The following is a 111,649-nucleotide window of genomic DNA, read 5'->3' on the forward strand; positions in this document are numbered from 1 at the left end:
ATGTACTGGCTGACCGGCACGATCGGCTCATCGATGCGTATGTACAACGCCAACTCGGCCATCCCGCAGGCGCAGCTCGCCCGCCGCGTCGAGGTTCCGTCGGGCTTTGCCCTGTTTCCCGGCGACATCGTGCGGCCCCCGCGCGAGTGGCTGGATCGCGCGGCGAACACGGTGCACGTCAGCGAACTCGCGCGCGGCGGGCACTTCGCGGCTTTCGAAGAGCCTGAGCTCTACGCCCAGGAACTGCGCGACTTCTTCCGGCCGTATCGCCGCGCTGCGCCAGTCGATCAGTACGGCTAATCGACCGGCGCAGACAGCGCTACGACGTGGTCGTGGTCACGCCCGTGAACTCCGACGGCTGGATGATGACCCAGCCCGGCCCGTGGAACGCGTACTGGAACGCCTCGCCCGATCCCCGCCCGATGAACGCGCCCGCGCTCAGCGACGACTTGATGGTCGGCTGCAGGTTGGCACTCCACGCAACGGTGGCGTTGATGTCGGTGAAGGTGGGCTGCTGCGAGCAGTCGAGAATCATCGGGGTGCCCTGCGTGGCCACCGCCATGTGCCCGTGGCCGTGCACGGTCGTGTTCCAGAAGCCGCCGGCGAGCATGCTCGCACCCTTGAGACGGGTCAGGTCGTAGCCGAGGTCGGCCTGGAACGCCAGCAGAGACGTGCCGTTGATGGTGATTCCCTCGCCCTCGAGCTGAATCAGGTGGATGTTCGCGCGGTGGTGCGCGAAGAACACGTCTCCGTGCCCGTAAACACGCATCAGTGGCTGGTCGTCTGACGAGACCATCTTGCGCAACAGGGCGCCGGCATCCCGGGCACCCTCGTGCTTGAATTCGACGTTGCCCTGGTAGGCGACCATTGCGCCCTTGCGGGTGATGATGTCGCGACCCGGGCTGACGCGGGAGCGCAGCATGTAGGGGTTCTGCAGAGCCATAAGAGCGTCGGATTCGACCTCGTTGTTCTCTTGACTGAAAAGTGTCGAGCGCATGGGGAGTGTCCTTCTCGTGCGTTGGAGTGTGGTGGCCCCAGCTTAGGGGGCACCCCCAGCGACGCCGAGTAGTATCCGAGATCGCACCCTCGTCACGAAAGGCACGCAGACGCCTCCCCTGGACATCCTGCTCGGCTCGTGGTCGCTCGACCCCGTCGCCCTCGTGGCGATACTCGCCAGCGCAACGCTGTACACGATCGGCGTGTGGCGCATCCATCGTCGCGGCGGCCGCTGGCCGGTCTCGCGAACCGTCTTCTTCTTCGTCGCCGGCCTCGGCTCGTGGGCCGTGGTCTCGTTCGGCTTTCTCGGCACATACAGCGAAGAGCTCCGACTCGCCTTCACCACCCGTATCGCTCTGCTTCTGTTCGTCGTTCCCGCCCTGATGGTGCTGGGTCGGCCCGTCGAACTCGCCAGACGCTCACTCGGGCCGCACGGCTCCGCCCGGCTCGAGCGTGTGCTGTCGTCGTGGATCGTGCGCGTCACCGGCAACGCGGTGTTCGCCACCCTGTTCGCCGCGCTCGCCTTCTGCATCTTCCTCACCCCGCTTGCCGGCGTGCTCAGGCTGAGCCCGATCGCGGAGCCGGCCATCGGCATCCTGGTGCCGGCCATCGGACTGCTCTTCGCCCTACCCCTCATAGAGAACTCGGCAGCGCGCAGCACCCTGTTCATCACGGCCGAGTTTCTGCTGGCGTTCGTCGAACTGGTTCTCGACGCGATTCCGGGCGTGCTGATGCGGTTGAACGACGGCATTCTGGATGGCGTCGGCCCCGCCATCGCGAGCCGGGTGGGCGCCGTCGCGTCTCAAACGCTGCCAGGATGGTGGCCGAACCCGCTGCACGATCAGCATCTCGCCGGCGACCTGCTCTGGTTCATCGCCGAGATCGCCGACGTGCCCATTCTGATTCTGCTGTTCGTGCGCTGGTCACGCCTCGACCGCAGAGATGCGAATAAGATGGATGCGCTGAGCGACGACGAGATGGACGCCCTGACGCGCGAGCACCTCGGCCGCCGCAGCTGAGGATGCGCGCCCGTTCGGTGCATCGGCGCCCGGCCGTCCAGCAGCGGATGCGCCCAATTGGCGCGGATGCTTCGAGCCGGTGCGCGTAGGCTCGAACGGTGGATGACCTCGAGATCGACGACAGCATCGCCTCGCGCCTGGGGCTCGGCCTCGCCGCCATCGGGCGCCCCGCTTACATCACCGGTGGGCGGGCGGAAGACCTCGGCGACGGCGCCGATCGCAGCGTGGATGCGATGCGCGAGAGGGCGCACAAGCTGCTGGATGCCGCGTGGTGGTTGGGCATCCGGTACGTCGACGCGGCGCGGTCGTACGGGCGCGCCGAGGAGTTCCTCGGATCGTGGCTCGCCGCGCATCCGGGGTATCGCGACGAGCTGACCATCGGATCGAAGTGGGGCTACGAGTACACCGGCGACTGGCGGCTCGATGCGCCGCAGCAGGAGCGCAAGGAGCACTCACTCGCGATGTTCGAGCGACAGTGGGCCGAGACCCTCGAAGCGTTGGGCACCGAGCCCGACATTTATCTCGTGCACTCCCTGACGTCGGACAGCCCTGCCCTCGATGACTCCGCTCTGCTCGATCGGCTGCGCGGCCTGCGTGAGAGCGGGGTGCGCGTGGGGTTCTCCACCAGCGGAGCCGATCAGGCCGCCGTGATCGAGCGCGCGCTCGGCCTGGCCGACTCCCCGTTCTCTGCCGTGCAGTCGACCTGGAACCTGCTCGAGCCCTCGGTGGGTGAGGCGCTCGCCGCGGCGAACGACGCCAAGTGGCTCGTGGTCGTGAAGGAGGTGCTCGCCAATGGGCGGCTCACCTCACGGGGAGAGGAGACTGCCGCCGCGGCCCTCGCCGCCGAAGACGGGCAACGCCTCGACGGCCTCGCCATCGGGGCGGCCGTGGCGCATCCCTGGGCCGATATCGTGCTGACCGGCGCCGTGACGCGCAAGCAACTCAAGCAGAATCTGGATGCGCGGGCGCCGTCGATCGACGAGGAGCGTCTGGCGACGCTGGCCGAGCCCGCCGAGGAGTACTGGGCGGCCCGCGCCGCCCGCCCCTGGAGCTGAGACTCTGCGCCGCGGGGTTTCAGAGCGCGGCGATTGCGGCCGTCAGTTCGCCCCTGTTGTAGCTGGCTCCGGGGTTTGTGGAGACGTGGGCGTAGCGAACGACGCCGCTCTTATCGAGCAGAATTCCGCCCGACTGCTGGATGGCGCCGAAGACCTTGCGCAGCAGCCCGGCCTCGGCGTGCGCTGTTCCGTCTTTTCCGACGACGACCGGGAACGGCACGCCCTTCTTCGCCTTCCAGGCGGTCGCGGCCTCGGCGTCTTCGGGAACAGCGACGATGACTTTGACGCCTGCCGCCTCAAGCTCGGCCTTCTGTGCCGAGAGAGTCTTGACGGCCGCATTGCACTGCGCACACGAGAGGGCGCGCATGAAATAGATGAAGACGTTGTCCGTTCCGCGATAGCTCTCGAGGCTGAGATCTGGGCCGTCAGACTCGCGGAGCTGCATGGTCAGGGTCGAGCCGATTTCTAGGGACATGGTGATCTACCTTTCGTAAGACGTCTTTCGTAAGACGTGAGGTCAGTGAGACGAGACCGAGGCCGTCAACCCGGCCATTCCGGTTGTGATGCGGTGCAGTTGCTCTAACAGGTCGTGCAACTCGTCTGCATTGGTGAAGCCGTAGCCCGGTCCGATGCATTGAGCGGCCGAGGCCACCCTCTCGTGCATAAGCTCTCCCTCGGGAGTGAGCGAGACGATGACGGTGCGCTCATTGCCGACGCGCCGCTCTCTTGTGAGCAGCCCCCGGGTTTCGAGTCGCTGGAGCATCGGTGAGAGCGTGCCCGAGTCGAGGAGAAGGTTCGACGCGAGAGTGCCCACCGACGACTCTCCCTGCGAAGCCAAGACAACGATCACCAAGAACTGGGGGTAGGTGAGATTTTCTTCGGAGAGCACCGCTCGATACGCCTGCGTCACCGCCCGCGACGCCGCATAGAGCGCGAAGCACGGCATCTCTGGCAATGGATTCGTTGACATACGACAACAATTGCACACAAACACTTGGTGCACAATATATTTGCGCGCGGAGTTGCGATCACCGCCGACCACCCGCCGACCACCCCGCCGTCGCGCGACGAGGAGGTCGGAGCGTCACACTGCGCGAGCGATCAGCGCGATACCGAGCAGCGCAACAAGACTGTTTCCGACGATCGCAGTCCACCTGTGAAAAGAGGGTGCCGCCTTCTGCCGGAGACCCGCACCGAGCACAACGAGCAGCGCTTGCCATCCGAATGATGCGATGCCGACGCCCGCGATAAATGAGACCGCCGCCGCGGGCGACTCGGTGACCTGATCGAGTCCTGCGAGGAGAGCGGTGAAGTACACAAGGGTGGCCGGGTTGAGCGCTGTCAGCCCGAGGAAGAGCACGTAGCGGCGGCGCGACGTTCCAGAACGCGTCACGCCCCGCTCGACATCGAAGCCTCGCGTGCCCCGACTTTTCAGGAGCCCGCGGGCGCCGATGGCAAGGAGGGCCGACCCGCCCACAATCTGCGGCCAAGGCTCCCATCCGCCAACGATCGGACCGGCGACTGCACCCGCGGTGACGGCGGCGGTGCAATACAGGATGTCGACGGTCGCCACCGCCGCTGCGCCGGGCATGCCCCGGCGCAGCCCGCGCGTGACACCCTCCTGAATCAGGAGGACGCCGATCGCCCCCAGGGGTGCCGCCAACGCAAGTCCCGCGACGGCACCCGACATCAGAGAGAAGAAAATGTTCACAGCCCGACTATGAATCCTCGCCGTGCTGCGCGCAGTGCGATCGGTCAGTTTCCTGAGATAATTCACCGCATGGATGCCATAGACAACAAAATCGTCGATATTCTGCGCGTAGATGGTCGGGCATCGTTCAGCGAGATCGGCCGCCGGATCGGCCTGAGCACGAATGCGACAGCGGCTCGCGTGCGTCGACTCGAGAAGGTCGGAGTGATCGTCGGATACCGCGCGGTTCTCGGTTCGGACGCAGCCGATCCTGCAGAGGGATTGGAGGCGTTCATCGACGTACGGCTCGATCCGGCGCGCGACTCGGAAGCGTTTCTCGCGTGGGCCCAGCGAATTCCAGAGATCAGAGACGCCGTTCACGTCACGGGGGCTTACGACTACCTCGTGCACATTCGTGTCGGCGGCACCCCCGCCCTGGATCGACTGCTTCGCAGCCTCAAGAATGACGGCGGTGCAACCCACACACAGACCCGCCTGGCCCTGCGCTGACCCGGATCGTCGGGTCGACCCGCGTCGCGCACTAGCGGCCAAAACCGAACGCCTGTAAGGTTTTTGAAACGGTTCATTCACCGTCCGCCCCACGCCTCAACGGAGAGCCCATGTCCCAATCCATGTTTGACGCCACTGCCGTCACCGTCTCGAAGCTGTGGGCGGAGGGCCGGGGCCGACCCGAGTTCCTGGCCACCGGCATCCCCTCGCTTTCGTGGCAGGTGACGACGGATGCGCCGGGCTGGCTGCAGGCATCGGCCGACATCGAGGTGCGCCGGGGCTCCGGCACCCAGTCGTTCACCGTCGAAGGCCGCGAGTCGCAGCACGTCGCCTGGCCGTTCGCACCCCTCGCCGCCTACGACTCCGCCGAGGTGCGCGTGCGCGTGCGCGGCGAAGGCGGCTCCGCGTCGGAGTTCAGCGAATGGGCAGCCCTGCGCACCGGGCCGCTCGGCGCCGACGACTGGGTCGCGCCCTTCATCGCGGTCGATGGCCCCACCGACGCAGCGCTCGCACAACGCAGAAACCTCGAGCGCGGCACGGTGCGCTTCCGCACCGAGTTCACTCCCCGCGACGACGTCGCCAGCGCCGTGCTCTCCGCCACCGCCCACGGCATCTACGAACTCACCCTTGCAGGCGCAGTCGTGGGCGACGAGGTTCTCACCCCCGGCTGGACCGCCTACGAAGACCGCCTCACGTTCCAGAGCTACGACGTGACCAACCGCCTCGCAGCCGGCGAAACAGTCGTGCTCGGAGCCACCGTCGCCGAGGGCTGGTACCGCGAGCGCTTCGGCTTCGACGGCAACTTCGCCACGTTCTACCAGGGCCCCGTAGCCCTCTCGGCCCAGCTCGTCGTGACGTATGAAGACGGCACCGTCGAGCGCGTCGTCACGGACGACAGCTGGCAGGGCACCGCCAAGGGACCTGTTGTCAGCGCGGGCATCTACCCCGGCGAGGCGTTCGATGCCCGCCTCGACGACGACGCACTCCTCGTCGTCGGCGCAGAGTTCCCCGAGCCGGCCCGCGTCCACGAGCTCAGCCCGGAGCAAGCCGACCCCGCGCGTCTTGTGCCGTCATTCGCGCCGCCCGTGCGTCGCATCCAGACCGTGCCCGCGCAGCGGATCTTCACCTCACCGTCGGGCAAGACCCTCGTCGACTTCGGGCAGAACCTTGTGGGCTGGCTCGAGCTGAGAATCGACGCGCCCGCCGGGCACGAGGTGACCCTGCGCCACGCCGAGGTGCTCGAAGACGGCGAGCTGGGCATCCGGCCGCTGCGCTTCGCGAAGGCAACCGACACGTTCACGGGCGACGGCGACGGCGAGCGCACGTGGAGCCCCCGCTTCACGTTCCACGGGTTCCGCTACGCCGAGATCACTAACTGGCCGGGCGAGCTCGCCCTCGACCAGATGACCGCCATCGTCGTGCACAACGACATGGTGCGCACCGGCTACCTCGAGACCAGCAATCCGAAGCTCGACCAACTGCACTCGAACGTGCTCTGGGGCATGCGCGGCAACTTTGTGAGCCTTCCGACCGACTGCCCGCAGCGCGATGAGAGGCTCGGCTGGACCGGCGACATCCAGGTTTTCACGCCCACCGCCAGTTACCTCTACGACACGAGCGGGTTCCTCGGCTCGTGGCTGCGCGACCTCGAGGCCGAGCAGCGCAGGGCCGCGGGCGTCGTGCCGTTCGTCGTTCCGAGCCCGCTTCCGACCCCTCCGATGCCCGCGGCCGCGTGGGGCGATGCCGCGACACTGGTTCCGGATGCCCTTTTCGAGCGTTTCGCAGACCGCGCCGCGTTGGCCGCCCAGTACGAGAGCATGACCCGGTGGGTCGATGTGGTGGATGCGCTGGCTGGCGAGAACCACCTCTGGACGGGCGGGTTCCAGTTCGGAGACTGGCTCGACCCGAGCGCGCCGCCCGAGAATCCGGCGAAGGCGAAGACCGACCCCGACATCGTGGCCACCGCGTACTTCTACCGGTCGACGGCACGCACCGCCGAGGCCGCGCGCGTGCTTGGCCACAAGGCCGACGCAAGCAGGTATGGCGAGCTGGCCGACGACATCCGATCGGCGTTTCTCGCCGAGTATGTGACGCCCGCCGGGCGCATGATGTCGGATGCCCACACCGCCTATGCGATTGCGATCGGTTTCGAGCTGATCACCGAGCCGCAGGCGCTCGCCACCGCCGGGGCGCGCCTCGCGGAACTCGTGCGCTCGCACGGCTACCGCATCGGCACCGGGTTCGTGGGCACTCCCCTGATCTGCGATGCGCTCGTGCGCGGCGGGCAGGGCGACGTTGCGTTCCGGCTGCTGCTCGAGGAGGGCTGCCCGTCGTGGCTGTACCCGATCACCATGGGTGCGACCACCATCTGGGAGCGCTGGGACAGCATGCTGCCCGACGGCAGCATCAACCCCGGCGAGATGACCTCGTTCAACCACTACGCGCTCGGAGCGGTCGCGGATTGGATGCAGCGTTCCATTGGAGGGATCGCCCCGGGTGCGCCCGGCTACTCCGTCGTCGACATCGCTCCTGTGCTCGGAGGCGGGATCACGAGTGCGCACGCGAGCCTCGACACCGGGTTCGGCACGGTCGACGTGTCGTGGATGCTCGATGGGCCGTCGTTCTCGCTCGTCGCGGTGGTTCCGCCCAACACCTCGGCGCGGGTCACGCTGCCGGGAGCGTCTTCTGCCGATGCGATCGAGGTCGGATCGGGGCGACAGGAGTTCACTGTCGACGTGTCTTCGCTGCTGCCTGTGGCGAAGGCGCAGCGCCTGACCATGGAGACACCGCTGTCAGAGATCGTCGGAGACACCGAGGCGCGCGACGGGCTCGAGGCTCTTTTCGCGGAGATCGGCTACTTCATCGGCCTCGGCTGGACGAAGAACGGCAGCTGGAAGACCGGCTCCCCCTTGGGCAAGTCCCTCATCATGATGCCGCCCCACAACGTGGCCCGTGTGGAGGAGTACCTCGCCGCCCTGAACGCCACTCGCGCTATCCGCGCCGTCTAGGTGTATCCGCTCCTAGACGACCGGGAGCGGATGCGCCGAACGGGCGCGGATGGTGGAGCGAGCAGCAGCGGACGAATGGTCGGATGCCGCGGACGGGAAGTCGGGCGGACGCCTCGGAAGGCTGTGAGGGTTTTGTTATGACCATCACATCGCCCGTTCCCACCGCGCTGCCTTCCACCACACAGCGAGTTCACTACGGCGCCCTCATCGCGCTCATGATGATGGGCTTCCTCCTGGTGACCGCCGAGTTTCTCCCTAACGGCCTGCTAACCGAGATGGCTGCGAGCCTCGGTGTCACGCCGGGCCAAGCGGGCCAGACAGTCACCGTGACCGCCCTGGTCGGTCTGGTCGTGGCGCCCACGATCGGACTGATCTTCCCGCGTCTCGACCGCCGATCCCTGTTGTCTGGAATGGCACTGGCTGCCGCTGTCTCCAATATCGCCGTCGCCTTCGCGCCGAACCTCATTCTGGTGCTGGTGGCCCGCTTTCTGCTGGGGGCCGCCATCAGTTCGTTCTGGGCGATGTCCATCACGGTCGCGGTTCGCGTCGCCGGACCGGAGCGGCTCGGACGTGCGGTGATGTTCACCTCGGCCGGAGTGTCGCTGGCCACAGTAGCCGGGGTTCCCCTCGGGGTTCTGCTCAGTGAGGTTCTCGACTGGCGCATCGTCTTCGGCCTCGCCGGGGTCGCTACAGGGCTTCTGGCGATCGCGCTCCGGGCTTTTCTTCCGTCGGTGCCCGCCGCCGCCGCATCGAGCCTCTCGCTTCTTGTCGACACGATTCGCCGTCCCGGCATCAGCCTCGGTCTCGTGGGCCACGTTTTCGTCGTTCTGGGGCACTTTCTCGCCTACACCTACATTCGCCTGGCCCTCGAGCGACTGCCCGACACCGACGCGGGCACGATCGTGCTGCTGCTCGCGCTGTTCGGCGCGGGTGGGCTGGTGGGCAACCTCGTCATCGGCCTCGTCGTCGATCGCACCTTCAGCTTCTTCGCCGTGTTCACTCCGATCGTCATCGCAGTGTCCATTGCCGGCATGATCCTGTTCTCGGGATCGATATGGGCGATCGCCATCGTCGCCATCGTCTGGGGCGCCTTCTTCGCCTCATGGCTCATCGTCGCCAACACCTGGGTCGGGCACCGGATGCCGGACCGTCTCGAAGCCGGAGGAAGTCTCGTAGTCGTTGGCTTCCAGAGCGCCATCATGGTGGCGGCGGGCGTCGGCGGGCTTCTCGTTGACACACTGGGGGTCGAACTCGTCTACGGCCTGGGAATCGTTGCCTTGCTGATCGGCGCCGGGTTGTTCGGCGCCTCCAATCGCGTCCGCACCTGATTCCGCCGGGAGCGGCCGTCTCTTCGGTGTGGGGCGGCCGCTACATCCGCGGCTAAGCGGACACCGAAATGCTGTGAGCCATCCGCCATGCGGATGGAGTCACCCCGCTATTGCGCCGGAACGCCCGACTGAACCCCTCGTCTGAGGCGTAGCCGAGTTCGCGAGAGGTCTCGGAGACGGATCGACCGGCATCCAGCATGCGCTTGGCTGCGACCATTCGCACGTCTGTCACGTAGTTCGCCGGGGATTGGCCCACCACGGCGCGAAACCGCGCGGCGAAGGCCGAGCGCGACATGACGGCCACATTCGCCAGGCTTTCGACGGTCCACTCGCGGCCCGGCTCGTCGTGGATTGCATCGACAACCCGATCGAGGAACGGATCCGTGGAGAGCGACGGCCAGCCCTCGGGCGCACATTCGTTTGCGGCCCAGGCCCGAATCAGCGTGAGAAGAAGCGTGGCGGCCATCATGCGGCAGATCACCGGATCGCCACTTTTCATCGGGCAGACAGCCGGATCAAGAACACCCATGTTCGTGGCGAGCGCGGCCGCTGCTGGCTCGAGCGCGCCGAATGCCGTGATGGTGACGAACTCGGGAAGCAGGCTGCCGAGGGGTGGCATGGTGTCGGCGAATTCGAGCTCGAGAACCATGAGGGTGGCGCCGGTCTCGGCCTCGAGCGTGAGCGGCGTGGTTCCGAGAGTGAGAAAGGCGTCGCCTTCGACCAGTTGCGCCTGATCGCGTTCCGTCGTGACGTGGACGCGCCTCACGCCCTCGTCGATGTCGAGGCGGCAGCCGGATTCGCGCGGCGGGTTGCCGCGCACTCTACCCGCGAGAACGTAAACAAGGGTGGTGGCATCCGCGGGAAGGCGAAGCGGCGCCCCTGCCTCGAGTGCCACTCGCCGCCCTACGCCGACGCGGAGATCGATGGAGGAGAGAACCTTCGAGAGAGAATCCGAGTCGACCACCATGATGGGACACAACGCTCGACGCACAGCTCCTATTCCGGAGCACGGAGCGACCGCAGCGGCGGTCAGTCGCGGCCCTTGTAGTGGAAGGCCGTGAAGGCCACCTCGCCGCTCGTCGCGTAGAGGCCGATGACGCGGCCCGTGAACGAGGCTGCCGTCTCTTGCGAGAGGTAGCGACCGTCGACGCGGGCGAGCTCATGCCGAACGCCATCGGCGGTCACCGCACTGAGCACGACGATGTCGCTCGTAAGCATCGGCATCATGGTCTCGCCCTGCGGCGCGACGAAGTCGAGACCGAGAGTGACAGGCGAGTCGGAGGACACATCGAGCGTCCACTCCTGCCGAATTCCGGACACGGCCGCCCGCGCGGTCACGACGCCGCTGCCCACCTCGATCTCGTAGTGGTGCAGCTCGTCGTAGCGAACCGCGAGGCCTCCGAGACCGGATGCGCCGGGTTCGACGACAGCAGAGACCGAGGCAAGCGGATGCTGCTGCCGGTACCCGAGGAACGCCGGCCGCTGATCGTCCAGGCTCGATCCGTCGCCGGTCAACACAACGTGACCGGGGCGCGAGCTCAGCGACGCGAACGAAGACGGATACCTCCGCACCCCGATCCACTCGAGCCCCAGAGAAGAGCCGTCGAACGAATCAGAGAACTCGAACTCCCCCGCCCGCGGATTCAATAGAACGGGGTCGGCCTCGAGCCACCCGTCCGATGTCCAGCGCGCATCGGTGATGAACGTCTCGCGTCCCATCGCCGAGAACGCCTGCGTGCCGCCGGTCGGGCGCATGCCGAGCATCACGATGGCCCAGCCGCCTTCCGGAGTCTCGACGAGGTCGCCGTGACCGGTGTTCTGGACGGGTCGCGAGGTGCTGCGCGCCGACACGATCGGATTGACCGGTGCGCCCGTGAACGGCCCTGACGGATGCGGACCACGGGCCACGCTGATCCCGTGTCCGCGCTCGGTGCCACCCTCGGCAATCACGAGGTACCAGTACTCACCGTGCTGGTAGAGATGCGGCGCTTCGGGAAACTTCAGACCCGTTCCACTCCACAGCGAAACCGGCGAAGACAGCGCGGCCCCGGTCGACAGGTCGACCGTCACCTGCAGGATGCCATCGTGCCCGGTGGGCGGTTCGCCCGAGGTCACATCGAGCCCCGAGTACGTGATGTACGCGAGACCGTCTGCATCCCAGGCGAGATCGGGGTCGATGCCGTGCACACCCTCGACGACGATGCCGTCGCTCCAGGGGCCGGCGGGATCGGAAGCCGTGAAGACGAGCATGCCGCGACCCATCGCATCCGTCACGACCACATAGAAGACGCCGTCGCGGTGCCGGATGGTGGGAGCCCACGCGCCGCCGAGCGTCGGCACCGCGTGCGAGTCGAGCTGACCCGCACGCGAGACCACGTGGCCGATCTGCGTCCAGTCGACGAGATCGCGACTGTGGAAGACCGGGATGCCGGGCAGGTACTCGAAGGTCGAGTTCACCAGGTAGTAGTCGTCGCCGACCTTCACGACACTCGGGTCGGGGTAGAAGCCCGCGATGAGCGGGTTGGGCCACGTCATGAAGAAATCGCCGTGACGTCGATCGACTTGCTGAGAGAGAGGTTCGAGACACTGGTTCCGGCGTGCAGCTGGAACGCGCCCTGCTCGTAGTGCCACCCCGGGTTGCCCTGCGCATCCACACCCCAGTCGGCGAACGCGCGAGCCGACACGGGAATGGTGACCCACGTGCTCTCACCGGGCTCGACTCGAACAGAGGCGAAGCCGACGAGCCAGCGAATCGGGCGGTCGATCGAGGAGGTCTCGCGCGACGCGTAGAGCTGAACGACCTGCTTGCCCAGGCGCGAGCCCGTGTTCGTGACGCGCACGGCCACAGAGACCGAGCCGTCCTCGGCGATCGACGAGCTGTCGAGCGCGAGATCGTCGAGAGACCACGTCGTGTAGCCGAGTCCGTGCCCGAACTCATAGGCGGGCTCGGTGCCGGCCTTCAGCCAGGCCCGATAACCGATGTGGATGCCCTCGTCGTATGACACCGCGCCGTTCTGGGGCGTTACGTCTATGACGGGCACATCGGCCTGCTCGATCGGCCAGGTCGTGGGCAGGCGCCCGCCTGGCTCCGCCAGTCCAAGCAGGATGTCGGCGACCGCGTCACCGTATTGCTGTCCTCCGAACCAGCTCAGCAGCACGGCCGAGACCTCGTTACGCCACGGCAGCAGCACGGGCGATCCCGAGTTGACCACAACGACGGTGCGCGGGTTCGCTGCGGCGACGGCGCGCACCAGCTCGTCTTGACGACCGGGAAGCACGAGCGAGTCACGGTCGTAGCCCTCGGACTCGACCCGCGAGTTCGTGCCGACGACGACCACGGCCACGTCAGCCGCGCGTGCAGCCTCGACGGCGTCGGCGATGAGCTGCTCGGGGTTGGAGCGATCCGGCTCGATGCCGATCGTGATGCTCAGTGCGCCGGCGAGCGGGCCGCCCTGCTCGATGTCGTACTCGATCGTCACGTCGATCGGCTCGCCCTCGATGACAGGAACGGCCACGGAGCTCGAGGGCGGAGAGAGGAACGCGGCGCCGAGGTCGGTGCCCTCGGTGATGACGTTCTCTTCGTGCAGAAGCTCGCCGTTCACAATGATGCGGCCGTTGCCGGAGCCCGCGAAGCCGAGCAGAATCTCTCCCGTCGCATCCGGCGTGTACCTCGTGGTGAATTCGAGCATCGACGACTTCGCGATAGGGGCATCGCCGCCGAACCAGACGAGCGCGGATGCGCGGCGTTCTTCATCGAAGATCGAGGCGCCGGATGCGTCGAGGAGGCGCACATGCGCGCCCGGTTCACCCGTGACCGGGTTGGTCATGCGGTCGAGAGGAAGCTCGGCGATTCCCTCCTGCACGACGGCGCCGACCGAGTAGCTGATCGCGGCATCGGGCAGGGCGGCGCGGAGCCCGTCGAGCGGCGTGACGACCTTCTCGGGAAGAACGGTGGCGCTTCCTCCGCCTTGGGTACGGGCGAAGCGGGCGTTGTGACCGATGACGGCGACCGACGTCAGCGACGACGCGTCCCACGGCAGCTCGGCGTTCTCGTTGCGCACGAGCACCGCGCCCTCGATCTCGGCGGCGCGGGCGAAGGCGACTCCGTCTTCGACAACGACGGGCTCGGGCACAGCAGCGTCGAAGCCCTCGAGCGCGCCGACCCGCGCGGCGAGCGCGAGCAGGCGCAGCACCTTGCGATCGACAGCCGACTCGTCGACCTCGCCGGCGCGCACGGCGGCGACGAGCGCGTCGCCCCACGGACCGGCGGGTCCGGGCATGACCAGGTCTTGCGAGAAGCGGGCACTGTTCACAGAGCGCACGGCGGTCCAGTCGCTGATGACCACGCCGTCGAAGCCCCACTCCGAGTTCAACGGGGTCTCGAGCAGCTCGTTCTCGGTGACTGTGGCGCCGTTGACCGAGTTGTACGACGACATGACGAGCCATGCGTGCGCCTCGGTGATGGCCTTCTCAAACGCAAGCAGATAGAGCTCGCGCAGGGGGCGCTCGGCCACCCGCACGTCGACGGTGAAGCGATCTGTCTCGAAGTCGTTGGCGATGTAGTGCTTGGGCGTCGCGCCCACGCCGTTCTCCTGCATACCCTCGACATAGGCGGCGGCCAGGTCGGCGGTGAGCACCGGATCCTCGCTGAACGCTTCGAAGTGGCGACCGCCGAGCGGCGAGCGGTGCAGGTTGATGGTCGGGCCGAGCACCACGTCGACACCCTTGCGACGCGCCTCCACGGCGGCGACGTTTCCGTAGCGGCGGGCGATCGACGCATCCCACGACGAGCCGAGGGCAGTGGCCGACGGCAGGTTGAGCGAGGGGCTGCGCTCGTCCCACACCTCGCCGCGCACGCCCGAAGGGCCATCGGAGACGAGGATGCGGCGCAGCCCGATCTTCTCGAGTGGCCAGGTGGCCCAGAAGTCGTGCCCGGTGAGCACAAGCACCTTCTCTTCGAGGGTCAACTTCTCGAGCAGGTCGATCAGCCGAGGGTCGGTGGGGGCCTGGATGAGGTCGGTCATTGCTTAGTTGCTTTCTGTTGAACGTGCGTTGCTGAGGTACGTGAGCCCGTGGCCGAAGTCGAACAGGGGATCGGTGAAGCGGTGCGGCTGGTCAAGATCGCCCGTGAGCACGTCCGCCATGGAACGCGGCAGCTGGAAGGGAAGCCTGCCCTCGGGCTCGGCACGCCCGAAGAGAACGTCGAGTACGGCCCGATCGCTCGAGCCGAAGTCGCCGACGAGAGCCGCGGCCTCTGCCGCGATCTCGGGGATGACGGCCGGTCGCTCGAGGTTCTGCACCACGACGGTCGGCCGCGCCGCGAGCGTCTCACGGATCTGCGCGAGCTCGTCGACGGCGAAATCGAGCGGCCCCGAGTGGAAGAAGCTCTCGAAGATCGTCGTCTGCCTGTGATCGTGCGGGGTCGCGAGCCGCAGGATCACGACATCGGCGTCATCGACCGAGGCCGCAACGTCTGCGTACGAGGCCAGCACGGCGTCGTCGATGTCGGGCGCGAATACCGTGAGTCCAGCCCCCAGCGGCAGGGTCGGATGCGCCGGGTCGCCGTTCGTGAGCAGCGTCAGCGAGCGGCGCTGGGCGTCGAGGCCCGCGGCCACGAGATCGGCCCGGCCCACGACATCCACGGCCTTCGCCGGGTCGAGCGGATCGGCGTCGAACAGGCCGAGGCGCAACTTCTCGCGCAGGATGCGCCGCACCGACTCGTCGATGCGCGCCTCGCTCACGCGGCCGTCGCGCACCAGCTGGGCCACGAGGGAGCTGTCGTAGTCGCCGCCGAACTGATCGACGCCCGCCTCGAGTGCGCGCTGCGTGCGGGCAGGCGGGTCGAGCTGCTCGACGCCCCACGCGCGCGCCACGAAAGGCTGCCCCATGATCTCGTGGTCGTTCAGCACGCCCCAGTCGGTCGAGATGATGCCCTCGAACCCCAGGCCCTCGCGCAGCATGCCCGTGATGACCTGCCTGTTGAAAGCGAACGCCACCTCTTCGAGGTCGATACCCACGGGCATGCCGTAGTAGGCCATCACCTGGTTGGCTCCGGCCGCGAGCGCGGGCGGAAACGGGGCGACGTGCTCGGCGAGGTGGCCACCGGGGTAGACCTGCTCCCGGCCGTGCGCAAAGTGCGGATCTTCGCCGTCTTTCTGCGGGCCTCCGCCTGGGAAGTGTTTGACCATCGTGGCCACGGAATCGGCACCGAGCTCGTCTGTCTGGATCGCCTCGATGAAGGCCGAGGCGAGTTCGCCCGTGAGGGTCGGGTCGCCGCCCCAGGTTCCTGAGATGCGCGACCAGCGCGGTTCGGTGGCGATGTCGACCTGCGGGCCGAGAAGAAGCCGGATGCCGATGGCCTTGAACTCCTGCCGCACAGCGTCGCCGAAACGGCGGGCGAGCTCGGGGTCGCGGGTGGCGGCGAGCCCCGTCGGCTCCGGCCAGGCCGAGAAGGCGCCCGCCATGTGGGAGGCGCCCGCGCGCTCGGTGGCGGCGGATCTCGGATCGCTAGACACGGTCACGGGAACGCCCGAGCCGGTCTGCCGCGCGAGCACCTGCAGTGCGTTGTACCAGCGGGCCTGATCGGCGGGCGGCAGCACGTTCACCAGATTCATGTGGGTCACATGGTGCTTCACCACGTAATCGTGCACCGGGCCGGGAAGCAGGGGGTGCCCGTCTTCGGCGGGAATGACGGCCGCGTCGACGAAGGCCATGGCGTGGAACATCTGGCCGGCCTTCTCGTCGAGGGTCAGCGACGAGACAATCTCTGCCAGCCGGGCCTCGCCGGCCTCGTCGAGTTCGAGCGAGCGGGTCATGGGGTCTCCTTGTGTGAGGGTGAGTCGGGAGCCGAAATCGGAGTCGTCGCGAGCACGCGCACGTCCCAGGCGCCCAGCTCGAGAGCTGAACCGGCGTCGAGAACCGGGCCGTCGGCATCCAGCACGTCGACGAGCCCTCGCGGAACCGCCACCGACTGCTCGAGCCACGACCAGTTGTGCACGAAGTACACGCGACGCCCGTCCGGCCCGGTCGAACTCGTCACAGTGACACTGGGCGGCAGTTCGCCCCACGCGGCCACGGGCTCGGGCACGAGCCACTCGGCGATGGAGTGGCCGAGCTGCTGGTTGGGCACGGTTCCGACCATGGTGATACGCCCTCTGCCGTGGGCGCGAGTCGTGACAGCGGGCCAGCGGCCGAAATGCGGATGCACATACGACACGAGGTCGTCGGCCGTGGTAGGGGTGAGCCCGTCGATCCAGTCGGTCGCCGCCGATCCGTCGCGCAGCGCGAGGCCCGCGACTGAATCGGGGGCGTCGGATGCCGTGGTCACCTCGAGCGGTTCGGTCAGGTTCGCGAGTTCGTCGTACCAGGCGCCCGCCGCATCATCGAGGAGTGCAGGCTTCTGCTCGAGCCGAGCCCTGCCCTCCCGGTCGGCGTATGCGGAGCGCGGGCCGAGAACGAGGTGTCCGCCGGCCTCGGCGTAGTCGCGAAGCCAGTCGAGCTCGGCATCGGCCGCCGTGAAGAAGGCCGGCACGATGAGCACGGGCAGCTCGGCCGCAACCGCAGCGGCATGCCGGCCCGCGATCGGCGCGACGCCATCCGCCGCTCTGGTCTCGAACAGCTGCTGCGGGCGCACGAGCCGGGTCTGCAGGCCCGCGTCGAACGCGCCCCGCACGAACGACGCCATGATCTTGCGGTACGCGTCGGCATCCAGATACTGGCCTGGCGCCTGGAACGGAGCCTGCGAGGACAGCGCGAACTTGCTGTCGGAGTCGTAGAGCACGGAGACATCGACGTCGGGCGTGCCCTCTGAGATGAGGTCGCCCGCGCGGCCGAACTCGGCACCCAGCCGGGCCAGCTCGCGATAGGTGCGGCCGGGCTTCTGGCTGTGCGGCAGGATTCCGCCCCAGTAGGTCTCGGTGCCGAAGTGCAGCGTGTGCCAGTGCCAGTACTCGATCATGTCTGCGCCGCGGGCCACGAGCGCCCAGGCGGCCTGGCGCCACTGGCCGTCGTAGGGCGAGAAGTTCATCGGCGAGTGCCCGATCGAGCTGGCGTTCGTTTCAGTCACGAGAAAGCGCGCCTGCTTCGACGAGTACATAACGTCGGCGAGGTGGAACAGCGCCCAGGTGCCCTTCACGATCCAGCCGGTCGAGCGCTCCTCGGTCGATGGGTGCGCGAGCGACGACTCCATCTCGTAGTAGGCGTTGCCGCTGGCCACGTCGAGTTCGGCCGAGAGGTCGACGTCTTCGACGCCGAGCTGGTCATACGAGATGCAGGTGGTCACGAAGTGCGCGGGGTCGGCCAGCTCGCGCACGATGCCGGCCTGCCAGCCGATGAAGTCGGTCACGAGCTGCGCCTGGAAGCGCCGCCACGCGAGGTCGTACTGCGGCTGATAGTTGCCGTCGGGAACCCAGAGATCGTCCCACGTCGAGAGCCGGTGCGACCAGTAGACGAGGCCCCACTCACGGTTCAGCGTCTCGACGTCTCCGTACTGGTGGCGCAGCGAGTCTGTGAACGCCTCGAAGACGCCGCGGTTGTAGAGCAGTCGGATGCCCGGCTCGTTGTCGACCTGATAGCCGATGATCGCCGGGTGATCGCGATAGCGCGTGACGATCTTGCGAATGATGCGCTCGGCGTGAAAGAGGAACGCCGGGTTGGTGAAGTCCATCTCCTGCCGGTTGCCCCAGCGATTCGGCACGCCGGTCGCCACATCGGCCGCGACCTCCGGATGCTTGCGGGCCAGCCACATGGGCAGGGCGTAGGTCGGCGTGCCGAGAATCACGCCGATGCCGCGCGCGTGGGCGCCGTCGAGCACAGGCTCGAGCCAGTCGAGATCGAAGACCCCGTCTTCGGGCTCCCAGGTCGACCAGACGGACTCGCCCACGCGGATGACCGTGAATCCGGCCTGCTGCATGAGGTCGAGATCCTCGTCGAGCCGAGGGCTGGGCTGGTACTCGTGATAGTAAGCGGCTCCGAAACGGATGCTCACAGAACCCCCGCCTGCTGCCCCTGCTCGGCGAGAAGCCGCTCACGGTCGGCCCGACGCTGCTCCTGGCGCACCGGATCGGGCACCGGGGCGGCGAGGAACAGCCGCTGCGTGTACGGGTGCTCGGGGCGCGCGGTGACCTGGTCTCCGTCGCCCCACTCCACGATCTCTCCGTGGTACATCACGGCGACGCGGTGGCTGAGGTTGCGCACCACCGCGAGGTCGTGAGAGACGAAGAGGTAGGCCACGCCGGTGCGCTCCTGGATCTCTTTGAAGAGGTCCATGACCCGAGCCTGGGTCGAGAGGTCGAGAGCCGACACCGGCTCGTCGCACACGATCAGTCGCGGCTCGAGGGCGAGAGCGCGGGCGATCGCGATGCGCTGACGCTGACCACCCGAGAACTCGCGGGGCAGGCGGTCGGCTGCTGACTGCGGCAGGCCGACCTGGTCGAGCAGAGAGAGAACTCTCCTCGATGCCTCTTTCGCCGCGATGTTCTTGACTGTCAGCGGCTCGACGAGGATCTGCTCGATCGTGAGCGACGGATTGAGCGAGGTGTACGGGTCTTGGAAGACAACCTGGATCTCGCTCGACAGCGCGCGACGCGCCCGACGATCGAGGTGCGCGATGTCGGCACCTTTATAGAGGATGGAGCCGCCCGTCACCGGGGCGAGGCCGAGCACGGCGCGACCGAGCGTCGTCTTGCCCGATCCCGACTCACCAACGAGACCGACGGTCTCTCCGGGTCGAATGTCGAGTGACACACCCTTGAGCGCCTTGAAGGGCGCCTTGCGGAACCCCTTGATCGGGTATTCGACCACGACGTCTTTGACGTCGAGCAGCAGCTCGCTCATCGCAGGCCTTCCTTCTCTGTCTGTGCCACAACGAGCTCGCCGCGGGCTTCGCCCTCCTCGAGGATCGCCGCGAAGAGCGCTTTCGTGTATTCGTGCTCGGGGGCCGCGAAGATCGATCGCACAGGCCCGGTCTCGACGATGCGGCCGGCCCGCATGACCGAGACCCGGTCGCACAGGTCGGCGACGACACCGAAGTTGTGGGTCACCAGGATCACGCCCATGTTGAGCTCCGCCTGCAGCTCGCGCAGCAGACTGAGAACCTCGGCCTGCACCGTGACGTCGAGCGCCGTCGTCGGCTCATCAGCGATCAGCAGATCGGGGTCGCATGAGATCGCCCCGGCGATCAGCACTCGCTGAGCCATACCGCCCGAGACCTCGTGCGGATAGGCATCGAAGGTGCGCTGGGGGTTCGGGATTCCGACCCGCTCGAGCAGACCGAGGGCACGCTTGGTCGCTTCTGCCTTGCTGAGTCCGAGAACCACGCGCATCGGCTCGACCAGCTGAGAGCCGATCGTGAACGACGCGTCGAGGTTCGACATGGGCTCCTGCGGAATGTACGCGATCTTCGCGCCACGGAGCTTGGTCATCTCCTTCTCGGTGGCGTGAGCCAGGTCTTTGCCCTCGAACGAGATCGACCCGTCGATCACGCGGCCGCCGTCGGGCAGAAGCCGCAGCACGCTCCACGCGGTCTGGGTCTTTCCCGATCCCGACTCGCCGATCAGCCCGTGCACCTCGCCACGACGAACTCGCAGCGACACGTCGTTGACCACGACCTTGATCGATCCGTCAGGCTGGTCGTAGCCGACGGCGAGGTTTCGCACCGAGAGCAGCTCCTCGCCGAACGGGTTGCCGGTCGACGAGCGCCCGCCGTCTTCGGGGTCTGGATGCACGACCACGGGGTGCACGATCTCTCCGGGCTCCGACGCGGCCGGCTGCTCGAGGGCCAGGCGGCGCTCCTCTTCGGAGATCGTGGCCATGCCGACGGTGGAGAGGTGGGCAGCCTTAACGACGGGAGCCTCAGCTGCACGGTTGCGGTTCTTGCGGCGCTTGACCGGGCCGGCGGTTCGCTCGAGTTCGTCGCGCATGACGTTGGCGAGCAGTGTCAGCGCGATACAGGTGAGCGCGATCGCCGACGCCGGCCAGATCATGAGGTCGGGGTTCGTATAGATCTTGGCGAACGCGTCGTTCAGCATCGATCCCCAGCTGGGAACGGACATGTCGCCGAGGCCGAGGAAGTCGAGACCCGCCTGAATCGCGATCGCGATTCCCGCGATCATTGCGGCCTGGATGATGACGGGGGCGCGCACAACCGTGAGGATGTGTCGGGAGATGATTCGTGCATCCGACAGCCCCGCGACCCGCGCGGCGTCGACGTAGAGCTCGTTGCGCACCGCCGACACCGAGGCGTAGACGAGACGGAAGAAAGCGGGTGAGAGAAGCACGCCGAAGATCGCCATCGACAGCCACATCGACGGGCCGAGCACAGCCCGGGCCGCGAGCAGCACAACGATGCCGGGCAGGGCCATGAGCAGCCCTGCTAGCCACGACGAGACGGAGTCGAACCACTTGCCGAAGTAGCCCGCGATCAGACCGGCGATAACGCCGATGACCGCCGCGACCACGAGGGCCAACAGAGCACCGGCGAGCGAGAACCTCGTCGCAAAGAGAAGGCGTGAGAGAACGTCGCGCCCGGCCGAGTCAGCGCCGAGCGGATGCGCTGCGCCGGGAGATGCGAGAACGTCTTGCAGCGAGGCGGTGTTCGGATCGGCCGGAGCCAGCAGCGGGGCGAAGATCGCAGAGAGCACAAGCAGTCCGAGGAAGATGAGCGCGATGAGGCCCACCGGGTTCTTCAGCAGTTTGCGGAACAGCGAGACCCGAGCGGCCCGTTCTTCGAGCGCGGGAGTCAACTGGGGGTCAGGCAGGGGCATGGAGGAGGTCACGAGAGTCGCACCTTCGGGTTGAGGAAGCCTTGCAGAATGTCGATGACCAGGTTCACGACCACGACGATGACGGCGGTGACCACGACCAGCCCCATGACCAGTGGAATGTCACCCTGGTTGGTGGCGGTGACGGCGACCTGGCCGAGGCCGGGGATGGCGAAGACCTGTTCGACGATGACGGCCCCACCGAGCAGACCGACGAATTGCACGGCGAGAACGGCGAGGGCAGGTCCGCCCGCGTTACGCAGAACGTGCTTGTAGATGACACGATTCGCCGAGAGGCCCCGACTGCGGAGGGTGCGCACGTAGTCCTGGCGCAGAGCGTCGATGACCGATCCCCGGATCTGCTGGGCCACACCGGCGATGCCTCCGATAGCCAAGGCGATGACGGGAAGGGTGATCGATGACAGCCAGCCCGAGGGCGAGGTCGCGAACTGCACGAAGCCCGTCGGCTTGAACCAGCCGAGGTTGATGGCGAACACGATGACCAGGCCGAGAGCGATGAGGAATCCGGGGATGGCGAAGCCGAGAACAGAGATGATCTGCACGAGCCTGTCCGGCCAGCCACGCTGACGGGCAGCCCACACTCCGAGCAGCACGGCGACGATGGCGCTGATCAGCGTTGCGCCGATCACCAGAGACAGAGTGACGGCCACCCGCGAGGAGATGGCCTGGATGACCTCTTGACCGGTGAACCACGACGTGCCGAAGTCGCCGACGACGGCGTGGGACACCCAGTCGACGAACTGCTCGTAGAGAGGCCGGTTGAGACCCAGCTGTTGCGTCTTCTGAGCGACAGTCTCAGCCGTCGCGGTCTGGCCGAGGATGCGGCGGGCTATGTCGCCACCGCCGACGTAGAGCAGGGCGAAGGCGATCGTCGAGATGACGACGATCAGCACAACGCCGGAGGCCAAACGCCTCAGGATGAATCTCAACACCATTGTTCCTTTGCGGGAATGAAGAGGGATGAAGCCGTGCAGAAAGGCCCCGGCGGCGCCGACAACGGAAGGTTGCCGGCGCCGACGGGGCACCGAGGGATTAGGCCTTCGGCTTGATGTTCCAGAGGTAGGGCACGGCGTTGCCGGGCTGCACAACCGCCGTGGTGTTCGCGTCGGTCACGTACGTCGACTGCGGGCGGTACCACGGGGCGAACCAGGCGTTGTCGACCAGGTACTTGTTGAGGTCCTTGGCGGCCTTGGCTGCTTCTTCTTCGGTACCGTTCTGCACGGTGGCGATATATCCATTCACCGTGTCATCCGACGTGTGGTACGGGTTGAACGTCGCCGTGGGAGAGATCAGGAACTGGATCAGCTCCCAGTCGCCACCCTGCTGCAGCGGGATGTAGACCACGGGGTACTTCGGGGTCAGGATGTCGGAGATGAAGTTGTTGCCGGGCTCCGTGTATTCGACGGTGATTCCGACATCCGCCAGCTGCTGCTGGATCAGCGTGAAGGTCGCCGTTCCGAGAAGGGGCGAACTGGGCATCTGGATGGTGACACCGTTTGCGTAGCCTGCCTCGGCCAGAAGCTCCTTGGCCTTGGCCGGGTTGTAGTCGTACTCCGAGTCGAGGCTCTTGTCATAGGCAGCGGAACGCTCCGGGAACACCTGCGTGGTCACCGTGCCGAAGCCGCTCTCTACCGTCTTCAGCATCGCGTCCTTGTCGAACGCGTAGTTGATGGCCTGTCGTACCTTGACGTTGGCGAGCGCGGGATCGACGGTGCCGTTGCGGTCCATCAAGGTGAGCCCGGCCCAGTTGAGCTCGAGGGGGTTCGCCGTGAAGCCGGAGGCCTCCATCTGCGCGACGTCGTTGTTGTTGAGGGTGTTCGCCGCGTTGACCTGTCCGCCCTTGATCGCGTTGAGCAGCGCCGTGGGGTCGGCGTAGACATTCATCACGATCTTGTCGTAGTGCTGGTTCTCGGGGTTCCAGTAGTCGGGGTTCTTGTCGAACACGTAGGAGGTTCCGACGACGGTCGCTGCGGTGTCGAGCGTGTAGGGACCGCTGCCGACGGGAACCGTCTGGATGTCGGCCGAATCGAAGGCGCTCGGCGCCTCGACGAGTCCGGCGTTCTGCGAGAGGTAGGTGAGAAGCGCCGGGTTGGAGGCCTTCATGGTGATCGTGACGGTCTTCGCGTCGGTGGCGACGGCATCCGTCATGTCGACGAGGTAGGAGGCGTTGGGGCCGGCGCCGTCGCGGAAGCGCACGAGGTTCTTGGCCACGGCCTCGGCGTCGAGCGCCGTGCCATCGGTGAACTTCACGTCGTCACGCAGAGTAAGCGTGAGCTGCGTCTTGTCGTCGTTGTACTCCCACTTGGTCGCGAGGCCGGGCTGAAGCTCACCCTTGGTGTCAGCCGTGAGGAGGGTGTCGTAGACAGCCTGCATGTAGGGGGACTCGTTCGCCCAGTTCGACTGCGCTGCAGCGAACGTGCTCGGTTGAAGGATCTGACCGATGGTCAGGGTTCCTGCCGAATTCCCACCATCACCGGATGCAGCTGAGCAGCCGGTCAGGCCCAGTGCGACGACGGCGGCCACCGCCGCCAATCTCTTCCATCGGAACATCGTTGTCTCTTTCGGGTGCATGTAGACCCCCATTGGGCTACGTCTGGAGTGACGCTAACACGAAAAGCGAGCGATCACTAGGTTTTGATTGAATCGTTATTATCGCGGGTAGAGTCACCTTCATGACTGTGAACGGAAAGCCCCGCGGCTCTTACAAGAAGACAGCCGAACGGCGACGCGAGATCCTGCAGGCCGGCATCGAGGTTTTCTCGACGAACGGGTTCCGCAGCGGATCGATCCGCGAAATCGCCGAACGCGTCGGAATGAGCCAGGCCGGGCTGCTGCATCACTTCTCGAACAAGAACGAGCTGCTCGCGGGCGTACTCGAACTGCGTGACGACGAGTCCCGCCGCATCTCGAATCTCGAGAGCCCTGACGGCCTGGAGCATCTTCGCGGCCTGGTGAGAGTAGTCGAATACAACTCGAGCGTTCCCGGGCTCGTCGAGCTGCACTGCGTGCTCTCGGCGGAGGCCACCTCGCCCGACCACCCGGCTCACAGCTACTTCGTGAATCGCTATCGATGGGTCGTCGGCATAACGAAGGAGTCATTCGAGGGCGCCCGTGCCGCCGGCCAGCTCGCTGCGGGAGTCGACCCCGACAGCGCCGCGCGCTCCTTCGTCGCACTCATGGACGGCCTCCAGGTGCAGTGGCTGCTCGACAAGGATTCCGTCGATATGGCCGAAGAGACGCGGCGATTCCTGCGCCCCCTCCTCACCGTGCCGCTCTAGCACCGTCCGCAAGGACCCCGGCCACGAAGGCTAGGTCGTCATCGGCTTGCGGAACGGCAGCGCTCCGATTGAAATGCCCATGAAGCATCCCAGGCGCCAGTCGCAGAGTAGTTTTCACGCCGTCATCGTGCGCCCGAGCAGCAAGCACCTCTCCAGACGTGCGGAGGTCGTCGTACTCGTCGACGATGACCGTCATGGGCGGGAATCCGACGAACGAACGGTTGTCCATCGCAAGATAGGGAGCGTCGACGGCACCGTTAGCGTAAGCGGCGTACATGGATGATATGACCGCTGGAGTGAAACGCAACATGGGCGGCAGAGTGCTCGTCAGCTTCTCGACCTCAGCCGAGACTTGGAGATCGCGGTGCGCGGTCGGGTAAGCGAGGATGAGTTGCGCAGGGAGCGGCGACCGGGTGTCAATCGATTCTGCAACACTGCCCAAAACCAGGTTCGCGCCGGCACTTGCGCCTCCGAGGGCGACGCTGTCTGTGGAGATGCTCCATCTGTGTGCGGCGGCACGGGCCCACATGAACGCTGCGGTGACCTGTCGATGAAGGGTCGGGTACCCAATGCCGGCCCCCGCCACCGCATAGTCGACTGAGATCACAACAGCAGATGCGCGTTGACATATCTCCCTGCTGAAGAAATCTCCCTCGGGCATGTCGATCGTGCCGCCGGTGAATCCTCCGCCATGCGCCCATACAAGAACTCTCTGCGGCTGCGCATCAGGTTCGTAGACCCGAATACTGAACTCTCCAGCGTCCGAGCCGATGGATTCGTCATGGTGGCGTACCGCAGGTGGGGCATACTCGTTGCCGTCGTTGAGAAATGCGAGAAGCCGCGACGCCTTCTCCGGATCAGCGAATGCTTCATCAAAAGACGTAATACCGTCAAGCAGATGCAGCTTTTCGGCAATGGTCGGGTCCAAAGGCATAGTGGGTTGTACTCCTCTTCTGTTGTGGGCTTACGCGCTTGGACATCTCGTCTGCCCGACTGATTTCACATCTATCCGTCTATGCGGCGCCTATGCGGCCGCGAGCAACTTCAGCTTCGCAAAAAGGTCGTCGAACATCAGCCGCACGTCGAGACGGGTGTAGACGCGCATGTGTCGCGCATCCGACACCTCGACGTACTCTCCTGCATCGTTGAAACCGGGGGTGAAACGAACCACGTACTCGCTCGACGATGGATCGGGCTCGAATGCCGACTGCAGCGCAGTGAGCAGAACCAGCGGACTGTCGCCGGCAATGTAGGTCTCGCCGAGAAAAATGCCGTGCGCTCCCGCCATCACGGATACCCGGGTGATCGCCCGTTCGAGATGCTCGCCGAGAGCCCCCGCTGGCGCCACGCGCGTGATCAGCTCAGCGGTCGAGAGCAAGGTCTGCCGGTACGCGTCGCGGGGAACCTGCCAGATCGGGATGTCGGAGTCACCGAAGACCACCTGCCCCGCGATGAGGTCGATGTTGAGGTTGTATTCCGGGCCGGTCGATCCGGGCGGCGCAACCGCGATCCCCTTATGCTCGGGGCCGCCGATCCACACCAGCGTGAGCCGCTCGGCGATGCGCGGCTCGAGCAGCCAGGCGCTGGCGACCTCGGTGAGCCCGGCCCCGCACGCGAGGTAGAGCGGCAGCTCGGTATCGTCGCGCATCGCCTCCGCGATGATCGCGTCGGTGGCCGCAGACCGGATGGGCGTCGCCCGATCGGCCAGCCCGACGTTCGAGCCGGCCAGCACCGGTACGCGACCGTTGAGACCGGCGAGCGCCACGACATCCTGCGCCGCACGCGCGGCATTGTCGGCGGTGACCTCAGAGGCGTCGAACGGATCACCGGGGCGCAGGTGGGAGCCGATCACGGCGCGGATGTCGACCGACGGCGAGAGCAGGTGGTGTGCAAGCTGCAGCAGTCCGTCGGGGTCGCCCGAGAAGTCGTTGTCGATGATCACGCGTGCGCGGGCGGGAACGAGATCGCGGAGTCGGGCGAGAGAGGCTGGCATCGGCGGCATCCTTGGCGTCTGGAGTAAAACCAAGCAGGTACTCGGTTTTGAAGAATTCTAGTGTGGGTCAGTTGCCAGTAGTTGCCAGCGCGGACTGTATGTACCGGCACACCTGTCACTACAGTCCGCGCCGGGCACAACTGCCGCGCTCGGTTCTTCTTCAGCTTTTTGAGAGCAAGGTCGAAGCGACGCCGAAGCTGCGCTCACTAGTGTCGGTGCGTTCGTTCTGCGCACCGCCGAGGAGAGACCATCCGATGAAAGCCGACAAGACCCTGTTCAGCGGACTCGGCAAGAAGGATCGCCGCGCCCTCGCACGCGAACTCGCTCGTCTCGAGCGCGAAGAGGCTGCCCGGCGGCGCAGGCGCAATCGCATCGTGCGGCGCACGAGCCTGGCGGTGGTCGGCGTCGCCATTCTGTCCGTCGGCACGGTGACCATCGTCTCCGCGCTGGAACCGGCGCCGACGCTCGGTCCGCTGAACATGGCGAGCGACGGCATCCAGCTCTCGGGCGACGGCAAGACGATCACCGCGGCGACCACGGCCGCGCTCGAGGCGGGAGCAGCTCCCGAGACCAGCACGCTCGACACGAGCGACGGCATCCTGCACCTGGTCGTGTACGCCGACTACGGAAGCGCCGATTCGGCGAAGTTCGACGCCACGAACGGCAGCACCATTCTGTCGTGGGTGACGTCGGGCAACGCGACGCTCGAGCTGCACCCCGTGGCGCTCGACGACTCGGTGAACCAGAACTACTCACAGCGGGCGGCCAATACGGTCGCCTGTGTCGCCGATGCATCGCCCGACAGCGTGCCGGCCGTGAACACCGCTCTGGCCGCCGCCCAGTCGACGGCCGGTGATGCAGGTCTTGCAGCCACCGACCTTGTCACCCTGGTTCAGAAGGCAGGGGTGAGCGACAAGGGCGTGGCCGACTGCATCACCTCGGGCGCATTCAACGACTGGGTGAAGGATGCGACGGCCCGGGCCCGCGCGTCGGTTCCGAACTCCGATGTGTCGGCCCTCAAGACGGCGCCGCTCGTACTCGTGAACGGAAAGGCGTACACCGGTGCGCTGGACGACGCGAGCGCGTTCACGTCGTTCGTGCAGAGCGTCTACGCGCCCGGAGCGACCGCGCCGGCCACGGAGGCGCCGGTCGAGTAGCCGCATCCAGGTGACTAGGCCTTGAACGACTCCAGCGTGGCCGCGAGCTCGTCGACCAGCCAGTCGAGGTCTTCCTTCGAGATCACGATCGGCGGCGCGAGGCGAATGGTCGACCCGTGCGTGTCCTTCGCCAGAATTCCGCGGGCCAGCAGCGCCTCGCAGACCTCGCGTCCCGATGCGAGCATGGGGTCGATATCGATGCCCGCCCAGAGGCCGGCTCCACGAACCTCGACCACGCCGAGACCCACGAGCGTGAGCAGGCGCGAGTGCAGGTGCGCCCCCAGCTCGGCCGCCCGGGCCTGATACTCGCCGGTGGCCAGCAGGTCGACCACGGCGTGGCCTACAGCGGCGGCCAGCGGGTTACCCCCGAAGGTCGACCCGTGCTCACCGGGGTTCAGCACCCCGAGAATGTCGGCGTTGCCGACCACGGCCGACACCGGAACGATTCCGCCGCCCAGCGCCTTGCCCAGAAGATAGAGATCGGGAACGACGCCCACGAGATCGCACGCGAACGTGGCTCCCGTGCGGCCAAGCCCCGACTGGATCTCGTCGGCGATCATGAGCACGTTCTGCGCCGTGCACAGTTCACGCAGCGCGGGCAGGTACGACGCGGGCGGAACCACGATTCCCGCCTCGCCCTGGATCGGCTCGACCAGCACGGCGACCGTGTTCTCATCGATGGCGTTCGCGATCGCATCCACGTCGCCGTACGGCACACTGCGGAACCCGGGCGTGAACGGGCCGAAGCCGTCGCGGGCCGTCGCGTCGTCGGAGAAGCTGATGATCGAGATCGTGCGGCCGTGGAAGTTGCCGTCCATGACCACGATGTTCGCCTTCTCGGGAGCGACACCCTTGACCCGGTAGCCCCAGGCGCGGGCGACCTTGATGCCCGACTCCACAGCTTCGGCACCGGTGTTCATGGGCAGCACCATGTCTTTGCCCGCGAGCTCGGCCAGCGCGGCGACGAACGGGCCGAGGCGGTCGGAGTGGAACGCCCGCGACGTGAGCGTGATGCGGTCGAGCTGCGCCTTGGCGGCGTTGATCAGCACGGGGTTCGAGTGGCCGAAATTGACCGCCGAATACGCGGCGAGGCAATCGAGGTAGCGACGCCCGTCGATGTCGGTGACCCACGCTCCGTCGCCCGATTCCACGACCACCTGAAGCGGGTGATAGTTGTGCGCGGCATGCTCTTCGACGAGCCGGATGGCCGCCGCCTGAGTGGCCGACAACTCCACGGCCACCGCACTCATCGCAGTTCCAGCGTGCAGCACTTGACGCCGCCACCACCGAGCAGCAGCTCGGAGAGGTCGACCTTGATCGGGTTGTAGCCGCGCTCGCGCAGCTGCTTCTCGAAGCCCACCGCGCGGTTCGCGATGACCACGTTGTAGCCGTCGGAGATGGAGTTGAGGCCGAGGATCGCGCCGTCTTCTTCGCTGACGAGGATCGCGTCGGGGAAGCGCTTCTCGAGCTCGAGACGGCTTGCCGTGTCGAACGCGCTCGGCAGGTAGGCGATGTTCGCGGTCTTGTCACCCGTCAGCGGATCGAGCACGGAGATCGCCGTGTCGAGGTGGTAGAAACGCGGATCGACGAGGGTGAGTGTGACGACCTCGCGGCCGTAGATCTCTCCGAGCTCCTCGTGGCTGTTCGACGCGCTGCGGAAGCCGGTGCCCGCAAGGATCACGTCGCCGACGAGAAGGAAATCGCCCTCACCCTCGTTCGTGTTGGCAGGCTCGGCTACCTCGTAGCCGTGTTCGCGGAACCACTCCATGAACGCGGGGCCCTCGGGCTGGCGCTCGGGGTGCGTGAACAGGGCGCCATAGGCCACGTTATCGATGATGAATCCGCCGTTAGCCGTGTAGACCATGTCGGGCAGGCCCGGTACCTGGTCGATCAGTTCGACGGTGTGGCCGAGCGAGAGGTAGGTCTCGTAGAGGGTGTTCCACTGGGCCACGGCAAGCGACGTGTCGGTGGGAACCGCCGGGTCCATCCAGGGGTTGATGCGGTACGCGACCGTGAAGTGGTCGGGACGGCACATGAGGTAGTGCCGCTTGGTGGCGACGCGAGCGGGAGCCGCAGACTGGCCTGAGGTTTCGAGAGTGGACGTCATGGGGAGTTCCTCCGAGGATTGTCACGGGAGGCGGACTGAGTCCAGTGGCCCAGGCCTGTTGCACAGCCGGGCACGCCTGCAACAAGTCTTGCACGCAGCAATCCACGCGTGACGATCGTTCGACGCCGAACTCGTGCGCGAAGTGCCCGCCGCTGCAAGAATTCCGCGTATCCTCGCTGTATGGACGCCCTTGACTACAAGATTCTCGACCTGCTCAAGCTCAATTCCCGCTCGGGCTACGGCGACATCGGGCAGGTCATCGGACTGTCGGCCTCGGCGGTCAAGCGACGCATCGACAGGCTCGTCGGCAGCGGCATCATCCGCGGATTCACCATCCAGCTCGATCCCACCCTCGACGGCACCGTGACCGAGGCCTACGTCGAGCTGTTCTGCCGCGGAACCGTCGCGCCTGCCGAGCTCAAACGCATCCTCTCGTCTGTGCCGGAGGTCGTCGATGCGGGAACCGTGACGGGCAGCGCCGACGCCATCGTGCACATGCGCTCGCGCGACATCCCGAGCCTCGAGCTGGCCCTCGAGAAGGTGCGGATCGCGCCGAACGTCGACCACACCCGCAGTGCCATCGTGCTCTCGAACCTGATCCGCAGGTAGCGCTGGCAGACTTCGGATCGTGCATGCCCCAGACAATCTGTCCGACTCCGACCTTCGGGCCGAATTCACACGTTTCATGATGTCGTACAAATTCGGCATCGACGAGATCATGACGAAGATCAATATCCTGCGCGAAGAACTCAACCACGTGCACGACTACAACCCCATCGAGCACGTGAACTCGAGACTGAAGTCGCCCGAATCGATCCTCGAGAAGGTGCAGCGCAAGGGGCTCGAGATCGACACCGCGGTGATCCGCGAGCACATCCACGACATCGCCGGCATCCGCATCACCTGCAGCTTTCTGAGCGACATCTACAAGATCCGCGACATGCTCGCGAGCCAGGTCGACCTCACGGTAATCGCCGAGCGCGACTACGTCGCAGCCCCCAAGGCCAACGGCTACACGAGCCTGCACCTCATCGTGTCGATTCCCGTCTTTATGTCAGACCGGGTGGAGCAGGTGCCCGTCGAGATCCAGATCCGCACCATCGCCATGGACTTCTGGGCCAGCCTCGAGCACAAGATCTACTACAAGTACAACCGCGAGGTTCCGGCAACCCTGCTCGATGAGCTCAAAGACGCGGCGGCCACGGCGAACCGCCTCGACCTGAAGATGCAGAAGCTGCACACGCAGGTTCGGGAGTTGAGCGCGAGCGCAGACGTGCCGGCCGCTTCCGACGACGGCGCGGTGCCTTTCGGCGATCTCGAACGACTCATCGTGCCCAAGGCCCTGCTCGAGTCACTTGCAGAGCGATCTCCCGGCCCGAACGAGGCATCCGATGCCTGAGGCGACTTTTCCCGGCGACTGGTCGGTGGATGCCGAGGGCTCGACTCCCCCGTTCGAACAGCTGCGGGCGCGCGTTCTCGAACAGGTCACCTCGGGCGAACTGCCCGCGGGCTTCCGACTTCCACCCGTGCGCTCCCTCGCCGAGCAGCTGGGGCTCGCGGCGAACACCGTGGCCCGCGCCTACAAGGAACTCGAGGCCGACGGCATCGTCGAGACTCACGGCCGGGGTGGAACTCTCGTCTCAGCGCAGGGCGACGCTGCCCACCGGGCAGCACAGCACGCGGCGACGGAGTACGCGGCGAAGACCCGCTCGCTGGGCCTCCCCTCCGACCAGGCTCTTGCTCTGGTCGAGGCAGCCCTCCGCGCCTGAAGGCCCGCTCCCTGAGCCTGTCGAAGGAGGATCGCAGACGTGTGCGCGCAGAGCGGCTCCTCGTCGCATAACGACGAGGAGCCACTCAGGCTGCACACGTTTCGCGATCAGCGGCCGGCGGAGGCTCAGCCGGCCGCCGTGTTGTACGCCGCGATCTGGTCCGCTGCCTTCGACTCGGCGTCCTTCATCGTGGAGGTAACGTCGGCCCCCTCGACGATCTGGTTGAACGCGCCGATGACCGTGGCGCGCACCGTCGGAAAGGCGCCCGTGCGGCATCCGGCTGCGGCCTGGCTGGCCGGCGTGTTCGCGAGCTGGTCAGCCATCGCCGCGACGTTCGGATCGGAAAGAGACTGCTTGCCGGCCGTCGTGTCGGCGGCTCCCGTGTTCGATGCAAGGTAGCCCGTGGCGCTCGACCACTCGGCCTGCACATCGGCCGAGTGCAGGTAGGTGAGGAACTCGTATGCAGCCTGCTGCTGCGCCTCGGAGTGCCCGTCGCCCGAGATCCACAGAGCGTTGCCACCGACCACCACACCGGCGTCTTTCGAGTTCGAGGTCTTCGGGAAGGCAGAAACCTTCGAGGCGGTCTTGCTGGGGTCGGCGGTCGTGTATGCGCCCGATGAGGTGAGCATGATGCCCACCTTGTTGCTGGCGAACGCCGAGACCATGGCGCTGTTGTCTGTGCCGGGGTTCAACGCGGTTCCGTCGGAGAACAGTTTCTGCAGCTGACCCATGAACGCCACCTGGGTCGGGGTCGTCAGGTCGAGTCCCGTCACCTTGTCGGAACCGCGGCCGTTCTCGGGAGTGCAGAAGTTCTCCCCACCCGAGGCGGACATCTCCTCCAGCATCCACGAATCGCTCATGTTCATGGTCATGCCGTACGCGCCCGTCGAGGCGTGGATCTTCTCGGCCCAGTCAGCCACCTCGGCGAGTGTCGTCGGCGGGGTATCGGGGTTGAGCCCGGCCTGCGTGACCAGCGAACGGTTCAGGTACAGCACCGGCTGCGACACTGAGAACGGCATGGCCGCGAGGCCACCGGATGCTGCCGCGTAGTACGAGCTGACGATCGGGGGAAAGCTGTCGGCGTCGAACGATGAGTCCTTGTCGGTGAACGTCGACAGGGGCACGGTCTTCTTCGAGTCGACCATAAAGCCTGTCGAGATGTCGTTCATCATCAGCACGTCGGGCGTCGAGTTTGACTGCACCGCGGCCGTGTACTTGGTCTGCACATCGGCGTAGCTGCCCTGGAACGAGGCGTCGACCGTGATCTTGCCCGCCTCCTGCGCGTTGAACTGCGAGACGAGGGTGTCGAGCTCGGTGGCCGCGGGTCCGGTCATCGCGTGCCAGAACGTGAGGGTGACAGGGCCGGATGCGGTGGCCGGGTCGGCGTCGGAGCCGGGCGCCGCGCATCCGGACAGGGCGAAGAGCATCGCTGCACCGGCGGTCGCCGCGAGGAGGGTGCGTTTACGTACGGACATAGCTTTCGAATTCCTTCTGTTCGGGTTCTATTTGAGGGCACCGGCGGTGATGCCGCCGGCGAGAAAGCGCTGTGCGAGGAGCACAACGATGAGCACGGGGAGTGTGACCATGGCGGCGCCCGCCAGCACGACGCCGATGTCGGTGGCCTCGGCGCTGGAGAGCTGGGCAATGCCCACCTGCACGGTTCGGTTGTCGGGCGAGTTGGTGACGAGCAGCGGCCAGAAGAAGCCGTTCCAGGCCGCCGTCGCGCTGACCAGGGTCACCGAGATCAGAGTCGGTCGAACGACGGGCAACAGCATTGATCGGATGAAGCGAAAGTGCCCGGCTCCGTCGAGCAGCGCGGCGTCTCGCAGCTCGCCCGGAAAACTCAGGAACGCCTGCCGGAACAGGAAGATGCTGAGCGCCGAGGCGACGAAGGGCAGGAAGACGGCGGGCACGGTGTCGATGAGGTGCCACGACGAGATCGTGAGGTAGTTCGCGATAAGGGTGGTCTCGGCGGGGATCATCATGCTCGAGAGCAGAACCAGAAAGAGCGCTCGGGTGCCGCGCAGTCGACAGAAGACCAGAGCGTAGGCTGTGGCGATGCCGATCGCGACCTGCAGGAGCGTCTGGCAGATCGTGACCACGACGCTATTGCCGAACTGCCGGCCGAGCGGAATGACCTGGGTAGCTCGAATCACGTTGTCGAGCGTGAGGTGGATGGGCACGAGCCCTTCCAGACCCTGGTCGAGCCAGGCAGTCGGCGTCAGCGCCCCCTCGAAGATGTAGTACAGCGGAAAGCAGACGACGATCACCGCTGCGACGAGCCAGACATAGAGCAGCGCGCTGCGCATCCGGGCCCGCATGGACGAGCGTCTTTTCGGCGAGCGCATCAGTAGTTCACCCGCTTCTCGAGCACGCCGAACTGCACGAGCGACAGCGCGAGCACCAGCAGAAAGAGCACCACGCCGAGCGCCGCGGCGAGGCCGAAGTTGGCGCTGCCCGCACCGAACGCCGACTGATAGATGTTGTAGACGAGCGTTGTGGTGGAGTTCGCCGGGCCACCGCCCGTGAGAATCTGGATCTGGCCGAAGGTGGTGAGCCCCTCGACCGCCCCGGTGACAACGATGAAGAACAGCGTGGGGGTCACGAGCGGCAGCGAGATCGACCAGAGGGTTCGAAAGGGTCCGGCTCCGTCGAGGTGTGCGGCCTCGACGACGTCGTGATCGATGGCACCGAAGGCGCCGAGCATCAACAGCACGGTGAAGCCGATCGAGCCCCACACCGTGACGACGATCACGCTCGCGAACGCCCACTGCGTGCTGGTGAGAAAAGGAATGGCTGAGCCGCCGAAACGCGTGATCACCGAGTTGACGAGTCCGTTGCCCGGCGCGAGCATGGCCGCGAAGGCGACGGATGCCGCCGAGACGCTGACGACCATCGGCGACGTCAACAGCGCCCGGAACACGGGAATACCGCGCAGCTTCGTTGTGAGCGGGATGGTGATGAGCAGCCCGAGAACGATGCGCCCGGCCACCACGGCGAGACAGAACGCCCCGGTGCGCAGCATGGTGGCGCCGAACTGCGGATCGGTGAAGATCGTCACGAAGTTCTTGGCTCCGACGAAGCCCGCCGCCTGCCCGAAGATGTCGGTTCCCTGCGTGCTGAGCCAGATGACCTTGCCGAGCGGATAGAACACGAACACGGCGAACGCAGCAAAGGCGGGCGCAAGGAGCGCGACCCCGACGCGTCGGTCGGAACGAAGCCAGGACTGCGCCGACGGGGCACGGCGCTGACCCACGGCGACGCGCCGCTCTGCAGTTGTGGAGGCTGACATTCAGCATCCTTTCGGATAATAGGGAACGTTCCCTTTTTTGGAACGGGTCAACTCTCCGACACCCTCGGTAGTGCGGTCAAGCGGTGCGAGCATCCGGTTGCCGAGCGTTCACGCGGTGTTAAGGAAGGCCTGAATCAATCCCTACTGACCACGAACAGGAGCACCCATGACACCCGACATGACGTACAACCCGAACGAGCTTGTTGACCTCGCCGAGACTGCAGCTCGAACCGCCGCCCCCGCCCTTGTTGCGGCCTTCCGCTCCGACATGGACATCTCGTTCAAGCGCGACGCGCACGACGTGGTGACCAAGTACGACCGCGAGGCCGAAAGGGTCATCAGCGAGGTATTGCAGGCCGGAGCCCCCGGATCACAGGTGCTCGGCGAAGAGACGGGCAGCTCGGGCGAGGCCCGACTGCGCTGGATCATCGACCCCATCGACGGCACGGCGAACTTCGCCCGCGGCCTGGCCTACTGGTGCGTCTCGATCGCGGCAGAGGTCGACGGCGAGGTGGTCGCGGGCGTCGTGCTCGACCCCATGGCAGACCATCTCTTCGCTGCGGGCGACGGCGAGGCCACCCTCGACGGCAAGACCATGCGATCGGCATCGGCCGACGACGACCGCTCGACGCTCCTCACGAGCTTTCCCAACCAGCACGACGTCGATCTGCTCGGCGACGCAGCCTTCGAGCTACTCGCGCAGATAACGAGCACCTACCAGCACCACCACAGCACCGGCAGCGGAGCGCTCAACCTGGTGCACGTCGCCGCGGGCTGGTCTGACGCAACAATGGGCTTCGATACGGGCGCTTGGGATGTCGCGGCCGGCGCCCACATTCTGCGTCGCGCGGGCGGACGCTACGCAGGATTCCGCGAAGGCGCCGCCGTCGACCACCCACAGCAGAGCCTCGACTACGTGGCCATGGGCGCGGGCGGCGACCACGCAGCCCTCATCGCCCGGGTGCGCGAGCTGTCGTCGAGCCGGCGCCCGGCGGCCTAGCGAAAGACTGGATGCCGTGGGCCGCCGCGCGCGCGGCCTCGGCCCGCGGCATCCGGACCCTGGGTCACGCGCCGGCCAGCACCCAGCTGTGCACGTGCTCCCAGGTCATCGTCTGCCACCAGCGACCCGACCAGTCGGGGCTGGCCGTGCGGTACATCACCACGGAGCGGCCGGCGAACGAGGCGGGCACGGGTACGTCGAGCTCCCTGATGAACTCGCCGACCTCCTCGTGCAGATCAGGGCGCACGTAGAGGTCGTGCGAGGCGAGCGAGAGGTGGCCGCGAAACAGCTCGGGCACGAAGTCGTTCGGCAGCGGGTTGTTCATGGGGCGCCTGAGCGGCTCGACCGCGGCATCGATGTCTCGGGCGAGGCTCACCAGTTCGTCGTTCACCGTTCCGTCGGCGTTCTGGCTCACGTCGTAGACGTAGCCGATTCCCTGAGACCGGATGCCCGCGTTATGCACCTCGAACGCCTCGCGATTCGCGAGCAGCGCGGTCACGGCCTCGATGACCTCGTTCTCGTTGAAGCCGAAGGGCTGGCTGCCGACGAGCGTGGCGTGCGGGGGGAACGCGCCCGCCGAGAGCAGCCCGTATTGCGCGCGCAGCTGGTCGGTGACGACGGTCACGGCACGGCAGGTCTTCGCGTCGGGGCGCAGGTAGATGCCATAGCGGTAGGGATCGCTGTCGTCGCGGGGCAGCTTATGGGCGATGTGGTCGTTCACACGATCTCGCTTTCTAGGGTGAGTGTCATTCAGAGTAGGGAACGTTCCCTATTCTCGGACACAATCACAACGGGAGGAGTGAACGCGCAGGCGTCCAGTGGGTGAACGAACGGTGACGAGGGCTAGACGGCCGCGGCGGTTCGCCCGGGGATCAGCTCGCCGTCGATCGAGCGATGCCTCGCTCCCTGGGAGAGCCCCTCGATCTGATCGACCACATCGTCGACGGAGAGCTGCCCGATGAGCGTCAGCGGCTGGCGCCACGAGGTGAATCCGAGAATGCTCGATGTGAAGGGCTTCACCCCGTCGTAGCCGGTAACGGAGATGTCATTCGGGGCGGTGAGGCCCCGCCTCTGCAGCGATTCGAGAACGGCGAGCGCCCACGAGTCGCTCGGCGCCATCAACGCGGTGACGCCGCCGACGTCGAGGATCGCCTGCACGATACTGTCAGTGCCCTCGATCTCGAGCCCGTAGTCCTCGCAGCGGAACGGCAGAACGTCGACACCGGCGTCGCGCAGGTACTGCACCATGGCCTCGGTTCTCGCCGACTGAGTGAGCGAAGAGGCGGCCGTATGCGTCATCACAGCCACCCGGCGGTGGCCGAGTCCGACGACGTGCTCTGCCATTCCACGCCCACCGCCGACCTCGTCGCAGTAGATGCTGCTCACCGAGGGGTCCGCCTCTGGGCGACCCGCGATGACGGTCGGGATGCGCCGGGCAAAGGGAATGATGTCTTCGACGGGCAGAGCGCCGCTGCAGACGATCAACCCCTCGACGCGCAGCGACACGAGTGTCTCGAGCGCCCGACGCTCCTCCTCGATCGGGAACGAGCCGGATCCGGTGGCCGTGACCGCGCGATATCCCCTGGCCGATGCCTGCTCTTGGAACGCCGTCAGCAGGTGTCCATAGAACGGCGTCGCGGCATCCCGCACGAAGACGCCCAGAGTGTGGGTGCGGTGCGCCGACATGCCGCGGGCGTTCGCGTTGGCCACATAGCCGATCGCCTCCGCCGCCGCCTTGACCTTCATGACCGTGCGCGCGGCCACCCCTGGCGCTCCCGACAAGGCCCTTGAGACAACCGACTTCGAAACGCCGGCAGCTGCCGCGACGTCGTGAATGGTGGGCACCGAACCGGGGTGGCGCTCGCCATGCGCGCGACCCACGGGCTCGTTGTCTTCGGGAGTCAGCTCGCGCACGCTCCTACGCTATAGGGCGCCACGCGCCAGCTGCTCCATGACGGCGCCTTCAATACCCTCCCTGTGGGCGCCGTAGCGATCCACCAGTAGAGCGGTCATGCCCACGGCGCGCGCCCCATCGATGTCGTGCAGAGGATTGTCTCCGACGAACAGGCACTCCCCCGGCTCCACGCCCAGACTTGCTGCCAGCATGCGAAAGGCCGCCCCATCTGGCTTCTGCACGCCGATCCGCTCCGAGATGCAGATGTGGTCGAAGACCTCGAGCAGCCCCGTAAAGCGCAGCTTGTCGAGGCCACCGCACGATTCAATCCCCAAAAGACGCCGCCCGGGCTGAGAATCGTCCCAGAAATGGCCCGATCTTTGGGCACTTGATGCTGCTTCGGTCTCAAGACTGATCGACCCGCAACGGAAAGACAGCCGCAGAAGTGAGAAGGTGTCATGAGGAGGCGCACAGTGCTGCATTGGTTCTACAACATCAACATCATCGACGGACCGCTCCCTATCGTTCTCTGGTCATTGGCCGCTGTGGGCGTTCTTCTGCTTCTTATTCGCCGGCCAACGCGGCGATGGCTGTTGGTCGCCGTCGGCAGCATGCTGGGCGGTGCCGCGCTGGGTCTTGCCCTTGTGATCGTCGTCGACATGACCGGCGTTGTCGGTGTGCCCTTGCCCACACCGACGGCCCCGTGGCTCGCAGCAATGTTCGCAGCCATCGGTCTCGCGATCGCGAGCTTCACCAAATCGTCACGCCGCCGAAAAGTCATCGCCGTGGGCCTGGTCGTTTTCTCTCTACTGTCTGCCGGCCTCGGCATCAACGCCGGGTTCGGGATCGACCGCACTATCGGGTCGGCTTTGGGTGTATCAACTCAGGAGGCGATCGAAGGACTCGACGGCCCCAAGCCACTCGATACGGCCACCACCCCCGCCGCGCCTCTCTACGCCAGCTGGGAGCCTCCGGCCGACATGCCCACCACGGGCAAGACGGGCCTTCTCACAGGCTCCAACGCCATCACGTCGAGCGCCGGGTTCGCGCCGCGCGAAGCCTCGATCTACCTTCCGCCGGCGGCTCAGGTCGCGAATGCTCCCGCCCTTCCGCTGGTGGTCATGATGATGGGTCAACCCGGAAATCCCCAGCCAGACTTCATCGCCGCAGCACTCGACGAGGTGGCAGCGAGGAACAAGGGGCTCGCGCCCATTGTGATCATCGCCGATCAACTCGGAGACCCCGACACCGACCCGGTCTGCGCCGACTCGGCCAGATACGGTGGAGTCGACACCTATTTCAATAAAGACATCGTCGCCTACGCGAAAAAGACGCTGCATATTCTGCAGGACCCCCAGTACTGGACGATCGCGGGGTACTCGAACGGTGGAGCCTGTGCATTCACCTGGGCGGCCAAATACCCTGAAATCTGGGGCAACATCATCGACATCTCGGGCAACGAATGGCCCGGAGACGAGAACGAAGCAGCGGCCATCGCCGACGGATACGGCGGAGACGCGAATGCCTTCGCCGCGGCCAAGCCCGCATCGTGGCTCGAGAAGAACAAGGGAAAGTTCGCGGCGCACATGGCGGTCTTCACCGCGGGCGAGAACGACCCGGAGTACACGCAATTCGCCGCAAGCAACGCGGCCCTGGCCGAGACGGCCGGTTTCACGACCAAGAACTATGTCGTGCCGGGCGCCGACCACGTTGTGACTGCCCTGCGGGGCGGGCTTCCCTATGCCTTCACCGAGCTCTACCCACGGCTCGGACTCGCGGCGCCCACCCCCTGATCCGATCTCCCCGGGCCGGTTTTGGCCGAGCACGGCTCGGCGGCGGCACTCCCCCATCGTCAGCGGCGACACTGGATACAAGGGGAGATAGGCACCATGACCAACAACACCGGCGAGCCAGTCAGGCGCGCACCGAGACACGCGGCACCGATCATCGACGGCGACGAGCCCACACCCGACGAGCCCCTCGCTGACGCTCCCGTCGAAGACGCCCCGAATCAGGACGCCCCGCCGGTCGGCGAGCCCGTGCACGACGCCGCAATCGACCCCGAAGACGCCGCCACCCTCAGTCGCCTGGAACGCAACGACGACTCCCCCGCCCGCGTGCGCAACTGGAAGCGCGACCTGCTCGATCTCACCCTGCGCAATCCTCTGCTCAACATGCCGCGCACCCAGAAGGTGCTCGACCTCGTTGTGCCGCCGGGCCTGCTCCCCTCGATCGACGACGCCGTGCACGCGGGCCGCAAGCTGCGCCTCTCGAGCGGCCTCGACGCATCCGGCCGCAAACGGGTCGACGGCATCGACTCGCACACACCCCTCGCGCACGACGAGCTGAGCGCCGTCTTCCGAACCTCGCGCACGCTCTTTTCGCAACTCGACGACGAGAAGCACCGCAAGCAGCTGCGGGCCATGAAGCGCGAGGCCGAGTCGCTCGAGCAGGAGACCGGCAGCAATTACCTGTACCTCACGCTCGGCACGCTGATTCACACACGACCGGATGGGCGCGAGGCCCGCGCTCCCCTGTTCCTGCTGCCGGTTCGGCTCACCGGCGGCCTCTCGTTCACCCCCTACTTCCTCGCCGCCGAGGGCGACGATCTGGCGACGCCGAACCTGTGCCTTCTGCAGTGGTTCGAGACCACGCAGGGGCTCGATCTCAGCGAGCTGCGCGAGCCGGCGATCGACGACTCTGGGCTGGCGATCGAGGCGGTATTCGACGGAATCCGCCGGCAGCTCGCCGAAGCCGAGCTGCCCTACCGACTCGAGGAGTCGGTGAGCCTCGCCATCCTGCGCTTCTCGACCTTTCAGATCTGGAAGGACCTCGAGCGCAACTGGCGTTCACTGCTCTCGAACCCGGTGGTCAGGCACCTGGTCGAGCGGCCGGGAGAGACGTTCATCGAGCCGGCGGGAAAGGAACGTCCCGAGATCGATGAGGCCGGCCTGAGGCTGCCGATCGCGGCAGACGGCTCGCAGATGGCGGCCGTGGTGCGCGCCACGAGCGGCCAGTCGTTCGTGCTCGAGGGCCCTCCCGGCACGGGCAAGTCGCAGACCATCACGAACCTCATCGCCCACGCGCTCACCGAGGGCAAGACCGTGCTCTTCGTGGCCGAGAAACAGGCAGCCCTCGAGGTCGTGAAGCGTCGGCTCGACGCCATTGGTCTCGGCGCGTTCAGCCTCGAACTGCACGGCGCAAAGCAGTCGATGAACACGATTCGCGAGCAGCTGCGCGAGTCGCTGCGTCTGCGCGTACCCACCGATCCGCACGCCTGGGCGCTGGCCGACACCCGGTTGCGCTCGGCGATCGCCGAACTCGAGCGGCATCCGACACGGGTGCACTCACCCAACGCACTCGGTTACACGGTGTGGTCGGCCTACGACGCACTGGCGACCCTCGGCGAGGGGCCTACCGCCGCTGTCCCCGCGACCTGGCTCACCACGACTCCCGCCGAGAGCCCCACGATTCTCACCCGCGACTTCCGCGATGCCGCGCAGCGCTTCGGGCTGCGCGCTGGGCACCCGTGGCTCATTGCCGGAGCGACGGATCCGGCCCAGCTGCAGGTTGCACCCGTCACCGATTCGTTGCGCGACCTCGCCGCCGTGCGCCCCCGCCTCGACGAGCTCTCGCCCGAGGCACGCCTCGCCCTCGGAGACCTTCGTCCAGCGACAGAACTGCCCGTCGCATCCCGTCTGCTCGAGGCCCGCTCGCGCGGTCTGCTGCCAGAGACCGACGCGCTGGCGACCATCGACCGCTCGAGCTGGCGCGAGGCATCCGACGCGCTGCGTGCCGGTCTTGCCGACTACCTCGAGCGTCACGCCGCCGTGCTCGCGAACTCCTCGGCCGCAGCGATCGAGGCGCCCAAGCTCGACGAGTGGGCCGAGCGATCGGCTGCCCTCGACGCCGCCTGGTTCCTGCCCGAGCTGCGTCGCCGCTCGATCCGCGCAGGTCTACGACCGCTGCTTCGCGTCGGGTTCGAGCCGAGCGGCAAGGCGGTCACGCCACTGCTCGTCGCGCTTCAGGCCGCCCGATCGGATGCGCAGGAGCTGCAGCGCCAGGCCGCTGCTCTGGCGGGCCTCGTGCTTCCAGCTGGATGGCAGCCCTACGCACCCGACGCGAAGAACGTTCTCGACACGGCCGTGCGCACCTCTCTCGGCTCGGTCTGGCTGGCGAAGCGCACCCCGCGCGCCTGGGGTTGGATCTCGAACGCGCGCGAATCCGGCGAGGCCGACACTGCGGTGCGCGACGGCGCCATTGTTCGCGACATCGACGCCAGCTGGAATCGCTGGCTCGCCGCTATCGGAGCTACCGGGCTTACCGTTCGACAGTGGGCCCACGGTCGCGACTGGGTCTCGGCCTGGGCCACCGACGAGGTCGCCTGGCTGATCGACGTGCGCGCAACGGGTCTTCTGCAGCTGCAGCGCTTCGCCGAGACCAGGCGCCAGCTCGAGCACCTGCGCGAACTGGGTCTCGCCGGCTTCAGCACGCAGTTGGCGACCGGCCAGATCGAGGCGGCCGACGCATCCGAGGCCCTTCTGCGGGGTCTTGCCATCGCGTCGCTCGACGAGCGACTGGCGGCCATGCAGCTCGACAGCTTCGACGGCGACGCCCAAGACAGGAGCGTCTCCGCCTATCGCGACCAGGGCGCCCTGGTGCGCGAACAGCTGCGCAGCGAGCTTGCCTCGGAACTGCTCGCAGCCCGCCCCTTCGACGCCGACGAGCTGCGCGGCGAAGTCGCCGAGCTCGCCCGCCAGATCGAGCGCAAGCGCGGTGGGCTCGCCTTCCGCGAGGTGGCCCGCCGCTATCCGCGGGCGCTCACGTCGATCGTGCCCGTGTTCCTCATGAGCCCGGGCTCGGTGGCACACTTCCTCGATCCAGACAGCATCGAATTCGACCTCGTGATCTTCGACGAAGCCTCGCAGATCAGGGTGCCGCAGGCCATCGGGGCGATGGGGCGCGGCAAGGCCGTGATCGTGGTCGGCGACTCCAAGCAGATGCCGCCCACGCGCATCATGCAGGTGGATGCGACGGGTCCCGACACTCCCGCCCCCGAGCGAGACGAGCCGCTCGTCGTCGAAGACCTCGAGTCGATTCTCACCGAATCGGTGGAGTCGGGGCTGCCGCAGCTCTGGCTCAACTGGCACTACCGCAGTCAAGACGAGAGCCTCATCGCGTTCTCGAACGCCGCGTACTACGGCAACAAGCTCGTGAGCCTGCCATCGCCGAACAGCGCGGGTGCCGGCGGCGGCACTTCAGCGGGCACCGGGCTCAGCTGGCGCCGCGTCGACGGCGTCTTCGACCGCGGACGCACTCGCACGAACGAGGTCGAAGCTCAGGCCATCGTCGACGAGATCGTGTCGCGCCTCAGAGCGCCCGCCACGATGCGCGAGTCGATCGGAGTGGTCTGCTTCAACGTGCAGCAGCGCGACCTGATTCTCGACAAGCTCGAAGACAGCACCGATCCGGTCATTCAGAAGGCCCTTCTCGCGGCTCCCGGCTCCGAACTCTTCGTGAAGAACCTCGAGAACGTGCAGGGCGACGAGCGCGACACGATCCTGTTCTCGCTGGCCTTCTCGAAAGACCCCGACACCGCTGTTCTGCCCCTGAACTTCGGGCCGCTGAACCTCCCAGGCGGCGAGCGCCGACTCAACGTGGCCGTCACTCGCGCCAAGCGACAAGTCGTGCTGTTCAGCTCGTTCGACGCGGCCGACATCCAGCTCACCCGTTCTCGCGCCCAGGGCATCGCCGACCTCAAGGCCTACCTGAACTTCGCCGCCACCCGCAGCATCGACGCCCTTCCCGGCGGCCGCCGCGGCGGGGCGCAGGATGCCGTGGCCGGCAACCACGGACGATTCGTCGACGAGATCGCCACCGCTCTCCGCGACCGCGGCCTCGAGGTCGAGACGGGGCTCGGACTCTCTTCGTTCACGGTCGACCTCGCCGTGCGCCGCCCGGGACAGGCATCCTGGGCTGTGGCCGTGATGGTCGACGGGCCCGGTTGGGCATCACGGGCAACCGTCAGCGACCGCGATGGCGCGCCGAACCTGCTCGTCGACGTGATGTCGTGGCCCGCCGTGATCCGTGCGTGGCTGCCCGCGTGGATCAGAGACCGCAGCGCTCTCATCGCACGCATCGTCGTCGCGGTCGATCACCCCGCGAGCGCACGACTGCCCGATGCGGATGCGGCCCAGGCCGTGCGCGAAGCAGGCAAGGCCGCCGATCGGGCCGCTGCAGACGCGGCGGCCGAGAAGGCGTTCCCCACCGCCGTCTCCACCTCGACGCTCGCCCGCGAACTGCCGATCTTCGAGCCCGCAGACGACAGCGCGATCCATCCGCAATCTGCACTCGAGACCGCAGATGCCGCGCAGCTCATCGAGTCAGTGGCGGCAAGCATCCTCGAGGCCGAGGGACCGATCCCCGTCGACCGTCTGGTCGGCGCGATCGCTCGCCGCTTTGACTACAGCCGCGTCGGCGATGCGAAGCGCTCTCTTCTTCAGCAGACCGTGCACGACGCCTTCACCATCTCGTCCGACGGCTTCGTGTGGCCCGCGGCCCTCGACGCGTCGACCTGGCGCGGCGCTCGGCGCACCTCATCGAGCGCCGATCGACCAGTCACCGATGTGAGCCCGCAGGAGATCTCGAATGCCATCGAGCTGCTGCTGGCCGAGTCGCTCAGTATCGACTCCGACGAGCTGCTGCGCGAGACCGCGTCGGTGCTCGGCTACTCGAGACTCACCGAGCAGACGCGCACGTGGATCGAGCGCGGCTTGGCCCTCGCCCTCTCCGAGAACCGAGCGCGGCGCGAGGGAACGAGGCTCGTTCGCCCGAGCTGACCCCCTCGCGTGGGTGTCGCCATGTGTCACACATCGACCCAACTTCGCGGTCTTGGGTCGATTCGCGCCACATCGCGAGAGTAGTCCCCGAGGTATCTGTCACAGATCGACCTCCCCCGCGAAATTAGGGTCGATTCGCGCCAAGTCGCGGGCCACGCAAGCGCACCTCGCGCAGCGCGAAGCCAGCGAGCACCACGAGTGCGCCCGTCACCACGGCGGGCAGCGGCAGCGTGACCACGAGCACCGCGCAGCCGAGCGCCCCCAGCACGCTCACCGCGCGCGGATACCTCCGATACGCAGCTCTCTGCCGAAAGGCCGCGAGGTTCGCCACGAAGTAGTACAGCAGAACCCCGAACGACGAGAACCCGATCACGCCGCGCAGATCCGCTGCGAGAACCAGCACGACGACCACCGCGCCCACCACGAGCTCCGCGCGATAGGGCGTGCTGTAGCGCGGATGCACGGCGCTGAACCAGCGCGGCAGATCCCCCTCGCGCGCCATCGCGAAGGCGGTTCGTCCGATGCCGGCAATCAGCGCCAGCAGCGCCCCGAGGGAGGCGAGAGCGGCCCCGACGCGCACCAACGGCGCGGCCCACGCCCATCCATTCGTCGTCACGACATCGACGAGCGGGTTGTCGGTGACCGCGAGACCGGATGCGCCGAGCGCCCCGAGCGCGGTCACTCCGATCGCGGCGTAAATCACCACGACAACCGCGAAGGCGATGCCGATCGCGCGGGGGATGTTCTTCGACGGGTCGCGCACCTCTTCGCCGAGCGTCGCGATGCGCGCGTACCCCGCGAAGGCGAAGAACAGCAGGCCCGCCGACTGCAGCACCGCGAGTGGTCCGCCGACATCGGCTGTGCCCGACCAGCCTGTAGCAGGCGTCGAACCCGAACCCAGCACACCGGATGCGACGACCACCGCGAGCAGGGCCAGCACGGGAATCACGATCATCTTCGTGAGCAGGGCGGTGCGGGTGATGCCGAACAGGTTCACCGTGACGAGCAGCACGACCACGGCAACCGCGACCGGACGTGCCCATTGCGAGGGCACAGCGTAGGCCGCGAAGACCATCGCCATCGCGGCCGAGCTGGCGATCTTGCCGACGAGAAAGCTCCAGCCGGCAGCGAAGCCCCAGCGCGGTCCGAGCTCCTCGCGGCCGTAGACATAGGTGCCTCCGGCCGACGGATACTGCGCGGCCAGCTGCGCCGACGACGAGGCGTTGCAGAACGCGACGATGGCCGCGACGACGAGACCCACGAGCATCCCGGCCCCGGCGATCTGCGCGGCGGGCTGGAACACCGCGAAGACGCCGGCGCCGATCATCGAGCCGAGACCGATGAAGACGGCGTCGCCGAGACCGAGTCGACGCTCCAGACGAGATGAAGTCACGCCCGAACGCTAGGGCACCCGAGTGAACGGCAGGTATCCGAGGGCAGCGCGCAGCTGCGCCTACAGCAGGCCGTCGGTGAGGGTGCTCGGGTTGCCGAAGCGGTGGTTTGTCATCGACACCGCCTGCTCACGCAGGAACGGCAGCAGCTCGATGCGACCGGCGCGAGTGACCTCACCGGCGTACACCGCGACATCTGGTTCGTCACCGAGCGCATCGGCCAGGCGAGCGGCCGAGCCGCCGATGAGCCGGATGCGCGGGGTCGCGATACCTTCCGCGGCGACCCGGGCGAGCCACGCCTCGTCGTTCTCGATCACGACCCGCACGGCCCACTCCTTGAGCAGGGCACGCATCGGGCGAGGAAGCTTGTGAGCCGACGACACGGTGAACTTCGATCTCGCCAGCGTCGCTGCCGAGAGCACGCGGAGCAACTCGTGCCGCTCACCGTCGTCGGAGAGCCGCACCGTGACGGGAACGGGCCGGTAGCGCAGCACATTGCGCTCGACTCCGAGCCCCGAGCGGTCGACGGGGGCGAACGACTGCGACCACGCGACCGCGTCGCTCTTGGCCCCGCGACGCGCGATGTCGAAGTGGTTCCAGTCGAGGCCTGCCTGCGCTGAATCAAGCAGTGCTCCGACGCGGCCGTCGAGCCCTGCATTGCTGAGGCCCTGGCTCGGTTCGCCCTCTTCGGTCGTCCACGAACCCAGGTGCACCAGGTAGTTCGGGCCTCCGGCCTTGGCTCCCGCGCCCACGGCCGAGCGCTTCCATCCGCCGAACGGCTGCCGCTGCACGATAGCACCGGTGATGCCGCGGTTCACATAGAGGTTGCCCGCCTCGACGGTCGCGAGCCACTGTTCGATCTCGGCCGCATCGAGCGAGTGCAGCCCAGCGGTCAGCCCGTAGTCTGTGCCGTTCTGGTATTCCACGGCCTGCTCGAGCGTCGACGCGTGCATGATTCCGAGAACGGGCCCGAAGTACTCGGTGGTGTGGAAGGTCGAGGCCGGCAGCACGCCCTCGCGCACCCCCGGGGTCCAGAGCCGCCCGTCGGAGCTGCGCCGCACCGGCTCGACGAGCCACTTCTCGCCGGGGCCGAGCGTGGTGAGGCCTTCGAGCAGCTTGCCCTCGGCGGGCTCGATGAGCGGGCCCATCTCGGTGAGAGGGTCGGACGCGTAGCCGACCCGCAGCGACGACACCGCATCCACGAGCTGTCGATGAAAGCGCTCGGAGCGCGCAGCGGAGCCGACGAGTATGACGAGCGACGCCGCCGAGCACTTCTGCCCTGCGTGCCCGAAAGCGCTCTTCACGATGTCGGCCACCGCCAGGTCGAGGTCGGCGGCGGGGGTTACGACGATGGCGTTCTTGCCACTCGTCTCCGCGAGAAGATCGAGGTCTCGCCGCCACGAGCGGAAGAGCTTGGCGGTCTCGTAAGCACCGGTGAGAATGACGCGGTCGACGCTCTTATGAGCGATCAGCTGCCGAGAGAGGTCGCCCTCGTCGATATCGACGAGCGCGAGCAGATCGCGTGGGATGCCGGATTCCCACAGGGCCTCGAGCAGCACCGCGGCCGAGCGTCGCGCCTGGGGTGCCTGCTTGATGATCACACCGCTTCCGGCGGCGAGCGCCGAGAGAACGGAGCCGGCCGGGATGGCCACCGGGAAGTTCCACGGCGGCGTCACGACCGTGAGCGCCGACGGCACGAACACCGCACCGTCGACGTGGTCGAGCTCCTCGGCGCGGGCCGCGTAGTAGTTGGCGAAGTCGATCGCTTCGCTCACCTCGGGGTCGCCCTCGGCGATGGTCTTGCCGGTCTCCGTGGCCATGACCTCGATGAGCCGGTCGCGGTTCGCCTCGAGCGCCAGCGCCGCCCGGCGCAGAACGGCGGCGCGCTCGGCTCCGGGCTGCGCTCCCCAGCGGCGCCCCGCCTCGCGCACCGAGTGGATGACCTCATCCAGAACCCCAGAATCGGTCACCCGAGCCGCGTCGATCGTGTCGATGCCGATGCGGTTGTTCGGCCCGACGAGACTCAGGATGCGTCGTCCCCAGCTTCGATTGGCGGCCAGCGATGGATCGGTGTCGGCCGCGTTCTCGAACCCCGTGGCGCGCGCAAGCTCAGAGAGATCGCCGCGATCCTGGGTGCGGTTCGATCCGCTCCCTGAGCCTGTCGAAGGGAACTGCTCCGACTCCAGCGCATCGACCGAGACCAAAAACCGATTCTTCTCGCGCTCGAACGCCGTGTCACTGGTAGCGATGTCGAAGACCGAAGACATGAAGTTCTCATCGCTCGCGTTCTCTTCGAGACGTCGCACGAGGTAGCTGATCGCCACGTCGAATTCCTTGGGGTGCACAACGGGCGTATAGAGCAGCAGCTGCCCGACCTCTCGGCGAACCGCGTCGGCCTGGGCGGTCGCCATGCCGAGCAGCATCTCGAAATCGATGCTCTCGGTCACGCCGCGGTGCTTGGCCAGCAGCCAGGCGAGGGCGATGTCGAACAGGTTGTGGCCCGCGACCCCGATGCGCACCGCGTCGGTGCGCTCGGGGGTCAGCGCCCACTCGAGAACGCGTTTGTAGTTGGTGTCGGTCTCACGTTTGGTGTCGTAGGTGGCGAGCGGCCAGCCGTGGATCGCCGCGTCGACGTGCTCCATAGCGAGGTTGGCGCCCTTCACGACGCGCACCTTGATGGGGGCCCCGCCCCGTGAACGACGCGCGGCCGCCCATGTCTGCAGGCGGTGCATCGCGCCCAGCGCATCCGGCAGATAGGCCTGCAGCACGATGCCGCCGGTGTAGCCGAGCAGTTCTTCTCGGTCGAGAATTCTCATGAACACCGCGAGCGTCAGATCGAGGTCGCGGTACTCCTCCATATCGAGATTGATGAACTTGTTCGCAGGCAACGCGATTCGATACAGCGGCAGCAGAGTCTCGGCCACACGCTCGACCGTCTCGTCGAACGCCCACATCGAGAGGTCGCTGGCGATTGCAGACACCTTCACCGACACGTAGTCGACGTCGTCTCGCGCAAGCAGCTTCTCGGTGCCCTCGAGCCGTCGCCGGGCCTCCGCCGAGCCGAGCACCGCCTCTCCGAGCAGGTTGAGGTTGAGACGAGATCCATCGGCGCGCAGCTTCTCGATAGCGGGGCCGAGCTTCGAGGGCGTCGCGTCGACCACCAGGTGCCCGACCATCTGCCGCAGAACCTTGCGGGCCGCCGGTACGACGACGCCCGGAACGACCTCTCCGAAGACTCCGCCGGCCGCGACCGCGCTGCGCAGATACCAGGGAAGAAAAGCCGGCACTCGGCGGCCGAGAGTCTGTAGGTTCTTGGCGGCGACCGCCATGTCTTCGGGCCGGGCGACACCGTCGACGAAGCCCACGGTGAACGCGAGGCCGTCGGGGTCTTCGAGCACCCCTGCGAGGCGCTCGGCCGAGGGGTCGGGAGCCACGTCTTTCGACTCGTCGAGCCAGCGGCGCACGAGCGCTACGGCCTGCGCCGCAAGATCGGCGGGCGTGAGGCTCGGGTCGGCCTCGAATTCGGGCGAGTTCGGGTTCGCAGAGGTCACTCTTCGAGGATATGACGTGGGCACCCCCAACGGCCGGAGGCGGAGCGCAGCCCGCAACTATGCTCGACGCATGAGCACCGCAGCCTTGCCCTCCGAATCCGACGTCGTGATCGTGGGCGGAGGCCACAACGGCCTCGTCGCCGCCGCGTACCTCGCACAGGCCGGCCGGTCGGTGATGCTGCTCGAGCGGCTCGATCACACGGGCGGCGCGGCCGTGTCGGCCCAGGCCTTCTCGGGCCACGACGCCCGGCTCTCGCGCTACTCCTACCTCGTGAGCCTGCTGCCGCAGCGCATCATCGACGACCTCGGCCTCGACATCACTCTGCTGCGCCGCCGCTACTCCTCCTACACTCCCCTACCTAGCACCGACACCGGGCTTCTGATCGACAACGGCGACGCCGATGCGACGACCGCATCGTTCGCCGCGATCGGCGCCGAACCGGATGCGCAGGGTTTCGCCGACTTCCAGCGGCGCACGACGCGGCTCGCCGAGACGCTCTGGCCGAGCCTGACCGAGCCCCTGATGACCCGCTCGGAGGCGAGGGCCCTCGTGGCCGACGACGCGACTTGGGACGCATTCATCGAGCGTCCCGTCGGCGCCGCCATCGAGGCCGACGTCGAGAACGACCTGGTGCGGGGCGTTCTGCTCACCGACGCGCTCATCGGAACGTTCGCCCGAGCATCCGACGACGACCTCGCGCAGAACCGCTGCTTTCTCTACCACGTGATCGGCGGAGGAACCGGAGACTGGGACGTTCCCGTCGGCGGAATGGGCGCGGTCAGCGGCGCCCTGTGGCACGCGGCCACCGAGGCCGGTGCCACGATCGTGACCGGTGCCGAGGTCACGAAGGTCGACCCGTCGGGGGCCGTCACGTTCACGCTCGACGGCGAGGAGACGGTGGTGCACGGTGGCCACGTACTCTCGAACGTGGCGCCGTACGTGCTCGACCGCTTGCTCGGCGAAGGCAGCAGAGACGCCGACAACCGAGCCAAGCCGGAGGGCGCACAGGTGAAGGTCAATCTGCTGCTGTCACGCCTGCCGAAGCTCCTCGACGAGTCCGTGTCACCCGAGGCCGCGTTCGGCGGAACGTTCCACATTCACGAGGGCTATGCCGAACTCGACCGGGCCGTGGATGCGGCCGAGGCGGGCGCGATCCCGTCGCCGCTGCCCGCCGAGATCTATTGCCACTCGCTCACCGATCCGTCGATCCTGTCACCTGAGCTGCAGGCATCCGGCGCCCAGACACTCACGGTGTTCGGCCTGCACGTGCCGTCTCGGCTGATCACCGACGAGAACAACGACGAGATGCGCGAGCGCTTGCAGGCCGCGGTCATCGAGTCGCTGAACAGCGTGCTCGCCGAGCCGATCGAGGGATGCCTGCTGCTCGATTCAGAGGGACGGCCCTGCATCGAGACCAAGACCACGCTCGACATCGAACGCGCCCTCGGCATGCCGGGAGGCAACATCTTCCACGGCCCCCTGTCGTGGCCCTTCGTCGAAGACGGCTCCCCGCTTGACAGCCCCGCCGAACGCTGGGGCGTGGCCACCGCCCACGAGCGCGTTCTGCTCTGCGGCTCGGGAGCTCGGCGCGGCGGAGCGGTGAGCGGTCTCGGCGGCCACAATGCGGCGATGGCGGTGCTCGAACTGTCGACCTGACGCGACGATCGCTAGAATGATCATTTCTCATAAGTCTTGACTCGACCTGAGTCGCTGTGTCTACGATGAATCATTCGCATCCGATCGCCGCGGAGTGGCGCGTCCACGATTCGGATGCTCGACCAGATTGCGGCCATGAATCTCGGTTTTCGAGCGAAGAAGTGGTTCGGCCCCGCCGAACAACCCCTGCGACCCGCTGTGGTGCAGGGCATCGATGACGAGACCGAGAACCCTTTCGACGTCGATTCCGCGATGACGCGCCACTGGTTGCGCGCGACCGCGACGATCGTCACCGTCGAGCGCACCGGCGAATGGGTCGACCGCAACGAGTTCTTCGATGTGACCCTCGAGATCGAACTCGACGGCGTCGGGCGCTACCCCGTGCGCCAACGACAGCTCATTCCCGAAAAGACGCAGTTCGAGTGGCTGCCCGGCGGCGAGGTCGGCGTGCTGGTGAACCCGAGCGATCACTCGAAGGCCGTGCTGGCCTGAGTCGTGCAGCCGCCCAGGTCAGTGCGCGCGGTGATCCTGGATCGTCATACGCGCGCCGTGCCTCGGCTTGGCGAATCCGCTGGCCAGAATCAGGCGCACGATGCGCTGCCTGTGCCCGCGCCACGGTTCGAGCAGTTCGAGCATGCCGTCGTCGTCGACGGGTGAGCCGGTCAGCGCGTAGCCCACGTGAGCGGCGAGGTGGTAGTCGCCCACGCTCACCGCGTCGGGGTCGCCGTGGGTGCGCTGCGTGGTCTCGGCCGCCGTCCACCGACCGATGCCCGGCAGAGTCTGCAGCCGTTTCGCGGCCGTCTCCGCATCCACGCCCGCAGCCCGTTCGAGGGCCGTGGCGATCTGGCACGCCGACACCACCGTGCGGCTGCGGCGCGGGTCGACACCGGCGCGATGCCACTGCCACGAGGGCACCCCGCGCCAGATATCGGCGTGCGGGGCAACGTGCATGCCTACAGGAGCGGGGCCCGGGGCCGTCTCGCCGTAGATGCGGATGAGCTTGTACCAGGCCCGATGCGCTTCGAGCGTGGTGACTTTCTGCTCGATGATGGCCGGCACGAGGGCCTCCATCATGAGCCCTGAACGACTGAGCCGCATGCCCGGGTTGCGCCGCCGCACCTCCGCGAGCGCCGGATGCGTGTGCAGCGACAGCTCGGACCAATCGTCGTCGTGGCCCAGAAGCGCGGGAACCCGCTCGATCACCCAGTGCGCTCCGTCGCCCCAGGCATAGGCCTCGATGCCGTGCCTCCGCTGACGCAGAAGCAGAGTCGCCGCCCCGATAGGCGTTCGCACCGTGCGCCAGAACCCCTCCGGCGTCGTACGGCAGGTCGGGTCACCCGTTCCCCGGCCGTGCACACCCATTGTTCGCGCGACGTCGACCTCGTGCGTCGGCGCGTACACAGTGGCGACGACATCGGATGCCGCGGGCGCCGCTTCGAGAGTCATGGTGACGGCAGGCTAACCCGAGGGTCGGACAATCGCCGCATCGACGCGTGATCATCTCTCGTTACGGCGCGTTCACCCCCGCGTCACCGGCCCCTGACACAGTGGCGCAATGCAGACGTCGACGGCGACCCTCACCGCCCTCCACTCCCCCTACGCCCTGTCGATCTTCACCGATCGGCTGGCTCGCTATCGGCGCATGCCGGTGGATGCCCACGGCTTCATCGTGTCGATTCCCGACGCGGGGCGCGTGCTGGTGCGTCAGGAGGGTCGATCACTGACGCTGAACGTGGTGGCGACCGACGAGAAGACTCTCGCCGCCTCGATGGCGGCGGTCGTGAACGAACTCGAGCAGGGCTTCGGCCGTTCCGACTTCAGGCGCAGCATCTCTCTTCGCTGGCAGCGTCGCGACGTGGTGCCGACCGCTCTACGCTGATCAGCCGCACCTCACCTCTCATGCATGCCGCTTTCGGCATACTGACTAGATGGACTCCGACACGCGCTGCCCCTGCGGCTCCGGCCTGAGCTATGGCGAGTGCTGCGGCCCGCTCCACAGCGGGGCCGTGAGCGCCCCGACCGCCGAGCGCCTGATGCGGTCGCGATTCTCGGCGTTCGCGGTGGGTGACCCTGCCTACCTGCTGCGGTCGTGGCATCCAGATACCCGGCCCGCGTCGATCGAGATCGACCCCGACACGCGCTGGCTGTGGCTCGAGATCGTGCGCACGGAGAGCGGAGGCGAGCGCGATGCAGACGGAATCGTCGAGTTCCGCGCGAAGTACCGGGTGGATGCGCCGGAGGGCCGATCGTCCGGCGTGCAGCACGAGGTCAGCACGTTCACCCGCGTCGCGGGCGCCTGGGTTTACGTCGACGGAACGTCGTAGTCCGCACGCAAAAGTGCCCGAACACCTCCGTCTGTTCGCGTACGGGTATCGCGAATGGAAGTATTCGGGCACGAAAGCTCGCTCGGCAGCCGAGCTACTTGGTGATCCTCTTCACGGCTTTCTTCGCCGCCTTCTGGGTCTTCTTCTGAGCGCGCACACGGGCCTTCTTCACGGCGGGATCGTTCCAGAAGGCCTTCGCCGTCTCGCTGATCTCGGTGTAGCGGCCGTGGCCGGCCTTGGCTCCGACGACGTAGGCGGTCGTGCCGACGGCGATGACGACGAGCCACACGATGGGTTTCGGCATGTGCTTCTTCTCTCTTGGGGTTCTACTGCAGGCGGGTCGTCTTGCCGACCCGGGCTCGGAACCCGCCGCTGACCTGGATCAGTGCGGGCAGTTCGCGCCCGAGCAGTCCGTCGAGGGCGAGCAGTTTCGACTCGACGATGGCCGCCGCGTCTTTCGGGGACACCCCGCGGCGGCAGGTGACAGACACCTTCAGCACGGGTGTGCGGCGGACTTTGTAGGTGGAGACGTGCGACGCGACGAACTCGGAATGACCACCGAGGGCATCCTGAAGAGCCTGCTCGGCCACCGCCGACTCGACGATCGTGCTGCCGTGCTCTCCGCTGGAATCGGTGACGGCCCTCGACGTGTGTCCGTGCCCGTGACGGGCGATGAACACGATGAGGAGCACGATCGCGATGACGAGGAGCGCGACGATGGCGATGAGGATCCAGCTCACCTCGAGGCCCGCGAGTCGCGTCTGCTGCAACCACGAACCGACCTGATCGGTGACCTGTGCGCCCGTGTCCTTCCAGACATCCCGGATACCGGGCACGAGCACCGCAGCGGCAGCCGCGCCGCCCACCGCGAGCAGCACGAGGCCGCAGACGAAGATCAGTAGCCTGTTCGCGAAACGATTGGTACTGGTCATGCCCCCACCTTGCCTTTCTCAGCGATGCGTACCCGAGCGCGAACCGTGGGCCGCAGCCCGTAGGAGTCGAGTTGCTCGGTCACGGCGCGGGTGACGGCGTCGCGGTCTGCGGGAATGCCCGAGGCGGGCGTGAGGTCGACGACGCCGAGTCGATGAGACACCGACACGGTTGCGTTGTCGGGGTCGACATTGCCGGCGTACGACGCGTGACGGGCGAGGGCGGATGCGATCACCTCGTTGTCGACGACGGTCACGGCCCGTTCGGTGTCGATCAGGTGCCGCGCGCGGCGGCCCGGCGAGAGCGACGTGATGATCAGCACGAGGCCGATCACGGCAGCTACTATGCCGGCGGCCGCCACGAAAGCGGCCGGCTGTTCTGGCAGGCCGACGGCCGACGCGAACATGTCGGATGGCGCGACGAGCAGCGCGGGCATTCCGAGCAACGCGATCACGACCTCGGTTCCGACCCAGGCGAAGACCACGATCAAGACGATCGCAAGGACGATGGCGAGCATCGAGCGCGAGGAGTGGGTCTCTCGCCGGCCGATGCGGGCGTAGAGAGCCGTGTTACTGGAGCTCATTTCACTCTCTCTTCTGGCTGGATGGTGACACCGGAGACCTTCACGATCACCTGTGCGATCTGCGATCCGGTGAGCGTCGTGACCCGCTCGCGGATGTCGCCCTGGGCGTGTGCGGCGCGCTCGAGAATGGATCCCCCGGAGCGGTTCACGACCGAGCTATCCGACTGGATTCGATTGAGCGACACGACTCGGATGGGGGTCGTCACCGTCAGGGCGAGGAGCCCGTCGCGGTCGGCGAGGTCGACCCCCACGTGATTCGAGTCGACTCCGAGCGCGTCCGCCGTGACGGCGGACACAACACGATTCAGAGCTTTCGACGTGATGCGGGTACGACCGCGCTGTGCCGCGCCGGCCGGAGACGTCGCGGCGGGACTCATGACGAAGATCGCTTTCCGCGGAATGCGTCGACGAGGCCAGCCACGCTGAGCTTGCCGTCGACGATGCGGCCGACGAGGGCTCCGACGGCCATCGCTACCGCGACGAAAAGGAACGCCCAGAAGCCGAAGGCGACGCCGGTGAGCGCGAGGACCGCGCCGATCAGGATGCCCGTGCGGGTTGCCGAGGGGGTCACTGGACTCGAGCCTCAGCGTCGTCGGAGTTGTCGTCCGAAGGAAGGTGCACGTCGTTGACGGTCACGTTGACCTCGGTGACCTCCATACCCACGATCGACTCGACCGCCTTGATGATGTTGGCGCGGACACCGTCCGAGACATCCTGCAGCGGGGCCGGGTACTCGGCAACGATGGTGACGTCGACGGCGACCTGGGTCTCGCCGACCTCGACGCTGATGCCCTGGCTCTTGTCTTCACCGGCGACGGCCTCGCGGATGGCGCCGAAGGCGCGAGCTGCTCCACCGCCGAGGGCGAAGACGCCGCGGGACTCGCGGGCTGCGATGCCGGCGACCTTGGCTACGACGGAGTCGTTGATGGTGGTCTTGCCGAGGCTGCTCGACGCGGTCGAGGAGCTTGCGGGAGCGACAGAGGCGGGGGTGACGGGGGTGGTGCTGGCCATGATGATCTCCTTCAGTTTTCAATGCCCGGATCTTCCGGGGCTTCGTTGTGCTTCATGGATAGGTCGTTGGTGGCGACGGATTCGTCACGCGGATTGAGAGATTTTTTTCGAGAGACTTTCTCAGGACAGCTGCTGCTGCAGTCTGCCGATCCATTCGACGATGATCGGAATCACCTCACCGGCCTCGTTCGCCGCTGCGATGGCGGCGGCGACCAGCGGATAGATCGACACGACCAGCGCCGCGATAACAGCCGCGACGGAGCAGATCCAGGCGAGCGCACCATGACGGATGCGCAGAATCAGCGCCAGAAATCCGGCCGCCAGCGCGTAACCGCCGATGACGGCCACGATCATGCTGTCGATCGGAAAGTCGACGAAAGGAGCGGCGGCGACGGCGGACGTCACGAGGCCGATCACAGGTACGAGCACGATCGTCGCCACAATGACGGTGACGATCACGCCTGTGCCGAGGGCGAACCAGACGCTCCGCGGGCGACGCTTCATCGCTCGAGTTCCGCGGGTTCTGCGACGATCTCGAGCCCACTGGGCGAGTTCGCCGTGCGCATCAGCGCATCGATCCACGCCCGATTGAGCAGAGGATGCCGTTTGCCGGAAAAAGTGAAGTAGAGGGGAATCGAGGGGTGGAGCCACATCATGTGGTGACCGCGATCGTTCTCCCACGAGAGACCGAAGCTCTCGCCCCGGCGGAGTTTTGCGAGTATGACCACTCGAACATGGTTGAGCGGTCGATCGTCGAGCACCATTTCGACGCCCGAGTTGCCATAGATGAGCTTGCCCATCAGTGGTCGTTCTGCGAGTGGATGGATGTATTCACGTTCTGTGTCTTTGGCCTTTCTTACGAGACAGGCCGACCCCGGCCTCGTGGGCCGGGGTCGGCAAAGGGCACTTAGTGCTTGAACGCGTCCTTCACGTTCTCGCCGGCCTTCTTCGCGTCGGCCTTGACCTGCTCAGCCTTGCCCTCGGCGACCAGGCTGTCGTCTTTCGTGATGTTTCCGAGAGCCTCTTTGGCCTTGCCCTTGAGGTCTTCGGCGGCGTTCTGGATCTTGTCTGCTGCACTCATGATTCGTTCCTGTCTTTCTCGTTTGATGAAGAACCGGCGTGTGCGGCTCTCACGTCTATGACGCACGCCGACTGCAGATCGTCACGCCCGAAGTGCGTCGAAATGCTGAGAAAATCCTGGATGCCGAATTCGTCCGCTCGTTCCCAGGGCCTTGGGAGGATCGGCTTTCTGCGACATGCCACCCTTGAAGGGATGATTCGTACAGCAGGCAACCCCACCGAGCTCGGCGGGCTCGCCGGCTTCGCACTCACTCTGATGGAGGGCATCGGCGAGTGGGGCGTGGGTCTCTTCACTCTGATCGAGACGGTATTCCCTCCGATTCCCAGCGAGGTCATCCTGCCGCTCGCCGGATTCTTGTCACAGCGCGGCGAGCTCAGCATCGTTCTCGTCGTCGTCACAAGCACCCTCGGAGCCTACGCGGGATCGCTCATTCTCTACTGGCTCGGCGCCAAGCTCGGAATGGATCGGGCGATCGAGTGGCTGTCGAAGCTGCCACTGGTCGAAAAGCACGACTTCGAGAAGGCCGCATCGTGGTTCTCCAGGCACGGCAAGTCGGCGGTGTTCTTCGGCAGGTTCATTCCCGGGGTGCGCAGCCTCATCTCGCTGCCGGCAGGAGCCGAACGCATGAACCTGGTGAGCTTCAGCATCTTCACTGTCGCGGGAAGCGCGATCTGGAACGGTCTGCTCATCGGCCTCGGCGCAGCGCTCGGAACCCAGTACGAGATCATCGAGAAGTACAGCGACTACCTGAACTACGTCGTTTACGCTGCGATCGTCGGCGTGGTCGTGTGGCTCGTCATCCGGCGCATCCGCCGCAACCTCGCCGAGGCTTGACGCGTTCGCGCCCCTAAAACACCGAGCGCATGCTGCCCGCCGCGACGGATGTTGCTGGTCGGCCGGCAACATCCGTCGCCGCGAGCAACACCCGCGAGCGCACCGAAAGCGACGCCCGCACGTCGAGTACTCTGGGGCACCATGCTGACTCTCGACGACGTGTGGCCCCTCTTCGCGTTGCGCCTCCGCTCGCCGCGGCTCGAGCTGCGTCTGATGCGCGACGACGATCTCCCGGCCCTTGTCGAGGCAGTGCTGGCGGGCATCCATCCGCCCGAGCGCATGCCGTTCGACGCACCCTGGACCGATGCCGAGCCCGAGCAGCTCGCCCGCGACTTCGCGAAGTACCACTGGCACCTGCGCACCACCGTGCAACCCGGAACATGGACGCTCGACTTCGTGGTTCTGCGCGAGGGCCGCGTCATCGGAATGCAGGATCTGCGCGCCGAGAACCTGGCCCGCACGAAGACCGTCTCGTCGGGGTCGTGGCTCACCCGGTCGGCGCAGGGCCAAGGGTTCGGCAAGGAGATGCGAGCCGCCATCCTATTGTTCGCCTTCGATCATCTCGATGTCGAGGTCGCCGAATCGAGCGCGGCCACCTGGAACGAGTCGTCGCTCGGCGTCTCGCGCCGACTGGGCTACGTCGACGCGGGCATAACCGTGGTCGAACCGCGCCCGGGCGAACCGAACACGATGCAGAAATTGCGCCTCGCCCGCGAAAACTTCGCCCGCCCCAGTTGGCCCCTCGAGGTGCACGGCGCGGCCGCCGCCCGCGCAGAACTGCTCAAACCCTGAGCGCACCGAGCAGCTCAGGTGAGGTTCGAGCCCGGCTTCGGCGGCTTATGCATGTCGAGGGCGGACTCCTCCGCGTCGATGAACGCCAGCGTCGTCTTGACCGCGCGCTCCTGGTAGCGGCCCTCCGCCCGGGCATCGAGCACCGCCTGTCGCTCTGCCTGCACCATGAGCCGACGCAGCCTGTTGTATGACGCGGGGCGGGTCTCGCGGTCGGCCTCGGGTGGGTTCTCAAGAGCCTCGGCGAGAAAGCGCGCGTTCGTGCGCAGGCGTTCCACGACCCGGGGCTCCACGCCCTCGAGCTCCTGTTGCTCGAGAAGCTCGAGCCCTGCGGTCTGCGCCTCGACCATAAGCCGCTGCGTCTCTCCGCGCTCCTGGTCGACGTCGGGCGGAGGTAGGCGCAGCCGACGGATGAGCCAGGGCAGCCCCAGCCCCTCGACCAGCGTGCCCGCCACCACGACAAACGCGAGGAACTGCAGGAACTCCCTGTTCGGCGTCTCCTCCGGCAGCAGGAACACAGCCGCCAGCGTGACCACACCCCGGATGCCCGCGAACGACACCGCGATTCCGGTGCGCCAGCTCCATCCGCGGCCGCGCAACCACTGGGGGCCGAACCGGTAGACCGAGGTGGTGATGAGCATCCAGACCACCCGCGACACAACGAGCGCGAGCAGGATGATCGCCGAGATGCCCACCGTGGGCCAGAACCCCGGGCCCGAGTCGACGACACCGTCGAAGATCTCGGCGAGGGCGAGGCCCATAAGAAGAAAAACGGCATTCTCGAGCAGAAACTGGATCGTGCGCCAGTTGATCGACTCGGCGATGCGCGCCTCGGCCGTCTGGATGACAGGCGACCGGTAGCCGAGGAACAGTCCGGCCACGACCACGGCCAGCACGCCCGATCCGTGCAACAGCTGCGCGGGGATGAACGCGAGGTAGGGGGTAACCAGCGACAGGCTCGTGTCGAGCACGGGGGCACGCAGCTGCTGCCGGATCTTGGCGAGCACCCATCCCACGCCCAGCCCGACCGCAACGCCGACGACCACGGCGATCACAAAGTCGGCCGCCACCATCCACGGGTTGATGATGCTGACCATCGCGAGCACGGCCGCATTGAGGGCGACCAGGGCGGTGGCGTCGTTCAGCAGGCTCTCGCCCTCGAGCACGGTCACGAGCCGCCGGGGCAGCCCGAGGCGACCGGCCACGGCCGTGACGGCCACGGCATCCGTCGGCGCGACCACGGCGCCGAACGCGAACGCGGCGGCCATCGTGATCGCGGGAATGATGAGCCACGCGGTGAAGCCGACGACCACCACGGTGAAGGCGACAAGACCCACAGACAGAAGCAGGATGCCGTCGCGCCGGGCGCGCACGTCGACGAACGACGTTCGGATGGCCGCCGCGAAGAGCAGCGGGGGCAGCAGCCCGTAGAGGATGAGGTCGGGCTCGATTTCGAGGTGAGGCACTCCTGGAACGAACGAGGCCACGGCACCGACAAGCACGAGCGACACGGGAGCCGACCAGCCGATACGCTTCGTCAGTCCGCTGACCGCGACGGTGACCACCACGAACGACACGATCCAGATGATCGTGACAACGGAGTCCTGCACGGTGCCCTCCCTCTCTGTCGATCACCAACCGCTCTACTGGTTCAACAATTCCTGCCAGTTGGCGGGCACGCGCCCCGCCGGACCGGGAACGGGCTGGTCGGCGGGATGACTGTCGGGAGCGGCGAGCTGCGGGGCCCCCTCGTAGTACTGGTTCGTCTCGAAGCTCCACACCCAGTCCTCGCCGGACTCGAAACTCTGAATGATCGGGTGCCCCGTTTCGGCCCCGTGCTTCGACGCGTGCTGGTTCGGCGAGCTGTCGCAGCATCCGATGTGTCCGCACTGCGCGCACCGGCGCAGGTGGAACCACCACTGATCGTCGGTCTCGAGACACTCCACGCAGCCGCTGCCGCTCGGCGGCACAGACGGATCGATTCCCCGAATCGTGCTCATAGTTCTCCCCGTTCTCCCCTGATGAAGCACATGCGATGTGCCCTCACACTAGCGGCGCGGCGCACGCCTGTAACTGTCCCCGCTGCGGACAGTATGTGCCGGCACACCGGTACCCACTGACCGCATCGGTACCTACTACTCCAGGGACTGAGCGCTATTACGGGCTAAGGACTGAACAGAAGGGTGGTCATGAGCCACCCGGCCACGAACAGCACGAGAGCGATGTTGATGCCGATCAGCACCGCACTCGATGCAATCGGAATAGCGGGTTCCGCCATCGCCTGACGGACGAGACGAACCACGTTCCACGCTGCGATAGCTACGACGACGACAAACCAGAATGGCGAGAGAAAGAGGGCCGCGAATACGGCAGCGACCCCGACGAGAACAGCGAGGGCACCGCGTGCAGCTAGCTTGCGCGGCTGAGTAGCAATGGTCATGTTCCCTCCTCTTAACGGGTGTGGCCGGACGATTCCTCCGTCTGTCAGTCCGACCTCATCAATCATCCGTCACCACTCGCTGGGCGCGGGAGCCTTCGTCGCAGGCAGCGCCGTCTTCTGGCCCCACTCGTGCAGCCATTCCGGAACCGTGACCTCGGCGGGGATCGGGCCCACGGCATCCAGAAGCTCGGGCATCGGAACGACGCCGCCACTGCGCTTCAGGAAGCGGCCGCGGATGAATGCGTGCGCGTAGATCTCGCCGTCGACCGTGAAGCGCTGCTCCACGTAGACGGCCTTGTCGTCGAAGCCGAGCACGCGCGATTCCACGTCGAAGCGCTGCCAGAGGGTGAGCGACTTGCGAAAGCTGATGGTCTCGGCGACGACCACCGGGTACCAGCCGCGGCCGTTCACGATCGCCCAGATGCCGCTGCGCACGAGCATGTCGAGCCGCCCCAGGTCGAGGATCGACAGGTAGACGCCGTTGTTCATGTGCTTGAAGATGTCGAGGTCACTGGGCAGCACGCGAAAGGGCGTGGACACAACATCGAACGCCCCCACCCGACGCCTCGATCGCGCGCGCCACTGGTACCAGACCGTGCGGAAGAAGAGGTGCATGAGCCGACCCTATCGCCACGAATGTTGCTGCGCGCGACGGGTGTTGCCCGTCGACCGGCAACATCTGTCGCGCCCAGCAACAGGCGCCAGCCGCGACATAAGCTTGACCAATGACAACTACGCCGCAGCACGCCCTGCCCTCCGGATTCACCGACCGCTCCACGGCGAGCGACGTGCTGGAGGGCATCGACTTGACGGGCAAGACGGCCATCGTCACGGGCGGCTACTCGGGGCTCGGAATCGAGACGGTCACTGCACTGTCGGATGCCGGCGCGCACGTCGTCGTGCCCGCCCGCCGCCCCGAGGTGGCGCGGCAGGCCCTGGATGCGCGCGGCCTCACCACGGTCGAGGTCGACACACTCGACCTCTCTGATCTCGACAGCGTTCGCGCGTTCGCGGAGCGCTTTGTGGCATCGGGGCGCAGCCTCGACATCCTGATCAACAACGCGGCGATCATGGCCTCGCCCGAGGCGCGCGTCGGCGACGGCTGGGAGTCGCAGTTCGCCACGAATCACCTGGGCCACTACGTGCTCACGAATCTGCTGTGGCCCGCGCTCGTCGCAGGCGGCGGAGCCCGCGTCGTGGCACTGTCGTCGACGGGGCACAAGCTCAGCCCGATGCGCTTCGACGACCCGCAGTTCACGTCCGGCTACGACAAGTGGCAGGCGTACGGCCAGGCGAAGACGGCTGACAGCCTGTTCGCGGTGCAACTGGATGCGCTGGGTCAATCGCACGGCGTCAGAGCCTTCGCGGCGCATCCGGGCGGAATCATGACCGAGTTGCAACGCCACCTGCCTCGCGAAGAGATGATCGCCTCGGGCTGGATCACCGAGGACGGCACCGTGAACGAGCGGTTCAAGACGCCGGCCCAGGGCGCGGCCACCTCGACGTGGGCGGCGACATCACCGCAGCTCGAGGGAATGGGCGGCGTCTATTGCGAGGACTGCGACATCGCAGAACCCACCGTCGCCGGCAGCCCGACGGCCCGCTTCGCGGGGGTGGATGCCCACGCGATCGATCGCGAGGATGCCGCCAGACTGTGGGCTCTCTCGGCCGAGCTCACGGGCGTGAACGCGTTCGCGTAACGGCGATGACGGTAGAAGCATTCGATGCGGCGGCCGGATTGCGGAGACTCCTCGCCGAAGGCGGCATAACCGAAGAGGGCCTCCAGTCGCTCACCGGCGTCAGTCCGGACGCGCTTCGAGCCTTCCTCTCGGCAGGCCAGTCAGACACTGGGCTCACGACGACTCCCCCGGCGTTCTCCTCTGAGGAGAGCATGCGACTGTCGATTCTTGCCGCGCAGCTCATCGAGGGGATGACGATTCCCGACGATGAGCGACTCACAGGGATCCTCGATTCGCTGATGTTCGAGCTTCATCTGACCGCCGAGAACATCGCCACCCTTGCCGGCCTCGATGCCGACGACGTGCACGCGGCGCGGAGAGATCCGCGATCCGTACCGGCTGAGAAGAAGTACGCGATAGCCATTCGAGTCTCTTACCTTCTGAACGCCTTCACTCGCGCGGCCAAATAGGTGAAGCCTCCACGCCTGCCCTGATCATCGATGCTCGGAATCCGACACGAAGGGCACGACGAAGCGATGCTCGCCGTGCGCCACCACTAGTTCCTCATCGCCAGGTAGAGCGATCTCGGCAGTAACGCCCACGGGCACGACTACGTCGACTGCCAATTCGCCTCCAACGACTCGCCAGGAAACGCTGATGCGTCCGTACGGCGACTCGTGCGCAACCGCCGCCGACGTGAGTCGAGGGTCGGGGCGCGGCGCTATCCGCACCCGCCGGTATCCCGGAGCGACGCTCGTCAGGCCGCCGATGGTGCGGTGCATCCAGTCGGCGACGGCTCCCAGGGCGTAGTGGTTGAACGAGGTCATGCCGCCGGGGTTCACCGATCCGTCGGGGCGCAGGCTGTCCCAGCGCTCCCAGATGGTGGTGCCGCCCTGCTTCACCGTATACAACCATGACGGGCACTCGTCCTCGAACAGCAGGTCGTAGGCAGTCCGGAGGTGCCCGCTGTCGGTCAGCGCGTCGGTGATCAGCGGCGTACCCGCGAACCCGGTCGCGATCCGATTTCCGGCTTGCGCCACGAGCTCGGCGAGGCGTCCGCCCGCCCACTCCCGCTGCTCGAACGTCGGGAACAGTCCGAACTCCAACGCGAGCGAATACGCCGTCTGGGCATCGCTCGTGAGCTCGCCTGACTCGAGCACGTATTCGGCGGCGAAGGCCTCACGGATCGCGGCGGCCAACCGACCATAGTGGGCGGCGTCGTCTTCGCGGCCGAGTTCCACCGCGGTCTCCGCCAGTCGCTGCGCGGAGCGCGCGAAGTAGGCGGTCGCGACGAGGTAGCGGTCGGTCGCAGCATCGGCAGGGTCCTCCGGCGGCGCAGCCGGGTCGAGCCAGTCGCCGAGCTGGAACCCGCTGTTCCACAGGTGCGAGGGGCCGGCGAGACGATCGACGAGGTCCACCCACCGCTTCGCACTCTCGTACTGGGTCGCCAGCACACCGCGATCGCCGAACCGCTCGAACAGGGTCCACGGCGTCAGCACGGCCACGTCTCCCCAGACCGCTCCGGGCCGGATCGGCGTCCACTCGCTGCCGCCGGGGATGACCGGCACGTACCAGGGAACGGTGCCGTCGGAGAGCTGCTCCGCCTCGACATCGCGCAACCAGCCGCCGAGGAACCCGGCGCAATCGTAGAGAAAGGATGCCGTGGGCGCGAACACCTGGATGTCGCCCGTCCAGCCGAGACGTTCGTCACGCTGGGGGCAATCCGTCGGCAGGCCGACGAAGTTGCCGCGCATGCCCCAGACAACGTTCTCGTGCAGGCGGTCGAGGAGCGGGTCTGACGACTCGAACCAGCCCGTGCGCTCCATATCACTGTGGTAGACGAGCGCCTCGACATCGGAGGCGTCGAACTCGCCCGGCCATCCGGTGATCTCGGCGTAGCGGAAACCGTGGAAGGTGAAGCGCGGTTCCCATACCTCGACGTGGTCGGTATCGGAGTCGGCGGCACCGCGCAGCGTGTACCTGTCGGTTGCGAGGGCGCCACGGAGCGGACGCGTATAGATTTCACCGTCTTGCATGACCTCGGCGTGCCGCAGCTGCACCGTCGCGCCGCGCGCACCCGACACCCGGATGCGCAGTCGGCCGACGAGATTCTGTCCGAAATCGAGCACGGTCGCGCCGGAGGGCGAGGTGATCACCTGCACGGGCGAAACGATCTGGGTATTGCGGACCGGTGGGCCCTGCGGCGCGACGAGAGTGGCGGCATCCCTCGACCGCACGGCCACCGGCGAGAACCCGTCGCCCGTGAACCCGGGCAGAGACCACCCGGCGATCTCCTCGCGGGCGTCGTAATGCTCGCCGAAGTAGAGGTTGCTGCGCAGGATCGGCCCGAAGCCGGCACTCCAGTCTTCATCGGTGGCGATCGTGGTGCGTCGGCCGTCGGCATGCGTCATCTCGAGCTGCGCGATGAGCGAGAGATCGGCACCGTAGAGGTTCGGGTAGCCGCCGTGAAAGCCGATGCGACCCCGGTACCACCCGTCGCCGAGCCACGCACCGATCGCATTGTCGCCGGTGCGCAGCGCGTCGAGCACGTCGTAGGTGCGGTAGGTGAGGCGTTTGCCGTACACGGTCCAGTCCGGCGCGAGCGCGTCCTGCCCGATACGTCGTCCGTTGATCTCCACCTCCGCGAGTCCGTGCGCGGTCACATACAGACGGGCACCGACAACATCGTCCGGCAGGGAGAACTCCCGGCGCACGAGCGACGGACGACGCTCGGCATCCGGGTCTTCGGCCCACGCGCCGCCCACGGGCAGGGCACTCCACTCACTCGGTTCGAGCAGGCCCGCTTCCACGGTCGCGGCTGGACTCCACGCCGACCACTCTCCGTCGCCATCCTGCACTCGAACCCGCACCGCGGCCGACTCACGCGAGACGAGTGGCTCGAACGGCCATTCGACGAGCAGTTGCTCCGACGAGACGGCTGCTTCGCTCTGCGTTCGTCCTCCTCGACGCACTGCTTCGATCTGATACGCGGACTGCTCGAACCCCGCGGGCGCCGCGAGCTTCCATGACAGCCTCGGAGAGGCGACGCCGATGCCGAGTGGCTCGCGGAGGTGTTCGAATCGGGGCGCGCTCACGATGACGGGGGCGGCGTAGGCCGGAACCGACCCCGTGAGGTCAGCGGTCTGGGTTGTGGTGGGTGAAGCGGTCATGGCGAAGCATCGCCTTTCTCCCGATCGCGGACGACCGGGCGCGCAGAGTGGTTGAAGGCAGCGGAGGAACGGGTCAGCCCTTGACGGCCCCCGCTGTGAGGCCTTTCATCACGCGCTGGTTCAGCACGAGGTAGAGCACGAGCGTGCCGAAGACATTGATGCAGATAGCGGCGAAGAGCGGACCGTACTGGGTCGCTCCGAACTCGCCCGTGAAGTTGAGCAGTCCCACCTGGATCGTGCGGAGATCGGAGCTGTTCGTGAACGTCAGCGCGATGAGAAGGTCATTCCAGATGAAGAAGAACTGCACGAGCGCGATGGTGAAGATGCCGTTGCGAACCATCGGAAACCCGATGACGAAGAACGAACGGATGATGCTTGCCCCGTCAAGGGTCGACGCTTCGAACACCTCGCGCGGGATCGCACGGAAGAACGTCGCCATCATGAACACGGTCAAGGGAAGACCGATGGCCGTGTAGGTGATGATGAGCGGCCAGAGGGTGCCGGAGAGACCGGTCTGGAAGTAGACGGTGAAGAGCGGAAGCAGGATCATCTGCCCGGGAACCATGATGCCGACGAGAAAGGCCAACAGGACGGCGTTTCGGCCCTTCCAGACCATGACCTCGAGTGCGAAGCCGGCCGCGGTGCCGAACACGATGATGAGGGCGAGCGCCGGGAACACCGCGAGTGCACTGTTCGTGAGGTACTGGCCCATATTGCCGGTGGTCCACGCCTCGACGTAGTTCTGCCAGTTGATCGTGCTCGGCAGTGCGAAAGCGTCTCCGTTGATGAACTCGTCGTTCGTTTTGAACGAGCTGATCACGAGCCAGAAGAGCGGGTAGATCGTGATGACGAGGATGAGCGCGACGACGATGTTCAGCGGGAGCTTCACGAGGAATCGACGCAGGCGACGCGCGCCGGCCGAGGGTCGAGGACGACGCTCGGGAGCCTTCACGGCGCCGGGTGCGGAAACGGTGGTGGAGGTCATCGGTTCAGGCTTTCGTGAGGTCGCGACGCGAGGAGCGGAAGATGAACACGGTCACGATGAGGCAGATGATCGTCAGCAGGAGCGCGATGGTGCTGCCGTAGCCGTACTCGCCATACGAGAACGACGTCTGGAACATGTACAGCGTGAGTGGACTCGTGGAGTTTCCTGGGCCGCCGTTCGTCAGGGCGATGATCGAGTCGAATACCTTGAGCGTGCCGTTGACGCTGAAGATGATCGCCGAGAGCAGCACGGGGAGCGACAGCGGAATGACGATGTGAAGCACGAGACTCCAGCCGGTGGCGCCGTCGAGCCGAGCGGATTCGAGCGTGTCCTCGGGGATCTCGACGATGCCCGCGTAGAGCAGCACGCCATAGAAACCGATGGAGCGCCAGATGTCCATGATCGCGATGATCAGAAAGGCGTTCGCGCCGCTGCCGAACCAGTCGACCGAGTCTCCGCCGAAGGCGTTGATGACCGTGTTGACGATGCCGGTGGTCGGGGCGACCTCGAACATCTTCTGGAACAGGAGTGCGACGGCGACCGTCGGAAGGACGACAGGGAAGAAGACGAGCGTACGGATGATGCCGGACGAGCGCTTGAGTACGAAGACGTAGAGAAGCGACATCAGATAGCCCATGAAGACCTGGCCGACGGTGACGACCACCGCGTACTTGATCGTGAACAGCACCGCGTCCCACACCTTCGGGTCGCCCGCCGCGCGCACGAAGTTGTCGAAGCCCACGAACGTGAAGCCCGTGATCGCGTTGCCTTCGAAGACGGTGTAGCCGAGCGACCAGATGACCGGCACGAGCATCACCAGGGTGTAGACGAGGAGGGCGGGGCCGAGCAGGATCGCGATCGCCCGCTTGTCGCCGAGTACGTGTTTCATGTCATGTCACTTCCGTGTGCGTCCGCGAACCAGATGCGAGTGGCGGCGGATGTGCCGCCGCCACCCGCTTCGGATCAGTTGTCGAGGTCGGCCTGCACGAGCTTCATGAAGTCCTCAGGGCTGATCGCCCCGGTCACGAGCTGTGCGGCGTTCGTCTGGCTGGTGGTCGTGGCCTTCGTCGAGAACAGGGCCTCGAACCAGAGCACACTTGAGGTCGACTTGGAGATCGTCGTCTGGATCTCCTGGGTGAGCGGAGCGACGCCCGTGACCTCGGTGTTCGCCTTGAAGCCGGAGATGCTGCCCTCGCTCTGGAGCGCCGCGCTGCCATAGTTCTCGGCGATGCAGCCGAGCCAGGCGCCGACCTTGTCGTCGTAGACCTTCGCGTTCAGCGTGCTCGGCAGGCCCACGTTCGCCGGGTACTCATCGATCGAGCCCTTGCCGCCGTCGACAGCGGGGAACGGCATAAAGCCGACGTTGTCACTGCCGATCTTGTTCGCGTCAGGGTTGTTCATCGAGTCGAGGATCCAGCTGCCCATGTAGAACATCGCGGCCTTGCCGGTGAGGAACTGCTGGGCGGCCGTGTCGTAGTCGATCGAGCCGACGCCCTGCCCGAAGTAGCCCTTGGCGCCAAGGTCTGCAACCGCGGCGGCCGCCTTGACGTACTCGGGGTCGGTGAGCTTCGCGTCGCCATCGGCAACCTTCTGCAGTGCATCGGGACCGAGGTCGCGGAAGAGGTAGTCGCCGACCAGACGGGTGAGCGGCCAGCCCTGCTCCCCGGAGGCGGCGAACGGCGTGACGCCCGTCTTCGAGATGGTGTCGGCGGCTGCAACCAGCTCGTCCCACGTCTGCGGCACCTCGATGCCGGCGTCGGCGAAGATCTGCTTGTTGTACCAGATGCCCTCGATGTTGTACTGGTACGGGAGCACGTTGAACTTGCCGCCGTAGAGAGCCTTGATGGTGCTGACCGCAGCCGGCTCGATGTCATCGATTGCACCGAGATCGGTCAGGGCCTTCTCGAAGTCGACGACGTTGCCGGACTTGTCGAGGGTCTTGGTGAGGTCGGGAGCGTTGCCGGCCGCGTACATCACGGGAAGAGAGTTCTGCCCGGCCAGCAGCTGGAGCTTCTGGTCGAGGTTCGTCTGGGGCACGGTCTCGACCTTGAGCGGCAGTGCCGTGTTCTCCGCCTTGCACTGGTCGTCGGCGAGCGCGGTGAGCTGACCGGGAATGGTGGTGTTCTCGGAGTTGATGAGGTACGTGAACTGCGTGGCCGCGGAGCTAGCGCCTCCTCCACCGCCACCACAGCCGGTGAGCAAGAGGGCGAGCGCTCCCGCGCTGGCCACGATCGGAACCAGAGCGGCCCTTCGGCGCATAGGTCGTGTCATTGCAATTCCTCCTTGAATGCAGGCGCCAAGCGGTGCCGCTGCTGTTGATGCGCATCAATTGATGCGCGTCAACTCACGAGAATAGGTAAAGTGGACTCGATCCGCAAGGTGAGAATTGTAACGATTCACTGAACAACGCAGATCAGAACGAAAGCAGATGACGATGTCGGAATCAAGAGCGCGCAGCCCGCAGCAAAGCGATTCGCGAATGGGTGACGTCGCGGAACGCGCCGGCGTCTCCCACGGCACCGTCTCGAATTTCTTCAACCGCCCACACCTGCTGAGCGCCGCGACCCGTGAGAAGGTCGCCGCCGCGGTCGACGAACTCGCCTTCGTTCCGAACGACGCGGCACGCACCCTCGCCAAGGGGACGGGCAACACCGTGGGCGCCGTGCTGGTCGATATCGGCAACTCGTTCTTCGTCGACATCGCTCGCGGCATCGAGTCTGCAGCGGCCGAGGCTGGACTCAAGCTGCTTCTCGCCAACAGCGACGTTGACCTCCGACGCCAGAACGACTATCTCGACCTGTTCGACGAGACTCGCGTGCGCGGCGTCATCCTGGCTCCCCTCGACGGCGAACAGCTCGGCGCCGCCCGGGTGCGGAGCCACGGGCGCCCGGTGGTGTTCGTGAACTGGCCCGGTGAAGACGAGCAGTCGTGCGGCGTCATCGTCGACGAGCAGCACGGCGGCTACCTCGCGGCAAGTCACCTGATCAATCTAGGACGCACCAAGCTGCTCTATGCAGGCGGGCCGCTCCATCTGCACGCCGTCGCCGACCGCCTCGCGGGCGTCGAGCGTGCAGTCGCGGAGCACGAGGGAGTCACCCTCGAGATCATCGAGACTCACAGTCTCACGACAAAGGTCGGACGCATTCTCGGCGAGCAACTCGCCGACCGACACGCTGACGATCGACCCGATGCCGTCATCTGCGCCGCCGACTCGCTCGCCGTCGGATGCATCGAGCACCTCACCTCCGCCGGAGTCAGGGTGCCTGACGACATCGCGTTCACGGGCTACGACAACAATCACTATGCAGCCGAGAGCGCCGTGCCGGTCACCACGATCGCTCAGCCCGGGCGCGAGATGGGCGTGATCGCCGCCGGGCTTCTCGCCGAGGAGGTCGACAACCCGGCAACGCACGAGCACCGCACGGTGGTACTGAAGCCGCAGCTCGTCGTGAGGCGCAGCTCGGCGCAGTGAGTGTGATCGACGCTGGCGGAGTATCGAACTGAGGCGCTCAGCTCGATGAAGTCCAGTACTCGCTCATCAATTCGGACGCCCAGGCCGGCTGGCGAATGTCGCCCCTGGGACCGAACTCTTTCATATATGGCTTGATATCGACTACTGGCGTGCCTGCGACGGCGTCGAGTCCCTCGACTTCAATGGTGAGTCCATGCACCCGGAGGATTCGGCAGACGGTGACCCCGAGACGGTTCGGCCTGTTCTTGCCCCGCTGCGCAAAGATTCCCACCAGCGGCCACTCCGTGTTGCCGCGGGGGTGTCGGGCTCCGTGTTCGATCTTCTCAGGGGCGACCTGATCGAAGAAGTAAACGACCTCGACATGACTGAAACTGTCGAGTTCACGCAACGCCTCAGACGTGAACGAGTCACCGTCGACGACGATCGACGTCGTTTCCGCGTCCCAGAGGTCGTCGCGCACCTCAGCCCGACTGCTGTGCACGTGGCCGATCGGATTCAGGGTGATCTGCATCACTAGGACACCCAGAAGCCGATGGCACACAGCAGCCGCGTCTCATCGTCGGCATCGGCCGGCGGCTCGATCGCGGGAGGGAAGACCCCGAAGCTGCGCCACTCGTCTGCGTGAGGAACGACCCACTCGTTCAGCCCGTCGATGAGTTCGGGTGAGAGATGGAAGGGGATTCCGAGGTGCTTGGCGATCATCCACGCCTGAGTCGCTCGGTACATGGCGAGATGCGAGAGACCCTCGTCGGCCGGGTAGTCGCCGTACTGAAAATGGAACGTCGACTCGAGGTCGACGCCGCCCTGCACCAGCGCCGTCGCTGCGTCGTTCAGTGCGTCGTAGGCGGCGACGGGGTTGTCGCCGAGCAGATCTTTGTCACGCAGCTCGTCGCCGTCGGCGATGGACTTGCCGGCCAGCACCCCGGGAATCCAGGCTTCGTCGTAGGCATGCGACTTGAGGATGTCGAGGACAGTGGGGTTTTCGATGGACGTCCACGAGGCAGGAACGGGCTTGTCAAAGTCGCCCGGCTGCACTCGATCGATGACGCTGCGAAGTGCGGCGTCTGACAGAAGAAAAAAGGTATCGGCTCTCATATCCGAAGTGTAAGCACAGCCCCCGACGCTGGCTAGGCCTCGAAGAACGACGCGACGATCGACGGCAAAACCTGCTCGAGGGTGCCCGGCGCCCAGCGCGGTGTGCGGTCCTTGTCGATGACCTGCGCGCGCACTCCCTCGCGAAAGTCGGGGTGCGCCAGGGCGTGCGCCATAATGCGAAGCTCCTGGTTGAAGCAGGCCTCGAGGGTGGGCAGCTCGCGAGCGCGACGCAGCGACTCCAGGGTGACGGCCACCGCGGTCGGCGACTTGGTTCTGATGAGCGCTGCAGTCTCCACCGCTGCCGGGGCGCCCGACGTCGCCAGGGCATCCAGAATCTCACCGACGGTATCGTGCGCGAAGGCCGGCTCGATCCACGACGCGTCAGAGATCAAGCCATCGGATGCGCGGGCGCCCCGCGGCGGCTCGGCGGCAAGGGCGGCAACGGCCTCGTCGGCCGGCAACTCCTCCAACGATGCGACAAGAGAGGAGAGTCGATCCTCGGGCACGAACGCATCCGCGAGGCCGAGTTCAATCGCGTCGGCCGCCGAGGCGGTGCGCGCGGTGAGGGCGAGGTAGGTGCCCAGCTCTCGGGGCGCGCGGCTCAGTAGCCAGCTGCCGCCGACATCCGGCGTGAGACCGATGCTGACCTCGGGCATGCCGAGCGCCGAATCGTCGGTGACCACCCGGTGCGAAGCATGGCCCGAGAGACCGATTCCACCGCCGAGTACAAAGCCATTCATGATCGCCACGAACGGCTTCCGGTAGCGCGCGATGAGGTTGTTCACCCGGTACTCGTCGCGCAGAAACCCCACGGCCGCGGCCACGTCGTCCGCCGCGACACGGCTATACAACTGGGTCACGTCGCCGCCCGCGCACAGCCCGCGAGTGCCGTTGCCGGTGAGCAGAACCGTGCTGATCGAATCGTCGAGAGCCCATGCGTCGAGGGCCACTCCGATCGAGAGGACCATCTCGTGCGTCAACGCGTTGATCGCGCGCGGCCGGTTCAGCGTGATGCGCGCGAGCCGACCCCGAACCTCGAAGAGAACATCCGTCACGACGTCGCCGCGCCCGTGTTGCCCACGGCCTTGAGTTCAGGAAACTGATCGTCGCGCCATTCCACCGCGACGACAACACCCTCTGCAACGCGCTCCTCGCGCTCGCGCAGCTCGACCCGGCGAATCTTGCCCGAGATCGTCTTCGGCAACTCGAAGAACTCGATACGGCGGATGCGCTGGAACGGGGCCAGCCGCTCACGCGCGAATCGCAGAATCTCCTTCGCCGTCGCATCCGTCGGCTCGAATCCGGCCGCAAGCACAACGTAGGCCTTTGGAACGGCGAGCCGCAGGGCATCCGGAGCGGGCACGATGGCTGCCTCGACCACCGACGGGTGCTCGATGAGCACACTCTCGAGCTCGAACGGGCTGATCTTGTAATCGGATGCCTTGAACACGTCGTCGGTTCGGCCCACGTAGGTGAGATACCCAGCGGCATCGCGCGTGGCCACGTCTCCGGTGTGGAAGTATCCGTCGTGCTCGCTCTCTGCGTTCTTCGCGGGGTCACCCACGTAGCCGGTCATGAGGTTCACCGGGCGCGAGCGCACGTCGACGCAGATCTCGCCCTCGTTCGCCTCGAGACCCGTCACGGGGTCGACGAGCACGATCGGGCAGCCCGGAAGCGGCCGGCCCATCGAGCCGTCCTTTATGTCGGAGCCGGGGGTGTTGGCCACGACAGCGGTCATCTCGGTCTGGCCATAGCCGTCGCGGATGGTCAGGCCCCACTTCTCGCGCACCCGGGTGATCACCTCGGGGTTCAGCGGCTCGCCGGCCGAGATCGCCTCTCGAAGGTCTCCCGCGCCCGCGCTCAGGTCGGTCTGGATGAGCATGCGCCACACGGTGGGCGGGGCGCAGAACGAGGTGACCTTCTCTTCGCGAATGCGGTCAAGCAGGGTCACCGCGTCGAAACGCGCGTAGTTGTAGACGAAGATCGTGGCCTCGGCGATCCACGGCGCGAAGAAGCAGCTCCACGCGTGCTTCGCCCAGCCCGGCGAGCTGATCGCCAGGTGCACGTCGCCCGGGCGCAGGCCCAGCCAATACATGGTCGACAGGTGTCCCACCGGGTACGACACGTGGCTGTGCTCGACCAGCTTCGGCCTGCTGGTCGTGCCCGACGTGAAGTACAGCAGAAGCGCGTCGGGCGAGGAGTTGCCGGGATGCGGCAGGGGGCCTGCTTTGGTCGGGTCGCCCGCGAACGCGTCGTCGAAGGTCAGCCAACCGGATGCCGCTGGCGCGGCCGCCGCATTCCCGACCCGAATACGGGTGTACTCCCCCGGCACGGCATCGAACTTGGCGGCATCGGCGGCATCCACGATCACGTGACGCACCGACCCACGATCGACACGGTCGACGAGATCGGCCGGGCCCATCGCCGTTGTCGTCGGAAGAATGACCGCGCCCAGCTTCATAATGGCGAGCATCGCCTCCCAGAGCTCCACCTGGTTGCCGAGCATGAGCATCACGGTGTCGCCCTTCGCGACGCCCCGGGCGCTGAACCAGTGGCCCAACTGGTCTGAGCGAGTGGCGAGTTCATCGAAGGTGCGCGTGGTGCGGCGTCCGTCTTCTTCGACGATCACGAGAGCCTCGGCGTCATTGCCCCTGGCGATCTCGTCGAACCAGTCGATCGCCCAGTTGAAGTGGGGACCGACATCCGGCCATTCGAAGTCTTGGCGGGCGGTGTCGTAGTCGTCGCGCAGGGCAACCAACTGGTCGCGGGCTGCGCGGAAAGCGTCCGTGGTCATTGTTCGACTTTAGGCGGCGCGTGAAGAACCGAGGGATTCCTGCGCCCCGACCGATCACGTAGACGCACGAGCTACCCCCGAATAGGGTGGTTTCATGAGAAAAGCGCTATCGACCGCGTCTGGAATCGCCCTCGCCGTTGGACTTCTTGCGGTTCCGACCACCGCACACGCAGTCAGTTACTACGGAACCTGGTCGGCGACCTCGTCGGCAGCCTGCAATGCGGAAATGAAGGCCTATAAGGCGAACGGCTATTCGGTTACCGCGTGCAGACAACTCAACGGCAGTCCCACCCTCTGGTACTTCCAGTACGGGCACTAGACGTCGTCGACTCGAACTGAGGGGCGGAGAATGGCCGTATCGGAGTGAATCGAAGCGGCCATTCTCCGCACTTCAGCGACACACTGCTATCAGCGCGGCGGCCCCGACGTGTCGCCTTCGCGGAAGGCCACCGGCAGCACGATGCTCGAGGGGCTTCCGCCCGCCAGCAACTCACCCACCATGCGGCCGGCCTGAAGTCCGCGGTCGTGCAATGGCTGCTCCACTGTCGTGAGGCGACGATCAAGCAGCGGAATGTCTGCACCGTCGAAGCCCGTCACGGTGAGGTCTCGCGGAACCTGCAGTCCTCGCGCCTCTGCCGCACGGAGCGCCCCGACGGCGAGCATGTCGTTCTGCGCGAGGATGGCCGTCGGCGGTGAAGCGGCATCGAGCAGGCGCCCCGCGGCGATCTCGCCCGAGTCGAGTTCGCGGCCGCCCGCCTCGACGCGCACGGCGTCGGGAAAGACGGATGCGACGGCCCGCAGTCGTTCCCGAATCGTGCGGTTGCTGATCGAATCGAAATCGGCATCAACCGATGAAAGCGGACCGGGCGGTCCGTTCGCATCGATGCGCGTGGCCCGCATCACCACCCCGACTCGCCTGTGGCCGAGATCGCGCATGCGACCTGCCAGCACGGCCATCCCGCTGGCGTCGTCGATGTCGACCAGGGTGACGCCCTCTTCGTGCGGTCCCTCGACCCCGACCATGGGAATGCGGCGCGCACGCATGCTCGGCAGGAGACCGTCGAACTCCTCACCGCGGGTAAGAAAGACGACGGCGTCGACGGGCATACCGTCGAGCAGCCGGGCCGACCGATCGCCCGACTCTGATCGGTGTGACAACAGAAGCTGGCCCACGTCGAGGTCGTCGAGTGCCTCGCTGAGCCCCGACATCGTGGCCATCGCCACCGGATTCTGGAAGGCGCGACGCACGGTTCCCGCCACGATGATGCCCACGATGCCCGAGCGGCCGCTCTTCAGCGAGCGTGCGGTCGGATTCGGTCCGGCGTATCCGATCTCGGCCGCGGCGGCCAGGATGCGCGCCCTCGTGCGCTCGGTGATCGAGCCCGTGCGGCGGTAGGCCAGCGACGCGGTGGAGGTCGACACCTTCGCGAGCGCAGCGACATCGGCGAGGGTCACAGACGTGCGCACCGAGCTCGTGGTCATGTTTTTCACCATATCGACGTGCAGCTTCCTCCCAGGGCGAGTTGGTCATGCCGTCGTCGAATCGCAACGTTGCGTTAAGGATCAATACACCGTCGGACCGCACCATCGAAACGATGCGATTCGCATCGACACCCGACCCGAAGGACCTACAACCGTGATGCCCCGTCGCTGTCTTCTCACCCTCTCCGCCGCCGCAGCGGTCGCGCTCGCGCTGGCCGGCTGCGCCCCCACCGCCAGTACCGACGCCGCCGCAACCAACCACGCCGTGACCGACGCCTCCGGCACCGCCACAGTGTTCATCTCCGGCGACACCAACGTTCAGAGCCTCTGGACAGACGCCATCATCCCCGCCTTCGAGAAGGCCAACCCTGGCGCATCCGTCACGACCACGCTCGACCTGCACGGCGAGCACGACGCACAGACCATGGCCAAGCTCACCAGCTCAGTGCAGGCCAAAGAAGACCCCGGCTTCGACCTCATCGACTCCGGTTTCATCCAGGCAGCCGGCAAGGCAGGCCTGCTCGAAGACGTGTCGGCCGACAACATCCCCAACCTCGCCACGGTGCCCGACACCACGGTGAAAGCCGGCGCCGGCTTCGGAATCCCCTACCGCGCCTCCTCCGTGCTGCTGGCCTACGACTCCACCAAGGTGAAGACCCCGCCGGCAACTCTTGACGAGCTGCTCAAGTGGATCACCACCAACCCGGGCCAGTTCACCTACAACTCGCCCTCCACCGGAGGATCCGGTGCGGCATTCGTGACGACCGTGCTCGACAAGTACGTCTCCGACGCCTCGCGCACCACCATGACCACGGGCTACGACCAGTCGCTCGAGGGCGAGTGGGACAAGGGCTTCGACGAGCTCAAGAGCCTCAACTCCTCGATGTACCAGCAGGGCGTCTACCCCAACGGCAATAACCAGGTGCTCGACCTCCTCGGCACCGGCGCGATCGAGATGGCTCCCGTCTGGAGCGACCAGGTCATCACCGCCCAGAAGACCGGGACCCTGCCCTCGAACATCAAGTACGCGCAGATCTCGAACCCCTCGTTCACGGGCAGCGCCTCGTACCTCGGCATTCCCAAGACGGCGGCCCACAAAGACGTCGCCCAGAAGCTTGCCGACTACGTGCTCTCGTCTGAGGGCCAGGCGCTCATCGCGTCGACGATCGCGGGCTACCCGGTGGTCTCGCTCGACAGCGTTCCCTCCGAGCTGAAAGACCAGTTCGCTGCCGCCGACCCGTCGACGCTGCGTCCCACCTACTACAGCCAGATGGCTTCCGACATGAACAACCTCTGGGACGCGAAGGTTCCCGGACAGTGACAGCAATCCGATCGGGGCGTCGCGCCCCGGTCGGTGCCCGGCGGCGGGTCTCCCCTGAGGCCCGCCGCTCCGGCATCGGCCTCGCCATGGCCCTTCCGCCCGTGGTGCTGCTCGCACTCTTCGTGGGCATCCCCGTGGTTCTCGCCATCGGCTTCAGCCTCGGCCACACGGGCGGGCTCAACAGCACAATCGCCTCGATCGGACTCAATACCCGCGAGGCGACGAGCTGGTGGGGAACCGCACAGGCCTATGTCGACGTCTTCACCGACCCGCGCTTCACCCGCGACCTCGGCGTGACCATCGGCGTGACCGTCATCTCGACCGCGATCGTGCTGGCGTTGGCGCTGGGCATCGCCCTCAACCTGCGCCTGCGCGGCGGGCGGCTCGCGACCGTCTTCGCCGGCCTCGCCGTGGTGCCCCTCTTCATCCCCGTGGTGATCGCGTCGTGGGCCATCCTGACTTTCTATTCGGGCGATGGATTCGTGCGCACCGTCTTTGCGCTCTTCGGCCTTACCGGTCCGACCTGGGGCTACACGACCGTGGCCGTGGTCATCGGCTCGGTGTGGACGAGCCTGCCGTTCGCCACGCTCATGGCCACCTCGGGGGTTCAGTCGATTCCCGACGCCATGATCGAGGCGGCCCGGGATGCCGGTGCCTCGTCGTTCGCGATCATCACCAGGATTCTCGTTCCCCTGAGCGCGATCCCGCTCGTGATCGCCGCCACCTTCACGGCCATCGGGGTGCTCGGCTCGTTCACCGTTCCCTACTTCACTGGCCCGAACGCGCCGAGCATGCTCGGCGTCGATATCTCCAAGTACTTCCAGGCGTTCAACCATCCGCAGCAGGCGATCGTGATGGCCGTCGTGGTCTTCGTGCTCGCATCCGGAATCGCGTTCTTCTACGTCTGGGCGAACTTTCGATCGGCAAAGAAAGAAGGTCGGGTCTGATGCGCGCACGCTCACTCTCCCGCGGCGTTGTCACGGGCGTTCTGTTCGCCGTGGTGGCGATCTTCATCCTCGGCCCGCTGCTGTGGCTCGCGGCGCACGCCTTCGCGACCTCGTGGGACTACCCCAGCCTGCTTCCGGCCGGACTCACCCTGGACTGGTGGTCGGTGGTCTTCAACGACGCCGGGCTCGGCGCCGCGGTACGCAACTCGCTCTACTTCGCGCCGCTCACCGTGCTGGTCTCGGCGGTCGTCTGCCTTCCCGCCGCCTACGCCTTCTCTCGCTTCGAGTTTCCGGGGCGCCGCGTCTTCTTGGTGGGCCTGTTCGCCACGAACGCATTTCCCAAGATGGGGCTCTTCGTCTCGATGGCCTCGCTGTTCTATGGCCTGCACCTCATGAACACGATCGCCGGAATCGTGATCGTGCAGCTCGTGGGCACCGTGGTTTTTATGACCTGGATCCCCGCGGCGGCCTTCAGCTCGGTGCCCCGCGCGCTCGAAGAAGCGGCCCGCGATGCTGGGGCCGGGCGCATCCGCACCTTCGTGCGTGTGACCCTGCCACTCGCCCTGCCCGGCATCCTCGTGGCCGTTCTTATGTCGTTTCTCGCCGCCTTCGATGAGGCGCAGGGCACCTACCTCGTGGGGGCTCCGGTCTACATGACCATGCCCACCGAGATGTACTCGCTCGTTCTGAACTACCCCAAGCAGGTCGCCGCGGTCTTCGCGATCCTGCTCTCCGTTCCCTCCGTCGCCCTCCTGCTCCTCGCCCGCCGTTACATCATGGGCGGACGTCTGGCCGAGGGCTTCCAGATTCGTTAGGCCATCGTCATGACACCACTCACCAAGACCGAGACTCCCTCGGGGCTCACCGTCACCGCACTCACGAAGGTGCTGAGCAATCGCACGATCGTTGAGAACTTCGAACTCGATGTGGCCGCGGGCGAGCTCGTCGCCCTGCTCGGCCCGTCCGGATGCGGCAAGACCACGACACTGCGCATGATGGCCGGGTTCCTCGAGCCCGACACAGGCTCGGTCAGCATCGGCGGCGTCGACGTCACCGACAAGGGTCCAGACAAGAGGCCGAGCGCGATGGTCTTTCAGAACTACGCCCTCTGGCCGCACCTCACGGTGTTCAAGAACGTGGCCTTTCCGCTGTCGATCAAACGCGTCCCTCGCGCCGAGATCACCCAGCGTGTGATGGCGGCTCTCGAGACCGTGAACCTCGCCCACCACGCGCACTCCCGACCCGCGCACATCTCGGGCGGTGAACAGCAGCGTGCAGCCCTCGCCCGCGCGATCGTGCAGCGGCCCGACCTGCTGCTGCTCGACGAGCCGCTGTCGAACCTCGACGCGAAGCTCAGGGTCAAAGTACGCGAGGAGATCCGCGACATTCAGCAGCGCCTCGGCATCACCACCGTGATGGTCACCCACGACCAAGACGAGGCGATGGCCATCTCCGACCGCGTCGCCGTGATGAACGCGGGCCGCATCGAGCAGGTGTCGACCCCGACCGAGCTTTATGCCAACCCCCGCACACTCTTCGTGGCCTCGTTCATCGGCAGCATGAATGTGCTGCCGGCACCGACTCTGTTCGAGAGCGCGAGCCTGAGTATCGTGGCAGACGCAGCGCCGGATGCCATGCCGGATGCCGCGCCCGCTGAGGCCTGGGCCGTGCGCCCCGAAGACGTGCTCTTCGAACCCGCATCGGGTGTACAGCGACCCGGGGCCACGCCCGTCGAGGTGCGGCGAGTGCTCCCACACGGACACTTCTCCGAGCTCGTGCTCAGCGCGGGCGGCACCGAAGTGCGCTCAGTCGCCGGCGGGACTCCTCCCGCCGTGGGCGACCACGGAACCGTGACGCTGAACAACGTGCGGCACTACGTCGACGGCATTCTGGCCGGGGGCAGGGCATGACCGCGATCGTCGCCCATCGCGGCGATTCCTCCGTGCACCGCGAGAACACACTCGAGGCGATCCGCTCAGCAATCGTGGCGGGAGCAGACACGATCGAGATCGACGTGCGCCTCACCCGCGACGGCGAGGTCGTGCTGCTGCACGACGCCACCCTCAACCGACTCTGGGGCATCGACGCGAACATCGCCGACCTCACGCTGGCCGAGGTCGAGAAGCTGGGCGGGGGCGAGCTGCGCATCCCGTTGCTGCGCGACGCACTGCACCTCATGCATGGCGAGACTCCCCTTCTGCTCATCGACATGGACTCGTCCGAACCCGCTGCAGCCGCGCACCGCGTCGTCGCGACGTCAGGGTCGACGGCCAGGGTCGCCTGGTGCGGCCACATCGATGCAATGAAGATGATCCGTCGCCGCGACGCCGCGGCCGAGATCTGGATGCCATGGGGCGAGGCGAGCGCGCCCACCGCCTTGGATCTCGCCGAGCTGCGGCCCGCCTTCGTGAATCTGCCCCACGTCTACGTCGGGCGCGCGCTCGTCGCGGCCATCCATTCGCTCGGCGTGCGGGTCTCGTGTTGGACGGTCGACGACACCGAACAGATGGCCTGGCTCCTCTCTATCGGGGTGGATTCGATCACGAGCAACCAGCTCGCCCTGCTGCTGTGCCTTCGAGACAACGACGCGGCCGCGACCGTGCAGATGCTGCCTCGCGCCCGACTCATCGCCCGCGAGCTGGCGAGCTGGGCCGTCGAGTACGTTCGCAAGCATCACGTGACCACCGTGGCGACCAAGGCGAATCCCGCCGACCACGTGACCGAAATCGACCTCGCGATCGAGCGCGTGGTGCGCGCCGTGATCGGTGCCCAGTTCTCCGACCACTGCTTCGTGGGCGAGGAGTTCGGCGGCGAGGCGCAGGCCGACAAACCGTGCTGGTACCTCGATCCCGTCGACGGAACGGCCAACCTCGCCAACGGCATGCCGTGGACGAGCTTCTCGCTCGCCCTGGTCATGGATGGCGCACCGGTGGTCGGTGTGGTCGCCGACCCGTGGCGCGGCGTGGTCGTCGAGGCCGAAGCCGGCGGCGGCGCCTGGGCCGGCGGCATCCGGCTGTGTCTCAATGAGCCGGATGCCGAGGCTCTGTCGGCGCCGACGATCGGGCCGGCCCCTGATCCCCTGCGCGGCGCGATGGTCAGCACGGAGCTCGCGGCCCACGCCGCATGGCCGGGAATGCTACCCATGCTCGAGGCATTGTCACAGCGCTACTGCACGATGCGCATCATGGGGTCGGGCACACTCACCGTGGCCGGCATCGCGCTCGGCCACGGCATCGGCGCAGTCATCGGCCGCTTCGGGCCTGTCGATCACCTGGCCGCGGTGCTCATCGTGCGCGAGGCGGGAGGCGTCGTGCTCGATGAGAGCGGCGACGACACGCTGTTCCCGGCGAGCGGCGGCGTGCTGGCGGCGGCGAACCGCCAGACGGCCGAGCAGCTTCATACGCTGTGGAGAGAGGCCATTACTCAGTAAAAGGAGGTCGCCTCAGTCTTTGCTAACGGGAGATGGCCGCACCGAGGATCCGCATAAGCAGCGAACTCCTTTCGCTGAGTTGCCCACCCGCGCCTCCTGCTGCTTTGGTTCCCTCCACCGTGGCAAGAATGAGGTCGGCCACGTCTGTCGGTGTTGTTCCGAGGTCGTCGAGGGCGATTTCTCCTGCGACGGCGGCTTCGTCGAGAACTTCAGCGATTCGGTTGGTCAGATGTTGGCGGGACTCTTGGGTGATGTCTTTGGAGAGCGCCAGATTGGAGTCGAACAGCTCCTGCCCGTGAGGGCTGGCGCTGATCTCCTCCATAAGCCCCTGGAGGTAGGCGGTCATCGCTTTGTTGATCCGCTCGATGGCGGGACCGTCAGTTTTCAGCATGGCTTCGACATCTGCCATGACTGTGGCATGTGCCCGTTGTGAGCCGGCGCGAAATACGTCCTCCTTGTTGCTGAAGTGGAGGTAGAGGGACGCACGCGAGATGCCTGCCGCTTCAGCGAGATCCTTCATGGTCGTCTTGCTGAATCCGTAGCGACAGAACACGGCCAGCGAAGCATCCAGAATCTGGTCGGTTTTCTCAGTGGAGCCCATAGAGACGATCCTGGCGGATTGGACATTTTATGTCAAACTGTCCAAAGCAGATCGGGGCAGCCGATGTGACGACAAGAAACGGATCGCAATGACGAGCAGAAACTCCATCACCGAAGACCTCATCCGATCCACTGAACGGGCACGCCTGCTTGCCCTCGTCGAAGGCAATACCGACGAGGCGATCATCCATCACGGAACCGACTTCGAGCTCATCACCCCGATCGGGGCCGTTCTCACCCGCGAGCAGTATTTGGGCGCCATTGCCGCAAAGCAGATCAACTACCTCAGCTGGGAGCCTGGACACATCGCCGTTCGCCTCCGCGGCGACGCTGCCATAATCCGCTATCGGGCAGCCCTGGAGGTCGAGTTCGGCGGACATCCGATTCCACTCACCGATTACTGGCACACCGACAGTTACGAGCTTCTTGACGGGCGCTGGCAAGCCGTATGGTCTCAGGCCACTGAAATTCGTCCAGCACACTGAGGCGCCCGCGCCGATGCGATCCAGGTGCGTTGGAGAGAGGCCGTTGCTCGGTAAAGTTCGACGCAGCCGTCACCCTCGCAAAGGAGCCCAATGCTGATCGAATCCGACCTCGACGCCGTTCGCCGCCACACCATCGCGAGCGAGGAACCCGTCGACTTCGATGACTTCTGGCAGGCCACGCTGGCCGAGGCTCAGAACGTCGATCTCGACGTTCGGGTGCAGCGCGTCGAGAGCGTGCTGAGCCTGATCGACGTCTACGACATCACCTTCCGCGGGGCAGGCGGCACCGACGTGAAGGCGTGGCTTCGCGTGCCCGCGGGGGCGACCGCCCCTCTGCCCGCCGTCGTCACCTATGTCGGATACGGCGGTGGGCGCGGAAAGCCTGAGGAGTCGCTCACCTGGGTGGCCGCCGGCCTCGCACATCTGCACATGGACACGCGCGGACAGGGCGCATCGTGGAGCGTCGGCGACACACCGGATGCCGGCACGGGCGGCCCGCAGATTCCCGGGGTGATGACCCGCGGCATCCAGAACCGCGACGACTTCTACTACCGGCGACTCATCACCGATGCCGTGCGGGCCGTCGACGCGGCGAAACAGCTGCCTCAGGTCGACGCGACGCGCATCGCGGTGGCCGGGGGAAGCCAGGGCGGCGGTCTCGCGCTTGCCGTGGCCGGGCTGCGCGACGACCTCGCCGCGGCCGTGGCTTTCGTTCCCTTTCTCTGCGACTTCGGGCGTGCCACCCTGATCACCGACTCGTATCCGTACCACGAGATCGTCGACTACCTGCGCATCCACCGCGACCAGGCGGCATCCGTCTACGAGGTTCTCGGCAGCTTCGACGCGGTGTTCCACGCGCGTCGGGCGACCGCACCTGTGCACTTCTCGGTCGCCCTCATGGATGCGACGTGCCCGGCTTCCACGGTCTACGCCGCGTTCAACGCGTATGCGGGCCCGAAGGAGATCACCGAGTGGGCGTTCAACGGCCACGAGGGCGGCGGCATCGAAGACGAGACGCAGGCGATCGCGTTCGTGAAGAAGCACCTCGGCGTCTAGTCGGGCCCTTCGACGGGCTCAGGGAACGCGATGCGTCAGATGTAGATCGCCGGGTCTGTGTAGAAGGCCTCGGCCGTCGGCTCCGCAGAGTGTGCCCGCGGGCGGGCTACAGCTGGGATGCCCGTGATCACCGAGTAGGCGGGCGCGTCGTTCACCACTACGGCCTGGGCTCCGACCACGGAGTGCGCCCCGATCACCAGATCGCCGAGCAGCACGGCTCCGGCTCCCACGGTCACGTCGTTGCCGAGGGTCGGATGCCGCTTCTCGCGCGCCGTGCTTCTGCCGCCGAGCGTGACCCCGTGATAGAGCATCACGTCGTCGCCGATCTCGGCCGTCTCACCGATGACGACTCCCATGCCGTGGTCGATGAAGAAGCGACGCCCGATGACCGCGCCGGGGTGGATCTCGACACCGGTCAGAAAACGCACGTACTGCGAGACGAGCCGTGCGGGCAGTCGCAGCCCGCGCATCCAGAGCCTGTGGGCGAGGCGATAGCCCCACACCGCATGAAGCCCGGAGTAGTTGAGCAGCACCTCGAGACGCGAGCGCGACGCCGGATCTCGGCGCCTGGCCGTGGCGATGTCCTCCCGGGCGCGCGCGAAAGCCCCGGACGCGCCCATCGGCATCCGGTCAGTCCTGCAGGTCTTCGTACAGAACCGTCGACAGGTAGCGCTCGCCGTAGCTCGCGACGACCACGACAATGGTCTTGCCCGCGTTCTCGGGGCGGGCGGCGAGCTCGAGGGCGGCGGTGACCGTGGCGCCCGAGGAGATGCCAGCGAGGATTCCCTCTTCTGCGGCGAGGCGGCGGGCCATCGAGACCGACTGCGTGATGTTTACGTCGATGACCTCGTCGTAGACCTCTCGGTCGAGAATCTCGGGCACGAAGTTGGCGCCGATGCCCTGGATCTTGTGCGGGCCGGGAGCGCCTCCGTTGAGAATCGGCGACTCGGCCGGCTCGACGGCCACGACCTGCAGGCCCGGCTTCTGCTCCTTGAGGTAGTTGCCGGCACCCGTGATGGTTCCGCCGGTTCCGATGCCGGCGACGAAGATGTCGACGGCACCGTCGGTAGCGTTCCAGATCTCGGGGCCCGTGGTGGCGCGGTGGATGGCCGGGTTCGCGGCGTTGGCGAATTGCTTGGCCAGCACGGCTCCGGGGGTGTTGGCGACGATCTCGGCCGCCTTCTCGACCGCGCCGCGCATGCCCTCGGGGCCGGGGGTGAGAACAAGCTCTGCGCCGTAGGCGCGGAGCAGGGTGCGGCGCTCCTTCGACATGGACTCGGGCATCGTGAGGATCACCTTGTAGCCGCGGGCAGCGCCGACCATGGCCAGGGCGATTCCCGTGTTGCCCGAGGTGCCCTCGACGATGGTTCCGCCCGGGGGCAGCTCGCCCGATGCCTCTGCTGCGTCGACAATGGCCACACCCAGACGGTCTTTGACGCTGGCAGAGGGGTTGTAGAACTCGAGCTTCGCGAGCACGGTGGCGCCGAGCCCCTCGGTCACGCGATTCAGACGAACCAGCGGAGTGTTTCCGAAAACCTCGGTGATGTCGTTGTAGATGCTGGGCATGGCGAATCCTTAATCTGAACGAGGGAGCTCGTCAACGAGCAAAGGGGCTACCCCTCCACCCTAAGGACTCGCCCGGCGCATCCATCGATTGTTACGACAACTAACAGGATTATTACGCCTGTTGCGACGTTCGCGACATTCGTATCGGTCTAGAGCGTCTTTCGCATCTTCACGCTCACGGGCTCGTAACCCAGAGAGTCGTAGAGTCCGCGAGCTGCGGCGTTGAAGGCGAAGACGCTCAGACCCAAGGTCTCGGCCCCCTGCGACCGCGCGTACTCTTCTGCCAGGTGCATCGCTTCGCGCCCGAAGCCTCGACCCTGGTGTTGCTCGTCGACGAGAACGTCCCAGATCCACCACGACGCGTCGTCGCCCGAATTTCCCCCGCCCGAACCGCCGCGACCGACCCACAGATATCCAACGGTGCGACCGAACTCATCGACGAGGTCGAAGACCGCGTTGTGCGCCGTGGGCGCTCCGGAAGCGAAGGCGCCCTCCATCGACTCGACGGAGTGTCGCCGCGCGTCCTCTTCTGACTCGCCCGTGACGACGAGATCTCTCTCGTACTCGCCTCGGCTTCGCTCGAGCCATGCGGGAAAGCGTTCTGGACTCATCGGAACCAAATGAACGGGCATGCACCCAGTGTGGCGCAACGCCGAAACATCACCTCAGATTCAGAAGGGGCAGGGTTCTTCTGGTTTCACCTCCGTGTGGATGCCTTTCGTGACCGCGTCGACGAGGGCTTTCGGGGCGGGGCGCATCATGCCCTGCGGTTCGAAGGCGTAGACGAGCCCGGCCGGCGAGGTCCAGATGAGGGTGTTGTTCTCGCCCTGGTCGATCTGCCATCGGGTGTGGTGCTTCACCCGATGATGGGTGGGAGCCAGCGGTGCGAGGTTGTCGTCTTCGGTCAGCCCATGGGCCGCGAAGTCGCGGGTGTGGTCTATGTCGGCGCCGACGGAGTCGTCGGCGCAGCCACCGAACACACAGTACGGATGCACGAGCGTGGCGTGATCGCGCATCTCCTGAGTGGGCCGATAATCGGCAGGGCTCAGCTGCAGGATGCGGCCCGTGATCGGGTCGGTCAGGATGCGGCGCCACGACGTCGCATCCGCCGTCAACCTGGCCGCGGTGACCGGGTCGATCGGGCCATAGCCGCGAAGGATCGCCGGCTCCTCGCCCACACCGAGCAGCGTCATCGCCGGAACCATCACATGCACCCGACCCCGGATGCCCTTCGTCGCTCCCGGGATCGAGGTCTCGCCGTTCAACAGCAGGTCGGAGAGCACGTCGACCCGCAGCTGGGTGATGCTGCGCAGGTCACCACCGACCTTGAGGCCCTTCGCCAGCGACACGGCCCGGTTCGCGATCGCATACACCTCCGGGGCCGGGGCGAACAGGGTGAGATACGCCATGCCATCCTTGCCCGGATCGACCGTCACCCTTCGGGTCTTCGCGGCCTTCTCGACCTGCTCGACCACCGTCTCGGGCTGCACGGTCTGCGCGTGCGAGCGGGCCCGGTACTCCAGCTGCTTGTACGTCAGCCCGGGAGCGAGCCTGGCCATACGGGCGTCGTACTTCTCGAGCGCCTCGCCCTCCAGCCCCTCGGAGTGGGTCGCGATCACCGCAGCGTGCTCCTCGGACATGCCGCCCGCTACGAATACCGCGAACGACGCGGGCAGTTTCGACACCAGCGCGATCGCCGTGTCGGCGAGGGTGCGAGCACGGTATTCGGTGCGTCGGGTGAGCATCGCTATCTCGGTGAAGAACTCCACCTCGGCAACACGGGCCGGTGACCAGCGCGGGCCCGCCGTGGACTGATCGTGCGGGGCCTCGGCCAGCAACAGCTGCCAGGCATCGTGCACCTCGGTGGCCCGAAGGGCAGACAGCTCGGCTATCTGCCTGTCGCGGGCGGCTATTCGCTCGAGAGCCAGCACATACGGCGACTGCTCGAGACTGATATCGGGGGATGTCATACATGAAGTCAAACAGCAGCCACCGACACTGGCTCAACCACGACAATCACTCGATGATCAGGGATTACACCCGTGGGTAACCCACCGAAAGGGCACCCTGTGGAGGAGTGGTCGACCACCACCGGCGTAAAATCGGTGAGTGGCAGTCTCGAAGGTTCTCCTCTATTACGCGTTCACTCCGCTCGCCGACCCCGACGCCATTCGCCTGTGGCAGCGCGACCTCTGCGAGTCGCTCGGCCTGCGCGGTCGCATCCTCATCTCGAAGCACGGCATCAACGGAACCGTCGGCGGAGAGCTCGGAGCGGTCAAGAAGTACCTGCGCAAAACGCGCGACTACCCGGCATTCAAGCATCTTGACGTCAAGTGGAGCGAGGGATCCGGCCTCGATTCTTCACAGAGTTATCCACAGGCTCCCCACGGTGTGAGCCTCGACTTTCCCAAGCTCGTCGTGAAGGTACGCGACGAAATCGTGAGTTTCGGCGCTCCGGAAGAATTGCACGTCGACGAGACCGGCGTTCGCGGCGGAGGAACGAAGCTGACTCCCGCAGAACTGCACGAACTCGTCGAAGCGAAGGCCAAAACGGGCGACGACGTGGTGTTCTTCGACGGCCGCAACTCGTTCGAGGCCGAGATCGGCAGGTTCGAGGGCGCGATCGTGCCGGATGTGTCGAACACGCGCGAATTCGCGGCGGTTCTCGACTCCGGCGCCTACGACCATCTGAAGGGAAAGCCAGTAGTTACCTACTGCACAGGCGGAATCCGGTGCGAAGTGCTCTCGAGCCTGATGACGTCGAGAGGCTTCGGCGAGGTCTATCAACTCGACGGCGGAATCGTGCGCTATGGCGAGACTTTCGGCGATTCCGGGCTGTGGAACGGCTCACTCTACGTCTTCGACAACCGCGTCTCCATCGATTTCACCCCCGACGCCGCGGTGATCGGCGAATGCCACCGCTGCGGCGCATCCACGAAGCGCATGCAGAACTGCGCCGAGGTCTCCTGCCGCACCCAGCTCGTGATCTGCGACGCGTGTGCCGAGGCACAGCCGCCCGCCTGCGCCGAACACGCGAGCATCGTAGCCGCATAGTTTCCACATAGTTATCCACAGGCCAGCGCGCATAGGCTCGGCTCATGAACACCAAAGACAAGGCTCATCAGCTTCTTCACCTCCACGAGCAGCACAAGATCCTGCAGGTCGTCAACGTCTGGGACGTCGCGAGCGCCCGCGTGGTCGCCGATCTTCCGGGCACGACTGCCCTGGCGACGGCCAGCCACAGCATCGCCGCGACCTTCGGGTACGACGACGGTGAGAACATCCCGCTCGAGCTGATGCTCGACATGTGCGGTCGAATTGCGAGTTCGACCGACCTGCCCGTATCGGCCGATCTCGAGGCCGGCTACGGCGACCCGGGTGAGACCGTGCGCCAGGCAATCGGCGTGGGAATCGTGGGCGCGAACCTCGAAGACCAGATGAAGCCGCTCATCGAGTCGGTCGAAAATGTGGCCGAGGTCACGAAGGCAGCAGAGAAAGAAGAGGTGGGCTTCGTTCTGAACGCGCGCACCGACGCGTTCATCAAGGCCGGCGACCGCCCGCTCGATGACGTGATCGCCGATGCCATCGAACGCGGCCGTGCCTATCTCGACGCGGGCGCGGCCTGCATCTTCGTGCCCGGTCTGCTCAGCGAGCAGACGGTGATCCGCCTCGTCGAGGGAATCGGCGAGCAGCGCGTCAGCGTCATCAACGTTCCCGGCTCCCTGACGCCGGCGAGGCTCGAGCAGCTGGGCGTCGCGCGCATCTCGTATGGACCGTGGACCCAGCGCGTCGCACTCACCGCGCTGCAGGCATCCGCTCGCGAGCTGCTGGCCGGCGGCCACCTGCCCGAGGGCACGCAGCCGCTCAACTGACCGACGCATCGGCGCCCGCCAGGCGCATCTGCTGCCGGTCGAACGGCGGCGGATGCGCCCAACGGGCGCCGATGGCGGGTTGATCGAGCGGCGTTAGACCGTCGCGCGGCGGCGACGCGCCACCATGAGCACGGTTCCCGCAAGCAGGAGCGTCAGCGTGCCTCCGGCCAGCAGGCCGCCGTCTGACGAACCGGTCTCGGCGAGCTTCGGCGCTTCGGGAACGGCGGCGGGCACCGGCGCGGCACAGGTTCCGACCTCGAAGGTGCCCGATACGTAGTCGACCTGGTCGCCTTCGATACCGCGCACGATCTTCTCGGTGTAGATGCCAAGCTGGATGTCGCCGCTCAACGTGAAGTGGCCCGTGGCGGTTCCTGTGGCGTCGGCCTGCAGCTGCGCCACATCGCCGAACTGCTGCCCGTCGGGCCCAACGACGCTGTCTGCGACGACCTCGAACTGGCCGAGACCGGTAACGACGATCGTGTAGCCGTCGTTCTGGATCTGCTCGACCGTGTTGCAGCCAGGCGTGATCGTGATGCCGGGGTCACCGGGCACGAACGGGTCGATCACGATGTTCGCGTAGACGTCGGTCGTGTCGGAGAACTCGCAGCTGTTGCCCGAGCAGAGCTCGTAGGTCACCTGAACGACGGGCGTGAGGCCCGATGCCGGCAGCTGCGGCAAAGCGTCGGGGATCCAGTCGGTCACAGCGACGGTCCCGCCGGACACAACGGGGATCTCGAGCGGCGTGGTGTTCCACGCAGTGAAGGTCGGTCCGTTCAGAGTTCCCACATTGACGTGGGCGACGCCTCCATCGGCCACGCCGAATCCGGTGCCGGTGAGAGAGATTCCGTCGCCCCAGTTGTTCTCGGTGAAGTGGATGCTGTCGCTCGCCATAACGATGCTCTCGCTGCCGGCCGCGGATGCCGGTGCGGCGATCACGAGTACGCCTGCTGCGGCGATCGCAGTCGCAGCGGCGATCGCTGCGATGCGGGTGGTGAATGTGATGGGCATGGTTCTCCTGGGTTCGTGGATGATCGTGGTCGGCTTCCCCCTCGCCTGACGATCGTGAGCCTATGGGCGTTTTCACAGCTTCGGCAGGCTGATGAGGGGGAAATGAGTAATGAGGCCCGCAAGGTGAGTAATGTGCGCCGGGCTGCGGGCCCCGGTCGAATCAGACGGTGAACAGCGCCAGCCTGAGATCGCGCCTGTCTGCCTCGGTGGCCCGGCGGGTGCCGGGCTCCTCGCGCAGCGTCGCCTCGAAGCTGCTGCGGCGAGCCCGCTCATAGGCCTTGGCGCTGAGCCTTACGTCGTGGCGATCGAACCTCACGACACGCGACTTCGTGTTGAACACCACACCGACCGTCTGCCCGATGTTCGGCGACCAGAAGTCTGTAGCGATGAAGGGCAACCGCGCGATGGCCCTGAACGAGTCCCCACCTTGCGGGTAGACGTCGACGATGTACGTGTAGTTGACCGATCCGTCGGTCACGGATGCGACGTCTCGCGAGACGACGATGCATTCCGCCTTCTGCCAGTTCTTGCCGAACATGGGCTTGTCTCCTTTTTTTCTTCGCGGTCTAGGTGAGGATCAGGACTCGTCGCCGACGCGGCGGCGACGAGCGATGACGAGGCCGGCAGCACCGAGAACAAGCACGGTGATCGAGCCGCCGATCAGGGGCCACACGCCGACGCCCGTGGAAGCGAGCTCATCGTCGTCTCGGGTCGAGCCGATCGTCTGCGATGCCGTCACGATCGGCGAGTTCGGAAGCTCGGGCATCGGAGTTTCTCCGTCGGCTCCTCCGGTTGTCGGCTCGGGATCGCCCCCCGAGGTGCTCGGGTCGCCCGACTGTCCATGGCCCGTTCCCTGGCCATCGCCCGGGTCGCTCGGCTCGCCGACGATGGCCACGGCATCCGTAAATGTGATCGAGATCGAGCTATAAGACGGAAGTCCGGCCTCGTCGGTGACCATGTATCCGAAGTAGTCCTGGTCGCCAGCCGCTGCGGTTGCGGGAGCCACATAGATGAAACTGCCGTCCGCCGCCACAGTTCCGGTTCCACCCATCTGTGACTGGCCCCAGTTGTACGTCCACGCCGCGAGCGCCGTTCCCTCGGGATCGGAGTCGTTGATGAGCGCCCCGTGCGCCGCGTCGACGTTCAGAGGAACATTCACGGGGGTCGTGTACTGGTCGGCGACCGCAATCGGAGCGGCGTTCGGTCCGGCAGGAGTCGTTCCCGGCGGAGTTACGGAGACGATGACCGAGCCCCACGAGCCGCCCCCGAAGGTGTCGAAGGCGATGTAGCTCGCGGAATCCACCCCGATGAATCCGGCATCCGGAACGTAGTAGAACGAGCCGTCGTCATCGATGGTGATCGTTCCGTGATCGGTCGGGATCGGCCCCACGGCCTTGGTCGTGATGAGGTCGCCCTCGTCATCGGTATCGTTCGCGAGCAACCCCAGGTGAGAGGGTATCGACAGCGGCTGATCCTGCGGCGTCGTGTAGCTGTCGGTGGCTGTATCAGGCCAGTGATTCTCGTTGGCGTCGGTGTTCTCCTGCACTGTCACGTAGATTGTCCCGGTCGTTCCGCCGTGGCCCTCATCCTGCGCGTAATAGGTGATGGTGTCGGTTCCCAGAAAGCCCGGGGCCGCGGTGAAACCGAACTCGCCGTGGGCACCGATGTAGCCGGTGTTTCCAAGCCAGGTGGTGAAGGAACCCTGCTGGGTGGTGATCGGATCCTTCTCCGGATCGCTGTCGTTGCCCAGGAGACCGGGGCTGCCGACCGTGACCGTGCCACCGGGGGCGATCACGTAGTAGTCGTCTTGTGTCACCACGGGCAGGTTCTCGCCGACGAGCGCGGCCGCCGGAACAGCTTCCGTTCCCTCCAATGGCAGGACTGCATCGGAGCCCTCTGCAGCGTCAGGGGTCGTGAGCGAATCGGCAGGCTCGCCCTGCACCACCTCATCCACCGGATCCGCAGAGCCGGCCGTGCCAGCCGGCTCTTCCCCTACCGTCTCGTCGACCGGCTCTGCGGGAGCAACGGGTTCGACGATGTCTCCGGGATCAGCCTCATCGACCGGCTCCGACGCGGGCGCCTCCACGGCCTCTGCGCCACCGGTCGCCGTGCCGTCATCGACCACGCCGCTGGACTCGACCGCCGAGGTCTCTGCGGCCGTCGTCGCTGCGAGGTCGTCGGCATGGGCGACGAGCGCCCCCTGGGTGAGGAGGCCGAGCGACGCGGCGAGCGCGACGACGGCGAGCGCAGGTGTGCGCAACCGGGAGCGGGTGGAGGACATGTGGTGAACCACTTTCTGTGAGAGATATGGAGAAATGTGGCCGCATTGGCGACTACACCGACTCTGCCGATCGCCCGCTTCCCCGTGATGGGTATCCATTACTCAGCTCGACACGACGGCATGCACAACCCGCGTGAGTAGTTGTCACGTACTGTTCCCGCGGAACTTGCCCGCGCCCTACACTGTGTTCGAACGGAGCCGTTTCGTAAGCAACAATCCGTGGGCTCAAGGGGGCCCCTTCGCTGAGGGGAGAACGTCATGGTCGCCATGCTGCTGCGCGGCCGCGATGCGCTGATCGACGACATCGTCTCGGCCCTCACGGCGACGGACATCCGGGCCGTCACGCTGCACGGCCCGTCGGGAGTCGGCAAGACCCGGCTCGCCGCCGAAGCGGCCCTGACACTGGATGCGCAGGCGTGGTCGACGCTCAGGCTCTCGGCGCGCACGAGCCTGTCGAATCTGCCGCTCGGCGGCCTTGCTCCGCTCTTCGCCGACCAGGGTTCGGGGTTCCTCGCCGTCTCCGGTGACCCGGTCGCCCTGCTCAACTTCACGACGGCCCGGCTGCGCTCCCTCGCGGGCACGGGCCGCATCCTGCTCGTGATCGACGACATCTCATCGATGGATGCCCTCTCGGTGTCGGTGGTCAGCCAGCTTCTCGATTCGGGTGCGGCCAAGCTGCTCGCGACCGTCGGCGAGGGCGCGCCGGTTCCGGATGCGCTGATGCAGATGTGGAGCTCATCGACGGCGCGTCGCGTCGACCTCGACCCGCTCACCGCCGACGACTGCGGGGCGATCATCGCCGACCTCGTGGGGGGCCCGGTGGCCAGACGCTCGGTCGAGTCGCTGACCCGAGCTTCGGGCGGCAACCCCCTGTTTCTGCGAGAACTCACGCGCGGGGCCGTGTCGGCCTCGAGCCTCGTCGAGGTCGGCGGCGTCTGGCAGCTGCTGGGTGAGGCCGTGGGAACCGACGCGTTGCAAGAGGTGATCAGTCGACGACTGGCGGGCATGACCGCGGGCCAGCGCGACGTCGTCGAACGACTGGCGGTCTGTGTCGTGCTGCCCGTGGCCGAGCTCACCGCATCCGATGCGCGCGACTCGCTGCGACGACTGGAGGCCGACGGACTGGTCGAGATCCGCGAGGAGCGCGGCACACTCGTGGCCACGCTCGCCCTGCCGCAATACGAGACCATCACGAAGGCCTCACTGTCGCTGCTGCGAGTCGAAGACATCCTGCTCGAACAGGCAGACATCGCCGAGCTCGCGGCGCGCGGCCCCGAAGACGCCCTTCGTGTGGCCGTCTGGAGACTCGGCGCCGGGCATCCGTCTGAACCCGAACTGCTCAACAACGGCGCGCTCCTCGCCCAGCTCACGCACGACCACGCGCAGGCGGCGAGACTCTCGCGCGCGGCCATCTCCGCGGGCTACCCTGGCGCGGCGCCCTATCTCGTGCTCGCCGACGCGCAGAGACGCATGGGCCAGGCAGAGCAGGCATTCAGCACGGCAGAGCGCGCCGCCGTGGTCGATGCATACACCCCGACGAGCGGACTTCTGACCGCGCAGATAGCCATGGCACGGGCGCTGATCCGGCACGATCGCCCGGGCGGCACGGACAAGGCGATACGTCTGCTTCAGCAGGCGGAGGAGGATCTGCCCGATCACGCCGACATGTTGACGCTGCGGCGGGCGATGATCCTCTTCACCATCGAGCGGGCGGGCGATGCCCTGGCCATCGTGGAACCGCATCTCGGTGCACCCGCGAGCAGTCCCGCAGCGCGGGTGCAGCTCGCGATGGCCGCGGCTATGCCGTTGGCTGCCGCGGGGCGCCTCAGCGACGCGGAGCGCGAGGTCGCCGTTATCCTCGCGGCCATTCCAGCCGGGCTCGACCGGGCGTTCGCTCTCTTCACCGCCGCATCGGCCACCCTGGTCGCGGGATCGGGAACTCTCGCTCACGAGTACGCGATCGCAGCGCTCTACGAGTCGATCCAGCACGACGACGAGATCTCCACTCGCTATGCCGAGCTGCTTCTCGGCCACGCACTTCTCGAGCTGGGGCAGATCGAGGCCGCCACCCGATGGATCCGCGACGCCGTGGGCGGAGCCGAGGCCCTGGGCCCGCGCAACCTCCTGCGGGTGAGCCGCGGAAGCCTCGCAGTGGCTCTTGTCTTCGCCGGCCAGCTCGACGAGGCGCAGACGATCGTCGATTCACTGATCGACAGCAGCAGTGAGGGCAATCTGCATTCCGGCATCGCCCGCGCCTTGCTCCAGGCGGCCAGGGGCAACGAGAAAGCGGGCATCCGCGCCCTCGAACGCATGGCTGACCACTACGAGGCGAGCGGCATCCTCTACCTGGCCGCATCGGTGCTGCACCACATGGCCCGCATCGGCGGAGCGGACACGGCCGCTCCGCGCCTCGAGGCCATCGCGGCCCGCGGCGACAGCACACTGTTCCACATGCGCGCCCGCTATGCGCGCGCGCTCGCCGACGCCTCGCCCGATGCTCTGGCCGAGGCCGGCGAGGGCTGGCACTCGATCGGCGCCGAGTTCTTCGCCGCCGAGGCGTTCGCCCAGGCCGGCGCCGTTGCCCGATCCCGCGGCAACACCCAGGCCGCAATCGCTCTGTTCCGCAGGGCCACCACACTCGCAGAGTCCTGCATCGGCGCACAGACCCCGATCCTCCGACTCGCTCTCGTCGAAGACGTGCTCACGAAGCGCGAACGCGAGATCGTAGAACTCGCGTCGAGCGGAATGACGAGCCAGGAGATCGCGACGACCCTGTTTCTCTCGGCTCGCACCGTCGACAACCACCTGCAGTCGAGCTACGGCAAACTCGGAATCTCCGGCCGGCGCGAGTTGATGCGCAGGGCCGAGGTCTAGGGCTGGTCGGCCGCCGTCACGATCGCCGATCTGAACGACTCCGCGGCATCCGTCAGTCGTGAGGCCGCAGCTGCCGTGACTCCGGCATCGACGAGCGACGCCGCCAGGTGAGCAATCAGGGCGTCGAAGGCATCGGTCGTGACGCCGAGTCCCGCGTGGGCTCGACGCATCGACCGACCTGTGAACACGTGGGGCCCGTCGAGCACTGCCCCGAGAAAGGCCGCCTGGTGTGCCCGCAACCGCGCGAGGTCGAAGCCCTCGAACAGGGGCGCCAGCAGCGGGTCGCGAAGCACCCGGCGATAGAAGACCACCACGACCACCCTGAGGGTCTCGTGGCCGCCGATCTGCTCGTACATCGTCATCATGTGTCAAGAATCGTGAACACCGGGGCAGTCGGCCTGAGTAATGACTACCTGATTTGTGCCGCTGTACCGCGCCGGGCGCTGCGAGATATGCTCAGCGAGCATACGACCCGCACTCAGGTCGCCGCCGAGGGGGCAGACAGATGGATGACGCGACGCGCGACGCCGACATCAGCTCAGTTCTCGGCGTGGCCGCCTGGCCGCTCGTGGCCCGCGGACCGGTCGTCGACCGCATCGTGTCGACGCTGTCGAGTGCGAGCACGCTCGCGGTCGTTCTGCACGGCGAAGCAGGAATCGGCAAGAGCCGCATCGCAGCAGCAGCAGCCGATGCCTTGCAGCAAAACGGCTGGTCGACCCTCAGGCTCTCCGCTCGAACGAGCCTCTCGGCCCTTCCTCTCGGGGGTCTCGCTCCGCTGTTCGCGAGCGAGCGGCCCGACCTCGGCCGACTGGCCAGCGACCCGCTCGCGCTACTGACCTTCGCGAGTGATCGCATCCGCTCGCTCGCACCGGAGCGGCAGGTGCTGCTCGTCGTCGACGACCTGCCGCTGCTCGACGCACTGTCTCTTCACCTCGTGGCCCAGCTGGTGCAGACGGGCATCGTGCGGCTTCTCGCCACGATTCCCGAGGGGTCACCGGTGCCCGACCCGATTCTCGCGCTGTGGACCGAAAGCTCTGCGCTGCGCATCGACATCGCCCCGCTCGATCGCGACGAGAGCGCGCGGGTACTCGAGGCGGCGCTCGGCGCCTCGGTGGCCGGGCGCACTGCGGAGACCCTGCACCGGGCCTCGAGCGGCAACCCCCTCTTTCTTCGCGAGCTCAGCCTGGGCGCGATCCTCGGCGGTTCACTGCAAGCCGTCGAAGGCGTCTGGCAACTCGTCGGCCCGCTCTCGGGGACTCCGGCCCTGCGCGACGTGATGGTGGCGCGACTTCAGGCACTCACACCGGCAGAGCTCGACCTCATCGAGCGCCTCGCGCTCTGCTCTCGTCTGCCCATGGCCCAGCTTCGCCAGCCGAATTCGCGCCAGACCGTTCGACGTCTCGAATCCGCCGGGCTCGTGTCGCTCTCGGAGTCGAACGGCGTCGTTGTGGCCGCGTTGGCTCAGCCGCACTACGCCTCGGTCGTGCGCTCAGGCATGTCGTTGCTGCGGGTCGAAGACGTGCTGCTCGAGCAGGCAGACATCGCCTCCGAGGGAGAGCTCACGACCGACGAGGCGTTTCGAGTCGCGGTGTGGCGACTGGATGCCGGCAGGCCGTCGAATCCAGATCTCCTGGCGTCGAGCGCCCGGCTCGCGCAGCTCACGCACGATCACGCCCAGGCTGCCCGGCTCGCTCGAGCCGCGATAGCCGCCGGAGCCGCGGGAGCGGACATCCATATTCTTCTGGCCGACTCGCTGCGGCGCCGAGGCGAGGAGCAGCCGTCGGCCCTGGCCGTCGATGAAGCGGATCGGCGCAATGACGCCGAACCGACCGCAGAACCCGTCGCTGCGCAGATCGCCGCGACTCGAGCACTGCTGCTGCACGACCAGCCCGGAGGCCTTGACGCCGCGAACAGCGTGCTCGACGAGGCCCTCGCGCGCTATCCCGACCAGTCGGAATCGATCACCCTGCTGCGGTCGATGATGCTCTTCACCCGCGAAGAGTCGGGCAGCGCGCTCGACGCGATCGAATCCCTGCTGACGCCGGGCCGCGTCGACACGAAGAGCCAGCCCGAGCGCGCCGCGGTCGTCGCCCTGGCAGCAGCCCCGGCGCTGGCCGCTGCGGGCCGGTACAGCGAGTCAGAGGAGTGGGTCGCTGTTCTGCGCGACGCGCTGCCGAGCACAGGAGACCGGGCCTTCGTGCTGTTCACGACCGCGATCACCGCGTTCACTGGCGGATCGCTTGATACGGCCCGGCAGCGTTCCCTCGACACGCTGAGCGAGGCCATTCAGTTCGACGACGAGGTGTCCACTCGCTGGGCCGAGTTGCTGCTCGGCCAGGTGACGCTCGAGATCGGAGCCGTCGACACGGCGTCTCGCTGGATCCGCGATGCCATCAGCGGTGCTCAGCTCACCGGCCCGCGAGTGTTGCTCGGCGCATCACTCGCCACTCTGGCGGCCGCCCACGCGCAGGCCGGCCGCTTCGATGAGGCCGACGCGACGCTGGCCGGGCTGAGCGACGACGAGCAGATGGGGCGCTACTACCGCAGCCTTGCCCGCGGCCTGGTGGCGTCGGGAAGGGGCGACGCCGACGGTGCTGTCGGCCTGCTGTCGCGTGCGGCATCCGATTATGAGGAGGCGGGCGAACTGCACCACGCCTCCGGTCTGTTCTTCGCCGCGGCGCGCATCGCCGGCGCCGGCATGACGAACCCGCCCGCCGCCGCCGAGCACCTCGCCGCGGCGCTCGAGGCGATCGCCGCTCGAGGCGATTCGCCGCTGTTCGCGGCGCGCGCATCCCACGCCCGTGCACTGGTGGAGCGCGATGCAGATGAGCTGATGCGCGCATCCGCAGCCTGGGAGGTTCTCGGCGGCGATCTGTTCGCAGCCGAGGCCGCCGCAGCGGCCGGTGCCATCGCACGGGCGGCGGGCGAGGTGCAGGTCTCGATGGGCTATCTGCAGCGCGCACAGGAGTTCGCAGCCCGATGCGCGGGCGCGGCGTCGGCGATTCTCGAGGTCTCGGTCGCAGCCCCCGATGTGCTCACGAAGCGAGAGCGCCAGATCGCCGATCTTGCAGGTTCTGGGCTGTCGAGCCAAGAGATCGCGTCGGCCCTCTTCCTCTCTGTGCGCACGGTCGACAACCACCTGCAGTCGAGCTACGGCAAACTCGGCGTGGCCGGCCGCAAGGAGCTGATGAAGCTGCTGGGCTCTCGCAGCTGAGCTCTCAGCCGGCACCCACGGCCGTGTCCGATTTCCGCTAGCGAGGGGTGGCGGGATGCGGCAGGGTTGAGTCATGGATTTCGGCGAGCGGTACCGTGTGATCGAGTCGCGCGACGCGCGTTTCGACGGTCGCTTCGTCACCGCGGTTCGCTCCACGGGAATCTACTGTCGGCCGAGCTGCCCGGCGCGCACTCCGAAGCAGGCGAACGTCACCTTCTATCCCACGAGCGCGGCCGCCCATCTCGCCGGTTACCGCGCGTGCAAGCGCTGCCTACCGGAGGCGACGCCCGGCAGCCCGGAGTGGAATCTGCGTGAGGACGTCGCCGCGCGTGCCATGCGGCTCATCGCCGACGGCGTGGTCGAGCGCGATGGTGTCGATGGGCTGTCTCGCCGAGTCGGCTACTCGGCCCGGCAACTGAATCGCATCCTCGTGGCCGAGCTCGGTGCCGGTCCCATCGCGCTCGCCCGTGCCCATCGCGCGCAGAATGCCCGCACCCTCATCACGGGAACCACCATGCCCATGGCCGACGTGGCGTTCGCCGCCGGCTTCACCAGCATCCGCCAGTTCAACGACACGGTCGCAGAGGTGTTCGATCTCACGCCTTCCGCTCTGCGGTCACGGTCTCGCACGGCGTCGATGTCAGGGGCATCGGATGCGGCCGGCTCGATCCGTCTCGCGCTGCCCTATCGGGAGCCGCTCGACATCGACGGGCTCTTCGGCTGGTTCGCGCCGCGCGCGGTGCCCGGCATGGAGGCAGTGGGTCCGCGCCGTTACGCGCGCACTGTGCGGCTTCCGCACGGCGCCGCCTACGTCGACTTGAGCGCACCGGAGCGCACCGGAGGGCGCCCCCGCATCGATGCGGTCGCCCGCTTCGAGAACCTGGCAGATCTGCCGGCGTTGCTCAGCCGCGTGCGGCGGCTGCTCGATCTCGACGCAGATCCGCTCGCCGTCGACGCCGTTCTCACAGGCGACGAGCGCCTCTCGTCCGAGGTCGCGCAGGTACCCGGCATCCGTGTGCCTGGCACGCTCGACGCGGGCGAGATGCTGATCCGAGCACTTCTCGGGCAGCAGGTCACCGTGTCATCGGCACGCACGCAGTTGACGCGACTGGTCGACGCCCTGGGAGAGGAAGTGCCGCTCTCGATCGTCGGCGAAGACGCGGCCGACACCCGCCGCCGCCTCTTTCCGACTCCCACGGCGATCGCCGAGCGCGCACACGAGATCCTCCGCGGCCCCGCCGCTCGCACCGACACAGTGCGCCGCGTAGCCGAGGCGCTCGCCGACGGCTCGCTCACGATCGATCTCTCCGACACCCGCGACGACGTGACTGCCCGACTGACCGCGATCCGCGGCATCGGGCCGTGGACGGCCGACTATGTGGTGATGCGTGCTCTCGGGCATCCCGATGTGTTTGTGCGTCGCGATGTCGCCATCCGGTCGGGCGCACGCACGCTCGGCTTTGCCGACGGCGACAAAGCACTCGCTGCCGAGGCCGCCGCTTTCGCGCCCTGGCGCAGCTATCTCTCGATGCATCTCTGGCGGGCGGCCGCTCGCACCTCTCCCCCTACCCCTAAGGAACACGCATGACCGCGACAGCTCTTATCCACACCATCGATACGCCCGATGGGCCGTTCACGATCCTCGAAGACGACGAGGGGCGCGTACTCTCGTCGGGCTGGACGGAATCAGATGAGGCCGTGTTCGCACGGCTGGCCCCTCGCAACCGGCCGACCGCTCTGGCGGGGCGATCCCAGAACACGCAGGCGGTCGACGCCTTCTACTCGGGCGATATCCACGCCATCGACGACGTGCCCGTTCGCCAGTTCGGAACGCCTCTGCAGACGATCTCGTGGGCAGAGCTGCGGCGCATCGCTCCGGGGCAGCCGATCACCTACACGGAGCTCGCCGCCAGAAGCGGCAACGCCCGAGCCGTGCGCGCGGCCGCGAGCGCGTGCGCCCGCAACGCTCCCGCGCTCTTCGTGCCGTGCCACCGCGTGATCAACACGGCCGGCGGACTCGCCGGGTTCGCCTGGGGCATCCCGGTGAAGCGCGCGCTGCTTGCCCGCGAAGCGGCCGCGGCGTCACTCTGAGCGCGCCACCACCAGCAAGACACTGTGCGGGCGAGAAGAGGCGTGGGCACTCGACGCCCAGGCCCAAGTTGCAGCTAAGCCTGCCAGCCACCACCATGCGGGTTCCAGATGCCAGTCATCGTTGTTCCATCCAAAATTGGTCCGATCAAGCGGTTAGTGAGGTCTTCGGCTTCTTGCCACGTCAGGTGCAGTCCGGCGGCCTTTCTTGCGGCGGTAGAGTACCCCTTCTGGATCGCCGGCGATGCTGTTACTAGGGTGAACGGTGTCAGTTTGCGCTCAAGTATCTGGACCTTCAGTGCTTCTCGTAACAGCTTCGCGTCACAGCTCAGGTGTTGCGCGATCAGTGCGAGGTCGACGAGATCTTTTGCACGAGAAGACCGTCCGTCTGGCCCACCGTGATGACTCTCCATCATGGCGGCGACCTTGTCGGCGATTTGCTGTTCGATTGCAATCATGACGCATTCCGGGGTAGGCACACTTCGGGCAAGTGGGACTCGAAAAACTGGGGACGCTCTCACGGTCGCGAGACCCGCACGATCGTGCACGGCCAGGTCGACTTTGACTATTTGCCCAAGTCCTGCTGCCTCAAATGTCAGCGACACCATCGTGATATTTGGCTGATCGTTACTGATCTGACGCCGCTGCTGTTTTAGCAGCGTGAATCGCAGTCGGTCTCCGATATCAATGTCGACGAGTCTTTCTAGCTGAGTTACAGCCGACGCGATGTCGGATATCGACGTCTCGAGATCGACATCGACTGTCGCACGGGCACGAGGAATGAATGCAAGCATCCGCGTGCCGCCTTTGAGAATAAAGGGGGAGTCCATGCTTGAAAAGACCCGCGCAAGGAACCGGTCGAACAGTTGCAGGTTTAGAAGGTCTTGTTTCGGGACACCACGGTCAACGGATGCTTTGCCGCTGGCCGCCCTGATAGCCGTCCACGTCGCCGCCGGAGTTGCATATTCATCCGGCTTAGCCATCTGACGGCTCGCCAGCCTTGTCATCTGAGCTCGCCACGGGCGGCTCCGGCATAGTTGTGTGCGGAATCGACTTCAGCATCGATGCCCGAAGTTCGTTCAGATCAGCCAACGTAGAGAGCTTCACCCGAGAGAACGCGTTACGAGGGAGCTCTACTCGAGGCAATCGCGGGATGGTGACTCTAATCGGCGCAAGAGGAAGCACTGCCTTGGCATTCTCATTCACACTCTCCCGCAGCGACGCCACAGTGGCGGCAATCTGCGCGGCGCTTTTTTCGTTCATTTGCGCAATGAGCTCGCGTAGCTGATCGGTCGCGACCGAGCCGACCAGCTCCTGAAGGTTGGTGTGGGTAAGCAGATCGCTTAGCCGCTCTTCATCGACTCGAGTCATGGCTCGGAGATGGCTATAGAGTTCGACGCCGGTTTGGTATCCGAGACGCTTGGCGTGTGGGGTCAGGAGCGATACAAGCCGATCCGTGTCCAGGTCCGCATCCGCGCGCTCCCCGTCCCGCAATGCATCAGCCACGACTGATAGGTCAGCCCCCGGCTCATTGAAAAGGTCCGCGATAGTGCGCTCTCTGGTCGTGACAGGAAGCCCCTCGAGCACCATGACGTCTTCAGCAGGGAGATGGCGTGTGCTGTATCGAACATCATCGTGCCTCGTCTGCCTGCGACTTCTCGTATAGAGCAGAACTTGAGACGGATAGAGATCTCCGAGTTGATGCGCCCAAGCAGCAGCGGAACCACCGACGACCACATCCGGAGAGTTAAGGCGCTCCCACGCTGGCACATCGGGCGCAGTGGCTATCCATGCCGCCCGGATGTCATCGAGCCTTGTAGCGGGAGCACCCGGCAGGCGGTACACGCCAGGGCGAAGACGTTCAAGGGCACCAGATTCCTCTCGTCTCCGAAGAGTACTGCGCGCGACCCCATTCGCCATCGCCTGCGCGGCGGTCAGCAAGCCCCACTGACTACCAGCCAGACTCGCTAGAGCGCCCTCTGTACTATGCGACATTCTTCAATAGTAAGCGAAAATGCAACAAAATAAGTAGCTGAGGACAAATATATGCCCGAGTGAGGACATCCTCACTCTGAGCGAGCCACCACCAGCTCACGAAACGGCCGCACGCGCGCGATGAGTTCGTCCACGTCGCCCGGGTCGACCCCTACATCGGTCAGCGCGAAGTCGAGGTGGTCGATCATGGCATCGAATGCCTCCCCCGTGATCGTGAGTCCCTCGTGTGCGTCCTCCAGCGATCTGCCGGCGAACACGTCGGGCCCGCCCATCGCGACCGTCAGGAAGGCGGCCTGGTGCGCGCGCAGTCGGGCAAGATCGATGCCCGCGAAGTACGGTGCCAGCAGCGGGTCGGCGATGACCCGCGTATAGAAGACGGCCACCGCGACCTTGAGCGTCTCGTGCCCGCCCAGCCGCTCGTACATGCTCGTGGTCATTCGCTCGCCTTCGCTTCGGTGGTTCGTGCGGGGATGCCGGGATGCCGGCCTGCCCGGCGCAGAAGTCGTCGGCTGCGACGCGCATCGCGCCGGCCGTTCGAGTTGCGCGTGGTGAAGTCGCGCGCATCCGAGTCGGTGAGGGCGACCAGCACGAGGATGTCGAGGGAGAGACCGAGCAAACCGCCGTTCTCGAGTGTGAACGAGGTGCCGTCGACGAAGAAGTCGGCGGCCGAGCCCAGAACCAGGATCGTGGCGAGGACCAGTGCCACGAAGCGTGCCCGATTGCTGCCTCGGAAGATGAACCGGGCCACCGCCAGGTCGATCACCACGGCGATGCCGAACAAGATCATCAGGGCGATGAGGAGGGCGCTCGACAAAGCTTCCGCGTCGGCACCCGTGCCGACATCGAGCGAGATGTCGACCTTCTTCCAGTCGACGGCGATACTCACCGCTGTCACGATCGTCGTCACCGTGCGCAGCAGAATGAGCAGCACGCCGAGGTAGATCGAGATGGGCCGCTTCACGACGTCAACTGCCTCAGGTCGATCTGGGGAAGGTCGCCATCCGTCGCAATGGCATCGCCGCCGCCATTGACCGCGTGGTACCCGGTCGAGAAATTGCGGATGACGGTCACGATCGCGGCCGGATTCGCCGCCGTGACGGTCGACACGATGTGGTCGCGTTCCACATCGGTGTCTGCGTCGATCTTGTGCGTGACCTGCAGCGTGAACAGAGACAACCCGACGCTTCGGTCGTAGGTTCCGGCCGCGAGCCACTGGGTGGGGATTCCGCCCGGAAGCAGCCATCCCTCTGGCGCCTTCCAGAATCGCACGTGATGCCTCTGCGCCGGGTTGCCGGCGACCTCCTGCTGGTAGGTGAAGTCCTGGATGTTGCCGAACAGATAGAGGGGGCTCACCGGCGCATCGGAGTAGCTGCGCCGCATGATCGTCGACATCACGATGCGCCATGCCGACGTGAGGCTCACCTCGTCGGCGCGGGTCCAGCCGGCCGCCTCCATCGCCGCATGCACCTGCTCTTCGCTTCCGAAGAGCGACAGATTCACCGGGTCGCCAAGCAGCCCCTCGCGGGTGCGGGCGCGGCCGATGAAGTAGTCGGGCACGTAGATCACCGTGAGCAGGGTGTGGATGCGCGGCAACAGCAGGTAGGCCAGCACCATCCAGAAGATCAGAATGAACCAGAGGTTCTGCCAGCCGCGCGTGAAGGACTCGGTGACGAGCAGGTAGCCGAGCCACCCGGTGGCCACCGTGCCGAACACGAAGAAGACCCGGTCGAAGAGCCGCACGATTCCGAGGCGCTGGCGCGCGGCATCCGGATGCGCGTCGCGCTCGTCGGCTCTGAGTTGGTCGAGCGGCGTCTCGTTGAGCGGCGTCGACATGGCTAGGCCGATTTAGCCGCGACCGAAGCGGCGGGCGGCGCAAGCTGCAGCAGTGCGCCGCGGGTGCGGCAGGTCGCGGCCGCCACCGCCATGGCGCGTTCGAGAACGGCCTGCCACTCGTCGCCGGTCTCGGGCAGTCCGCCCTGCGCGCGGGCCTCCACGAGACTGGCCGCGACGCTCGCCAGCGTGGCGTCGCCGGCGCCCATCGTGTCGATCACGGGCTCCGACATCAGTGTGATGGGCTGCTGCACGAGAATTCCCGAGGCCGTGGCGATGGATGCGCCGTCGCTCCCCGCCGTTGACAGCACCGTCTGCGAGCCGGTCGAGATGAGACCTTCGGTGAGCATAAGCAGCGAGGCGTTGTAGAGCAGCGCGGCGTCTTCGTCGCCGACCTTCACAAGAAGGGCAGTTGCGGCAACGCGCTCGAAGTTGGCCACGAAGTCGTGCACGGAGTGCAGCATCCCCTCGCGCGGGTTCGGGTCGAACAACAGTCGGCTCTGCGGATCGGCGACCGCGCCCTCAAGCAGCGCAACCTGCTCGGCCGAGTCGAAGCGCAGACAGCTGACCACAACGAACGGGGCCGCATCGATGGCCTGCCGCACCCTGTCGTCGAACTCGATGAAGCGCTCGACCGAGGCCTCATTGAAGCTGTAGCGCGGTTCACCGTCGGTGCGGTCGGAGATCGCTCGGGCGGTGCCGCGGGGGCTCGGCGTGGCAATGAGGCGCACCCCGTACTCGGCCAGAAACTCGCGGATCTTGTCGCCGTCGGAGTCGTCACCCACCATCGCCACAAGGGTTGTCTCAACGCCGAGGCGAGCGAGGCCCACGGCAACATTGAGCGCGGCCCCGCCGACGAAATCCTCAGAGCCCTCCGGGGTGCGGAACTCGTCTATGAGCGCGTCGCCGATCACTACAACGGAACCCGTCGCATCCACCATTCTGCGCACCCTCACGTTCGACAAGCCTCAGGATGCACACTCTATTACTGGTGACTTCCCACGCGCACCCGAATAGGGTGGTGTGGATGCCTCGACTACTCGATCCGCCCGCCCGCCGCGAAGTCCGACTATGACCGCGGGCGTGACGATCGAGTTCTCGGGCCTCACCAAGACCTTCGGGGCGGTGCAGGCCGTCTCCGACCTCTCGTTCACCGTCGAGCCCGGCCGCGTCACCGGTTTTCTGGGGCCGAACGGCGCCGGAAAGACCACGACCCTGCGCATGCTCCTGGGTCTCGTGCGGCCGACATCCGGCACCGCGACCTTTGGCGGAACCGCCTACCGCGACCTGCCCTCGCCGCTCGCGACCGTGGGCTCCGCGCTCGAGGCAGCCAGTTTTCATCCGGGCCGCAGCGCCGCGAATCACCTGCTCACCTACACCCAGGCCGCGGGGCTCGACCGCGAGCGCGTGCAGCTCGTTCTTCATCGCGTAGGCCTCGGCGCCTACGGCGATCGACGTGTCGGCGGCTACTCGCTGGGCATGCGCCAGCGGCTCGGACTCGCGTTCGCGCTGCTCGGCGACCCCGGTGTACTGGTGCTCGACGAGCCCATCAACGGCCTCGACCCCGAGGGCATCAAGTGGATCCGTCTGCTGCTGCGCGAGCTCGCAGACGAGGGGCGCACGGTGCTCATCTCGTCGCATCTGCTCAGCGAGGTTCAGCAGAGCGTCGACGAGGTCGTCATCGTCTCGCACGGCAAACTGATTCACCGCGGCTCGCTCGCCAGCCTCGACCAGAGCGAACAGAAGCAGGTGATCGTGGATGCGACGGATCGCGCAGCCCTGGCCGCGGCAGTCGAGGCGGCCGGCTACACCGTGAGCCCCCTGCGGGGCGGCGTTCTCGTAGAGAACGCAGAGGCCGCAGACGTGGGGCGCATCGCGTTCGCCGCGGGAATCGCGGTGACGGCGCTGTCGCAGAAACGTGTGGGCCTCGAAGAGAGCTTTCTGCACCTCGTCGGAGAGGAGGGGGCGCTGTGAGTCGTTTCGGCGGAGCCCTCCGTTCAGAGGTCACCAAGATCACCTCCACCCGCATGTGGTGGATCCTTGCGATCATCATGGTCGCCTACATCGCCGTGTGCGCCGGCGGAGCTGCGGCGCTCTTCGGGGCGCTCGGCGACTCCACGAACGGTCCGTCGATCTCCGGGGAGAGCCTGGCACCGCTCATCTACAGCTTCGGCCCCACGCTCGGCTACGTGTTCGCGGTGCTGCTGGGCGCGCTGGCCACGACGAACGAGTTCCGTCACCAGACACTGACCCCCACCTTTCTCGCCACGCCGCGGCGGGGCCGAGTACTCGTGGCGAAGCTGGTCGCGCTCACCGGCGCGGGCGCCCTCTACGGAGTGCTGGCCATGATCGCGGCGGTCGGCGCGGGCGCGGGGCTGCTCCTCGCATTCGGCATCGACCCGCAGCTGGGCGACCCCGACACCTGGGCGCTGGTGGGGCGCTCCGTTCTGGCGATGGCGCTGTGGTCGGCCATCGGAGTCGGTCTCGGCGTGCTCGTTCCGAGCCAGGTGGCCGCGATCGTGATCGTGTTGGCCTTCACCCAGTTCGTCGAGCCCATCCTGCGACTCGCCTCGTCGATCGCGGAGTGGACCGCGCAGATCGGCCAATTCCTTCCGGGCGCCGCGAGCGATGCCCTGGTCGGAGCCAGCTTCTTCTCCCTCGCCGCCGGCGCGGGTGGCGGAGGCACGATGCTCGAGTGGTGGCAGGGCGGCCTCGTGCTGCTCGGCATCGCTGTGCTCGTGAGCGTTCTCGGCTGGTTCACGAGCTGGCGCCGCGACGTCACCTGACCCGGCACGTCAGCTGCGTCGTTCGCTGATCTCCTTACCGTCGATGAGACGCTCTGTGTTCCACTCGAGAGCGGCCCTCATTCCCTTCGACGCCTCCGCGGGAGCAGGAATTGCCTCGAGCGCGGCAATGAACTGTCGAACGGTACCCATTACCAGCTTCTCTGCGTCACTGCGGGCTATCGCCCCCCAGCCGTCGACCTCTGCAACCAGACGGTCGAGGCTCATCCGCCGGTGGTCGAACTGTCCGTCGATCGAGAAGGCCATGTTCCATTCGATGCGCCCCTCCTGGTAGAGGTTCGGAACTGCGTCATAGACGTCGGTGACGGTATCGACACCGTCGAGATGAAGAATCCCATAGTTCTTCGCGTGGCCATCATTGTCCCCAACGAGGACCCGGTACGTCAGTTGACGGATCCAGGTGTGCAGGGCCGCAGGATCGCTGAGCGTTGCGTACAACTCGGCGATTCTGCCCAACGATGGGCGAGCTCGGTCTGTCGGACGCTCCCTCGACTGGAACTTGCTGTCCGCATCGACCCAGTCGATCCCCAAGGCTTGCGAGGCGTCCTCCTGGTGAAGGAGCGAGACTGTGCCGTTGTCGATCGTGCGGTCGAATCGCTCGATGGCAAGGTATTTCAGGGGTCCTGCGTTGTGGATGGCGCTATCGAACGACGAGAGGCCCATATGTCGAGCGAGCTGGTGGCTGTAGAACTCGTCATAGAGCTTTGATGGCTTGGTCGAGAGTTGCGGCTTGAGAATGTGTGTGGAATGCGCACGCCCGTGAGGCTGCAGCCACGTCTTTCCGTCGAGTTGCGCCAGAAGCACTTTCGGTTGGAAACCTTGGATCATCGATCGACTATCGTCCTGAGTCCCCAGGTCGGATTCGGTCACCGCTTTTCGGAGCAGTCGCCCGAGTTGGGTTTCGGTCAGCTCGTCGTATTTGGGCGAATACTTCGGATCTTCATCCGGCGCCTGGAAGATCAAGGCGCCCGCCATAGAACCACCGAACTCTCGGAGCAGGCCGAACAGATCGTCCTTCGCTATACCCCGATCGTCGGCAAGCGCCTGTCGCTGATTGCCCTCCGGCGCGTAGCCGCCCAGAAAGTTGGACGCCAGCTTCGTGGGAGGACTTGTACCGGGAAGCAAAGCGAAACTCTCGCTGAGACGCACTGGCCCGGCGACGAGATCGTCATTCCAGGCAAGCGTCACGTGATGAGGTGCGCGAGCACTCGACCGTGCGGCGGTGCCGATGCGTCGTCCATGCAGCAAAACGTCGAGAGCCTGCTCAACCATCGTTGCGCTTGCCCGTGAGGTCGTAGGTCACGCTGACTGTGATCCCCAACCGGTGAAGCGCTCGAAACAGCCTGGTGGTGAAGAGATTGGGTCGCCCCGATTCAAGCTCGCGTAGATAGTTGCGCGAGAATCCGAGAGAGGTGGCCAGATCATCCTGACGGATACCCTTCGCTTCTCGTGTCGCCTTGACGATGGCTCCGATGTCAGAGATCTTGCGGACTTGTACTTCAGGCATGCGCTCGTCTTTCTGCTTGGATATACGAGCATCATTCGATGCATGAATATTCTAGCATCGTCAAATGCCTGAAAATCCGTGCATCACTTACCTTGCCTCATTCGAGAGACGCGCGCAGGATGGAAGGTGAGATAAAGGAGTTCTTCATGAGCAGCCTGCCAGACCCTCTGTTGGAGCCCGACCCCGATGCTGAGCGCGAGGTCGATCTCGAGGTCGATGAGCTCGACGTGCCCAACACGATAGACCCCGACGAACGCATCGAACTCGACGATGACGACCCCGAAGTGGTCGAGGGAGACGGACCGCGCCCCTGAGACGAGCCGGATCGTCGTTCTTTCGCACTACGAGGAATGATTTCGTCACACTGACGTGTTTGCCAGAGAGTCGCTCTAGCCTCGACAGACATCTCATCGAACGAAAGAAGCATCGTCGTGCAGCTCTTCTCCCCCGTCTCGCTCGGCTCTCTGAACCTCGACAACCGCGTCGTGATGGCGCCGCTCACTCGCCTCAGGGCTGAAGAAGGCGGAGTTCCCGGCGAGCTCATCGCCCTGCACTACGCACAGCGGGCCACCGCCGGACTCGTGACCACCGAGGGAACGTTCACGTCGGCCGGCGCGCAGGCATACCCGGGCCAGCCCGGCATCGAGACTGAGGAACAGGCCGAGGGATGGGGCCGCGTCGTCGCCGCTGTGCACGATGAGGACGGTCTGATCGTGATGCAGCTGATGCACGCTGGCCGCGTCACGCATCCGCTCATCAACAGCGGACTCACCATCTACGCCCCCAGCGCGACCGCAATCGAGGGCGAGGTGCGCACGCCCGACGGCGCGTTCCCCTACCCCGTTCCGACCGCCGCGACCGAAGACGACATCGTGCGCATCATCGAGGAGCATGTCGCCGCGGCTCGCCGCGCAGTCGAGGCCGGATTCGACGGTGTCGAGGTGCACTCGGCCAACGGGTACCTGCTGCACCAGTTCCTCTCGCCCACAAGCAACACGCGAACGGATGCCTACGGCGGCTCCCCGGAGAACCGCGCCCGTTTCGGCGCCCAGGTCATCGCCGCCGTCGCCCGAGAAATCGGCGCAGACCGGGTGGGCGTGCGCATCTCACCCGAGCGCAACATCCAGGACGTCTTCGAGAACGATGCCGACGAGACCCGCCTCACCTACGAGGCACTGGTCGATGCGATCGCGCCGCTCGGCCTCGCGTACCTCAGCGTGCTGCACCCTTCTCCCGCCTCGTCGCTGGTGCAAGACCTGCGCGCACGGTTTGGTGGCGCCGTCATTCTGAACAATGGATTCACAACGCCGACCACCCGCGAGGAAGCGCGCAGCCTGGTGAACGACGGACTCGCCGACGCGGTGGTCGTCGGCCGCGCCCTGCTCGCAAACCCCGATCTGGTGCGCCGCTGGCGCGACGATGCCGAGCTCAACGAGCCCGACCCGAAGACGTTCTACGCGTCGGGAGCTCAGGGCTACACGGACTACCCGACCCTGTAGCCTGCTCGTCTAGTCTGTGGCGATCTGTTTGGCCGGGTCTTCGGTGGCGGGAGGCAGTCGCAGCGCACGCAACAGCTCTAGCGCGTGCGTCGTGGTGATGATCACGCGCATAAACTCCGAGCCATCGCCATCGATGTCGATGACCACCGAGGTGCGCGTGCCCTTGATGAGGAGAAAGTCTTTGCCGTCGTGCACCTTCCAGGTGCCGACGGCCAGCGTCAGCGGAATCGCCGAGCCCGGCGCCCGGATGCCGCGCACCCACACCCACGGGTCTTCGGTGATGACGGCCGAGCGGATGCGCTCGAGCGGAATATCGATGTTCGTGCGGCGCAACGACAGAATCTTCTCGGACCGGGTCAGGCGTATCTCGAGTCGATCGGTATGCACGAACAGAACAGCCATACGTCTATCCTGCCCGCGATAGCTGACGATATGTGCAATTCACCGGTCGCTGCTCGTTACGATCTGAGTACGACCGGTGGTCGACCGCCACCTCAGCCGACCGCCACTTCAGCCGATCGCGACCACGCTCACGGCGATCAGAGGCAGCACCGAGGCCGGCGTGCCCGCGGGTGCCTGCTGCAGCAGATGCTCCAGCACCGCAGCGTGCACCCGCTCGCACACGGCGCGCGATGCGTCGGCGTCGGCGATGCCGATTCGGATGCGCACGGTCGGCTCGCCGACGTGCGCCGCGACATCCCGCGCAAGATCGGCGACAACCGTCGGCAGGCCCAGGATCTCGGGCAGTTGCGGGTAGACGCTCGTGACCCCGGGAACAGCCCGCACGACCTCATCGATGCTCGAGGCCGAAGCGTTCATCTGGTCGCTCACAGCACGTCTCCCTCGTTCGAAACCGAACCGTCACCGGGCTCGTCGGGCTGGTCGTCGCTCACCTGCGCGAAGTACACGTCGTGCACGGTGATGTCGATGCTCGCGATGGTGAGCTCCGTGTGCTTGAGCAGCGCGGAGTAGATCGCCTCTCGCGCACGGTCGACGGTCTCGCCTATGCGCTCGCCCCAGAAGACGGATGCGTCGATCGATACCGTGATCGGGGTGCCGGGCACGGTGACGTCGCCGTCGAGGCGGCAGCGGCCGATGATGAGTCCGCCCGCGCGGTCGCCAGCGGCCCGGATCAGTCCGCGCACCGCTCCCTCGGTCACCGAGAGGGTCGCTCGAGGCGAGGGCGGCAGCAGCGGGATATCGCGCCCGGCTCGCGCCTCACGGCCGATGCTCTCGAGGATGCCGCCCAGCCAGTCGTCATTGCGCGGGGCCTCAGCCGCGGCATCCAC

The 111,649-nt window shown here is 66.4% G+C and carries 109 protein-coding genes and 1 pseudogene (2 of these 110 cut by a window edge); 41 read left to right on the top strand and 69 right to left on the bottom strand.

Annotated features, from left to right (window positions below; translation table 11 throughout):
- Nucleotides 1-300, top strand: partial view of an epoxide hydrolase family protein gene (locus TZ00_RS07405; RefSeq protein WP_044441323.1) — the final stretch only. 900 nt of this gene lie to the left of the window's left edge; only the last 300 of its 1,200 coding nucleotides appear in the window; its start codon lies off the left edge, out of view; it ends in the stop codon at nt 298-300.
- Nucleotides 301-319: 19 nt separating this feature from the next.
- Here the strand turns inward: TZ00_RS07405 and TZ00_RS07410 are convergent, their stop codons facing one another.
- Nucleotides 320-997: an AIM24 family protein gene (locus TZ00_RS07410; RefSeq protein ID WP_044440606.1), complete on the bottom strand. Its 678-nt coding sequence runs from the start codon at nt 995-997 to the stop codon at nt 320-322.
- Between the two features lie 163 nt (nt 998-1,160).
- Between TZ00_RS07410 and TZ00_RS07415 the strand changes: the two genes are divergently transcribed.
- Entirely contained in the window at nt 1,161-2,015 is an 855-nt protein-coding gene (locus TZ00_RS07415) for a cytochrome c oxidase assembly protein (RefSeq protein WP_152631112.1), read from the top strand.
- Between the two features lie 98 nt (nt 2,016-2,113).
- Nucleotides 2,114-3,070 carry an aldo/keto reductase gene (locus TZ00_RS07420; protein WP_044440607.1) on the top strand — a complete coding sequence of 319 codons (957 nt, stop codon included), beginning with the start codon at nt 2,114-2,116 and terminating at the stop codon, nt 3,068-3,070.
- A 19-nt stretch (nt 3,071-3,089) separates the two neighbouring features.
- On the opposite strand, the gene TZ00_RS07425 is transcribed toward TZ00_RS07420, so the two are convergent.
- The 3 genes from TZ00_RS07425 to TZ00_RS07435 form a co-directional block, all read right to left on the bottom strand.
- Entirely contained in the window at nt 3,090-3,545 is a 456-nt protein-coding gene (locus TZ00_RS07425) for a peroxiredoxin family protein (RefSeq protein WP_044440608.1), read from the bottom strand.
- Between the two features lie 42 nt (nt 3,546-3,587).
- The gene (locus TZ00_RS07430; protein ID WP_052521390.1) at nt 3,588-4,040 is read right to left on the bottom strand and encodes a MarR family winged helix-turn-helix transcriptional regulator; all 453 of its coding nucleotides are present in this window, start codon (nt 4,038-4,040) and stop codon (nt 3,588-3,590) included.
- Nucleotides 4,041-4,154: 114 nt separating this feature from the next.
- Nucleotides 4,155-4,781, bottom strand: coding sequence for a LysE family transporter (locus tag TZ00_RS07435; RefSeq protein WP_052521391.1), 627 nt, complete (start codon nt 4,779-4,781; stop codon nt 4,155-4,157).
- Nucleotides 4,782-4,850: 69 nt separating this feature from the next.
- Between TZ00_RS07435 and TZ00_RS07440 the strand changes: the two genes are divergently transcribed.
- From TZ00_RS07440 to TZ00_RS07450, 3 genes are all read left to right on the top strand, one after another.
- The gene (locus TZ00_RS07440; RefSeq protein ID WP_044440610.1) at nt 4,851-5,270 is read left to right on the top strand and encodes an Lrp/AsnC family transcriptional regulator; all 420 of its coding nucleotides are present in this window, start codon (nt 4,851-4,853) and stop codon (nt 5,268-5,270) included.
- 110 nt (nt 5,271-5,380) lie between these two features.
- Nucleotides 5,381-8,278 carry an alpha-L-rhamnosidase gene (locus tag TZ00_RS07445; protein ID WP_044440611.1) on the top strand — a complete coding sequence of 966 codons (2,898 nt, stop codon included), beginning with the start codon at nt 5,381-5,383 and terminating at the stop codon, nt 8,276-8,278.
- Nucleotides 8,279-8,415: 137 nt separating this feature from the next.
- Complete coding sequence (locus tag TZ00_RS07450; RefSeq protein ID WP_044440612.1) at nt 8,416-9,606, top strand: MFS transporter; 1,191 nt, start codon at nt 8,416-8,418, stop codon at nt 9,604-9,606.
- Between the two features lie 52 nt (nt 9,607-9,658).
- On the opposite strand, the gene TZ00_RS19250 is transcribed toward TZ00_RS07450, so the two are convergent.
- The 9 genes from TZ00_RS19250 to TZ00_RS07495 all read right to left on the bottom strand — a co-directional run bounded on the left by TZ00_RS19250 (nt 9,659) and on the right by TZ00_RS07495 (nt 23,957).
- Nucleotides 9,659-10,573, bottom strand: coding sequence for a helix-turn-helix transcriptional regulator (locus tag TZ00_RS19250; RefSeq protein ID WP_084605980.1), 915 nt, complete (start codon nt 10,571-10,573; stop codon nt 9,659-9,661).
- Nucleotides 10,574-10,635: 62 nt separating this feature from the next.
- Nucleotides 10,636-12,141 carry a glycoside hydrolase family 43 protein gene (locus TZ00_RS07460; RefSeq protein WP_044440613.1) on the bottom strand — a complete coding sequence of 502 codons (1,506 nt, stop codon included), beginning with the start codon at nt 12,139-12,141 and terminating at the stop codon, nt 10,636-10,638.
- Nucleotides 12,138-14,630, bottom strand: a complete 2,493-nt coding sequence (locus TZ00_RS19620; protein WP_044440614.1) for a beta-glucosidase family protein — start codon at nt 14,628-14,630, stop codon at nt 12,138-12,140. The genes TZ00_RS07460 and TZ00_RS19620 overlap by 4 nt, the downstream gene beginning before the upstream one ends.
- Before the next feature lie 3 nt (nt 14,631-14,633).
- Nucleotides 14,634-16,421, bottom strand: a complete 1,788-nt coding sequence (locus TZ00_RS19625) for a glycoside hydrolase family 3 protein (protein ID WP_044440615.1) — start codon at nt 16,419-16,421, stop codon at nt 14,634-14,636.
- Nucleotides 16,418-18,592, bottom strand: coding sequence for a beta-galactosidase (locus TZ00_RS07475; protein ID WP_202965831.1), 2,175 nt, complete (start codon nt 18,590-18,592; stop codon nt 16,418-16,420). Before TZ00_RS07475 ends, TZ00_RS19625 begins: the two co-directional genes overlap by 4 nt.
- On the bottom strand, nt 18,589-19,440 hold the full coding sequence (locus tag TZ00_RS07480) for an ATP-binding cassette domain-containing protein (RefSeq protein WP_044440616.1): 852 nt from the start codon (nt 19,438-19,440) through the stop codon (nt 18,589-18,591). Before TZ00_RS07480 ends, TZ00_RS07475 begins: the two co-directional genes overlap by 4 nt.
- Nucleotides 19,437-21,368: a dipeptide/oligopeptide/nickel ABC transporter permease/ATP-binding protein gene (locus TZ00_RS07485; RefSeq protein ID WP_084606036.1), complete on the bottom strand. Its 1,932-nt coding sequence runs from the start codon at nt 21,366-21,368 to the stop codon at nt 19,437-19,439. Before TZ00_RS07485 ends, TZ00_RS07480 begins: the two co-directional genes overlap by 4 nt.
- Before the next feature lie 8 nt (nt 21,369-21,376).
- A complete protein-coding gene (locus tag TZ00_RS07490; protein ID WP_338010788.1) occupies nt 21,377-22,321 on the bottom strand; it encodes an ABC transporter permease in 945 nt (314 codons plus the stop codon).
- A gap of 97 nt (nt 22,322-22,418) precedes the next feature.
- Nucleotides 22,419-23,957: an ABC transporter substrate-binding protein gene (locus TZ00_RS07495; protein ID WP_238579617.1), complete on the bottom strand. Its 1,539-nt coding sequence runs from the start codon at nt 23,955-23,957 to the stop codon at nt 22,419-22,421.
- Between the two features lie 101 nt (nt 23,958-24,058).
- Between TZ00_RS07495 and TZ00_RS07500 the strand changes: the two genes are divergently transcribed.
- The gene (locus tag TZ00_RS07500; protein WP_044440618.1) at nt 24,059-24,664 is read left to right on the top strand and encodes a TetR/AcrR family transcriptional regulator; all 606 of its coding nucleotides are present in this window, start codon (nt 24,059-24,061) and stop codon (nt 24,662-24,664) included.
- Here TZ00_RS07500 and TZ00_RS07505 read toward each other — a convergent pair.
- Nucleotides 24,648-25,598: an alpha/beta hydrolase fold domain-containing protein gene (locus TZ00_RS07505; protein WP_052521392.1), complete on the bottom strand. Its 951-nt coding sequence runs from the start codon at nt 25,596-25,598 to the stop codon at nt 24,648-24,650. The two genes, TZ00_RS07500 and TZ00_RS07505, sit on opposite strands and share 17 nt — an antisense overlap.
- A gap of 90 nt (nt 25,599-25,688) precedes the next feature.
- Nucleotides 25,689-26,657 carry a nucleoside hydrolase gene (locus TZ00_RS07510; RefSeq protein WP_084605981.1) on the bottom strand — a complete coding sequence of 323 codons (969 nt, stop codon included), beginning with the start codon at nt 26,655-26,657 and terminating at the stop codon, nt 25,689-25,691.
- 254 nt (nt 26,658-26,911) lie between these two features.
- Between TZ00_RS07510 and TZ00_RS07515 the strand changes: the two genes are divergently transcribed.
- Nucleotides 26,912-27,814, top strand: coding sequence for a DsbA family protein (locus TZ00_RS07515; protein WP_044440620.1), 903 nt, complete (start codon nt 26,912-26,914; stop codon nt 27,812-27,814).
- A gap of 14 nt (nt 27,815-27,828) precedes the next feature.
- On the opposite strand, the gene rocD is transcribed toward TZ00_RS07515, so the two are convergent.
- Together rocD and ddaH are read right to left on the bottom strand one after the other, a co-directional pair.
- Entirely contained in the window at nt 27,829-29,064 is a 1,236-nt protein-coding gene (gene rocD / locus TZ00_RS07520; RefSeq protein WP_044440621.1) for an ornithine--oxo-acid transaminase, read from the bottom strand.
- Nucleotides 29,061-29,921 (bottom strand): dimethylargininase, encoded by an 861-nt coding sequence (ddaH, locus tag TZ00_RS07525; protein ID WP_044440622.1) that lies wholly within the window; start codon nt 29,919-29,921, stop codon nt 29,061-29,063. Before ddaH ends, rocD begins: the two co-directional genes overlap by 4 nt.
- Before the next feature lie 180 nt (nt 29,922-30,101).
- Here ddaH and TZ00_RS07530 point away from each other — a divergent pair, with 180 nt between their 5' ends.
- From TZ00_RS07530 to TZ00_RS07540, 3 genes are read left to right on the top strand one after another with little or no spacing between them, the layout of a single operon-like run.
- Entirely contained in the window at nt 30,102-30,530 is a 429-nt protein-coding gene (locus TZ00_RS07530) for an Lrp/AsnC family transcriptional regulator (RefSeq protein WP_044440623.1), read from the top strand.
- Nucleotides 30,531-30,549: 19 nt separating this feature from the next.
- Nucleotides 30,550-31,320 (top strand): GTP pyrophosphokinase, encoded by a 771-nt coding sequence (locus TZ00_RS07535; protein ID WP_338010789.1) that lies wholly within the window; start codon nt 30,550-30,552, stop codon nt 31,318-31,320.
- Nucleotides 31,313-31,690, top strand: a complete 378-nt coding sequence (locus TZ00_RS07540; RefSeq protein WP_044440624.1) for a GntR family transcriptional regulator — start codon at nt 31,313-31,315, stop codon at nt 31,688-31,690. The genes TZ00_RS07535 and TZ00_RS07540 overlap by 8 nt, the downstream gene beginning before the upstream one ends.
- Nucleotides 31,691-31,815: 125 nt before the next feature.
- Here TZ00_RS07540 and TZ00_RS07545 read toward each other — a convergent pair whose 3' ends face one another.
- The 3 genes from TZ00_RS07545 to TZ00_RS07555 are packed head-to-tail and all read right to left on the bottom strand — an operon-like array spanning nt 31,816 to nt 34,982.
- The gene (locus tag TZ00_RS07545) at nt 31,816-33,165 is read right to left on the bottom strand and encodes an extracellular solute-binding protein (protein ID WP_044440625.1); all 1,350 of its coding nucleotides are present in this window, start codon (nt 33,163-33,165) and stop codon (nt 31,816-31,818) included.
- Nucleotides 33,166-33,192: 27 nt separating this feature from the next.
- A complete protein-coding gene (locus TZ00_RS07550) occupies nt 33,193-34,011 on the bottom strand; it encodes a carbohydrate ABC transporter permease (protein ID WP_044440627.1) in 819 nt (272 codons plus the stop codon).
- Between the two features lie 26 nt (nt 34,012-34,037).
- A complete protein-coding gene (locus TZ00_RS07555; RefSeq protein WP_044440628.1) occupies nt 34,038-34,982 on the bottom strand; it encodes a carbohydrate ABC transporter permease in 945 nt (314 codons plus the stop codon).
- Nucleotides 34,983-35,148: 166 nt separating this feature from the next.
- On the opposite strand from TZ00_RS07555, the gene TZ00_RS07560 reads away from it, so the two are divergent.
- Nucleotides 35,149-35,982 carry an inositol monophosphatase family protein gene (locus TZ00_RS07560; RefSeq protein WP_044440629.1) on the top strand — a complete coding sequence of 278 codons (834 nt, stop codon included), beginning with the start codon at nt 35,149-35,151 and terminating at the stop codon, nt 35,980-35,982.
- 64 nt (nt 35,983-36,046) lie between these two features.
- Here TZ00_RS07560 and TZ00_RS07565 read toward each other — a convergent pair whose 3' ends face one another.
- The 3 genes from TZ00_RS07565 to TZ00_RS07575 form a co-directional block, all read right to left on the bottom strand.
- A complete protein-coding gene (locus tag TZ00_RS07565; RefSeq protein ID WP_152631114.1) occupies nt 36,047-36,703 on the bottom strand; it encodes a heme utilization protein in 657 nt (218 codons plus the stop codon).
- A 122-nt stretch (nt 36,704-36,825) separates the two neighbouring features.
- Entirely contained in the window at nt 36,826-37,896 is a 1,071-nt protein-coding gene (locus TZ00_RS07570) for a LacI family DNA-binding transcriptional regulator (protein WP_139368525.1), read from the bottom strand.
- Nucleotides 37,897-37,905: 9 nt separating this feature from the next.
- Nucleotides 37,906-38,211: an HAD family hydrolase gene (locus TZ00_RS07575; protein WP_044440631.1), complete on the bottom strand. Its 306-nt coding sequence runs from the start codon at nt 38,209-38,211 to the stop codon at nt 37,906-37,908.
- Between the two features lie 123 nt (nt 38,212-38,334).
- On the opposite strand from TZ00_RS07575, the gene TZ00_RS07580 reads away from it, so the two are divergent.
- Entirely contained in the window at nt 38,335-39,669 is a 1,335-nt protein-coding gene (locus TZ00_RS07580) for an alpha/beta hydrolase (protein ID WP_044440634.1), read from the top strand.
- Nucleotides 39,670-39,765: 96 nt separating this feature from the next.
- Complete coding sequence (locus tag TZ00_RS07585; RefSeq protein WP_052521394.1) at nt 39,766-44,715, top strand: DUF4011 domain-containing protein; 4,950 nt, start codon at nt 39,766-39,768, stop codon at nt 44,713-44,715.
- Between the two features lie 124 nt (nt 44,716-44,839).
- Here TZ00_RS07585 and TZ00_RS07590 read toward each other — a convergent pair whose 3' ends face one another.
- Together TZ00_RS07590 and TZ00_RS07595 are read right to left on the bottom strand one after the other, a co-directional pair.
- Nucleotides 44,840-46,108 carry an APC family permease gene (locus tag TZ00_RS07590; protein WP_044440636.1) on the bottom strand — a complete coding sequence of 423 codons (1,269 nt, stop codon included), beginning with the start codon at nt 46,106-46,108 and terminating at the stop codon, nt 44,840-44,842.
- Nucleotides 46,109-46,168: 60 nt separating this feature from the next.
- Complete coding sequence (locus tag TZ00_RS07595; protein WP_044440638.1) at nt 46,169-49,657, bottom strand: proline dehydrogenase family protein; 3,489 nt, start codon at nt 49,655-49,657, stop codon at nt 46,169-46,171.
- 70 nt (nt 49,658-49,727) lie between these two features.
- Between TZ00_RS07595 and TZ00_RS07600 the strand changes: the two genes are divergently transcribed.
- Entirely contained in the window at nt 49,728-51,314 is a 1,587-nt protein-coding gene (locus TZ00_RS07600; RefSeq protein ID WP_044441345.1) for a phytoene desaturase family protein, read from the top strand.
- A gap of 135 nt (nt 51,315-51,449) precedes the next feature.
- Entirely contained in the window at nt 51,450-51,806 is a 357-nt protein-coding gene (locus tag TZ00_RS07605; RefSeq protein WP_152631115.1) for a DUF3592 domain-containing protein, read from the top strand.
- Nucleotides 51,807-51,824: 18 nt separating this feature from the next.
- Here the strand turns inward: TZ00_RS07605 and TZ00_RS07610 are convergent, their stop codons facing one another.
- Nucleotides 51,825-52,760 carry a DNA-3-methyladenine glycosylase family protein gene (locus tag TZ00_RS07610; RefSeq protein WP_044440641.1) on the bottom strand — a complete coding sequence of 312 codons (936 nt, stop codon included), beginning with the start codon at nt 52,758-52,760 and terminating at the stop codon, nt 51,825-51,827.
- Nucleotides 52,761-52,869: 109 nt separating this feature from the next.
- Between TZ00_RS07610 and TZ00_RS07615 the strand changes: the two genes are divergently transcribed.
- The gene (locus TZ00_RS07615) at nt 52,870-53,193 is read left to right on the top strand and encodes a hypothetical protein (RefSeq protein WP_044440643.1); all 324 of its coding nucleotides are present in this window, start codon (nt 52,870-52,872) and stop codon (nt 53,191-53,193) included.
- A gap of 49 nt (nt 53,194-53,242) precedes the next feature.
- Complete coding sequence (locus tag TZ00_RS07620) at nt 53,243-53,638, top strand: YchJ family protein (protein ID WP_044440645.1); 396 nt, start codon at nt 53,243-53,245, stop codon at nt 53,636-53,638.
- Between the two features lie 94 nt (nt 53,639-53,732).
- Here TZ00_RS07620 and TZ00_RS07625 read toward each other — a convergent pair whose 3' ends face one another.
- The 9 genes from TZ00_RS07625 to TZ00_RS19260 form a co-directional block, all read right to left on the bottom strand.
- Complete coding sequence (locus TZ00_RS07625; protein ID WP_044440647.1) at nt 53,733-53,942, bottom strand: hypothetical protein; 210 nt, start codon at nt 53,940-53,942, stop codon at nt 53,733-53,735.
- Nucleotides 53,943-53,964: 22 nt separating this feature from the next.
- Nucleotides 53,965-54,570 carry a hypothetical protein gene (locus TZ00_RS07630; RefSeq protein WP_044440649.1) on the bottom strand — a complete coding sequence of 202 codons (606 nt, stop codon included), beginning with the start codon at nt 54,568-54,570 and terminating at the stop codon, nt 53,965-53,967.
- Complete coding sequence (locus TZ00_RS07635) at nt 54,567-55,151, bottom strand: Asp23/Gls24 family envelope stress response protein (protein ID WP_044440650.1); 585 nt, start codon at nt 55,149-55,151, stop codon at nt 54,567-54,569. The genes TZ00_RS07630 and TZ00_RS07635 overlap by 4 nt, the downstream gene beginning before the upstream one ends.
- A complete protein-coding gene (locus tag TZ00_RS07640; protein WP_044440651.1) occupies nt 55,148-55,528 on the bottom strand; it encodes a hypothetical protein in 381 nt (126 codons plus the stop codon). Before TZ00_RS07640 ends, TZ00_RS07635 begins: the two co-directional genes overlap by 4 nt.
- A complete protein-coding gene (locus TZ00_RS07645; protein WP_044440652.1) occupies nt 55,525-55,722 on the bottom strand; it encodes a DUF2273 domain-containing protein in 198 nt (65 codons plus the stop codon). The genes TZ00_RS07640 and TZ00_RS07645 overlap by 4 nt, the downstream gene beginning before the upstream one ends.
- Complete coding sequence (locus tag TZ00_RS07650) at nt 55,719-56,162, bottom strand: Asp23/Gls24 family envelope stress response protein (protein WP_044440653.1); 444 nt, start codon at nt 56,160-56,162, stop codon at nt 55,719-55,721. The genes TZ00_RS07645 and TZ00_RS07650 overlap by 4 nt, the downstream gene beginning before the upstream one ends.
- Before the next feature lie 120 nt (nt 56,163-56,282).
- Entirely contained in the window at nt 56,283-56,666 is a 384-nt protein-coding gene (locus tag TZ00_RS07655) for a hypothetical protein (RefSeq protein ID WP_044440654.1), read from the bottom strand.
- Nucleotides 56,663-56,962, bottom strand: a complete 300-nt coding sequence (locus tag TZ00_RS07660) for a DUF7882 family protein (RefSeq protein ID WP_044440656.1) — start codon at nt 56,960-56,962, stop codon at nt 56,663-56,665. The genes TZ00_RS07655 and TZ00_RS07660 overlap by 4 nt, the downstream gene beginning before the upstream one ends.
- Before the next feature lie 107 nt (nt 56,963-57,069).
- Nucleotides 57,070-57,243, bottom strand: coding sequence for a CsbD family protein (locus TZ00_RS19260; RefSeq protein ID WP_078712918.1), 174 nt, complete (start codon nt 57,241-57,243; stop codon nt 57,070-57,072).
- A gap of 192 nt (nt 57,244-57,435) precedes the next feature.
- Between TZ00_RS19260 and TZ00_RS07665 the strand changes: the two genes are divergently transcribed.
- Nucleotides 57,436-58,077: a DedA family protein gene (locus TZ00_RS07665; RefSeq protein WP_044440658.1), complete on the top strand. Its 642-nt coding sequence runs from the start codon at nt 57,436-57,438 to the stop codon at nt 58,075-58,077.
- Nucleotides 58,078-58,218: 141 nt separating this feature from the next.
- A complete protein-coding gene (locus tag TZ00_RS07670; RefSeq protein ID WP_044440660.1) occupies nt 58,219-58,869 on the top strand; it encodes a GNAT family N-acetyltransferase in 651 nt (216 codons plus the stop codon).
- Nucleotides 58,870-58,883: 14 nt separating this feature from the next.
- On the opposite strand, the gene TZ00_RS07675 is transcribed toward TZ00_RS07670, so the two are convergent.
- The 4 genes from TZ00_RS07675 to TZ00_RS07690 all read right to left on the bottom strand — a co-directional run bounded on the left by TZ00_RS07675 (nt 58,884) and on the right by TZ00_RS07690 (nt 61,921).
- Nucleotides 58,884-60,476, bottom strand: coding sequence for a Na+/H+ antiporter (locus TZ00_RS07675; protein WP_052521395.1), 1,593 nt, complete (start codon nt 60,474-60,476; stop codon nt 58,884-58,886).
- 33 nt (nt 60,477-60,509) lie between these two features.
- Nucleotides 60,510-60,866: a UBP-type zinc finger domain-containing protein gene (locus TZ00_RS07680; RefSeq protein ID WP_044440661.1), complete on the bottom strand. Its 357-nt coding sequence runs from the start codon at nt 60,864-60,866 to the stop codon at nt 60,510-60,512.
- 164 nt (nt 60,867-61,030) lie between these two features.
- A complete protein-coding gene (locus TZ00_RS07685) occupies nt 61,031-61,306 on the bottom strand; it encodes a hypothetical protein (protein ID WP_044440662.1) in 276 nt (91 codons plus the stop codon).
- Between the two features lie 69 nt (nt 61,307-61,375).
- On the bottom strand, nt 61,376-61,921 hold the full coding sequence (locus TZ00_RS07690; RefSeq protein ID WP_044440663.1) for an acyl-CoA thioesterase: 546 nt from the start codon (nt 61,919-61,921) through the stop codon (nt 61,376-61,378).
- 110 nt (nt 61,922-62,031) lie between these two features.
- On the opposite strand from TZ00_RS07690, the gene TZ00_RS07695 reads away from it, so the two are divergent.
- Entirely contained in the window at nt 62,032-63,006 is a 975-nt protein-coding gene (locus tag TZ00_RS07695; protein WP_044440664.1) for an SDR family NAD(P)-dependent oxidoreductase, read from the top strand.
- A 5-nt stretch (nt 63,007-63,011) separates the two neighbouring features.
- Nucleotides 63,012-63,455 carry an HTH domain-containing protein gene (locus tag TZ00_RS07700; RefSeq protein ID WP_044440665.1) on the top strand — a complete coding sequence of 148 codons (444 nt, stop codon included), beginning with the start codon at nt 63,012-63,014 and terminating at the stop codon, nt 63,453-63,455.
- A gap of 24 nt (nt 63,456-63,479) precedes the next feature.
- Here the strand turns inward: TZ00_RS07700 and TZ00_RS07705 are convergent, their stop codons facing one another.
- From TZ00_RS07705 to TZ00_RS07720, 4 genes are all read right to left on the bottom strand, one after another.
- Nucleotides 63,480-66,155 (bottom strand): alpha-L-rhamnosidase, encoded by a 2,676-nt coding sequence (locus TZ00_RS07705; protein ID WP_084605985.1) that lies wholly within the window; start codon nt 66,153-66,155, stop codon nt 63,480-63,482.
- Between the two features lie 73 nt (nt 66,156-66,228).
- Nucleotides 66,229-67,140, bottom strand: a complete 912-nt coding sequence (locus TZ00_RS07710; RefSeq protein ID WP_044440666.1) for a carbohydrate ABC transporter permease — start codon at nt 67,138-67,140, stop codon at nt 66,229-66,231.
- Between the two features lie 4 nt (nt 67,141-67,144).
- The gene (locus TZ00_RS07715; protein ID WP_044440667.1) at nt 67,145-68,029 is read right to left on the bottom strand and encodes a carbohydrate ABC transporter permease; all 885 of its coding nucleotides are present in this window, start codon (nt 68,027-68,029) and stop codon (nt 67,145-67,147) included.
- Between the two features lie 74 nt (nt 68,030-68,103).
- Nucleotides 68,104-69,411 (bottom strand): ABC transporter substrate-binding protein, encoded by a 1,308-nt coding sequence (locus TZ00_RS07720; protein ID WP_044440668.1) that lies wholly within the window; start codon nt 69,409-69,411, stop codon nt 68,104-68,106.
- 208 nt (nt 69,412-69,619) lie between these two features.
- On the opposite strand from TZ00_RS07720, the gene TZ00_RS07725 reads away from it, so the two are divergent.
- The gene (locus TZ00_RS07725) at nt 69,620-70,612 is read left to right on the top strand and encodes a LacI family DNA-binding transcriptional regulator (RefSeq protein ID WP_044440669.1); all 993 of its coding nucleotides are present in this window, start codon (nt 69,620-69,622) and stop codon (nt 70,610-70,612) included.
- 37 nt (nt 70,613-70,649) lie between these two features.
- Here TZ00_RS07725 and TZ00_RS07730 read toward each other — a convergent pair whose 3' ends face one another.
- The 4 genes from TZ00_RS07730 to TZ00_RS07745 are packed head-to-tail and all read right to left on the bottom strand — an operon-like array spanning nt 70,650 to nt 74,501.
- On the bottom strand, nt 70,650-71,123 hold the full coding sequence (locus tag TZ00_RS07730) for an SAM-dependent methyltransferase (RefSeq protein WP_044441351.1): 474 nt from the start codon (nt 71,121-71,123) through the stop codon (nt 70,650-70,652).
- A 2-nt stretch (nt 71,124-71,125) separates the two neighbouring features.
- Complete coding sequence (locus TZ00_RS07735) at nt 71,126-71,707, bottom strand: DinB family protein (RefSeq protein WP_044440670.1); 582 nt, start codon at nt 71,705-71,707, stop codon at nt 71,126-71,128.
- Between the two features lie 32 nt (nt 71,708-71,739).
- Nucleotides 71,740-72,762 (bottom strand): enoyl-CoA hydratase/isomerase family protein, encoded by a 1,023-nt coding sequence (locus TZ00_RS07740; RefSeq protein WP_044440671.1) that lies wholly within the window; start codon nt 72,760-72,762, stop codon nt 71,740-71,742.
- Entirely contained in the window at nt 72,759-74,501 is a 1,743-nt protein-coding gene (locus tag TZ00_RS07745; protein WP_044440672.1) for an AMP-binding protein, read from the bottom strand. Before TZ00_RS07745 ends, TZ00_RS07740 begins: the two co-directional genes overlap by 4 nt.
- A gap of 94 nt (nt 74,502-74,595) precedes the next feature.
- Here TZ00_RS07745 and TZ00_RS19630 point away from each other — a divergent pair, with 94 nt between their 5' ends.
- A complete protein-coding gene (locus TZ00_RS19630; RefSeq protein WP_139368521.1) occupies nt 74,596-74,820 on the top strand; it encodes a hypothetical protein in 225 nt (74 codons plus the stop codon).
- 89 nt (nt 74,821-74,909) lie between these two features.
- On the opposite strand, the gene TZ00_RS07750 is transcribed toward TZ00_RS19630, so the two are convergent.
- Nucleotides 74,910-75,983, bottom strand: a complete 1,074-nt coding sequence (locus TZ00_RS07750) for a LacI family DNA-binding transcriptional regulator (protein WP_044440673.1) — start codon at nt 75,981-75,983, stop codon at nt 74,910-74,912.
- A gap of 157 nt (nt 75,984-76,140) precedes the next feature.
- Between TZ00_RS07750 and TZ00_RS07755 the strand changes: the two genes are divergently transcribed.
- From TZ00_RS07755 to TZ00_RS07775, 5 genes are read left to right on the top strand one after another with little or no spacing between them, the layout of a single operon-like run.
- Nucleotides 76,141-77,304, top strand: a complete 1,164-nt coding sequence (locus TZ00_RS07755) for an extracellular solute-binding protein (RefSeq protein ID WP_238579618.1) — start codon at nt 76,141-76,143, stop codon at nt 77,302-77,304.
- The gene (locus tag TZ00_RS07760; protein ID WP_044440675.1) at nt 77,301-78,251 is read left to right on the top strand and encodes an ABC transporter permease; all 951 of its coding nucleotides are present in this window, start codon (nt 77,301-77,303) and stop codon (nt 78,249-78,251) included. Before TZ00_RS07755 ends, TZ00_RS07760 begins: the two co-directional genes overlap by 4 nt.
- Complete coding sequence (locus TZ00_RS07765) at nt 78,251-79,066, top strand: ABC transporter permease (RefSeq protein WP_044440676.1); 816 nt, start codon at nt 78,251-78,253, stop codon at nt 79,064-79,066. Before TZ00_RS07760 ends, TZ00_RS07765 begins: the two co-directional genes overlap by 1 nt.
- 9 nt (nt 79,067-79,075) lie before the next feature.
- Entirely contained in the window at nt 79,076-80,161 is a 1,086-nt protein-coding gene (locus tag TZ00_RS07770) for an ABC transporter ATP-binding protein (RefSeq protein WP_044440677.1), read from the top strand.
- On the top strand, nt 80,158-81,681 hold the full coding sequence (locus tag TZ00_RS07775; RefSeq protein WP_044440678.1) for an inositol monophosphatase family protein: 1,524 nt from the start codon (nt 80,158-80,160) through the stop codon (nt 81,679-81,681). Before TZ00_RS07770 ends, TZ00_RS07775 begins: the two co-directional genes overlap by 4 nt.
- Nucleotides 81,682-81,703: 22 nt before the next feature.
- Here TZ00_RS07775 and TZ00_RS07780 read toward each other — a convergent pair whose 3' ends face one another.
- Nucleotides 81,704-82,282 (bottom strand): TetR/AcrR family transcriptional regulator, encoded by a 579-nt coding sequence (locus TZ00_RS07780; protein ID WP_044440679.1) that lies wholly within the window; start codon nt 82,280-82,282, stop codon nt 81,704-81,706.
- 88 nt (nt 82,283-82,370) lie between these two features.
- Between TZ00_RS07780 and TZ00_RS07785 the strand changes: the two genes are divergently transcribed.
- Together TZ00_RS07785 and TZ00_RS07790 are read left to right on the top strand one after the other, a co-directional pair.
- Nucleotides 82,371-82,766 (top strand): nuclear transport factor 2 family protein, encoded by a 396-nt coding sequence (locus TZ00_RS07785; RefSeq protein ID WP_044440680.1) that lies wholly within the window; start codon nt 82,371-82,373, stop codon nt 82,764-82,766.
- 90 nt (nt 82,767-82,856) lie between these two features.
- A complete protein-coding gene (locus TZ00_RS07790; protein ID WP_044440681.1) occupies nt 82,857-83,822 on the top strand; it encodes an acetylxylan esterase in 966 nt (321 codons plus the stop codon).
- Nucleotides 83,823-83,857: 35 nt separating this feature from the next.
- Here the strand turns inward: TZ00_RS07790 and epsC are convergent, their stop codons facing one another.
- The 4 genes from epsC to TZ00_RS18780 form a co-directional block, all read right to left on the bottom strand.
- Nucleotides 83,858-84,448: a serine O-acetyltransferase EpsC gene (epsC, locus tag TZ00_RS07795; RefSeq protein ID WP_044440682.1), complete on the bottom strand. Its 591-nt coding sequence runs from the start codon at nt 84,446-84,448 to the stop codon at nt 83,858-83,860.
- A gap of 4 nt (nt 84,449-84,452) precedes the next feature.
- Nucleotides 84,453-85,388 carry a cysteine synthase A gene (cysK, locus tag TZ00_RS07800; RefSeq protein WP_044440683.1) on the bottom strand — a complete coding sequence of 312 codons (936 nt, stop codon included), beginning with the start codon at nt 85,386-85,388 and terminating at the stop codon, nt 84,453-84,455.
- Between the two features lie 149 nt (nt 85,389-85,537).
- A complete protein-coding gene (locus TZ00_RS07805) occupies nt 85,538-86,020 on the bottom strand; it encodes a GNAT family N-acetyltransferase (protein ID WP_044440684.1) in 483 nt (160 codons plus the stop codon).
- A gap of 39 nt (nt 86,021-86,059) precedes the next feature.
- Nucleotides 86,060-87,358: an HNH endonuclease signature motif containing protein gene (locus TZ00_RS18780; RefSeq protein WP_052521396.1), complete on the bottom strand. Its 1,299-nt coding sequence runs from the start codon at nt 87,356-87,358 to the stop codon at nt 86,060-86,062.
- 139 nt (nt 87,359-87,497) lie between these two features.
- Here TZ00_RS18780 and trhO point away from each other — a divergent pair, with 139 nt between their 5' ends.
- Together trhO and TZ00_RS07820 are read left to right on the top strand one after the other, a co-directional pair.
- A complete protein-coding gene (trhO, locus tag TZ00_RS07815) occupies nt 87,498-88,442 on the top strand; it encodes an oxygen-dependent tRNA uridine(34) hydroxylase TrhO (protein WP_044440685.1) in 945 nt (314 codons plus the stop codon).
- Nucleotides 88,443-88,486: 44 nt separating this feature from the next.
- Entirely contained in the window at nt 88,487-89,260 is a 774-nt protein-coding gene (locus TZ00_RS07820) for an isocitrate lyase/PEP mutase family protein (RefSeq protein ID WP_044440686.1), read from the top strand.
- A gap of 93 nt (nt 89,261-89,353) precedes the next feature.
- On the opposite strand, the gene TZ00_RS07825 is transcribed toward TZ00_RS07820, so the two are convergent.
- The 3 genes from TZ00_RS07825 to TZ00_RS07835 all read right to left on the bottom strand — a co-directional run bounded on the left by TZ00_RS07825 (nt 89,354) and on the right by TZ00_RS07835 (nt 92,549).
- On the bottom strand, nt 89,354-90,268 hold the full coding sequence (locus TZ00_RS07825; RefSeq protein ID WP_044440687.1) for an LPXTG cell wall anchor domain-containing protein: 915 nt from the start codon (nt 90,266-90,268) through the stop codon (nt 89,354-89,356).
- A gap of 160 nt (nt 90,269-90,428) precedes the next feature.
- Nucleotides 90,429-90,806 carry a hypothetical protein gene (locus tag TZ00_RS07830; RefSeq protein WP_044440688.1) on the bottom strand — a complete coding sequence of 126 codons (378 nt, stop codon included), beginning with the start codon at nt 90,804-90,806 and terminating at the stop codon, nt 90,429-90,431.
- A gap of 39 nt (nt 90,807-90,845) precedes the next feature.
- Nucleotides 90,846-92,549 (bottom strand): Ig-like domain-containing protein, encoded by a 1,704-nt coding sequence (locus TZ00_RS07835; protein WP_044440689.1) that lies wholly within the window; start codon nt 92,547-92,549, stop codon nt 90,846-90,848.
- A 258-nt stretch (nt 92,550-92,807) separates the two neighbouring features.
- Between TZ00_RS07835 and TZ00_RS20490 the strand changes: the two genes are divergently transcribed.
- The gene (locus TZ00_RS20490) at nt 92,808-95,423 is read left to right on the top strand and encodes a helix-turn-helix transcriptional regulator (protein WP_044440690.1); all 2,616 of its coding nucleotides are present in this window, start codon (nt 92,808-92,810) and stop codon (nt 95,421-95,423) included.
- Here TZ00_RS20490 and TZ00_RS07845 read toward each other — a convergent pair.
- Nucleotides 95,420-95,788: a group I truncated hemoglobin gene (locus TZ00_RS07845; RefSeq protein ID WP_044440691.1), complete on the bottom strand. Its 369-nt coding sequence runs from the start codon at nt 95,786-95,788 to the stop codon at nt 95,420-95,422. The genes TZ00_RS20490 and TZ00_RS07845 overlap by 4 nt on opposite strands.
- A gap of 140 nt (nt 95,789-95,928) precedes the next feature.
- Here TZ00_RS07845 and TZ00_RS07850 point away from each other — a divergent pair, with 140 nt between their 5' ends.
- The 3 genes from TZ00_RS07850 (at nt 95,929) to TZ00_RS07860 (ending at nt 100,728) form a co-directional block, all read left to right on the top strand.
- Complete coding sequence (locus TZ00_RS07850) at nt 95,929-98,637, top strand: helix-turn-helix transcriptional regulator (protein WP_044440692.1); 2,709 nt, start codon at nt 95,929-95,931, stop codon at nt 98,635-98,637.
- Between the two features lie 73 nt (nt 98,638-98,710).
- The gene (locus TZ00_RS07855; protein ID WP_044440693.1) at nt 98,711-100,225 is read left to right on the top strand and encodes a DNA-3-methyladenine glycosylase 2 family protein; all 1,515 of its coding nucleotides are present in this window, start codon (nt 98,711-98,713) and stop codon (nt 100,223-100,225) included.
- Nucleotides 100,222-100,728 carry a methylated-DNA--[protein]-cysteine S-methyltransferase gene (locus tag TZ00_RS07860; RefSeq protein WP_044440694.1) on the top strand — a complete coding sequence of 169 codons (507 nt, stop codon included), beginning with the start codon at nt 100,222-100,224 and terminating at the stop codon, nt 100,726-100,728. Before TZ00_RS07855 ends, TZ00_RS07860 begins: the two co-directional genes overlap by 4 nt.
- Nucleotides 100,729-100,802: 74 nt before the next feature.
- Here the strand turns inward: TZ00_RS07860 and TZ00_RS07865 are convergent, their stop codons facing one another.
- The 7 genes and pseudogenes from TZ00_RS07865 to TZ00_RS07890 all read right to left on the bottom strand — a co-directional run bounded on the left by TZ00_RS07865 (nt 100,803) and on the right by TZ00_RS07890 (nt 105,506).
- Entirely contained in the window at nt 100,803-101,708 is a 906-nt protein-coding gene (locus TZ00_RS07865) for a nucleotidyl transferase AbiEii/AbiGii toxin family protein (RefSeq protein ID WP_044440695.1), read from the bottom strand.
- Entirely contained in the window at nt 101,701-102,231 is a 531-nt protein-coding gene (locus TZ00_RS20355) for a hypothetical protein (protein WP_238579619.1), read from the bottom strand. Before TZ00_RS20355 ends, TZ00_RS07865 begins: the two co-directional genes overlap by 8 nt.
- A 336-nt stretch (nt 102,232-102,567) precedes the next feature.
- Nucleotides 102,568-102,720: pseudogene (locus TZ00_RS20595) on the bottom strand (type IV toxin-antitoxin system AbiEi family antitoxin domain-containing protein); the annotation flags it as partial.
- A gap of 71 nt (nt 102,721-102,791) precedes the next feature.
- Nucleotides 102,792-103,157, bottom strand: coding sequence for a group I truncated hemoglobin (locus TZ00_RS07875; protein ID WP_044440697.1), 366 nt, complete (start codon nt 103,155-103,157; stop codon nt 102,792-102,794).
- A complete protein-coding gene (locus tag TZ00_RS07880; RefSeq protein ID WP_044440698.1) occupies nt 103,154-103,681 on the bottom strand; it encodes a hypothetical protein in 528 nt (175 codons plus the stop codon). Before TZ00_RS07880 ends, TZ00_RS07875 begins: the two co-directional genes overlap by 4 nt.
- Nucleotides 103,678-104,553, bottom strand: coding sequence for an LssY C-terminal domain-containing protein (locus TZ00_RS07885; protein ID WP_084605987.1), 876 nt, complete (start codon nt 104,551-104,553; stop codon nt 103,678-103,680). Before TZ00_RS07885 ends, TZ00_RS07880 begins: the two co-directional genes overlap by 4 nt.
- Before the next feature lie 2 nt (nt 104,554-104,555).
- Nucleotides 104,556-105,506, bottom strand: coding sequence for a PfkB family carbohydrate kinase (locus tag TZ00_RS07890; RefSeq protein WP_238579620.1), 951 nt, complete (start codon nt 105,504-105,506; stop codon nt 104,556-104,558).
- Nucleotides 105,507-105,621: 115 nt separating this feature from the next.
- Here TZ00_RS07890 and TZ00_RS07895 point away from each other — a divergent pair, with 115 nt between their 5' ends.
- The gene (locus tag TZ00_RS07895) at nt 105,622-106,524 is read left to right on the top strand and encodes an ABC transporter ATP-binding protein (protein WP_044440700.1); all 903 of its coding nucleotides are present in this window, start codon (nt 105,622-105,624) and stop codon (nt 106,522-106,524) included.
- The gene (locus TZ00_RS07900; protein ID WP_238579621.1) at nt 106,521-107,336 is read left to right on the top strand and encodes an ABC transporter permease; all 816 of its coding nucleotides are present in this window, start codon (nt 106,521-106,523) and stop codon (nt 107,334-107,336) included. Before TZ00_RS07895 ends, TZ00_RS07900 begins: the two co-directional genes overlap by 4 nt.
- A gap of 9 nt (nt 107,337-107,345) precedes the next feature.
- On the opposite strand, the gene TZ00_RS07905 is transcribed toward TZ00_RS07900, so the two are convergent.
- Both TZ00_RS07905 and TZ00_RS07910 read right to left on the bottom strand, forming a co-directional pair.
- Nucleotides 107,346-108,626, bottom strand: a complete 1,281-nt coding sequence (locus TZ00_RS07905) for a type II toxin-antitoxin system HipA family toxin (RefSeq protein ID WP_044440701.1) — start codon at nt 108,624-108,626, stop codon at nt 107,346-107,348.
- Entirely contained in the window at nt 108,619-108,861 is a 243-nt protein-coding gene (locus TZ00_RS07910; protein ID WP_044440702.1) for a helix-turn-helix domain-containing protein, read from the bottom strand. Before TZ00_RS07910 ends, TZ00_RS07905 begins: the two co-directional genes overlap by 8 nt.
- Before the next feature lie 146 nt (nt 108,862-109,007).
- Between TZ00_RS07910 and TZ00_RS19940 the strand changes: the two genes are divergently transcribed.
- Together TZ00_RS19940 and TZ00_RS07920 are read left to right on the top strand one after the other, a co-directional pair.
- Entirely contained in the window at nt 109,008-109,175 is a 168-nt protein-coding gene (locus TZ00_RS19940) for a hypothetical protein (RefSeq protein ID WP_161793749.1), read from the top strand.
- 117 nt (nt 109,176-109,292) lie between these two features.
- On the top strand, nt 109,293-110,360 hold the full coding sequence (locus TZ00_RS07920; protein ID WP_044440704.1) for an alkene reductase: 1,068 nt from the start codon (nt 109,293-109,295) through the stop codon (nt 110,358-110,360).
- 9 nt (nt 110,361-110,369) lie between these two features.
- On the opposite strand, the gene TZ00_RS07925 is transcribed toward TZ00_RS07920, so the two are convergent.
- The 3 genes from TZ00_RS07925 to TZ00_RS07935 form a co-directional block, all read right to left on the bottom strand.
- Nucleotides 110,370-110,762, bottom strand: coding sequence for a hypothetical protein (locus TZ00_RS07925; RefSeq protein ID WP_044440705.1), 393 nt, complete (start codon nt 110,760-110,762; stop codon nt 110,370-110,372).
- A gap of 108 nt (nt 110,763-110,870) precedes the next feature.
- Complete coding sequence (locus TZ00_RS07930; protein ID WP_044440706.1) at nt 110,871-111,191, bottom strand: hypothetical protein; 321 nt, start codon at nt 111,189-111,191, stop codon at nt 110,871-110,873.
- On the bottom strand, nt 111,188-111,649 hold the 3' portion of the coding sequence (locus TZ00_RS07935; RefSeq protein WP_044440707.1) for a hypothetical protein. The gene runs 177 nt beyond the window's last position; 462 of the gene's 639 nt are visible here — the last part of the coding sequence; its start codon lies beyond the right edge, outside the window — the gene reads right to left on this strand; it ends in the stop codon at nt 111,188-111,190. Before TZ00_RS07935 ends, TZ00_RS07930 begins: the two co-directional genes overlap by 4 nt.

Source organism: Agreia bicolorata, from assembly GCF_000938265.1.
GTDB classification, from domain to species: Bacteria; Actinomycetota; Actinomycetes; order Actinomycetales; family Microbacteriaceae; genus Agreia; species Agreia bicolorata.

Bases quoted from the DNA above. Each gene is read 5' to 3' on its own strand.
- TZ00_RS07505 (WP_052521392.1), bottom strand. From the start codon at position 25,598: ATGCCTTTGGACCCGACCATTGCCGAAAAGCTGCATCTGCTTGACGGT.
- TZ00_RS07545 (WP_044440625.1), bottom strand. From the start codon at position 33,165: ATGTCCGTACGTAAACGCACCCTCCTCGCGGCGACCGCCGGTGCAGCG.
- TZ00_RS07695 (WP_044440664.1), top strand. From the start codon at position 62,032: ATGACAACTACGCCGCAGCACGCCCTGCCCTCCGGATTCACCGACCGC.
- TZ00_RS07480 (WP_044440616.1), bottom strand. From the start codon at position 19,440: ATGAGCGAGCTGCTGCTCGACGTCAAAGACGTCGTGGTCGAATACCCG.
- cysK (WP_044440683.1), bottom strand. From the start codon at position 85,388: ATGCCCAGCATCTACAACGACATCACCGAGGTTTTCGGAAACACTCCG.
- TZ00_RS07835 (WP_044440689.1), bottom strand. From the start codon at position 92,549: ATGTCCTCCACCCGCTCCCGGTTGCGCACACCTGCGCTCGCCGTCGTC.
- TZ00_RS07925 (WP_044440705.1), bottom strand. From the start codon at position 110,762: ATGGCTGTTCTGTTCGTGCATACCGATCGACTCGAGATACGCCTGACC.
- TZ00_RS07785 (WP_044440680.1), top strand. From the start codon at position 82,371: ATGACGAGCAGAAACTCCATCACCGAAGACCTCATCCGATCCACTGAA.
- TZ00_RS07725 (WP_044440669.1), top strand. From the start codon at position 69,620: ATGGGTGACGTCGCGGAACGCGCCGGCGTCTCCCACGGCACCGTCTCG.
- TZ00_RS07905 (WP_044440701.1), bottom strand. From the start codon at position 108,626: ATGGTTGAGCAGGCTCTCGACGTTTTGCTGCATGGACGACGCATCGGC.
- TZ00_RS07615 (WP_044440643.1), top strand. From the start codon at position 52,870: ATGCAGACGTCGACGGCGACCCTCACCGCCCTCCACTCCCCCTACGCC.
- TZ00_RS07485 (WP_084606036.1), bottom strand. From the start codon at position 21,368: ATGCCCCTGCCTGACCCCCAGTTGACTCCCGCGCTCGAAGAACGGGCC.
- TZ00_RS07585 (WP_052521394.1), top strand. From the start codon at position 39,766: ATGACCAACAACACCGGCGAGCCAGTCAGGCGCGCACCGAGACACGCG.
- TZ00_RS07730 (WP_044441351.1), bottom strand. From the start codon at position 71,123: ATGCAGATCACCCTGAATCCGATCGGCCACGTGCACAGCAGTCGGGCT.
- TZ00_RS07655 (WP_044440654.1), bottom strand. From the start codon at position 56,666: ATGAAGCGTCGCCCGCGGAGCGTCTGGTTCGCCCTCGGCACAGGCGTG.
- TZ00_RS19630 (WP_139368521.1), top strand. From the start codon at position 74,596: ATGAGAAAAGCGCTATCGACCGCGTCTGGAATCGCCCTCGCCGTTGGA.
- TZ00_RS07660 (WP_044440656.1), bottom strand. From the start codon at position 56,962: ATGGGCAAGCTCATCTATGGCAACTCGGGCGTCGAAATGGTGCTCGAC.
- TZ00_RS07700 (WP_044440665.1), top strand. From the start codon at position 63,012: ATGACGGTAGAAGCATTCGATGCGGCGGCCGGATTGCGGAGACTCCTC.
- TZ00_RS07605 (WP_152631115.1), top strand. From the start codon at position 51,450: ATGAATCTCGGTTTTCGAGCGAAGAAGTGGTTCGGCCCCGCCGAACAA.
- TZ00_RS07495 (WP_238579617.1), bottom strand. From the start codon at position 23,957: ATGCACCCGAAAGAGACAACGATGTTCCGATGGAAGAGATTGGCGGCG.
- TZ00_RS07750 (WP_044440673.1), bottom strand. From the start codon at position 75,983: ATGACCACGAGCTCGGTGCGCACGTCTGTGACCCTCGCCGATGTCGCT.
- TZ00_RS07885 (WP_084605987.1), bottom strand. From the start codon at position 104,553: ATGTCGACGCCGCTCAACGAGACGCCGCTCGACCAACTCAGAGCCGAC.
- TZ00_RS19260 (WP_078712918.1), bottom strand. From the start codon at position 57,243: ATGAGTGCAGCAGACAAGATCCAGAACGCCGCCGAAGACCTCAAGGGC.
- TZ00_RS07855 (WP_044440693.1), top strand. From the start codon at position 98,711: ATGGATTTCGGCGAGCGGTACCGTGTGATCGAGTCGCGCGACGCGCGT.
- TZ00_RS07560 (WP_044440629.1), top strand. From the start codon at position 35,149: ATGACACCCGACATGACGTACAACCCGAACGAGCTTGTTGACCTCGCC.
- TZ00_RS07620 (WP_044440645.1), top strand. From the start codon at position 53,243: ATGGACTCCGACACGCGCTGCCCCTGCGGCTCCGGCCTGAGCTATGGC.
- epsC (WP_044440682.1), bottom strand. From the start codon at position 84,448: ATGCCGATGGGCGCGTCCGGGGCTTTCGCGCGCGCCCGGGAGGACATC.
- TZ00_RS07715 (WP_044440667.1), bottom strand. From the start codon at position 68,029: ATGAAACACGTACTCGGCGACAAGCGGGCGATCGCGATCCTGCTCGGC.
- TZ00_RS07440 (WP_044440610.1), top strand. From the start codon at position 4,851: ATGGATGCCATAGACAACAAAATCGTCGATATTCTGCGCGTAGATGGT.
- TZ00_RS07875 (WP_044440697.1), bottom strand. From the start codon at position 103,157: ATGACCACGAGCATGTACGAGCGGCTGGGCGGGCACGAGACGCTCAAG.
- TZ00_RS07790 (WP_044440681.1), top strand. From the start codon at position 82,857: ATGCTGATCGAATCCGACCTCGACGCCGTTCGCCGCCACACCATCGCG.
- TZ00_RS19620 (WP_044440614.1), bottom strand. From the start codon at position 14,630: ATGACCGACCTCATCCAGGCCCCCACCGACCCTCGGCTGATCGACCTG.
- TZ00_RS07665 (WP_044440658.1), top strand. From the start codon at position 57,436: ATGATTCGTACAGCAGGCAACCCCACCGAGCTCGGCGGGCTCGCCGGC.
- TZ00_RS20490 (WP_044440690.1), top strand. From the start codon at position 92,808: ATGGTCGCCATGCTGCTGCGCGGCCGCGATGCGCTGATCGACGACATC.
- rocD (WP_044440621.1), bottom strand. From the start codon at position 29,064: ATGAGTGCGGTGGCCGTGGAGTTGTCGGCCACTCAGGCGGCGGCCATC.
- TZ00_RS07670 (WP_044440660.1), top strand. From the start codon at position 58,219: ATGCTGACTCTCGACGACGTGTGGCCCCTCTTCGCGTTGCGCCTCCGC.
- TZ00_RS19625 (WP_044440615.1), bottom strand. From the start codon at position 16,421: ATGACCCGCTCGCTCGAACTCGACGAGGCCGGCGAGGCCCGGCTGGCA.
- TZ00_RS07410 (WP_044440606.1), bottom strand. From the start codon at position 997: ATGCGCTCGACACTTTTCAGTCAAGAGAACAACGAGGTCGAATCCGAC.
- TZ00_RS07580 (WP_044440634.1), top strand. From the start codon at position 38,335: ATGAGGAGGCGCACAGTGCTGCATTGGTTCTACAACATCAACATCATC.
- TZ00_RS07765 (WP_044440676.1), top strand. From the start codon at position 78,251: ATGCGCGCACGCTCACTCTCCCGCGGCGTTGTCACGGGCGTTCTGTTC.
- TZ00_RS07430 (WP_052521390.1), bottom strand. From the start codon at position 4,040: ATGTCAACGAATCCATTGCCAGAGATGCCGTGCTTCGCGCTCTATGCG.
- TZ00_RS07450 (WP_044440612.1), top strand. From the start codon at position 8,416: ATGACCATCACATCGCCCGTTCCCACCGCGCTGCCTTCCACCACACAG.
- TZ00_RS07610 (WP_044440641.1), bottom strand. From the start codon at position 52,760: ATGACTCTCGAAGCGGCGCCCGCGGCATCCGATGTCGTCGCCACTGTG.
- TZ00_RS07530 (WP_044440623.1), top strand. From the start codon at position 30,102: ATGGACGCCCTTGACTACAAGATTCTCGACCTGCTCAAGCTCAATTCC.
- TZ00_RS07825 (WP_044440687.1), bottom strand. From the start codon at position 90,268: ATGCCCATCACATTCACCACCCGCATCGCAGCGATCGCCGCTGCGACT.
- TZ00_RS07600 (WP_044441345.1), top strand. From the start codon at position 49,728: ATGAGCACCGCAGCCTTGCCCTCCGAATCCGACGTCGTGATCGTGGGC.
- TZ00_RS07805 (WP_044440684.1), bottom strand. From the start codon at position 86,020: ATGCCCGTTCATTTGGTTCCGATGAGTCCAGAACGCTTTCCCGCATGG.
- TZ00_RS07540 (WP_044440624.1), top strand. From the start codon at position 31,313: ATGCCTGAGGCGACTTTTCCCGGCGACTGGTCGGTGGATGCCGAGGGC.
- TZ00_RS07745 (WP_044440672.1), bottom strand. From the start codon at position 74,501: ATGACCACGGACGCTTTCCGCGCAGCCCGCGACCAGTTGGTTGCCCTG.
- TZ00_RS19250 (WP_084605980.1), bottom strand. From the start codon at position 10,573: ATGGTGGTCGACTCGGATTCTCTCTCGAAGGTTCTCTCCTCCATCGAT.
- TZ00_RS07625 (WP_044440647.1), bottom strand. From the start codon at position 53,942: ATGCCGAAACCCATCGTGTGGCTCGTCGTCATCGCCGTCGGCACGACC.
- TZ00_RS18780 (WP_052521396.1), bottom strand. From the start codon at position 87,358: ATGACATCCCCCGATATCAGTCTCGAGCAGTCGCCGTATGTGCTGGCT.
- TZ00_RS07650 (WP_044440653.1), bottom strand. From the start codon at position 56,162: ATGGCCAGCACCACCCCCGTCACCCCCGCCTCTGTCGCTCCCGCAAGC.
- TZ00_RS07865 (WP_044440695.1), bottom strand. From the start codon at position 101,708: ATGGCTAAGCCGGATGAATATGCAACTCCGGCGGCGACGTGGACGGCT.
- TZ00_RS19940 (WP_161793749.1), top strand. From the start codon at position 109,008: ATGAGCAGCCTGCCAGACCCTCTGTTGGAGCCCGACCCCGATGCTGAG.
- TZ00_RS07555 (WP_044440628.1), bottom strand. From the start codon at position 34,982: ATGTCAGCCTCCACAACTGCAGAGCGGCGCGTCGCCGTGGGTCAGCGC.
- TZ00_RS07910 (WP_044440702.1), bottom strand. From the start codon at position 108,861: ATGCCTGAAGTACAAGTCCGCAAGATCTCTGACATCGGAGCCATCGTC.
- TZ00_RS07755 (WP_238579618.1), top strand. From the start codon at position 76,141: ATGCCCCGTCGCTGTCTTCTCACCCTCTCCGCCGCCGCAGCGGTCGCG.
- TZ00_RS07850 (WP_044440692.1), top strand. From the start codon at position 95,929: ATGGATGACGCGACGCGCGACGCCGACATCAGCTCAGTTCTCGGCGTG.
- ddaH (WP_044440622.1), bottom strand. From the start codon at position 29,921: ATGACGTCCACTCTCGAAACCTCAGGCCAGTCTGCGGCTCCCGCTCGC.
- TZ00_RS07515 (WP_044440620.1), top strand. From the start codon at position 26,912: ATGAAAGCCGACAAGACCCTGTTCAGCGGACTCGGCAAGAAGGATCGC.
- TZ00_RS07720 (WP_044440668.1), bottom strand. From the start codon at position 69,411: ATGACACGACCTATGCGCCGAAGGGCCGCTCTGGTTCCGATCGTGGCC.
- TZ00_RS07550 (WP_044440627.1), bottom strand. From the start codon at position 34,011: ATGCGGGCCCGGATGCGCAGCGCGCTGCTCTATGTCTGGCTCGTCGCA.
- TZ00_RS07860 (WP_044440694.1), top strand. From the start codon at position 100,222: ATGACCGCGACAGCTCTTATCCACACCATCGATACGCCCGATGGGCCG.
- TZ00_RS07460 (WP_044440613.1), bottom strand. From the start codon at position 12,141: ATGACGTGGCCCAACCCGCTCATCGCGGGCTTCTACCCCGACCCGAGT.
- TZ00_RS07680 (WP_044440661.1), bottom strand. From the start codon at position 60,866: ATGAGCACGATTCGGGGAATCGATCCGTCTGTGCCGCCGAGCGGCAGC.
- TZ00_RS07705 (WP_084605985.1), bottom strand. From the start codon at position 66,155: ATGACCGCTTCACCCACCACAACCCAGACCGCTGACCTCACGGGGTCG.
- TZ00_RS07640 (WP_044440651.1), bottom strand. From the start codon at position 55,528: ATGAGTCCCGCCGCGACGTCTCCGGCCGGCGCGGCACAGCGCGGTCGT.
- TZ00_RS07770 (WP_044440677.1), top strand. From the start codon at position 79,076: ATGACACCACTCACCAAGACCGAGACTCCCTCGGGGCTCACCGTCACC.
- TZ00_RS07510 (WP_084605981.1), bottom strand. From the start codon at position 26,657: ATGCCAGCCTCTCTCGCCCGACTCCGCGATCTCGTTCCCGCCCGCGCA.
- TZ00_RS07690 (WP_044440663.1), bottom strand. From the start codon at position 61,921: ATGCACCTCTTCTTCCGCACGGTCTGGTACCAGTGGCGCGCGCGATCG.
- TZ00_RS07820 (WP_044440686.1), top strand. From the start codon at position 88,487: ATGAACACCAAAGACAAGGCTCATCAGCTTCTTCACCTCCACGAGCAG.
- TZ00_RS07630 (WP_044440649.1), bottom strand. From the start codon at position 54,570: ATGACCAGTACCAATCGTTTCGCGAACAGGCTACTGATCTTCGTCTGC.
- TZ00_RS07895 (WP_044440700.1), top strand. From the start codon at position 105,622: ATGACCGCGGGCGTGACGATCGAGTTCTCGGGCCTCACCAAGACCTTC.
- TZ00_RS07775 (WP_044440678.1), top strand. From the start codon at position 80,158: ATGACCGCGATCGTCGCCCATCGCGGCGATTCCTCCGTGCACCGCGAG.
- TZ00_RS07445 (WP_044440611.1), top strand. From the start codon at position 5,381: ATGTCCCAATCCATGTTTGACGCCACTGCCGTCACCGTCTCGAAGCTG.
- TZ00_RS07845 (WP_044440691.1), bottom strand. From the start codon at position 95,788: ATGATGACGATGTACGAGCAGATCGGCGGCCACGAGACCCTCAGGGTG.
- TZ00_RS07500 (WP_044440618.1), top strand. From the start codon at position 24,059: ATGACTGTGAACGGAAAGCCCCGCGGCTCTTACAAGAAGACAGCCGAA.
- TZ00_RS07735 (WP_044440670.1), bottom strand. From the start codon at position 71,707: ATGAGAGCCGATACCTTTTTTCTTCTGTCAGACGCCGCACTTCGCAGC.
- TZ00_RS07710 (WP_044440666.1), bottom strand. From the start codon at position 67,140: ATGACCTCCACCACCGTTTCCGCACCCGGCGCCGTGAAGGCTCCCGAG.
- TZ00_RS07490 (WP_338010788.1), bottom strand. From the start codon at position 22,321: ATGGTGTTGAGATTCATCCTGAGGCGTTTGGCCTCCGGCGTTGTGCTG.
- TZ00_RS07830 (WP_044440688.1), bottom strand. From the start codon at position 90,806: ATGTTCGGCAAGAACTGGCAGAAGGCGGAATGCATCGTCGTCTCGCGA.
- TZ00_RS07780 (WP_044440679.1), bottom strand. From the start codon at position 82,282: ATGGGCTCCACTGAGAAAACCGACCAGATTCTGGATGCTTCGCTGGCC.
- TZ00_RS07635 (WP_044440650.1), bottom strand. From the start codon at position 55,151: ATGAGCTCCAGTAACACGGCTCTCTACGCCCGCATCGGCCGGCGAGAG.
- TZ00_RS07685 (WP_044440662.1), bottom strand. From the start codon at position 61,306: ATGACCATTGCTACTCAGCCGCGCAAGCTAGCTGCACGCGGTGCCCTC.
- TZ00_RS07425 (WP_044440608.1), bottom strand. From the start codon at position 3,545: ATGTCCCTAGAAATCGGCTCGACCCTGACCATGCAGCTCCGCGAGTCT.